The organism is Gayadomonas joobiniege G7 (assembly GCF_000300815.1).
In the GTDB taxonomy this organism is placed as follows: domain Bacteria; phylum Pseudomonadota; class Gammaproteobacteria; order Enterobacterales; family Alteromonadaceae; genus Catenovulum; species Catenovulum joobiniege.
Genome location: NZ_AMRX01000006.1, coordinates 807,399 through 922,741, shown reverse-complemented (window position 1 = coordinate 922,741; position 115,343 = coordinate 807,399). Strand labels below are relative to the sequence as shown.

Genomic DNA, 115,343 nt, shown 5'->3' with positions numbered 1-115,343 from the left:
CAACAAAAAGCGGAAAGTGATGCCCGACACAAATATTAACTGGGCACTATTAAAAAAAATCACAACATATATTAACGAGCCTTTTTACCAACTTACGTCAAAAGTTGCATTTGAACCTGATACTTTTGTTCCAACCACAAGGGGTATTAAAACAATCACTTCAGGTCAAAGAATACCAATTTGCAAAGGTAGTGATGCTGAGTTACAAGGTACTTACATTAATATGTAAGTACAAAAAATACCTAACAAAGCGTTTAAGGGCGGACACAAAAAGCTTGGCTTGTGCTCGTACCTCGCAAATTATAGCCAAGCTTTTTCGCGCCCCATATGGCGGCGTTATAGTTCACTATGAAAAAAGTTTGTCCTGTTGTACTAAGATCTGGAAATGAGGGGTATGAGGTTTTAGCCTTTAAGCATCCTATTGCAGGGTATCAGATCGTAAAAGGTACTATTGAAGAAAATGAGAGAGCTGAGATTGCTGGGATAAGGGAGTTGATGGAAGAGTCAGGAATTCATGGGGAGATTGCTAATTATTTGGGAGCGTGGGATTCCGGGTATCAAAATCAAGTTTGGGAATTCTACGTTATGTCCGTAACTTCACATTTGCCAAATGAATGGGAGTTTTATACAGAAGATGATGGCGGACATAATTTTTCTTTTTTCTGGCAACCACTTAATGAAAAATTAAATGATCAATGGCATCCTTTATTTCAAGGGGCGATTGGTTTTATAAAACGCGCTATAACAAAGTTATCAACCTGACCTTCACTGCGTTGCTTTGTTTGCGCTTAAACGCTACGCTCGCGCAAACAAAGCAACTACGTTCAGGCCGGTTATAACGGCGTTAACTGTCTTCACAAGGAGAAAATGTGCAAGTAACTAACGAAAAAATTAGAAGCTATGATTTTCTAACTGGAATGTATCGAGATGGGTACTTTCCAGACTTTATGGTCGATAAAATTAAGGCAATACTTGTTGATCTGTGTGAAAAAATAGAAGCACAGAAACCTCAAACCACTGAGAGTCTATTGCAGCTAACTCACGCTGCTACTGAAAGCATTAATGAGTTAGAAGAAGAGTTTGAAGAGAATGATAGTGAGCTAGAAACAGGGGCCAGAGAGGTTATGGCTGACAATTTTGATTTCATAGTTAAGTCCTATGGCTTCGAAAACGTCGACATTGAAGATGTTATAGCACCAAGAGAATGGTAGTGGAATTTAAGTACAGGCAGTTAACAAGGCCAGGCACAATCGCCCATGCGGGGCCGGACACTCGTACCTCGCGCCGCTGTGCAAGGCGTTAAACTTGTATTTCCGTATCAAAATTAAGTCGGCTATCTGGCTTTAGCCGACATTACATATTCTAGAGCCAAACTTCCGCTTCTGGCACAAAGCGGCAATTCAGTATCCGATTTGGTTCAACTGTAAAATTCGAGTTTGGCAGCTCAAGTTAAGACTTATTCACTACTTACTGTACCCACTAAATATTTCGGGCTAGCTATTTGCTAGCCTTTCAATTAGGTAATATCGTTATAAATCACTTCGACTTCATGGGTTCCTTTCGATACATCAAATTGATGAAATACATCTGTTATTTCCCATTCCTTAACTGAGCCTTCCTCTTCTTTTAAATAAAACACATCTCCTACAGATGGAGCAGATTCAAGTTTTATAATCCGAGAATTAAAGTTGGCTATAGATGTATCTTTATATTCAGACATAAATTTGCAAACTATCATTTCCTTTCTTTCCCTTTTTGCTGATGCTGAACTTTAAGGCTAGTAAAGATTTGCGATATTAGGTATATATTGGATTTTTATGATTATCTAATACCCATTCATGAAACGAATAGTAAATGTCTCTTTATAGTATTGCGTATATAAGTATAATGCACGAATTAGTTTATAACATTGAATCGTATCATTTAGAGTAAAATCGCTGTTTTCGTTTTGTGTAGATCAGTGTGTAGATTGGTACGGTTTTTACAGATTTAATGAGTTTAAAATTTGAGAAAATTCAATAAGATACGCAATTTTTCCATTATTGCGCACATCGACCACGGCAAATCAACTTTATCCGACCGACTTATTCAGACTTGTGGCGGCTTAACAAACCGAGAAATGGCTGAACAGGTGTTAGACTCTATGGAGCTTGAGCGAGAGCGTGGCATCACTATTAAAGCTCAGAGTGTAACCCTAAATTACACCGCTAAAGACGGTGAAACTTATCAGCTTAACTTTATCGACACCCCAGGCCACGTCGACTTTAGCTACGAAGTATCTCGTTCTTTAGCTGCCTGTGAAGGTGCATTATTGGTGGTTGATGCAGGCCAAGGTGTCGAAGCACAAACCTTGGCAAACTGTTATACCGCAATCGAAATGGATCTTGAAGTGGTTCCAATCTTAAATAAAATTGATTTACCAGCCGCCGAACCAGATAGGGTTGCTGAAGAAATCGAGGATATTGTTGGAATAGATGCACTTGATGCCGTGCGCTGTTCAGCTAAAACAGGGATTGGTGTTGAAGATGTTTTAGAAGTGATCGTTAAACAAATACCACCACCAGAAGGTGATCCGGAAGCACCGTTACAAGCGCTAATCATTGACTCTTGGTTTGATAATTACCAAGGCGTTGTTTCACTGGTGCGTGTTGTCAACGGTGAAATTCGTAGTGGCGAGCGCATGCGAGTCATGTCAACAAAACAAGATCATGTGATTGACCAAGTCGGCATTTTTACGCCGCATCAGACCAAAACTGGCGTGCTAAAAGCTGGTGAAGTAGGCTATGTTATTGCTGGGATTAAAGACATTTTAGGTGCACCTGTTGGTGACACCATTACTATGAGTAGAAACCCAGCTGAACAACGTTTACCCGGTTTTAAAAAAGTAAAACCACAGGTGTATGCCGGTATTTTCCCCGTTTCGAGTGATGATTTTGAAGATCTGCGAGATGCACTTGGTAAATTGAGTTTGAATGATGCGTCATTATTTTACGAGCCAGAGAGTTCAACTGCGTTAGGTTTTGGTTTTCGTTGTGGCTTTTTAGGTATGCTACACATGGAGATCATTCAAGAACGTTTAGAGCGCGAATACGATCTGGATTTGATCACTTCGGCACCAACGGTCGTTTACAAAGTAGAACTCAACGACGGCACCGAGGTTTTGGTGGATAACCCGTCTGAATTGCCGCCAATTAACAATATAGAAACCATGTATGAGCCGATTGCTGAGTGTAACATTTTGGTTCCACAGGAGCATTTGGGCGCCGTTATTACTCTCTGTGTTGAAAAGCGCGGTGTGCAAAAAAATATGACTTATCATGGCAACCAGGTGAGCGTTGTTTACGATATCCCTATGGCTGAAGTGGTTTTAGACTTTTTTGATAAAATTAAATCAGCAACACGTGGTTATGCGTCACTTGATTACAACTTTAAAGAATTTCAGCAGTCAGACATGGTGCGGGTGGACATTTTGATTAATGGTGACCGTGTTGACGCATTGGCGTTAATCACACACAGAGACAATGCCCAGTATCGTGGTCGCGAAATGGCGGAAAAATTAAAAGAGCTTATTCCAAGGCAAATGTTTGACATAGCTATCCAAGCCGTGATTGGTAGTCATGTTATTGCTCGGACGACGGTAAAACAGCTACGTAAAAATGTAATTGCCAAATGTTATGGTGGTGACGTTTCGCGTAAGAAAAAACTATTGCAAAAGCAGAAAGAAGGTAAAAAGCGTATGAAGCAGCTTGGTAACGTAGATGTGCCGCAGGACGCGTTTTTAGCCGTATTAAAGTTAAGCAAATAATCGAGACAGAATTCAAGGAAACTCTATGGCGGGCTACTTTTCACAGTTACTTTTTATTTTAACCTTGGTAACCGGCATTATCTGGTTAATAGATAAGTTTGTTTGGGCACCTAAACGTAAACTTAAAATTGCTCAGGCAGAAGCAGAAAACGGGGTTAAGCTAGACGAAGATGCGCAAAAAAAGTTAGCACCACAAAATAGTGTTGCCGAGTTTTCTGAATCTGTTTTTCCGGTAATAGCGTTTGTTTTTGTTTTGCGTTCGTTTTTTTATGAACCCTTCCAAATTCCTTCTGGTTCTATGATGCCCACGCTTTTGGTGGGAGATTTTATTTTGGTCGAAAAATTTAGTTATGGTATTCGCAACCCGGTGGCGAATAGCATTTTAGTTGAAACCAATAAACCAGAGCGCGGAGACATCGCGGTATTTAAATACCCTAAAGATCCAAACCTTGATTATATTAAGCGTGTCATTGGTTTGCCGGGTGATCGCATTATTTATCGTGACAAACATATTTATATTGTACCTGCCTGTGAAACTGGCCAGCCATGCGATGATAAGTTTAAAAAGATAGATAAAAAGCTAATTGAGCGCGGCGCATTTCAAATGGGGCCATATCCCTTAGACCATTATGTAGAAGATCTGACAGGGGTAGAGCACGATATATTAGTAAATAACCGGGTGCCAGATATGGTGCGTCATTATTATACTCAAAGTGCAACCAGTCGACGAGATGAATGGATAGTACCAGAGGGGCACTATTTTGTAATGGGTGACAATCGGGATAACTCTGAAGACAGTCGTTATTGGGGATTTGTGCCTGAACAAAACTTGGTTGGCGAAGCGGTATTTATATGGATGAGTTTTGAATTTGAACGTGATAATAACGATATTTTGCCACAATGGGTGCCAACCGGCATACGTTTTAATAGGTTAGGCACGATAAAAAATACCCGCGAAGTAAACAATACCAATGAATAGTTTAGATAAACTTGCAAACGCTTTAGGTTATCACTTTAAGCAGCCCGAATTATTAGAACAAGCAGTAACCCACCGCAGCGCTCGTAGTCTCCATAATGAGCGCTTAGAGTTTTTAGGCGACTCTGTGCTTAGCTTTATTATGGCTGAACAGCTTTATAATCAGTTTCCTAAGTGTAAAGAAGGCGATTTATCTCGGATGCGCTCAACCCTAGTGCGCGGTGAGACGTTAGCGCAAATTGCTCAGCAATTTAACTTAAGCGATTATTTAGTGTTAGGTCCGGGAGAATTAAAAAGTGGTGGGCATAGGCGCAACTCTATTTTAGAAGACGGCTTGGAAGCTATTATTGGGGCAATTTATTTAGATTCAGACATAGCAACCGTTAAACCTTTAGTCTTAAGCTGGTACGCTAAACGGCTAAAAAATTTACAGCCAGGGCAAGCCCAAAAAGATGCTAAAACTCAGCTACAAGAATGGTTGCAAGGGCGAAAATTAGAGTTACCAACCTATAAAGTTGAATCTATCAGCGGCCAAGATCACAATCAAACTTTTACAGTAAGTTGCAGTATAAATGAACAAACAGCCACATCGGGAACGGGCTCAAGTCGCCGTAAAGCTGAACAGAGTGCAGCGCGCGAAATGTTAAACCAGTTAACCGAACAGGATAAAAAATGACGCCAGATACTTATTGTGGTTTTGTTGCAATTGTTGGCCGCCCAAATGTGGGTAAATCGACGTTAATTAACCACATTGTTGGCCAAAAGGTCAGTATTACCTCACGCAAACCGCAAACGACACGGCACCGTGTTTTAGGTATTCATACCCAAGGTCAATATCAAACCGTTTATATCGACACCCCAGGATTACACTCGGACGAAAAACGAGCCATTAACCGTTTAATGAACCGTGCAGCACACAGTTCTTTAGGGGATGTTGCATTAGTTTTATTTCTAGTTGAGGGCACTCACTGGGAAAAAGATGACGAAATGGTGCTTAAACGTATAAAACAAGCGGGTGTACCTTGTGTATTGTTGATCAATAAAATCGATAATGTAAAAGACAAACAATCTTTATTGCCTCATTTACAGTTTTTAGCCGCGCAGCACGATTTTAAAGACATTATCCCAATTTCGGCAAGTAAAGGTGAGCAGGTTGATACAGTTGAAAAGCTAGTTAAAAACAGTCTGCAAGCCTGTGAATTTTATTTTCCTGAAGATTATTTCACTGACCGTTCAACCCGCTTTATGATCAGTGAACTGATCCGTGAAAAAGTCATGCGAAATACAGGAGATGAATTGCCGTACGATACCGCGGTCGAAATTGAAAAATATGCCACCCAACCCAATGGCGTATTGAAGATTCACGCAGCAATATTAGTTAGTCGTGAAGCGCAAAAGCGTATTGTAATTGGTAAAGGCGGCGAAAAAATTAAAACCATCGGCCGTGACGCGCGTTTAGATGCCGAAAAAATGCTAGGCTGTCGAATATTTTTAGAGCTGTTTGTTAAAGTTAAATCTGGCTGGGCGGACGATGAACGCGCCTTACGCAGTTTAGGTTATGGTGACGACGCCTTCTGATGTTAGTACAAGCGGTTGTTTTACATAGTCGACCGTATCGGGAAAATAGCCAGCTGGTTGATTTATTAAGCGATCAAGCGGGTTTAATTCGCGCTTTATTTCGCGGTAAACCTGCGTCGCCCGGTCTCACGCCATTTGTATTATATGAATGTAAGTTAGCCGCCGGCTATTCTGACCTTTATTTTGTTCATCGAGCCGAGCCATTAAAGGTCTTTCCGCAGCTTGTCGGCCGTGAGCTGTATTTAGCTCTTTATCTTAATGAACTCACCATTAAATTGATTAAAAACCTAGCCGACGGGCAGTTTTTACAAGGTATTTATCTAAAGGTGCTTACGCGACTCGCGCAAAGTAGTGAGCGCTACCAACAAGAAGCTTTATTGCGTCATTATGAGCTCATATTAATTGAAGAGCTTGGGGTTAAACCAGATTTTAATCAAACCCAAAACGGAGAGACTATTTTAGACAATCAATTTTACTGCTTAGATTTTGACAATGGTTGGTTAAAAAGCCAGCCGACCGAAGCCAATAGTGTACCGGGTAGGATTGTAAAATTGATTGATGCGGCTGACTTTTCAGACCCAGACACGCTAAAATATGCCAAACGTTTAATGCGCAGTTGGCTCGACCATTTGCTTGGTCAACAGCCATTATTCACTCGCGAACTATTTAAGAGAATAAAAACATGAAAGAATTATTTTTAGGGGTCAATATTGACCACATAGCGACGATCCGCCAAGCTAGAGGCACGGCGTTTCCTGATCCAGTGCACGCTGCTGCAGTTGCCGAACATGCAGGCGCGGCCGGGATCACAGTACATTTACGTGAAGATCGTCGCCATATCCAAGATAGAGACGTTGAAATTTTAAGCCAAACGGTTACTACAAGGTTAAACCTTGAAATGGCTGTGACTGATGAAATGATTGGCATTTGTACCCGGTTGAAACCTGCCTTTAGCTGTTTAGTGCCAGAAAAACGTGCTGAGCTGACCACAGAGGGAGGGTTAGATGTGGCAGGTCAGTTAGCTAAAGTGACTGATGCGGTGAGCCGTATTTCTGCCCAAGGAACCCAAGTGTCTTTGTTTATTGATGCTGACCATAAACAAATTGAAGCAGCTAAACAGTCGGGTGCGCCATATATAGAAATTCATACCGGTGGTTATGCTGATGCAAGCAGCGAAGAAGAAGCTGAAAAAGAACTTGCGCGCATTCGTAAGGCGGCTGCTTTTGCCGATTCGATTGGCCTTAAAGTGAACGCTGGCCATGGTTTAAATTATCACAACGTAAAACCTATTGCTGCTATTGAGCAGATGATAGAGTTAAATATCGGCCATGCGATTATCGCGCGGGCAGCGATTGACGGGCTCGAAAAAGCGGTTCGTGATATGCGTCAATTGATGATTGAGGCAAGAGCTTAGTGGCGATCATCGGGTTAGGCACTGACATCGTTGAGATTGAACGGTTTGATAATAAAAATCTGGCCGCTCTGGCTCAGCGCATCCTAACGCCTAACGAACTGGCGATATTTAATCGCCATAAACAGCCTATACGATATTTAGCCAAACGTTGGGCTGCAAAAGAGGCGGCGGCCAAAGCGTTAGGAACTGGAATTGCAAAAGGTGTTACTTTTCACAATTTTGAGGTTAGTTCAGATCAGAACGGTGCCCCTGTGATAACCTTATCTGGCGTTGCAGCGCAGCGGGCTGGTCAGCAGACTAAAGCTTGGATAACGCTGTCTGATGAAAAAAATTACGCGGTAGCCACTGTTATTTTAGAAATGCTTTAATGGTATAAAATCAGGCTGCCGAACTGAATACAATCATAGTAGGTAGTCTAGTGCCGTTTAAAGCGCAGTTGGTTAATTTTTTTAAATCACCACACACCAACCCAAAAAATGTGCGTAAATATGCGCTGATAAAACTCATTTGTCTGTTTGCACCACCTTTCCATATTCTTTATTATTTTGTATTTGATTATTTTGCTCAAACAGGCCTTGCACAATTCAATCTTATTGGCCCTTTTGTTTGGTTGGCTGCTTATCTAGCAAATTACCGTGGTTCTCAAGACAAAGCCATACTGATCATTTGTAGTTTTATTCTTTTGTACGCTTGTGTATCTGTCTCTGAATTAGGATATCAAACGGGGTTTCATTATTATTTATGGCCAGTTTCTTGTTTAATACCCTTATCACCGGCGTTAAACCGCAAACAAGCAATAATGACTTCAGCCTTGTTTGTTGTATTGATTCTCATTGTTAATTACGTCTACTTTGAAGTTGAAACACCTGAATTTTTGTTACCTTATATCAAAACTTTATATGCAGTGAATGCGACAATCGCTTTTTTTCCTCTCATTCTTAGTATTTTAATCGTTCGTGAAGTGTCGGAAAGCCAAGATGCTGAATTAACGCGGTTGGCAACACGAGATGGGCTTACTGGATTATACAATCGTCGTTATGGTCAGGTTCTGATAGAGCAGACCATTAAATACACCCAATATAAACAAAAAGGTACGTTTTGTTTAGCGATTGGTGATATCGATTTGTTTAAACAGATTAACGATAAACTAGGGCACCCAGCTGGTGATAAAGTGCTTAAAGCGGTCGCTAAACAAATACTAGAGCAGAGCAGAGATAGTGATATTGTTTGCCGTTGGGGAGGCGAGGAATTTGTATTGGTGTATATGGCGACTGATAAAGCACTAGCCATTAACTTGTTAACACGATTAAAAACGTCAATCTCGGACAATATAAAATTAACTCAGCCAGATATTAAATCGGTGACATTGAGTTTTGGTTTGGTTGAATATAGTCAGGGAATGACTTTGGAAGATTTATTAAAACAAGCGGACAGTTTATTGTATCTTGCAAAAGATAACGGGCGAGATAGGGTTGAGAGTTAAGCTGCTGTGGTGAGCAGCTTAACGTGTTTTATTTGCTGTAGGCGTCGTCGTGAACACCGCTCACAGCTCGGCCAGAAGGATCGGCCATTTTACTAAAGCTTTCATCCCAAGCTAACGCTTCTGGGGTACTACAGGCAACAGATTTACCGCCAGGCACACATTCAGCACAGCTAGCATGTGGGAAGAATTCTTCAAAGAGGCTACGATAATAATAAGCTTCTTTAGTATCCGGTGTGTTGTGCGGATAACGGTGTGATGCATTGGCCAACTGATCGTCAGACACCTGAGCCGCAGCATGTTCTTTTAAACTGTCAATCCAGCTATACCCGACACCGTCAGAAAATTGCTCTTTTTGACGCCATAATACTTCTTTTGGTAAATAGCCCTCAAAAGCTTCACGTAAGATGTTCTTTTCGATACGGCCATCTTTACACATTTTTGCTTCCGGGTTGATTGACATTGCCACATCTAAAAAGTCTTTGTCTAAAAAAGGTACACGGGATTCAACACCCCAAGCAGACATTGCTTTGTTTGCACGGGCACAGTCAAACATGTGTAACTTAGCTAATTTACGTAAAGTTTCTTCATGAAATTCTTTTGCGTTTGGCGCTTTGTGAAAATACAAATACCCACCAAAAACTTCGTCAGCACCCTCACCAGACAACACCATTTTAATACCCATGGCTTTAATCTTACGTGCCATTAAGTACATTGGGGTTGAAGCACGTATGGTTGTCACATCGTAAGTTTCTAAATGATAGATAACATCACGGACTGCATCGATACCATCTTGTACTGTGTAGTGAATTTCGTGGTGTACAGTGCCTATGGCATCCGCCACCTTTTTAGCTGCAATTAAATCAGGTGCGCCTTCAAGACCAACCGCAAATGAATGCAGTTTTGGCCACCAGGCTTCTGACTCTTCGTTGTCTTCGATGCGTTTTTTGGCAAATTTTTGGGTAATGGCAGAGATCACAGATGAATCTAAACCACCAGACAATAATACACCGTAAGGAACATCTGACATTAAGTGTGTTTTAACTGACTTTTCTAACGCGGCGTTGATGTCTTTTGCATCGGCAGAGTTATTTTTAACGGCGTCATAGCTCATCCAATCGCGCTGATAATATTTTTTCAGCTCACCACCGTCTTTACTATGCATATAGTGTCCTGGAGGGAACTCTTTTATTGAGCGACAAACAGGCACCAATGATTTCATTTCGCTCGCTACATAGGTATTTCCATGCTCATCCCAACCCATATATAGAGGAATAATGCCCATATGGTCGCGGGCAACCAAGTATTCATTTTTGTCTTCATCGTATAAGATAAAAGCAAACATGCCTTTTAGCTCATCGATAAAATCAATGCCCTTTTCTTGGTATTTAGCCAAAATCACTTCGCAGTCTGATTTGGTTTGAAAGTTGTAATCAATGCTTAAATTAGCTTCTAATTCTTTGTGATTATAAATTTCACCGTTAACAGCCAGGATGTGATTTCGATTTTGGTTGAAGAGCGGCTGTGCACCATTGTCTACATCAACAATAGCCAAACGTTCGTGAGCTAAAATAGCATTTTCACCTGCATAAATACCTGACCAATCTGGGCCACGGTGGCGCATAAGTTTTGACAGCTCAAGTGCTTGCTGTCGTAATTCTGCTCGATCTGTTTTTAAATCGAGAATACCAAAAATTGAACACATAGAGTTTATGACTCCCTCTTCAACCTAATTTTACTGTTTTTCGAAATCACACGGGATAAAACCCGAAATAAGGGTAAGCCAGCATATTCATAAATTGAAATAATGCAAGACTTGCGTGTATATGGGGGCAAATTAATTCGTTACAATTCGTATTATTAATTTTTAAACCCAAAAACGGCATTATAGCAAAGCCTTAAGCCCCTTTGAATCTAACTTTTTTTGTTTTATTGGCTGATTACTGTCAATTTGCGTTAGAATAGGGTGTTTTTAACAGAATTCAAAAAGGATGCGCCTTTTATGTCATTTGATTTTGACAAAATCATCGACCGTAAACCTACCCATTCATTTAAGTGGGACAAATATGGTGAGCAAGATATTATTCCAATGTGGGTTGCCGATGCCGAATTTGCACCGCCGCAACCAATCACTGACGCCATTGTTGAGCGCACTCGGCATGGCATTTTAGGGTACACCTTGCCGTATGATTCGTTAAACCAGAGTGTCGTTGATTGGGCGAAAAAACAATATAACTGGCAAATATCCAGTGATTGGATAGTTTGGACACCGGGCGTTGTGCCGGCATTTAATGTTGCTTGTAAAGCTTATTGTGAGCCAGGTGATACAGTGATAGTACAAGTGCCGAATTACCCACCGCTGCTAAAAGCGCCATCGCTTCACCAATGTAATAGAGCCGATGTTGGCAGCCAGCTAGTGGATGGTCGCTGGCAGTTAGACATGCAAGCATTAGAAAAATACGCAGCCGATCCAAAAGCAAAGCTGTTTATTATGTGTAATCCAATGAACCCATGCGGCTCTGTTATGAGCGAAGCTGAATTGCAGCAGGTGGCCGACATTTGTCAGCGTCATAATGTTGTTTTATGCTCTGATGAAATTCATTGTGATTTAATTTTAGAAGATGGGGTCAAACACATTCCAGCGCCATCGCTTGAATCAATTAAAAACCAATCAATGAGTTTAATGGCACCCAGCAAAACATTTAATATTGCAGGCTTGGGCGCTTCTTTTGCTATCATTCCAGACGCGCGTGTGCGTGGCAAATTTAAAAATGCCGCACTTGGCATTGTGCCTTGGGTGCAAGTACTGGGTTTAGTCGCCACTGAAGCTGCTTTTACCCAATGTGACGATTGGCATCAGGCTGCTTTAATCTATTTAAAAGGCAACAGAGATTATTTGTTAAATGAAATTAATCAGCTTAACGGCATGCAGTTGGCGAAAGCCGATGCGACCTTTTTAGCTTGGATTGATTGTAGTGACTTACCCGTTGAAGACGTACAAAGGTTTTTTGAAGACGCTGGTGTCGGACCATCACCAGGGCGTGATTTTGGTGAACCAAGGTTTGCACGTATTAATTTTGCCTGTTCACGCGCCCAATTAGAAGAGGCGGTTGCACGCATTAAAGCGGCCCACGCAAAACTGCAATTTTAAGTCAAGTTGAGCCAGTGTTTGCACCCCTCATATTAGGTTTGCAAACACTGATAGTTAGGTGACAGGGGGTTGTATGGTTACCGAATCACAAGCTTATATTGAGCTAATTACTTATTTAACTGAAAATATCGCATTATTTGAAAATACCGATAAGCAAATTGCCGCAACTGAAGAAACTAGCTTGCGAGATGTGATTGAAGAGCAAATTACCGTCAATATGGTTAATTTTTTTAATCAGCACCAGCAGATTAGCCAAGATATGCGGCTTGAAATTGTGCGAGAAACTGACGCCATAGTAACAGACTTAGAAGAAATTTTAGCGAGTAAATTAAAACAAAAGGCTAATCAAGCGCAAAGTGAGTTTTTGGCGGAGTTTGCGAGTTTAGTTAAAAACTTGTTTGACTCTGAGATCAATGCTTAATTTTATCTTTTTAGGGCGTCGTTGTTTTTTGGCGGTTTATAATTTAAATAACGGAGCACGCAAATTTGGCACCTTCAGCCATGCCGATTAAACTACAAGGTTTTAATAATTTAACCAAGAGTTTAAGTATTTCTGTTTATAAAGTCTGCTGGACAGCATCGCCCAAAGATTCCGACCGCTACATTCAAAAAGTAGATAGCCAATACAGTGCCGAGCAGTTGACGCAACTGTTGTTAGGCGTGGTGGATATGATTGGTGCCAACATCTTAAATATTGCACAGCAAAATTATCAGCCTCAGGGAGCCAGTGTCACCTTGATGATGAGTGAAGCCTCCGGCGTTCAGGTTAAACCAAACATAAATAAAGTGATCCAGCCGACTGACTTGGTCGCCCATTTAGATAAAAGCCATATCTGTGTGCACACTTATCCAGAAAGAGATCTCGAAAAAGGTTTGAACACTTTTAGAATAGATCTTGATGTATCCACATGCGGTGTCATATCGCCACTAACAGCGCTTAATTATTTGTTGCAGTCGTTTGCAGCTGACATAGCTACGATCGATTATCGGGTTCGTGGTTTCACTCGAGATATACGCGGCAAAAAACTATTTATCGATCATGAAATCAACTCTATTCAAAATTACATTTCAGCCGATTTGCAAAGCGGTTATAAAATGATCGACGTGAATCTGGCACAAGAAAATATATTTCACACCAAAATGATGCGGGCGCCTTTTAACCTCGAACGGTACTTGTTTAGAGATAGCCATACCGAGCTAACTTCAGCCCAGCACAAAAATGCTGCCGATATTTTGCAACTTGAGATGCAAGAAATATTTTATGCGAGCAATTTAGTTTAAGCCATATATCAAGACCCATTTGGGTAAGCAAATTATGGTTATTAAAAAATATTTGCGGTTGTCAGCTCCACTTCTGTCTTATACATAATTCTAAATCGTTTATTTATTCGACCCTGTTGCTATTGGTCGATGATTCGCCTATTGAAAATAAAGGTCGATATGAAAACCTTGATTGTATTTTGCATCGCTGTTTTTTCGCTTGCACAGACCCAAGCAAAAGTGTCAGATCTTCATAAGCCAAATATCATAGTTATTATGGCAGACGATTTGGGCTATGGTGATCTGGGCATATATAAAGGTGTTCAGTCAACGCCTAACTTAGATAAAATGGCGCGGGAGGGAATGAGATTCTTTGATTTCCACTCGAGTGGCACTGTGTGTAGTCCTACTCGGGCTGGCCTTCTTACAGGACGTTATCAACAAAAAGCGGGTGTAGACGGGGTAATAAATGCAAACGCGAGTCATCCAGCTCACAGTTTGGGCGTCGACCCGCAAACTCAAATCACCTTTCCTAAGTTAGTTAAAACTCAAGGTTACGCAACTGCCTTGTTTGGTAAATGGCATCTGGGTTATCGGCAGCGTTTCCATCCCATGCACTTCGGCTTTGACCGGTTTGTCGGCTTTCTATCCGGTAATATCGACTACATTTCTCACTATGACAGAATGGAAAAATTTGATTGGTGGCACAATACTGAAAAAGTAGTTGAAGAAGGTTATACAACTCAATTAATCACTAAACATGCGGTAGAATTTATTGAAAAAAACAAAAATAAACCTTTTGTATTGTATGTTAGCCATGCAGCTGTACACAGTCCAATGCAAGGCCCTAACTCCCAGATACTAAGAGGCCCGAACAAAAAAAAGATAAAAAAAGTTGATGAACAAAAAGTCTATAGCGAGGTCATTGCTGAGCTGGACAAAAGTGTTGGGCAAATTATTACGGCTGTTGAACAAGCTGGACTGAGCGAAAGCACGTTAATTTTATTTACTTCCGATAATGGCCCAATGAAATATTCTTCTGCTGGCCCGCTACGTGGTCAAAAAGGCAGTTTATATGAAGGAGGGCACAGGGTTCCAATGATCGCTTGGTGGCCAGGTGTTGTGGCTTCAAACTCAGTGACTGAACAATTGGCTTCCACCCTTGATATTATGCCAACCATTGTTTCATTAACTGGTGCAAAATTACCTGATAATCATAGGCTAGATGGGGTTGATTTAATGCCGACTCTATTAGGGTTAGCGCCGGTCGATAGGGTTTTATTTTGGCGGAAGGGCGGATTACATTTTCATTCAAAAAAATTAATCGCTCAAGATTCAGAAAAAGCTATGCGTAAAGGGAAATGGAAATTAGTCATTAGTCCTTATTACGAGCAGATAAGTTTATACGATTTATCAGCTGATATTTCAGAACAAGACGATGTTGCACAAAAACATCCCCAAATTGTTGCTCAATTAACCGCACGGATGAAAGCTTGGGAAGAAAAAATCCTGCCGTATTTGCCTTATAAAATTCAACCCCAAAATACTAACATGGAGCAATAGTTAGATGAGCTTATGTATCCGCCGAACACTGTTCACAAGTTTGCTACTTGTGCCACTGATAGCGCAAGCCTCTTTTTTAACTGACGCCCAAAAAACGCCTAATTTTGTATACATATTGTTTGACGATATGGGGTTAGGTGATATATCTGCATATAACCCTGAACATATCTCGGTAAGCACACCAAACATAGATGCGCTAGCCAACGGGGGAATGATGTTTACCAATGCACATACATCCTCCGCTGTGTGTAGTCCTACACGCTATGGTTTAATGATGGGAGAGCACCCTGCACGAGTAGGTTTGGCAGATCGAGTGCAAAAATCTCACGGCGACGTGTGGATTCAACGAACACAAAAAACCATAGCTAATGTGTTACAGGACGCTGGTTACATCACAGGATATGCCGGTAAGTGGCACCTGGGTTATAACGTATATGATGTGTCAGGTCAGCCAATTACCACCTCTGCACACTTACGGCAGAATGAACCAGACTGGAGCAAAGGGATCGTCGATGGGCCGTTTCACCGAGGGTTCGATTGGGCGTTTGGCCACACGGCTTCGGCAGATATCGCACCCTACAAGTATTTTTTAAATGATCGTTGGCTAAATTTAAACTCAGTATATAAGACTAAAAAAGACGGGCCAGGCAGGCCCGGATATATGGACCCCGATTGGGATTTTTTTCAGATCCAAAGGAAAATACAGCAGGGTGCCGTCGAGTTTATTACTGACGTTGTGCCAAAAAACAAGCCATTTTTTCTGTATGTGCCTTTGTCTGCCCCCCATAATCCAGTCGTCCCTCACCCAGACTTTCAAGGGAAAACTCTAACCCCTTATACTGACTATATTAAAGAAAGCGACGCTATCGTGGGGGCAATAGTGGCGGCGTTAAAAGAGCAAGGCTATTTTGACAATACTCTGATAATAATAACGAGCGACAACGGTGGTTTAACTAAAAATAACAAAGGTAGCAAACACATTTCTACTGGGGTTTTGAAACAAGCCACAATAAAAGGGCAAAAAACCACATCGTTCGAAGGAGGACATAGGGTTCCTTTTATTGCACACTGGGGTAATGGTAAAAAGTCGGGATCTGTTATTCAACCCGGAACCCTCACAAACGATTTGGTTAATTTACAAGATTTTTATCGCACGGCAGCGGCTATTGTGGGGCAACCCCTTGCCAATGAACAAGGGGTGGACAGTTGGAATATATTACCCATTCTGTTGGGAGATGGCACACCAAAGAGACTGCGAGAAGCAAATGTTAGCACTAGTTATACTGGACAATATATCATCGCCAAACAGTATTCAAACGGTGACGAATACAAGCTGATTTTTGGCACTGGTACAGGTGGCTGGGGCAATGCTGGCGTTGCGGTGGATCCGGATCAGGAATTTGAAAAGTTGCAACTTAACAAACTACAGCTGTTTAAGCTAGATACCGACCTGAGTGAACAATATAACTTGGCTGCGGATGGACTAACGCCGCGAGAAGAAAAAATAGTTAGGGACCTGCATCAACTTTTACGTGAGTATATCCGTTCAGGTAGAAGTAACATGCGCGACCCTGATTATGTAAGCCTTTTATAAATATTTAAATAATTTTTCACAGCGAGCAATGATTATGCGTTTTTGGATATTGTTTTTTTCTTTTGTTTTATCTTCCTGTGCACAGCATGGTTTGACAGGCAAAAGTGCCTCATCCGGTGATGAGGCAATTGTTCTTACCGCACACCCAGATGACAACAGCTTAAACAAAACCCTAAACCAAGCCAAAACCTTGTTGGCAAACAATAAAGCTGTCGAAATTCATTTAGCAGCAGGGACTTATTATTTAAGCGAACCTTTGTTGTTAGGTCCTGAATTTTCAGGGACCGAGCGTGCACCTTTTGTTATTAAAGCAGCAAAAGAGCAACAAGTTGTATTCAGTGGTGCCAAGGTGATCAACGCAAACTGGCAAAAACATAGTGCTCAATTGATGAAAACTAAACTCGATCTTGAGGATTTTGATCAATTGTACATTAATCATCAGCGCCAGCACCGTGCTAGATATCCAAACTTTAACCCTAATATTTCAATTTTTAACGGGTATGCGACCGACGCTATTGATCCGGCTCGGGTCGCGAAGTGGAAAAATCCGGTGGGTGGGATTTTACATGCTTTGCATCGTGCGCGGTGGGGAGGCATGCATTATGAAATTTCTGGTGTGGATAATTCAGGGAATGTTATTTTGACTGGCGGTTTTCAAAATAATCGCAGTTCTGGGCCTCATCGAATGTACCGCTATGTTGAGAACATATTTGAAGAGTTAGATGCGCCAAACGAGTGGTTTTATGATAAATCAACATCCACTCTATATTATTATCCACCCAAAGATTTGGATTTATCGACCGCACATTTAACTGTATCTCAGGCCGAGCACTTAATTGAAATAAAAGGCAGTGTTGAAGCGCCCGTTAAATATATAGAAATATCCGGCATTAGGTTTACTCAAACCAAACAAACCTTTATGAAAACTAAAGAGCCTCTATTGCGAAGTGACTGGACAATTTATCGCGGTGGTGCTGTGTTTATTGAAGGTTCAGAGCATGTAAAGATCACCAATAATGAGTTTACTCAGTTGGGGGGCAACGCAGTATTTGTAAATAATTACAACCGACATGTCTCTATCGCTAGCAATGAAATTTATGAAATAGGTGCGAACGCAATCAGTTTTATTGGAGATCCTTCTGCGGTGAGATCGGCTAGCTTTCGTTACGAAGAATATGTTGATATTGATAAAATGGATATGGCCGCTGGTCCTAAAAATAATAACTATCCAGCCGATTCTAACGCTCACGATAATCTGATTCACAATATAGGTTTAATTGAAAAACAAGTGGCTGGTATTCAAGTGCAAATGGCCGCCAATATAACCGCAAGCCACAATTCGATTTATGATGTGCCTCGCGCCGGCATTAATGTCGGAGAAGGCACTTGGGGTGGGCACATTTTTGAGTACAATGATGTGTTCAACACGGTATTAGAAACTAACGATCATGGTGCGTTTAACTCTTGGGGACGCGATCGATTTTGGCATCCAGATCGAGCTAAAGCTGAGCAAATTGCGAAAAATAATCCAGGTATGTACAAATTGGATGTATTAGAGCCGATAGTCATTCGCAATAATAGGTTTCAGTGTGCTCATGGTTGGGATATTGATTTAGATGACGGTTCATCAAACTACCGCATTTATAATAATGTTGGACTTAGCGGCGGACTTAAACTACGAGAAGGTTTTGACCGGGTCGTTACAAATAACATTATGATTAATAATGGTCTACACCCACATGTCTGGTTTGAAAATAGTCTGGATACGGTACGTAACAATATATTTTTTACAGCTCATAAACCCGCAAGAATGAAAATTAAACGGTGGGGAACTGAAATTGACTACAATTTATTTACCGACGCAGCCGCTTTAATACGCACACAGGAAAAATTCAAAACAGATAAAAATTCTGTAGCGGGCCGGCCCATGTTTATTGATCCTAGTCGCGGGGACTATCGTGTTGAATCATCTTCGCCCGCTTTAAGCATAGGATTTAAAAACTTCCCAATGGATCAATTTGGTGTGGTTAGCCCTAATTTAAAAGCTAAAGCAAAACAGCCAAGTTTTCCAAAATTATTTGTTAAATCAACTGAACGTGCGAATCGTTCAGCAAAAATATTTGAGGCTCATTTTAAATCAGTATCTAGCTTAGGTGAGCAATCTGCCCTAGGCTTGCCTGAAATAGCCGGTGCTTATGTTTATGCAACCACTCGTAAAGGCGTGCAACAAAATCCTAACTTGCTGATTGGCGACGTGGTCATATTTGCAAGTGTCAATGGGCGAAAGGTTAAAATAGATAATATCGAAGACCTGCAGTTGGCCTATAACAATACTAAAACAAACAAAGGTATAAAATTATATATTGTTCGTAACCAAGCCGAGCAAACTTTATATATTCATTATAAATAGGAAGTTGAAAAGGGTATTTGTTTGAAACCTAATATACGCCTACTTTTGCCCGAACTTTACATGATTTTGTAAAGCTCGGGCAAAATAGAGAATCTATTCATGCTTGATAAATGCCAAGCGATTGAGCTGCCGGTCAGCTGGAAACTATCTTAAACCACCTTTATCGCGATCTTGTCTTCGCTTTGCGGCGATTCGTCATCTGCGTATAAGTTGTTATCTAACGCGGGTGCTATCACAGTCACTGGATCAAATGCGGTATCGCCTTCGCCGTTATAGGTTTGCTGAGTTAGGCTTTTAAAGTCATATAAGCTGGTATCGGCGAGGTGCGAGCGAGAAACGTTCTGCACTGCATTAAACATGGTTTCTAAACGGCCAGGGTGCTGCTTATCCCAAGTTTGCAGCATTTCTTTAATCACTTTTCGCTGCAAGTTTTCTTGTGAGCCACATAAATTGCACGGGATGATCGGAAACTCTAAAATTTCAGAGTATTTTACAATGTCTTTTTCACGGCAATAGGCAAGCGGGCGGATCACTATATGTTCTTTATTGTCGCTGATCAGTTTAGGTGGCATGCCTTTTAGTTTGCCACCATAAAACATGTTTAAAAACAAGGTTTCTAAAATATCATCTCTGTGGTGACCCAAGGCAATTTTGGTAATGCCCAGTTCACTAGCGCTACGGTATAAAATGCCACGGCGTAAACGAGAACAAAGCGAACAAGTGGTTTTGCCTTCAGGAATTTTTTCTTTAACTATGCTATAGGTGTCTTCTTCAATAATCTTGTATTCAACACCGATTGACTCTAAATATTCAGGCAACACATGGGCTGGAAACCCAGGTTGTTTTTGATCTAAATTAACGGCAATTATGTCAAATTTAATCGGTGCCCGTTTTTGTAAAAAACGTAATATATCTAACATGGTATAACTGTCTTTACCACCGGATAAACACACCATAACTCTGTCGCCATCTTCAATCATATTAAAGTCTTCAATGGCTTTACCGACACATCGGCGTAAACGTTTTTGAAGTTTGTTGAAGTTGTATTTGCTTTTAGCCGTTAGGGTTTGCATAATGCGCCTCGTCAGATTTAGAGGCGCGGATTATAGCAAATTGAGTTTATTCGGCAATCATTCGTGATATTTGTCTGGCAGTTTAACCGGCGATACAAAGCCATAAGGTTTTAAAGCCAGTACGTCACAATTAATACCTTCTAATAAATGTTCTGCTGTATTGCCTAATAGCGCTGCAGAAATGCCAGAGCGGCCAACCGTGCCCATTATGACCAGTTCAGCATCTGTTTCTTTAGCAATATCTAAAATTGAATCTTCAGGTAGGCCTTCGGTTAAAATACAGTTTTCATGTGCAATATTGTGTTTATCAGCCTGTTTATGAATCGCATTCAGATGGTGCGATTTAATGGCATCACGGTAGCTGGTTGGATCAAACTCGGGAATTTCCACGGCTAAATTAACCGGCGTGCCAGGAAAACAATTTAAAAGCTTAAGGTTTGCATCCACTAAGCTTTGCATAAATTGACCCGTTTTAATAATTTGCTCGTTTAAATCCTGATGGTGTGTTTCTTCGTTAGCGGCATTGATGGCAGCTAAAATGGTGCCTTGTGGTGGCCAATCATGTTCTTTAACTAAAAGCAGAGGGCAGGGACATTTTCGAATCAAATGCCAATCCGTTGGTGTAAAAATGACAGAGCGTAACGTTGAGTGCTCATGCGTGGCTTTGACCACCAAATCATAATTAGTCTCTAAAACTTGTTGGATAATGCACTCAAACGGCCGGCTATGCCAAATCACTTTAGTATGTAGCTGTGAGACTTGCTCCAGATAAGGTTCTATTTGTGCTTCTAACCATTGCGTGCGTTCTTCAATCATACAGCGTCGCATTAATTCACGTTCATCTGGCGACAGCATAGTGGTCATTTCGTAAGAAAAATCATAAACCACTAAAAATGCTGTCATTGAAGCATTTGACAATCGAGCTAACTCTACTGCACGTTTTAACGACTTTTGCTGTTCGTCGGCGGGATCTATGACGGCCAGAATTCGATTAAGGCGGTTCATGGTTACCTCACTTCTGCTAATTCTTCGAGTTTGTCAAAGTTTAGTATAGTAATAAATTTGCCATTTACCTCAATATATTGGTTTTTATGAAAGCGGCTTAATAAACGACTGACGGTCTCCACTGTAAGGCCTAAATAATTACCGATTTCTGACCGTGTCATGCTTAATCTAAACTGGCTGGCTGATAGGCCTCGCTCTTTGTAACAGTTAGATAAGCGCATGACAAAAGTTGCAATACGTTCTTCGGCCGTTTTTTTATTGAGTAAGTAGATCATTTCTTGTTCTAGATTTATCTCACCACTCATTAACCGCATGACTTGTTGGCGCAGTTTAGGCAAGGTAACAGATAACTTATCCATGGTCTGGTAAGGGATTTTACAGATCATCGAAGTTTCTAACGCGATTGAAGAGGTACGGTGTTTTTGATCGCCAATGCCATCAAAACCTATGATATCACCGGGCAAATGAAATGAAGTGATTTGCTCGTCACCCTGTTTTGAAAGCGTAAATGACTTTAGCGAGCCGGAGCGTACGGCATACAGTGCAGTAAATTCGTCACCCGTACTAATTAATTTTTCGCCTTTATGTAGCGGAGTTTCACGTTCAATTATTCCATCCAGTTGGTTCAATTCTGCGTTATTAAGCGAAAATGGCAAACACATTTGGCTCAGGCTGCAATTTTGGCAGGTGACTGCATGGCTAAAGCTTGCAACATGTTTCATGAGCATTCGAATCCTTTTAAAAACGTTAGCTGATACCCTACCTATTTGTGTAGGTAAGTGCAAGTTAAGTGGCTAGAGTCATCATAACCGCTTGATAAAAGTTGAAAATACCATAGCTTAACAATAACAATGCCAAAATAAATCGGCTGCTGCTTTTATTTAAAAATAAATTCATCTGGTGGCCAAGTGAAGCCGATAAAAAAAGCGCAGGCCAAGTACCTAAACCAAAAAATAACATGATCAGCGCACCTTTAAGTGCATCGCCAGACGCTGTAGCAAAGGTTAATACGCTATAAACTAGGCCACATGGCAACCATCCCCACAAGATGCCTGCAAAAAATCTTGCATACCAGGCTTTATTTAACAACGCCTGGTTTGCGTAAGGACTCATTTTTTTCCAAATGGGGGCAAATAAGTGTTCGAGTTTAACAAGACTCATATTCCAGCGACCTAGGTAACAGGCCAATAAAACCAGGAGTACGGCGGCTAAAAATTTTAAAATTATAAGTAGCGGAGAAAACGCCTGACTAAAGGTTTGGCTAAGCAGGGCAAAAATAAACCCAGCACAGGCATAACTGAATATGCGGCCGCTATGATAACTGAGCAGATAAAACCAGTGTTTTTGGAGTCCAGTGGCAATAGATAAACCACCACACATGGCAATACAATGTCCTGCACCCGTTAAACCCAATATAAATGCGGTTATATAATCACTCATTATTTGGGTCGGATTTTTTTTGTTTAGATTCGTCCTCGTCAAACAAAATGCTATGACCTTGACGGTCTAAGTCTTCAAATTGATTTTTTTTAACAGCCCAAAAAAATACGCCAATCGCAACCAGTACTAAAATAATAGCGATTGGAATTAATACATAAATGATGCTCATGACCTTAATAGCCTCATAGAGTTTGAAACAACAATTAACGAGCTCACCGACATACCCAACGCTGCCATCCAAGGGGTTAAAATTCCGGCCACTGCCAACGGCACTGCGGTTAAATTATACAATAGCGCCCAAGTATAATTTTGATTAACGATTTGATTAAAGTGCCGTGATTTTTTGATGAGATTAGTCAGTGCTGAGATATTTGAATTTAAAAATACCACATCTGCTTTGTAACGAGTGAGGTCTGCACCTTCGTGCATTACAATACTTACATCTGCAGCCGCTAATACTGGTGCATCATTGACCCCATCACCTAACATGGTAACAATTTTTTGGTTATTTTGTAATGCTTGCAAAAACCGCACTTTTTCATTGGCACTTAATCCTTGATAATAACCGGTTTGCAGCGTTTTGGCAGTTTGTTGAACGCGTAAGCTACTATCACCACTTAAAATATAACTTGGTTTGTCGAGTGATTTTAACGTGGCAGGGGCATCATCTTTTAATTCGTCTGTTAATACAAGTGCCGCACATGGCTTACCGTTTATAATGACAAAAATCTGAGCGTCAGGATATTGTCTGTGTATTGACTCTGGCAACAAACTTCGAGCGCCGACGATGACTTGATAGCCGTCAACTTTGGCTGTTAAGCCAACTGAAGGTAAGACGGTAAAGTTTTCAACCTGATGGGTGTGAGCAATATCACTAAATGCACTGGCTAGCGGGTGACTGCTTTGCTGCTCTATTGCCGCAGTTAAACTTAGGATTTGCGATGTGTTCATTGTTTTATCTAGCCAATACAACTGATGAATTTTAAAGCGGCCGTTGGTGAGGGTGCCCGTTTTATCAAAAGCAAAAAAATCACTTTTATCAATCAGTTCGAGCGCTCGACTGTGTTGTAATAAAATAGCCGATTTTTTTAGCGCAGCTGCGCTTGCCGAGACCGCCGTCGGTAACGCTAACGAAAGGGCACAAGGGCAGGTAGCAACTAACACAGCAACTGCATACCATAAGCCATTTTCGCCTGCCAATGTCCAGCCGACATAAGTGAGAACGGACAAAAGCAATACCATAAGGGTTGCTTGACGAGCAATCTTATCGGCACTTTGATAAATCGGGTTTTGACTTTGCTGTAAAGTTTCTTGGTGATGCGCTAATTGACTTAAACTAGTGGCAGCACCGCTTGCCGTTACACTAATTTTAACTGAATGTTCTGCTGGTATGCTGCCTGCAAACACTGTATCGCCAGCGATTTTGTTGACAGGGATACTTTCGCCGCTGATGACTGACTCTTCAAATAAAGCCGCGTCGTTCAATAAAATACCATCGGCTGGTACTGTCTGCCCTGGTTGTACTTGAATGATTTCACCGACTTTTAATTGATTTGCATGGCAGACTTCAAGCTGATTTTGCTGGTTAAATCTGAACGCGACCAAAGGTAAAATTTTTAATAAATTTGCTGATAAACTGACTGCTTTCATTTTTACCAAATGTTCTAAATAGCGACTGCTGAGCAGCAAAAAAACAAACATACTGGCCGATTCAAAATAAACTTCGCCAGAGCGGCTAAAGGTTGCATAAGCACTGGCGATGTATGTAGTCATAACCGCAAATACGACTGGTACATCCATATTCAATTGGCGATTTTTTAATGCTTTAAATGCGGATATATGAAGAGGTTTAGCACTATAAAAAACCACAGGGGTCGCTAACAATAAACTCAACCATCTAAAGTATTCGTTAAATTCACTTTCGACCACACCAAAATATAAAGCAAACGCAAGCATCATGACTTGCATCGTAAATAAACCAGCCACAGCAAGCTGTTTTAGGTAGCCTTTGGCTTGCTGTTTGAATTTTATTTCTTGTTCGCTAATTTTAAATGGTGCGGCTTGGTAGCCGATTTGACGTATTGCCGCAAAGATTTGACTGAGTTTACACTGTTCGGTATGCCAACTGATTTGAGCGCGTTGATTGACAAGATTAACTGTGACCGCCTCAATACCTGTTAGGCTATTTTTTAAATGGGCTTCGATCAGCCAAGCACAGGCAGCACAATGCATCCCTTGCAGACTGATGTCTGCGGTGTAAGTTTGCCCACTTTGGCTAACAAACGCTTGCTGGATTGCTGGGTTGTCATAGGCTAATTCTAGTTCGCTAAGTTGAGTAAGGTCGTCCGGTTGAGTTGCAGTGTTTTCTCTAAATTTGTAATACTGACTTAAACCACCTTGGATGATCACTTCAGCGACGGCCTGACAACCGAGACAACAGACAGGTTTTTTTTGCCCTTGAAAGTTGATGGTTAAGTCAACATCTACCGGAATTGGCAGATCACAATGAAAGCACTTTGTTTGCATTAAGGTTTAATTAAAATTTTATCCGAATAGGGTAAATAAACATTTTTTTGCAGTTTCCAGCTTTTGTCATGTGACTCGAATGTTAATTGCCATTTTCCATCAATGGCGTGATCAAAACTGGCAGAATATTTACCATCAGCACGCTGGGTTGCTATCACTTTAAAGTCTTTTTCAGACTGCGTTGAGTGATAAAAAGAAATAAATAAACTAGGAACTTCTTTCAATTTCCGGTTATGGTTTAGCTCTAATACAATATTATCACTGTTTATTTGGGCAAAAATAACTATGTTGTATTCGGCTGCTAAATCTTCCCGATCAAATTCCTGATTGATGGCTTTACCTTTTTTGTAATAATCATCAACCACCATGTCTACTTTATACTCGTTATAAATATTCAGGCGGACAACTGCAACCAGCATAGGCACTACAATGATGGTAATTAACACCCATGGCCAAGGTTCTTTGTACCAAGGGCGAAAAGCAGAATCTGTCATAGTGGGGGGTAAACTCTTTTAAAAAACACGGCCTCATAATAACAAAAAACCAGCACATAAGCGCTGGTTTTTTAATGAAATAATGGCGTTGTTTATTTGTTTGATAAACTATAAACGTAGGCACTAATTAAGTGAACCTTATCTTCACCTAAGATGTCTTTCCAAGCTGGCATTACACCGTTACGACCATGTTGTAACGTTTCTGTGATTGCACGCTCTGAGCCACCATATAACCAAATATCATCGGTTAGATTAGGAGCTCCAAAAGGCAAGTTGTGCGCTAGGCTGCCTTTACCATCAGCACCGTGACATGCAGCACAGGCACCAAATTTAGCTTTACCGGCCTGCACTAAAGCTGGATCTGCATCACGACCACTTAAGCTTATCACATAAGCAACAACCTCTTTAATGCCTTGTTCGCCTAAAGAAGCTTGCCAGGCTGGCATCGCTGCTTTACGACCTAACAATAAGGTTTCTTTTATTTTTGCTGGGCTGCCGCCGTATAACCAATCATCATCGGTTAAGTTTGGAAAACCAACACCACCGCGTGCATCAGAGCCATGACACTGAGAGCAGTTTTGCAAAAATAGACGTTGTCCAATTTCCAATGCTTCTTCGTTATTAGCGAGCGCGTGAATATCTTGTTGTGCATATTGTTGGAAGATAGGACCAAACTTTTCGTCCGCACGACGCAACTCAGCATCATATTCTACGTGGTAACCCTCGGCTTCGGCTTGCTCGCGGGCTTCTTTCGATTCTGCTAAGGTCGTGATCCCTTGATTAGAACTTTTCCAGCCTAAAAAGCCTTCGTAGTTACCTAAACCAGGGTAAGCCAATAAATAATAAGCCGCCCATACAGCAGTGATCCAAAACATTTTGGTCCACCAAGCCGGTAGTGGGTTGTTTAACTCTTCAATACCGTCGAATTCGTGGCCCATTGATTTGCCTTCTTCAACGCCGGTATAGTTTTTCATGTTCCAGTAAAGCAGGGAAAATACCAGAACCAATGTTAATATGGATAGTATAGCTACCCATAAGCTCCAAAAGGTACTCATGCTGAATCCTCTAATCTTTGTGAGCTTGCTGCTCGTTGTCTTGAGCGCTACGCTCTTTTTTTCGGCTTTCTTTTAACTCATCTTCTTCAAAGATTGAGTTGGCCGCTTTATCAAAACGCTTTTTACTGTGCTTACTGTAGGCCCACCAAATGATGCCTGCAAAAACAAGCAACATTATTATGGTGTATATGCCTCTGTAGGTACCGTAATCCATATTATTTCAATGCCGTGCCAAGAGTTTGCAGGTACGCAATTAAGGCGTCCATCTCGGTTTTGCCACGAACACTGGCTTGTGCCTGGTCAATGTCTTCTTGCGTATAAGGCACACCGTAATAGTCTCGGAATACCGCAAGTTTTTTGGCGGTTAATTCACCGTCTAAAACATTTTCTTCCAACCAAGGGAAACCAGGCATATTAGATTCAGGTACAACGTTTCTTGGATTGATTAGATGAACTCTATGCCATTCGTCAGAATAACGTCCACCGACACGTGCTAGATCAGGACCAGTTCGTTTTGAACCCCATAAAAATGGGTGTTCCCAAACCGACTCACCAGCCACCGAGTAGTGACCATAGCGCTCTGTTTCGGCACGAAAAGGGCGGATCATCTGACTGTGACAGCCAACACAGCCTTCACGGATGTATATATCACGGCCTTCCATTTCAAGCGCTGTGTAAGGTTTTAACCCTTTCACTGGTTCTGTTGTATCTTTCATAAACATCAGCGGCGTGATCTCAACTAGCGTACCAAAGCTAATTGCGATGATGGCAAGAATAGCCATCAAACCGATATTTTTTTCTACAATTTCGTGTTTATTCGCCATTTTATCTAATTCTCCTAGGCTGTCGCCTGTGCGCTTTGAGCTGGTACTTCAGCTTTTGCGGCATCTTTTGAACGAATGGTTTTAATTGTATTGTACAACATGATGATCATACCGGTAACGACACATAGACCACCGATCCAACGAATAGTATGGTAGGGGTAGGTTGCCGCAACAACTTCAACAAAACTGTAAGTCAAAGTACCGTCAGCGTTAACGGAACGCCACATCATGCCTTGCATAACACCAGAAATCCACATAGCAACAATGTATAAAACAACACCAATAGTTGCTAACCAGAAGTGCACGTTAATCAGTTTAACGCTGTACATTTTTTCTTTACCAAATGCACGTGGTATTAAGTGATACAAAGAACCGATAGAAATCATAGCCACCCAACCTAATGCACCTGAGTGAACGTGACCAACAGTCCAGTCAGTGTAGTGAGATAAAGCGTTTACCGATTTAATTGCCATCATTGGACCTTCGAACGTTGACATCCCGTAGAATGACAGCGAGACAATCATAAAGCGTAAAATCGGATCAGTACGTAGTTTATGCCAAGCCCCTGAAAGGGTCATAATACCGTTGATCATCCCGCCCCATGAAGGTACGAATAATACGATTGACATCACCATACCTAACGACTGAGTCCAATCAGGCAGAGCAGTGTAGTGTAAGTGGTGCGGACCCGCCCAAATATACAATGAGATGAGTGCCCAGAAGTGAACAACAGATAAGCGGTAAGAATAAACCGGACGGCCTGCTTGTTTTGGTACAAAATAATACATCATACCAAGGAAACCAGCCGTTAAGAAAAAGCCTACTGCGTTGTGTCCGTACCACCATTGCATCATAGCGTCGACAGCACCGGCATAAATAGAATAAGACTTGGTTAAGCTGACTGGGATCGCCATACTGTTACCAATGTGCAAACAGGCTACGGTTAAGATAAAACCACCATAAAACCAGTTGGCAACATAAATGTGTGAGGTTGCTCGTTTAACAATAGTGCCAAAAAAGACGATGGCATAAGCGATCCAAACTAATGCAATTAACACATCAATCGGCCACTCAAGTTCAGCATACTCTTTTGATGAAGTCATACCTAGTGGCAAAGTAATAATCGCACTGACGATCACAGCTTGCCAACCCCAAAACGTAAAGTTAGCAATTTTGTCACTAAATAATCTAACTTGACAGGTACGCTGCACAACCCAGTATGAAGTTGCAAATAACGCACACCCACCAAATGCGAAAATTACCGCATTAGTATGCAAAGGACGGAGTCTGGAATAAGTAAACCAGGGCGTATCAAAGTTGAGTTCCGGCCAGACTAACTGGGCTGCAATAACAACACCAGCAGACATTCCGACCAGACCCCAAACAACAGCCATAAAGGCAAATTTTTTGACTATGTCAAAGTTATAGTTAGGAGTTGCAGAACTTGTTGCGCTCATTTTGTATCTTCCAAAGTTCTATAGCGTAAAACGAATATTTAAGGTAGCTCAGACCAAATCATTTTTATTAAATTTTAAAAACAATCATTTAGTTTGAGTCTTTAGGTCAGCATCAAAAATCCCAATGTGACCAAAATCGTGCAAATTGTATGGCTTTTGAAGTCAAAAATACAGTCGACTTTTAAAAAAACATGATTTAAGTCAAGATCAAGGCCCAAACCTCCGTATTTGAACTGCTCTGAAAGACCAGGTTGAATATTAATTGTACACAGCTGCAAATTCATTCCGTTTTAAGCAAGCTTATAAAGTTTGTTAACAGACAATTGCTTAGCAATTAAATCCATGAATGGTTAAATTTAATGCAGGGTAAACGTTTTACTTTTATCTTTTTTTAGATTATTCTTAGCCCCATATTCGCATGCTATTAACATTAAAATTACTTAGGTTCACTGACAAAAGGGTAAATTATGACCACTGAATTTGATCCAACTGAACATCCTCATCGCCGCTATAACCCCATGATTGGAGAGTGGGTACTGGTTTCGCCACATCGAGCTAAACGCCCTTGGCAAGGTCAGCAAGAAACGTTAGACGAAGAGCAAAAGCCAAGTTATGATGAGTCTTGTTATTTGTGTCCAACCAATAAACGTATTACTGGTGAACAAAACCCTGACTATAAAGGCACCTTTGTTTTCCAAAACGATTTTGCGGCACTAAAACCTGATACCGTGGTTCACCAAACAGAAGACCCTTTGTTCCGCAGTGAATCGGCCCAAGGCTGTAGCCGAGTGATTTGTTTTTCACCGGATCACAGTAAAACCCTGCCTGAATTAAGTCAGTCTGAAATTCAGCAAGTAATAGATACTTGGCAAGATCAGTGTTCTGATTTATCTAAAGATTATGAGTGGATTCAAGTATTTGAAAATAAAGGTGCAATGATGGGCTGTTCTAACCCACATCCACATGGTCAAATTTGGGCGCACCATCATTTACCGACTTTAGCGGCAAAAAAACAAACCCATTTTTCTGCTTACACTGATAAAAATCATAGCAACATGCTGTTAGATTACGCAAAGCGTGAATCGGCAAATGGTGAGCGGACGGTTGTTGAAAATGATGATTGGATTGTCGTTGTGCCTTACTGGGCGGGTTGGCCGTTTGAAACCCTATTATTACCTAAGTTTGCGGTGACTAGAATGGTTGATTTGAACGACGGTCAAAAATCAACTTTGGCTGACATTTTGCAGCAGATAACTATCCGGTACGATAACCTGTTTAACACGTCTTTTCCATATTCAATGGGTTGGCATGGGGCGCCTTATGACGGTCAAAGCCATTTTGAATGGAACTTGCACGCGCACTTTTTCCCGCCTTTGTTACGTTCTGCAACGGTCAGAAAATTTATGGTGGGTTATGAAATGATGGCTGAAGCACAACGTGATCTAACGCCAGAGCAAGCGGCCACACGTTTACGTGAAGTCCCTGCAGTACATTATAAGTCAGCCAAATAATTAGAGGAACAAGCAATGAGCAGAATGCAAAAATTAGCACAACAATTTAATCAGTTTTTTGGTTATCAAGGGACTCATGAGTGTCACGCACCCGGTCGTGTTAATTTAATTGGTGAGCATACAGACTATAACGGTGGTTTTGTACTACCTGCCGCAATTAATTTTGGCACTGATATTGTTGCGGCTAAACGTGACGATAACAAAGTGAAAGTATTAGCAGTTGATATCAATGAAGAAGTCAGCGAATTTGCACTGAACGACATTCAGTTTGATGAACAGTATAGTTGGAGTAATTATGTTCGCGGTGTTTTAATTGCTTTACAAAAAGTTTTTCCAAAAGTCGGAGGCGCTGATTTAGCAGTGTCTGGCAATGTACCTCAGGGGGCTGGTTTAAGTTCTTCAGCCAGTTTTGAGATCGCGGTACTTAAATGTTTTGCTAGCCTTTACGAGTTGCCGTTAGATGGTGTAAAAGCCGCACTTTTGGGTCAGCAAGCTGAAAATGAATTTGTTGGTTGTTCATGTGGCATTATGGATCAGTTAATTTCGGCAATGGGTCATAAAGGACATGCCATGTTATTAGACTGTGAGTCATTAGACATTGCCCATTCATCAATTCCAGCAGCGTTAGACTTGGTTATTATTAACTCAAATGTAAAACGTGGTTTAGTTGACAGTGAATACAATACCCGTCGTGAGCAATGTGAAACTGCTGCACGCGCAATGGGATTTAAAACATTGCGTCCTGCGACGATGCAAGATTTGCAAGCGTCTAAAGATAAAATGTCTGACGCAGAATATCGTAGAGCGCATCATGTTATTACTGAAAATCAGCGTACTAAAGATATGTTTGACGCGTTAAATGCAGCTGATATGGCAACCATGAGCCGCTTGATGGGAGAATCTCATGTATCAATGCGCGATGACTTTGAAATTACGACCAGCCAAATTGATTATTTAGTTGAAATCATTGGTGATGTGATTAAAGAACAAGGCGGCGTACGTATGACAGGTGGCGGTTTTGGTGGTTGTGTTGTTTCTTTAGTGCCTAAAAACTTAACTGAGGCGGTTAAACAGGTCGTTAATGAAAAGTACGAAGCAAAAACGGGTTTAAAAGCCAGTATTTTTGTCTGCTCAGCCGAGCAGGGGGCGTTTGCTGGTTAAACTGTACACGAGCAATAACCCCAGCTTCGGCTCGGGTTATTGTGTTAGGTTTTTAATCGACTGACGGCTAACAATGCTTGGGGTAAATTTATAACCACTCGGGTCCGGTGTAAACTCTAGATTAGTCGATTTTTCAATCGCTAACTCTGCGGCTTTTACGGCCATTTCTTCAATTGGGTAGTGCAAGGTTGATAGTTTTGGTCGGCAAAATCTTGCCAACATCACATCATCAAAACCCATCACAGAGATCTGCTCTGGTAACTGATAGCCTGCTTCTTGTAAAACTGAAATTGCACCGGCAGCCATTGCATCGTTATAAGCGATAACAGCGGTAAAATCAGGTTTATTGTTTAACAGCTTTTGCATCGCCTGTGCCCCTCCTTCTAGGTCGGGTTTGTCACAGGCTATTTGTTGTTCGCTTAATTGAATATTGGCTTTGGCTAATTCGTCTTTGATACCGTCAAGCCGTTCATAGGGGTCATTAATTTGATACTCGGAGCTTAACACAACAAATTTCTGATGGCCGTTATTTAACAGGTGACGAGCCATGAGTCCTCCACCCACATAGTTGTCTAACCAAACACAACAGTCGGCAATTTCTGGAATGTAGCGGTTAATTAGGACAAATCCTGGTACTTGTTTGGCAAAATCTATGAGGGTGTGATTATCTAAAGCTTTGCTATGTACTATCATAGCTTCGCAGCGGTGCTCAAATAAAGTTTCTATGGCTTTACGTTCAGTTTTAGCATGGATAGAGCCTGAGCTTAACAATATTTGCAAATTTTGCTCCCGGGCAACACTTTCAATTCCGTGCGCAAGGGTTGCAAAAAATGGGTCGGATAGCTCAGCTAAAACAACGCCGATAGACGGGTTTTTTTGTTTAACCAGTGCACGTGCGTTAGCATTGGGTCGATAACCCAAATCTTTCATGATGGCTTTAATTCGTTCACGAGTTTTATCGCTAACTTTAGGACCGTTGTTAATAACCCTAGACACTGTGGCGAGGGATACACCGGCTTCTTTTGCTATATCTTTGATGGTGGCCATGAAAAAAACTTCTGCTAACACAATAGTAATAATATTACTAAAATATTGATTTATTTGGTAGTTATTTAAACAGTGTGAGCAGAAAAAGACGTTGGGCCTGGTATTTGTTGCGCTAAATACAAACAGGCCCTAAATGAGGGTAAGAATGACGCATATGGGCCATTCTTATTGTCACCTTAATCGATTGTGCGTAAAAGCTCGTTGATTCCAACTTTACCTAAAGTTTTTGCGTCAACTTTTTTCACAATAACAGCGGCGTATAAGCTGTAAGTGCCACATTTAGAAGGCAATGAACCAGAAACAACAACAGAGCCAGCCGGCACACGGCCATAGTGAATTTCGCCAGTTTCGCGATCAAAAATACGAGTGCTTTGACCAATGTAAACACCCATAGAAATCACTGAACCTTCTTCAACCACCACACCTTCAACAATTTCAGAGCGGGCGCCGATAAAACAGTTGTCTTCGATAATGGTAGGGTTCGCTTGTAATGGCTCTAACACACCACCAATACCTACGCCACCAGATAAGTGTACGTTTTTACCAATTTGTGCACATGAACCTACAGTGGCCCAAGTATCTACCATAGATCCTTCATCTACATAGGCACCGATATTAACGTATGACGGCATTAAAACAGTGTTTTTGGCAATAAATGAACCACGACGAACAGCCGCTGGTGGTACCACACGAACACCGTCAGCTTTAAATTGTTCGGCAGTGTAGTCTGCATATTTCATTGGGACTTTATCATAGTACTGAGTTTCACCACCTTGGATAGGTGCATTGTCATTAATACGGAATGACAATAAAACGGCTTTTTTCAGCCATTGATGAACAACCCATTCACCCTCTATTTTTTCTGCAACGCGAGCTTCGCCTTGGTCGATTTTAGTCATTGCAGTTTCGATGGCGCTACGGACTTCGTCCGATACATTGCTTGGGGTGATCTCGGCGCGGTTTTCAAACGCCTGTTCGATGATGTCTTTGATTTCTGCCATGTTTTACTCTCAGTTTGCAGGTTTAATTGTTAATGTCTGTCTTAATTGTTGAGCCAGACTAGATTTTTCTGAATCGCTTAGCGGTTCACCAGATTGATTGGTTAAAACAAAAAAGTCTTCAGCCCGTTCGCCTATTGTAGCGACTTTAGCAGCATGAATGGTAATTTTGTTCTGATAAAAAATACGCCCAATTTTAACCAGTAATCCCGGTGTATCAAGTGCTTCTAATTGCATCATGCTGCGTTTGTCGTTTTTATGTTCAACCCAGGTCACTTTTGTTGGAATATTGAACTGCTTAATGTTACGCGGAATACGTTCGGGCACTTTAGGTTGACCTTGTTCAGCAATCGCCTCTTTGATGGCATCATAAATGTCTTTAAAGCGTTTTTTCTTAACTTGACTGCCGTCATCTTCCAATACAATAAAAGTATCTAAAGCAGCTTTGCTGTTAGTATTTAAGATGTTGGCATCATGAATATTAAAATTTTTACGATCGAGTGCCGAACATATGCTGGCGAATAAATATTCTCGATCAGGCAGGTAAATAAATACCGCAGTGCCCCCTTTATGTCGGCTGTTATCTACGGCTACACAGGCACCTTCTTTATTATTGATAATGGTTTTAGCATGCCAACAGATTTGCTCAACGCTATAGCGTAAAAAATAATCGTTGGGTAAATCTTGCCATAAAAATTGTACATCGTTTAACGCTAATTTATCGTTTAAAAGTTGATCTAGAGCGATTTCGCGCTTTTCGGCAATTTGTTCACTCACCGTCGCCGGCTCTTCTAAACCACTACGTAGGGCATTTAACGTTGCACTATATAGTTGTTGCAGCAGTGAGGCTTTCCAATCGTTTAATAAAGTCGCATTGGTGGCACGGATGTCCGCTAGTGTTAAAGCGTAGAGCAGGTTTAAGCGGGTTTCATTTTGTACCCGTTGGCAAAAGTCTAAAATAACCTCAGGATCATTTATATCTTTGCGCTGCGCAATAACAGACATTAATAAATGGTTTTCAACCAACCAGGCTATCATGTCGGCGTCTGAATCACTGATTTTGTGTAACCGACAAAAATTTTTGACGGCAATTGCACCTAATTCGCTATGATCACCGCCTTTGCCTTTGCAAATATCATGATAAATTGCAGCAATATATAAAAGCTCAAGTTTTCCGAACTCATTACAAATCGCAGAGCAGCGCGGAAACTCTTTTTTGTGCTCGGATTGAGTGTACCTAAAGATATTTTTTATAAGGCGATTGGTATGTTCATCTACCGTATAGCTATGAAATAAATCAAATTGCATTAAACCGACGATATGTGCCCAATCATGGTTGTAAATTGCCATCACACCATGTTTGTGCATTAAATCCCAACTAATCGCAAAAAAATTGGGGTGACACAATAATTGCATAAAACGTTCACGACATGCTTTTAGCTGTAACAGTTCTAAGCTTTCGTATTTACGCCGTGCATTGCGTAATAGTCTTAACGTAGATGAATGTAAACCCAGAATTTTTTTATGGTCGGCAATGATTAAAAACATATCTAAAATTTGTGCAGGGGTATCAAATATGTCGCTACGGCGGGCTTTAATTAATCCGTTGACGATTTCAAAGTCATTATTTAGACGTTTGCGATTCCACGGCCGAAAGCTAACCACAAATTCGTCCGAAAAATATTGCAATAGGACCTGGTTGAGTTCTACTACGCGGCGTACCATCACAAAAAAGCGTTTCATCATGCTTTCAACAGCCGCTTTGCTGTCTCCATAACCTAATAGTTTAGCAACCGCGGGTTGGTGTTCAAATAACAGTCGGTTTTCGCTGCGTCCTGCAACCATATGCAATGCAAAGCGCATATGCCATAAAAACTCACGACAATCCTGAAGTTCACGCAGCTCTTCGTCTGTCATAAAGTCCTGTTTGACCAGTTGGCTGCCGTCAAACACTTTATAATGTTTTTTAGCGATCCAGCCAATATTCTGAATATCGCGCAAACAGCCGGGATTTTCTTTGATATTAGGTTCTAGGTTGTAGCTGGTATCGTTGAACTTTTTGTGGCGGATTTTTTGCTCTTCTATTTTAGCTTTAAAAAATTTAACACTTGGCCAAAATTGGCGGGAGTTAATTTTTTTGTTGAGTTCGCTAAAGAGTTTTTCATCACCATTTAACAGGCGTGATTCGAGTAGGTTAGTGGCAATTGTAATATCTTCTTGTCCTAAACTAATCGTCTCTTTTAGTGTACGTAAACTTTGCCCAATATCTAACCCTAAATCCCATAAACTGGTTACAAAACGACTCACTTTTTGCTCACAATTTTTGCTAATTCGTTCACGAGATAAAATAAGAAGGTCAATATCCGAATGCAAATTTAAATGACCTCGGCCATAACCACCAACCGCAACGAGTGCCAATTCACACTCATCGTTTAATGTGACTAGTTGCCATAATTTACGGATTAGATTATCAATAAAAAAGGCCCGACCCAGCACCAACTTAGCAATGGGTTGCTGGGTAAATTCGCTCTGCAGCCAATCATGATAGTTGTCAACTAGACTTCGCAGCGACTGAATATTATCGAGGTTATCAATCGTTTTTAATTGTTCTAAAAAGGCTTGTTGGCTGCTCACTGAATGTTTCCTGTTTTTTGGTTATCGGATTCTTGCGATGGTCTCATCTTCTCGTAACGTTAATATTTCACAACCATCATCGGTGACTAACAGCGTATGCTCCCATTGCGCACTGAGACTACGGTCTCGGGTAACAACTGTCCAGTCATCTTTTAAAACTTTAGTCTCTCTTTTACCAGCATTGATCATAGGTTCAATTGTTAAACACATGCCTGCTTGTAATACTTCACCTGTGCCAGGTTTCCCATAGTGTAATACTTGGGGCTCTTCATGGAATTCTTGACCAATGCCGTGACCGCAATATTCGCGAACGACAGAAAAGCCTTCGCCATGCGCATGTTTAGATATTGCATGGCCAATATCGCCTAATCGAACGCCAGGTTTGACCATTTCGATAGCAAGATATAAACATTCTTGGGTGTTTTTGATTAATCGTTCAGCTAATCGAGTTTTTAAACTAGAGGGGCCGACTAAAAACATGGCACTGGTATCACCGTGATACCCGTTCAAATGAAGTGCATCGTTGCTATCTTCATCGTAGCGTACGGTAACGTCGATATTGATAATATCACCGTCTTTTAACATTTTATCATTTGGGATGCCATGGCAAACCACATGATTAACCGACGTACAGATAGATTTTGGAAATCCATGATAGTTTAACGGTGCTGGATATGCTTTTTGCACATTAACAATATAATCATGGCAAATTTGATTTAATTCATCGGTTGTGACGCCTTTTTTAACATACGGCGCTATCATCTGCAAAACTTCTGCCGCCATTTTGCCAGCGGTACGCATTTTTTCAATTTGTTCAGGTGTTTTAATTTTAATACTCAAGAGTTCGCCTCGCGGTGATTTTTAATTGTCGTTTGAGGCTGTCTATGGTATAAAGCGCGCCAGCAATTCGCAAATGAATTGTGATATTACTTAACTTTAAACCACACACACATACCAGAACCTTGTCCGGGGTGCCATTTTATGGTCGGATTTCGGGGGTATGTGGAGGCTTAACCCCAATTAAATGAGGAAAATTATGCCAAACGTATCTATGCGCGACATGCTAAAAGCAGGTGTTCACTTCGGTCACCAAACCCGTTACTGGGAACCAAAAATGAAACCTTACATTTTTGGTGCGCGCAATAAAATTCATATCATCAACCTTGAAAAAACTGTACCTATGTTCAACGAAGCTCTGGCTGAACTGTCAAAAGTTGCCCAGCGCAAAGGTAAAATTTTATTCGTTGGTACTAAACGTGCAGCTGGCGAATCGGTTAAAGCTGCAGCTCAAAGCTGTGACCAATATTATGTTAACCATCGCTGGTTAGGTGGTATGTTGACTAACTGGAAAACAGTTCGTCAATCAATTAAACGTTTGAAAGATTTAGAGACTCAAAGCCAAGACGGTACTTTTGAGAAACTAACTAAAAAAGAAGCCCTGATGCTGACTCGCGAAATGCAAAAATTAGAGTTAAGCCTGGGTGGTATCAAAAACATGGGTGGCTTACCAGATGTTTTATTTGTAATTGATGCTGACCATGAGCACATTGCAATTAAAGAAGCAAACAACCTGGGTATTCCGGTTATCTCTGTTGTAGATACAAACTCTAAGCCTGATAACGTTGATTACGTTATTCCTGGCAACGATGATGCAATCCGTGCAATTCAATTATATTTGAATGCAGCAGCGGCTGCTGTGACTGAAGGTCGTGAAAGCAACCTTGAAGTTCAAGCTGAAAAAGACGGTTTTGTTGAAGCAGAATAATTCTGTTGTAATAACCAGCATCTATTGTTAAACAGGGGCACTATGCCCCTGTTTATTAAATGGCGAATTAAATATACGAGGATGAGTTAAGATGGCAATTACTGCTGCTCTGGTTAAAGAGCTTCGTGAGCGCACAGGCGCGGGTATGATGGATTGTAAAAAAGCTTTGGTAGAAACTGATGGTGATATCGAAGCGGCAATCGAAAATATGCGTAAATCAGGTCAGGCTAAAGCAGCTAAAAAAGCTGGTAATATCGCCGCTGAAGGTACTATTATCATCAAACAAAAAGATGGTGTAGCCGTATTAGTTGAAGTGAACTGTCAAACAGACTTTGTTGCTAAAGATTCTAACTTCTTATCTTTTGCAAACGAAGTTGCTGATAGTGCGATTGCTGAAAAAACTGATATCGATAGCTTAAAAGCTAAATTTGAAGAAACCCGTGTTGCTTTAGTCGCAAAAATTGGTGAAAACATCAATGTTCGTCGTCTTGAGTACGTTGAAGGTCAAGACTTAGCAAGCTACACCCACGGTGATCGCATTGGTGTTGTTGTTGCCGGCCAAGGTGACGTAGAAACATTAAAACATGTTGCCATGCATGTTGCTGCGAGCAAACCAGAATATGTTAATCCAACTGACGTTCCTGCTGATGTTGTTGAAAAAGAAAAAGCCATTCAAATTGATATCGCGATGAATGAAGGTAAGCCGGCAGAAATCGCTGAAAAAATGGTGACTGGTCGAATGAAAAAATTCACTGGTGAAATTTCTTTAACAGGTCAGGCCTTCATCATGGAGCCTAAAAAGTCTGTTGGTGAATACCTTAAAGAAAAAGGTGCTAGCGTAACTTCTTTCACTCGTTTAGAAGTAGGCGAGGGCATCGAAAAGAAAGAAGAAGACTTTGCTGCTGAAGTTCAAGCGCAGATGGCCGCTGCAAAAGGCCAGTAAGTTATTTCTCTGAGCCGCGTCTACCGCGGCTTTTTTTTGACACTAGATGGAAACGAATATGAATCCTAAACCTCACTATCGACGCGTCCTATTAAAATTAAGTGGCGAAGCCTTAATGGGCGATGAAGGCTTTGGCATTGACCCTAAAGTATTAGACCGCATGGCTCAAGAAATAAAAGAACTCGTTGAGCAGGGTGTGCAAGTTGGCATTGTAATAGGCGGTGGTAATTTGTTTCGTGGTTCTGGTTTAGCAAAAGCAGGTATGAACCGTGTAGTCGGTGATCACATGGGTATGCTGGCAACAACAATGAACGGTTTAGCAATGCGCGATGCGCTACACCGTGCCTATGTGAACGCGCGTCTGATGTCTGCGATAGAACTCAGTGGTGTTTGTGATACATATAACTGGGCAGAAGCGATAAGTTTATTAAAAGCTGGCAAGGTTGTTATTTTTGCCGCTGGCACAGGCAACCCGTTTTTTACCACAGATTCGGCGGCTTGTTTACGAGGTATCGAGATCGAAGCCGATGCGGTTTTAAAAGCAACCAAGGTGGATGGTGTATACTCAGATGATCCAGTTAGCAATCCAGATGCAGTGTTGCTTAGTGAGCTGAGTTACCAAGAAGTGTTAGAAAAAGAGCTCAAAGTGATGGATCTAGCCGCTTTTACATTAGCCCGCGATCACAGTTTACCGATCCGTGTTTTTAATATGAATAAGCCAGGCGCGTTGAAAAATGTTATCATGGGTGAAAAAGAAGGTACTGTGATCGATCACGCCGATAATTTAGAACTAAATACTTAGCAAAAACAGGAATATGCTGTGATTAAAGAAATTATTGAAGATGCACAAAGCCGTATGGCAAAAAGTGTTGAAGCGTTAAAAGGCCAATTAGCAAAAGTACGCACTGGCCGTGCTCACCCAAGCTTGTTAGACACCATTAAGGTGCCTTATTATGGTGTAGATACACCGTTAAATCAGGTTGGTAACGTTTCTGTATCTGATTCCCGTACATTGACAGTGTCAGTATTTGATAAGTCGTTAATTCAGGCGGTTGAAAAAGCGATCTTAACCTCTGACTTAGGATTAAATCCAAGCTCAGCTGGCACGACTATTCGTATTCCATTGCCACCGTTAACGGAAGAACGCCGTAAAGACCTAATTAAAATTGTTCGTGCTGAAGCTGAACAGGGTAGAGTCGCTGTGCGAAACATCCGCCGTGATGCAAATTCTGACATCAAATCGTTATTAAAAGATAAAGACATAAGCGAAGATGAAGCTAAAAAAGCTGAAGACGATGTTCAGAAGGTGACCGACGAGTATATCAAATCTGTTGACTCGGTTTTGGAAGCCAAAGAAAAGGAATTATTGGAAATCTAATTTAAAGCCCCTTATATGGGGCTTGTATTTGGAACGGCATGACTAATCCCACAAATATAACTACAAATACGCAAACCACTATCTGCCCGAAGCATGTCGGTATTATCATGGATGGCAATGGTCGTTGGGCTAAACAGCGTGGAAAAGCGCGCACATTTGGGCATAAAGCTGGCGTCGAATCAGTTCGCTCTGCGGTTAAGTTTGCTCAGCAAAGTGGTGTCCAAGTGCTCACTCTGTTTGCATTTAGCAGTGAAAATTGGAAGCGCCCAGAAGATGAAGTTTCTATTTTGATGGAGCTCTTTATGTATGTTCTGGGGCGTGAAGTAAAACGCTTGCACAAAAATAACGTCCGTTTAAAAGTCATCGGAGATACTCGTCGCTTTAGTGACAAACTGCAAAAAAAAATTGCCGAAGCTGAAGCGCAAACCGAACAGAATACAGGGTTAGTATTAGCGGTTGCGGCCAACTATGGTGGCCGTTGGGATATAGTGCAATCGGTCAATCATCATATTAAAAACAAACCGGGACAGCTAATTAGCGAAGACGATATCCATCAACAGGTCAGCCTAAGTGATTTTGCCGATCTGGATTTGATTATTCGAACCGGTGGCGAACAAAGAATCAGTAATTTTCTGTTATGGCATGCCGCGTATGCTGAACTTTATTTTAGCGATGAACTATGGCCAGATTTTCGTGAAGAAAGTTTTGCTAAAGCAATAAAAAGTTTTGCCAGCAGACAAAGACGATTCGGTCTGACAGGGGATCAGGTTGAAAATTCAAAATGATACGCAGATAAAACAAAGTAGTTTAAAAAAACGTATTTTAACGGCTTTGATTTTATTGCCATTGGCGTTAGTCGCCATTTTTAAATTGCCGCTGGCTTATTTTGCGCTTTTTACTGCCGCTATTTTAGCGATAGGCGCGTGGGAATGGGGGCCTTTTATCGGTTTTAATAACAAACGCCGACGAGCCTGTTTAGTCGGTTTGTTAATCGTTAGCATGCTGGCTCTAGGTTGGCATGGAGGCTTATTTACAAGCGGCCAGTTAGCAATATACACTGCTATTATTGAGCAATTAATATGGTTATCGCTTTTTTGGTGGGGGCTGGCACTTATTTTGGTTGTTTCCTATCCAAAGTCGGCACCTTTGTGGCGAACGAACCGTTGGTTAAAAGGTCTATTTGGTTTAGTGACTTTATTACCTGCTTGGTTGGCGATTAACTTGTTGCGTGGTTATCAATATCCGCAAGAAAGTCTGATGGGCGCTTGGTTGTTATTATATGTGATGTCTCTTGTTTGGGCGGCTGATATTGGTGCTTATTTTGCAGGCAAAGCTTTCGGTAAACGTAAGCTGATGCCCAATGTGAGTCCAGGAAAAACAATCGAAGGTATGTTAGGCGGCATGTTGGCGAGTGCCACTTTGATTTTTTTGGTTTTACAAACGCCTTTGTTTATCGGTCAAAATGGCTTAACCATAGTTTTTATTTCTTTATTGGTGGTGGTGAGTTCTGTACTGGGTGATTTATTAGAAAGCATGTTAAAGCGCCAGGCGGGGGTTAAAGATAGTGGAACAATTTTACCTGGCCATGGTGGCGTACTCGACCGAGTGGACAGCTTAACGGCTGCACTTCCTATTTTTGCCTGTTTATTCTTTTATGCAATCTAAATGAAAAATCTAGCAATTTTTGGTTCAACCGGTTCAATCGGTGAAAGCACCTTGGCGGTTGTTCGACAAAATCAAAAAATATTAAAAGTGTATGCACTTGCGGCCAATCAAAACGATAAGCGGCTACTCGCTCAATGTTTAGAATTTAAACCAGCCATTGCTGCTTTGGTTTGCCCACAAGCTGCCGCTCGTTTAGAAAAATCTTTAAAAGCGGCAAATTCAAATACGCAAGTGGTTTGCGGCACCGATAATTTAACCTTGCTTGCTAAAAGCGACGGTTATTGTACATTAGTGGCTGCCATTGTTGGAGCCGCGGGTTTACCCTCAACTTTTGCGGCGGCGCAAGCGGGTAAAAAGATTTTACTAGCAAACAAAGAAGCACTCGTAATGTCGGGGCGTTTATTCATTGATACCGTTAAACAAAATGGTGCTAAATTATTGCCGGTGGATAGCGAACATAATGCTATTTTTCAAAGTTTACCTGCTGAATATCAAAACGATTATTTAAATTTAGACATTCGTGATTTTGGTATTCATTCAATCATTTTAACGGGTTCAGGTGGGCCTTTTTTAAACCAGCCCTTGTCAAGTTTGGCAAGCAAAACACCGGAGCAAGCGTGCAAACATCCGAATTGGTCGATGGGACAAAAAATTTCGGTCGATTCAGCTAGTATGATGAATAAAGGTTTAGAGTTAATTGAAGCCTGTTGGTTATTCGGAGTAGACACTGACTTTATTGAAGTACTGATTCATCCACAGTCGGTGATTCATTCTATGGTTCGTTATATCGATGGTTCGGTTTTATCGCAAATGGGTGCGCCAGATATGAAGATTCCGATTGCTCATTGTTTAGGTTTTAGCGATCGGATCGCCAGCGCTGCGGACCATTATAATTTTATTGATGGGTGTGACTTTACCTTCAAACGCCCAGACTATCAGCGTTTTCCTAATCTTAAATTGGCAAAACAAGCGTTTAAAGCGGGACAAGAAGCGACCACAGTGTTAAGTGCCGTCAATGAGGTACATGTTGGCGCATTTTTACAAGGGCGCCTTAAATTTACTCAAATTGCAGAGCAAAATGAACGAATATTAAACAGCTATAGTCCCTCTTCTGTTTTTTCTATTGACAGTTTAATTCATATTGATCAGCATGCTCGTTCTATCGCTGAAGGAGCGTTGAGTTAATGAGTATTATCTGGAATTTAATTTCCTTTATTATCGCCATCAGTGTATTGGTTACCATACATGAATATGGTCATTATAAAGTCGCTCGCTGGTGTGGTGTTAAAGTATTAAGGTTTTCGGTTGGTTTTGGGAAACCCTTATGGCGTTGGACCAATAAAGACGGGGTCGAGTTTGTGATTGCTGCACTGCCTTTTGGGGGGTATGTGCGCATGTTAGATGAGCGGGTTGACTCTGTTAAAGCTGAAGAAGCTCATTTAGCCTTTAACCGCCGCCCTGTGTTACAACGTATTGCTGTAGTTGCAGCTGGCCCATTGGCAAATTTATTATTTGCAATTGTTGCACTGTGGGGCATGTATATGATTGGCGTGCCTGAAGTCAAACCTGTTTTAGGCGGTATTACGCAGTCATCTCCGGCCAGTGCCAGTGGCTTGCAGAGCGGTGATCAAATTGTCTCAGTTAATGGCCATAAAACACTGACTTGGCAACAAGTTAATTTAGAATTGATGGATGCAATAGGTGACAAGGATATGCAAATAAGTATCTTGCGACCATCAAATAGTCAGCCTATTAAACATACATTAAATCTTAAAGATTGGCACTTTGACGTTGAAAAAGGTAATTTGATCAGTGCATTAGGGTTAAAACCTTATCGTCCTGAAGTGAGCAATAAAATAGTGCAGGTCGCTGAAGGTAGCCCAGCCGAAAAAGGCGGATTAAAAGTCGGTGACAGAATTTTAGCTTTTGGCGAAGGTAAGCGCTTTGATTGGGAAAAAATATCCAAATGGATAGCCGAACACCCTGAGCAAAATGTTAAGCTATTGATCGAAAGAGACGGCAGTGAACTTGAACTTTCGTTGCAAACAGGCGTCAGAAAACGCAATGCTGAATCAATTGGCTATCTAGGGGTTGCCCCTGAAGTTGGTCAATGGCCGGACGAATACCGTTTTAACCATAGTTTTTCGGTAATAGATTCTTTGCATGAAGCCACCTTGAATACTTGGCGATTGATTACTTTAAGTTTTTCTATGATCGAAAAACTGGTGACCGGCGATGTGTCTTATAAATCATTAAGCGGTCCAATCTCAATTGCGCAGGGTGCCGGTCAGTCGGCAGGTTTAGGTGTGGTTTATTTTTTGAGCTTTTTGGCGTTAATTAGTGTCAATTTAGGCATAATTAATTTATTACCTTTACCTGTACTTGATGGTGGCCATTTAGTTTATTACTTTATAGAGTTTGTGACTGGTAAACCTGTACCGGAAAAAATACAGGAAATTGGGTTTAGAATAGGTGCTGCACTTATTTTTTGCTTGATGTCAGTCGCCATTTTAAATGATTTATCTCGTTGGTGAGAGAATAACTGAGTTTTCGAATGACAATAAAAAAATCAATTATAGCGTCCGCTGTCGCTTTGGTATTTTCAGGAAAAGCTGCTGCTATCGAAGAATTTATCATCGAAGATATTCAGGTTAACGGATTACAAAGAGTTGCGTTAGGCGCCTCTTTAACCTATATCCCGGTGCAAATTGGCGATAAATTGAGTGACTTTCGTTTGTCTCAGACAATCAAGTCATTGTTTGCATCTGGCCACTTTGATGATATTCAAGCATATCGAGAAGGCAATACACTTATTTTAAAAGTGTCTGAACGCCCAACGATTGCCGAAATAGAATTTGATGGCAACAAAGACGTCAAAGAAGAGCAGTTAAAAGAAAATTTAGACGATCAAAATATCCGTGTTGGCGAAACCCTAGATAAAACCACGTTAATTCAGTTAGAAAAAGGTCTTGAAGACTTTTATCAGAGTATTGGTAAATATAATGCCAAAGTGACTGCGAAAATTAGCCACTTGCCGCGTAAACGAGTGAAGTTAACTTTTGAGTTCAGCGAAGGGGATGCGGCTAAAGTTAAACAAATTAACCTAGTCGGCAACCAACTCTATTCGGACGCTGAACTTTTAGACTTGTTTGAGTCTGAATATGACTTACCTTGGTGGCGTTTTTTAGCAAACGACAGATATCAAAAACAAGCAATTTCTGGCGATATAGAAACCTTAGAATCTTTTTATAAAGACAAAGGTTATGTTCGTTTTGCAGTGGATTCGACTCAGGTCTCGTTAACACCAGACCGAGAGCAAGTTTACGTTACGTTAAATGTAACCGAAGGCGAAAAATACAAAATAAAAGACGTTTCTTTTATTGGTGATATGGTTGGCCTCGATCGGGCGATTAAAGCCATGGTGCCCATCCGTGAAGGCGCATTTTATAACGCGGCTGCAATCACCTACGCTGAAGAAACCATTAGTAACTATTTAGGTGCTTTTGGTTATGCATATCCAGAAGTTAAAACCATTCCAGATATTGATGACGAAAACAAAGAGGTATCTCTGACAATTTCTGTGACCCCAGGTAAACGAATTAACGTTCGTCGGATTGATTTTGTGGGTAATGGTGTAACAGATGATGAAGTTCTGCGCCGAGAATTACGACAGTTTGAAGGCAGTTGGCTGTCTAACCGTTTGTTAGAGTCGTCTAAAGCGCGATTAGCACGGTTGCCGTATATCGAAAATGTTAACTATGAAACCACTAAAGTACCGGGTCAAGAGGATTTAGTTGACGTTGTATTTAGTGTGACCGAACGTCCTTCAGGTTCATTTACCGCAGGGGTGGGTTATGGTGACTTAACGGGGTTAAGTTTACAGTTAGGCGTTCAACAACAAAACTTTTTAGGCACAGGTAACAGTGTTGGTATTAATGTAAACACTTATAGTTATTCGCGTCAGGTGAGTTTAAGTTTTACTGACCCATACTTTACCGTAGATGGTGTGAGTTTGGGCGGTTCTTTAAGTTACAGTGAGCTGGATTATGGTAACAGCTTCTCTAACTCAGAAGATTATGAATTAAGCCGAATCAGTGGTCGTTTGACGATAGGTTATCCACTTGATGAAATTAGTCGCCTAAATTATGGTGTGGGTTATTTACACAATGAAATGTCTAACATTTCACAGCCGTCTGAACAAATTAAAAACTTTTATTCTATCTATACTGACCCGGGCAACCGTAATAACCAGCTAGTATTTGATAATTACGAGTTTAATATTAACTGGTTACGCTCAACGTTAAACCGTGGTTTATTTCCAACTGCGGGTTACAGTCAAAATGTTGGTTTTAAGATCGCAGTACCAGGGTCAGACGCTCAGTTTTTTAAATTTACGGCTGAAGACAGACATTATTTTACGCTAAGTCGTGATCACCGCTGGGTGTTAATGACCAAAGCGTCTTTTGGATATGCGAACGGTTATGGTGATGTGAATGGTAATGACCATGTCCTGCCAATATGGGAAATGTTCCGTGCAGGTGGTTCTTCGACCATGCGAGGGTTCGAAAATAATGTTGTTGGTCCTAAACTCTTCTACCGTCAATCATCTACAACGACTGGTATCCCTGATGCGAGTGGTGAGACAGAAAATATTTTGTTAGGTCCTGAATTCGACAGCATTCAGATGTATACCCGCAATGGTAGCAATGCGATCTCTAATGGTGGTAACGCGCAGCTTTTGGGAACCTTAGAGTTGATTTTTCCGATTCCGTTTACCGAAGAAGAGTCTAATTCTTTGCGTCCGAGCTTTTTTATCGATGCGGGTAACGTGTGGGATACAGAATTTGATCTAGACTTGTACAATGACCTACAAGCTTCCGAACGTGCAAAACTGGCAGACTATGCCGATCCAGAACGCTTCCGTGCCTCTGCTGGGTTGTCAGTACAATGGATCTCGCCAATGGGTCCAATTGTATTTAGTTTTGCAAAACCACTGAAGAAGTTCTCTGATGACGATACTAAATTCTTCAGCTTTAATATTGGCCAGACCTTTTAATTTTTTAGGAGTTTTTATGAAAAAATATAATAAAGCTGCCGCTTTGTTAGTAACATTGGCAGCCGGCTTTTTTAGTTTACAAGCCAACGCAGCACAAAAAATTGGTGTAATTGATGTACAAGCTGTTTTTCAACAGTTACCGCAAGCCGCAGCAATTGAAAATACCATTAATGCTGAGTTTAAAGATCGTATTGAAGAGATTCAGCGTCTGCAAAACGACATCAAGTATTATATGGATAAGAAGCAACGTGAAGGGGCAACCTTGAGTGAAGCTCAGAAAAATGAAATTGATGGTAAAATCCGTGAATTGGGTACTCAATATCAAGAAAAAGCCAAACCTTTAGATGCTGAATTACGTCGTCGAAAGGCTGAAGAACAAAATCGCTTAGTCAGCATGATTAAAAAGTCAGTAGATAGCATTGGCGAAAAAGAAAATTATGACATCATTTTACAAAGCTCTGCTGTTGTGTATTTAGATGATGATGCCAACAATCTATCGCAAAAAGTTGTTGATGCTGTGAGTAAAATGAAATAATGGCCAGTTTCACTCTGGCTCAACTCGCTGAATTAACTGGCAGTGAATTAAAAGGGAATGCGGCGCACTCTGTGTGTGCTGTGGCCGACTTATCTGGTGCGGACCACAGCCAAATTACTTTTTACAAAGACAAAAAGTATCAGGCTCAACTTGCTGACAGTCAAGCGGGCGCGGTGATTTTAAAAGCAGAAGACCACGAGTTATTTAATGGGAACTGTTTAATCCATGATAATCCTTATTTAATTTACGCTAAGGTCTGTCAATTGTTTGATACCACCCCAGCGATAGCTTGTGGTATTAGCGCAAATGCGAGTATTGATAAAACTGCCGAAGTGGCGAGTGATTGCCATATTGGTGATTTTGCTGTGATCAGTGCCGGTGCAAAAATTGCGTCGGGCTGCCAAATTGGGGCCGGGGTTTTTGTTGGTGAAGGGGCTAAAATTGGCGCTAACACTAAAGTTTATGCCAATGCCAGCATTTATCATGCGGTCGAAATTGGTGCAGACTGTATCATTCACAGCAACGCTGTGATCGGATCCGATGGCTTTGGTTATGCGAACGAAAAATCTCAGTGGGTTAAAATTCCTCAAGTAGGTCGAGTGATAATCGGCGATAGGGTCGAAATAGGCGCCGGGACCACCATAGACCGGGGGGCGCTTAACGATACCCTAATTGCTAACGGTGTAATAATTGACAATAAGGTTCATATTGCCCACAACGTTAGCATAGGTGAAAATTCTGCCATTGCAGCCAATACAGGCATCGCTGGAAGTACCACCATAGGTAAACGCTGTACCATAGCCGGAAATGTTGGCATTAATGGGCATATCAATATTACTGATGATGTTCATTTTACTGGTATGACAATGGTGACTCAATCAATAGAAAAACCCGGCGTTTATTCTTCGGGTATGCCTGCGACCGACAATTTAAGTTGGCGAAAAAATACCGCTCGGTTACGGAAAGTTGAAACTTTATTTAATAAAGTAAAAGCCCTAGAGGCAGAATTAGCCGCGTTAAAAACACGCGATTAAGTTAAAATATCGCAAATATTGTTGATGACATATATAATGCGACCAATAAAAAAATGATGAACAGGAATTTTCGTTTTGACTAATGAACTTAACTCAATAGATATTCAAGAGATATTTACACTTTTACCGCACCGCTATCCATTTTTATTAATTGATCGTGTTGTAGATTACAAACCACTTGATTATCTACATGGGTATAAAAATATCACCGTTAATGAGCCTATCTTTACGGGTCACTTTCCGGATAAACCTATTTTTCCGGGAGTATTAATTGTTGAAGCCTTAGCTCAAGCGACTGGTGTTTTAGGTTTTAAATCTATGCAAGATGACCCGGACAGAGTCGCCAGTCAAGACGAACTATATTTATTAGCCGGTATTGATAACGTGCGTTTTAAGCAGCCGGTAACACCAGGTGACCAATTGCATTTACATGCTAATTTTGTCAAAGAACGCAAAGGCATCTGGAAATTTGATTGTGAAGCAAAAGTCGATGGCAAAGTGGTTTGTGCTGCCGACATCATGTGTGCTAGACGGGTAATGTAATTGTGATTCATGAAACTGCCATTGTAGAACCAGGTGCTAAACTCGGTGCCAATGTTAGCGTTGGACCTTGGGCTTACATAGGTGATCAAGTTGAGATCGCCGATGGTACTCAAATTGGGTCACACGTGGTCATTAAAGGCCCATGCAAAATTGGGAAAAATAATCGAATTTTTCAATTTGCATCAGTCGGGGAAGAATGTCAGGACAAAAAGTACAAAGGTGAACCGACTCGTTTAGAAATCGGTGATAACAATGTGATCCGCGAATCTGTCACTATTCATCGTGGTACAGTGCAAGATGACAGCTTAACTAAAATTGGCAGTGGAAACCTGCTAATGGCTTATGTGCATGTGGCACATGACTGTATTGTCGGTGACAATAATATATTGGCTAATAATGCAACTTTGGCAGGTCACGTAGAAGTGGGTAACGGAGCTATTTTAGGCGGTTTTACTGGCGTTCACCAATTTTGTAAGATTGGGAGTTTTTCGTTTTGCGGGGTTGGTTCTGTTGTCGTTAAAGACGTTTTGCCCTATTTAATGGCCGCCGGGCAAAACGCTGTGCCGCATGGCATTAATAGCGAAGGCTTGCGCCGCCGTGGATATTCAGCTACAGATATTTCGGCACTTAAAAAGGCCTATAAACTGATTTATCGAAGTGGTCTAACCCTTGAAAATGCGAAAGCTGAATTAAACGAACTGGCGAAGCAGCATGAGCCGGTTAAGTTAATCACCGACTTTTTAGCCGTATCATCTCGCGGTATCATTCGTTAAATGAAAAGTGTTCGTGTAGGTATTGTTGCCGGAGAAGCCTCTGGCGACATTTTGGCGGCCAATTTTATGCAATCATTTCGGCAATTGATGGCCGAAGCAGACATTGATGTTGAATTTGAAGGGGTTGCAGGGCCCTTGATGCAAGCGCAAGGCATTAATAAACTTTTTGATTTAGAAGAGTTATCAGTCATGGGCCTGGTTGAAGTTTTAGGTCGGCTCCCTCGTTTACTTTCTATTCGCCGCCAGTTGGTAAAATATTGGCGACAAAACCCTCCCGATGTATTTATAGGCGTTGATGCGCCTGATTTTAATCTTACTTTAGAAGAAAAACTAAAAACATCAGGGATAAAAACACTTCATTATGTGAGTCCTTCGATATGGGCGTGGCGACAAAAGCGAGTTTTTAAAGTTAAACGTGCGGTTGACAAAGTGCTGGTTTTATTGCCGTTTGAAAAATCCTTTTACGACAAATACCAAGTACCCTGTGAGTTTGTTGGTCATACGCTTGCTGATCAAATCAGTGAAAAAATTGATAAAAAGCAAGTTCGCCAACAATTAAATTTACCGGCTGATGGGCAATTAATTGCCGTGTTACCGGGTAGTCGCAAGGCAGAAGTTGAATTGCTGGCACCGGATTTTATCCAGGCTTGCCAACGGTTAGCTAAACAAGAGCCACAACGGCACTTTGTTTGTGCGGCAGCAAATGAGCGGCGTAAGCAGCAAATTAAAAGTATCCTCGCTGCGCAGTCAGTTGACTTTAAGTTAACTATTATTGATGGCCAAGCGCGCGAGTTAATGGCGGCCGCTGATGCCATTATGATAGCGTCTGGCACAGCCACCCTAGAAGGGGCGTTAAGCAAAACGCCTATGGTTGCATGTTATCGCTTTAAAAAGCTCTCATATCAAATATTTAAACGTCTGGTAAAGGTTAAATACTTTAGCTTGCCAAACTTAATCACAGGGCACCAGACCATCCCTGAATTATTGCAGGACGAAGTAAGCCCGCAGGCCATTGCTGAGCATATTGAGATTGCACTTAGCGGTGAAAATAGTCAGCAAAAAGCCGATTTTGAATATATTCATACCACCTTAAAACAAAATGCTGGCCTAGTGGCCGCACAAGCTGTTAAAAAGTTAATCGATGCAAACTGAATTTGATATTAATCAACTGGATGCCAAATTATTGGTTGCAGGTGTTGATGAAGTAGGTCGTGGACCACTCGTTGGCTCTGTGGTTGCGGCTGCGGTTGTTTTAAATCCTACACATCCGATAGTTGGTTTAAAAGACTCTAAAAAATTATCCTTTAAAAAGCGTAGCGAATTAGAAACACTCATTAAAACGCATGCCTTAGGCTGGGCGGTTGCCAGTGCTTCGCCTGCCGAAATAGATGAGTTAAATATACTCCATGCGAGCATGTTGGCGATGCAAAGGGCGGTAGAGGCGTTAACTATACCATTTGATATCGCGCTCGTAGATGGCAACCGGCTACCAAAACTCGCTTGTCCGGCGCAGCCTGTTGTTAAAGGTGATGACAAAGTTGCGGCTATTAGCGCTGCGTCGATTTTAGCTAAACAAGCTCGTGACCGCGAAATGTTGGCACTGGCTGAAAAATACCCAGCATACGGCTTTGAGCGCCATAAAGGTTACCCAACTAAAGAACATCTAGCTTTATTAGCTGAGTTAACTATTCTACCCGAATACCGAAAAACCTTTAAACCGATTCGTTTATTAATGGCAGAGGCAGATAAATGACGCAGGCAAACTTTATTCATTTACGAGTGCATTCTGATTTTTCGATGGTGGATGGTTTGGCGAAAACCAAACCTATCATTCAAAAAACGTTAGAACAACAGATGCCTGCAATCGCGATCACAGATCAAAACAACTTATGTGGTTTGGTACGTTTTTATACCCAGGCTAACGGTGCCGGTATTAAACCTATCATAGGGGCCGATTTATGGTTTCGCAGCGAAACAACTGGTGATGATCTCTACCGCCTAACCGTGTTAGCCAAAAACAAAGTTGGTTATAAAAACCTGACTCGTTTAATTTCCGATGCCTATTTACGTGGTTCTATCAATGACAGGCCAGTCGTTGAACAAGCTTGGCTTGCAAAATATAAAGAAGGGTTAATCCTTTTATCCGGAGCGCGGGAAGGCGATCTGGGGATGGCCTTGCTGAAAGGCAACTACCGGATGGCCGACAAAATAAATGAATTTTACCAAACTCACTTTGATGATCATTATTATATTGAGTTAATTCGAACAGGTCGCAAAGATGAAGAAAGCTACTTGCATGAAGCCGTTAAATGGGCCGAAAAATATGAGTGGCCAGTTGTAGCCACGAATGAAGTGGTTTTTTTAGAACCAGAAGATTTTGACGCGCATGAAATTCGTGTTGCCATTTATGATGGTTATACGTTAGATGATAAAAAACGTCCAAAACGGTATTCTAAACAGCAATATTTCCGCAGCAGCGAAGAGATGATAGAGGTTTTTTCAGACATTCCTGAAGCGATTGAAAACACAGTTGAAATTGCTAAACGATGTAATGTTGAAGTGCAATTGGGAAAATACTTTTTGCCAAATTGCCCAACGGATGGACTTAGCGAAGCCGACTATTTAGTTAAAGTTTCGCGCGAAGGTTTAGAAGAAAGATTAGAGTTTTTATTTAAAGACGAAAAAGAGCGTGCTGAAAAACGGCCGGAATATGATGAGCGCTTACAGATAGAACTTGACTGTATTAACCAGATGGGATTTCCTGGTTATTTTTTGATTGTAATGGAGTTTATTCAGTGGAGTAAAGACAATAACATCCCTGTTGGACCCGGAAGAGGTTCAGGAGCCGGCTCCCTGGTTGCTTATGCGTTAAAAATAACCGATCTCGACCCATTGGAGTTTGATTTACTATTTGAGCGATTTTTGAACCCTGAGCGGGTTTCAATGCCAGATTTTGATATCGATTTTTGCATGGACAGGCGGGACGAGGTGATTGATCATGTTGCCGAACTATATGGCCGTGATGCCGTGTCTCAGATCATTACGTTTGGAACCATGGCGGCCAAAGCGGCGGTGCGGGATGTTGGTCGAGTGCTTGGTCACCCATTTGGTTTTGTTGATCGTATATCAAAATTGATCCCTGCCGATCCGGGCATGACACTGCAAAAAGCCTTTGATAACGAACCTAGATTGGTTGAGTTATACGATGCCGATGAAGAAGTTCGTGCATTAATTGATATGGCGAGAATTTTAGAAGGGACAACGCGAAACGCGGGTAAACATGCTGGGGGCGTAGTTATATCACCAACAACAATTACTGATTTTGCGCCCTTGTATTGCGATTCTGAAGGTAAACAGCCAGTCACACAATTTGATAAAAACGATGTTGAAACTGCAGGCTTAGTTAAATTTGACTTTTTGGGTTTACGTACCCTGACCATAATGCAGTGGGCGATTGATATGGCGAATGAAAAGTTAGCCAAGACCAATCAACCACTCGTTGATATCAACGCGATAGAATTAGACGACAAAGAAAGTTTTATAACACTTAAAAAATATCAAACAACCGCCGTCTTTCAGCTTGAATCACGTGGCATGAAAGACTTGATTAAACGTCTACAGCCAGATTGTTTTGAAGACATGATTGCATTGGTCGCATTATTTAGGCCTGGACCATTACAATCAGGTATGGTTGATAACTTTATAGATCGTAAACGGGGCCGGGAAGAAATTTCTTATCCAGACGCCGAATATCAGCACGAATGTTTAAAACCCATTTTAGAACCGACATACGGTATCATTTTATACCAAGAGCAGGTCATGCAGATTGCTCAGGTGATGGCGGGTTATTCTCTGGGGGGAGCCGATTTATTGCGTCGTGCAATGGGTAAAAAGAAACCCGAAGAAATGGCGAAACAGAGGTCAACGTTTGCTGAAGGGGCTAAAAATAACAATATAGATCCCGATTTGGCAATGAAGATCTTTGACCTGGTAGAAAAATTTGCCGGTTATGGTTTTAACAAATCGCACTCTGCGGCTTACGCACTGGTTTCTTATCAAACCTTATGGTTAAAAACACATCATCCTGCTGAATTTATGGCGGCTGTAATGTCTGCCGATATGGACAATACAGACAAAGTGGTCACCTTGGTCGACGAATGCGAGCGCATGAGGCTCAAAATTTGTCCGCCTGACGTTAATCAAGGGCAATACAAATTCAGCGTGAACGACGAAGGTGAAATTGTATATGGCATTGGTGCCATTAAAGGGGTGGGTGAAGGGCCGATAGAAGCCATTATCGAAGCGCGCCAAAATGGTGGCGCATTTAAAGACTTATTCGATTTTTGTGCCCGTGTGGATCTAAAGCGTATTAACCGTAGAGTTTTAGAGAAGTTGGTGCAAGCAGGGGCGATGGACAACCTTGGTCCGCACCGAGCGTCAATTATGGCATCGTTAAATACTGCCATGAAAGCGGCCGAGCAACATGCTAAAAATCAACTGGCTGGGCAAACGGACTTATTTGGTCTGTTAACAACTGAACCAGACGAAGTGCAAAATGCGTTTGAAAAAGTCACACCTTGGCCAGAGCAAGTTTGGTTAGATGCCGAAAAAGAAACGTTAGGGTTATATTTAACCGGCCATCCAATTAACCGTTACCGTGATGAACTCAAGCATTATGTGCGCAGTCGAATCCATGAACTTGTGCCAACTCGGCGCGACGATAGTGTGTCTACTGCCGGATTAATCATAGACGTTAAAAGCATGGTGAACAAACGCAGTGGTCGGCGCTGGGCAATTATTACCTTGGATGATAAAAGCGGCCGTATTGATGTCAGGTTTTTTGCCGATATGTTTGATGAACATGAAGCGCTCTTAGTTAAAGATCAAATAATTGTTGTGAGTGGTCCAGTTGAACCAGATGACTTTAGCGGTGGTTTGAGCATGACAGCTAAAAGTGCGCATTCTTTGGTTTCATTACGTGAAAAACATGCTAAAAGTGTACAAATATCGGTTGACGAAAAAACTTTAGATGAAATCCAAGTGGAGCAGCTTAAAGATAAAATAACACCTTACAATCAAGGGGTTACTCCAATTATTTTTGATTATAAAGGGGCTCGCGCCAGCACTAAAATTAAAGCTGGGGTAAATTGGAATGTGACACCGGATGATAATTTGCTGTATGATTTGCGCAATATGTTAGGTGAAAATAATGTTACACTTAATTTTTAACAAAATATTTAACTGAACAGGGCAGATATAGATAAATGAGTTTAAGTTTCCTGGAATTTGAACAGCCAATTGCAGAATTGGAATCCAAAATTGAAGAATTAAAAAATGTTGCCAAAACTAGTGGTGATCTTAATTTGGATATCGAAGAAGAGATCAATCGCCTAGAGCAAAAAAGTAAAGAAATGTCTGAGAAGATTTTTGCTAATTTAGGTGCTTGGCAGATAGCGCAAATGGCGCGTCACCCACAACGCCCTTATACTTTGGATTATATCCGCAGAATTTTTACCGAATTTGACGAAATGGCTGGTGACCGTGCTTATGCAAACGACCCTGCTATTGTTTGTGGGACTGCGCGCTTTAATGGTCAGCCTGTTGTCGTGATTGGCCACCAGAAAGGCCGTGACACCGCTGAAAAAATTAGACGTAATTTTGGGATGCCCCGCCCAGAAGGCTATCGTAAAGCACTTCGTTTAATGGAATTTGCAGAACGTTTTAACATGCCTGTGATCACTTTTATTGATACCCCAGGGGCTTATCCAGGGGTAGGTGCAGAAGAGCGTGGTCAAAGTGAAGCCATTGCCAAAAATCTTAAAGTGATGTCTCGTTTAAATGTGCCTGTCATTTGCACCGTAATTGGTGAAGGTGGTTCAGGTGGTGCTTTGGCGATTGGGGTTGGCGATAAAGTGAATATGTTGCAATACAGCACTTATTCGGTTATCTCTCCAGAAGGCTGTGCTTCTATTTTATGGAAATCTGCCGAAAAAGCAGAACAAGCTGCTGAAGCTATGGGCATTACCGCACCACGATTAAAAGAGCTTAAGCTCATTGATGATATCGTAGATGAGCCTTTAGGTGGCGCGCACAGAGATTTAGAATTAATGGCTGAAAATTTAAAAGCAGTCATTCAAAATCAATTAGATGCTCTGAATGCGCAAGATAAAGATACCTTATTAGAACAAAGATACCAAAAGCTGTTGGCTTTTGGTTATTGTTAAGCTTTTGAATAAAGCCGGTGTCTGACCGGCTTTATTATGCCTTCCGAAATATAAACCACATGGCGCTGATCTCTGTTGCTGAACTAGAATCTTTTTTAAACCGTTTTGCTCAACCGCCTGTTGTATACGTTGGTTTGAGTGGGGGTATTGATTCTGTTGTTTTATTACATTGTTTATCTGTGCTAAATGCAAACAAACCAGAGCTCAAGATCCGTGCCATCCATGTGAATCACGGTTTAAGTGATAATGCGCAGCAATGGCAAACTTTCTGCCAGCAGTTTTGTAAATCATTAGCTATTCCATTACATTGCCAGCAAGTACAGATAAAAAAAACCAGCCGTCAATCACTTGAACAACTGGCAAGAGATGCAAGGTATCAAGCGTTTAAACAAATTGTATCGCCGGCTGATGTGTTAACGACAGGTCAGCATCTGGATGATCAAGCCGAAACATTTTTGTTGCGATTAAAGCGGGGCAGTGGGCCTGCAGGATTAGCCGGGATGCAAGCCATTTCGTGCAATCAGTACGGACAGACGATTTGGCGGCCTCTGCTTAAAATAAAAAGACGACGCATCATTGCTTATGCGAAAGCTCATCGATTGCATTGGATTGAGGATGAAAGCAACCAAGATCTTCAGTTTGATCGCAATTTTTTGCGTCAGCAAATCTTACCCACGATCGAATCGCGGTGGCCGGGTTTTAGCGAGTGCGTTGCGCGCAGTGCCGATCTCTGCCGGATGCAAAATGAACTCGCTCAAGACATGGCCCAAATGGATGCTGAACGCTGTATAAAAGGTCGGCAGTTGGATCTGAACCAGCTGGTTCAACTGGCTGAACATCGGCAATTTAATTTGTTGCGTTATTGGCTGTTACAGTTTCAGCCATTAATGCCGTCTTTCCAACAAATGCAGCAGCTTCTGGCTATGCAGACAGCTAAACCGGACGCCCAGCCTGAGTTAGTCGTGTCGGGTGGCCAAGTTCGCCGCTATCAGGATTCGTTATATTTTTTGTCACAACGGCAATTGGAATTTTTTGCTCGTACAAAGCAGCAGCATGCGGCGTCCGAGCCCTTTTGTTTGAGTGACGGACAAACCGCCCAACTAGATTTTTCTGAAAACAGCGGCCATATTAAGTTGATGGTTCCGCTAGCTGATATGATCATTAAATACCAGTTGCCATCTTCCTTGAGTTGTCGGCCACAAGGGCGCAAACATTCACGTACGCTAAAAAAGCTGTGGCAAGAGTATCAAATTCCTGTCTGGCAGCGTTCGTCAATACCTTACCTATTTTATCAAGGCCAACTGGTTGCTGCGCTTGGGCATTGGATCTGTGCTGATTATTATCAATCGGTTCAAGGCCCTGGTTATTGTTTGGTAAATTCTTGATCCTAATCGCTATTCTTCACTTAATAACTTTACCAAATAGAATATCTTTTGCTAATCTGATGTTAATAAAAAATATCTAACGATCTTAGCGGAAGATATTTGAGTTAACCCTAATTTGAAAAGGACCCATTATATGACAGGCGTTAATAAGCAACTTTCTGTGATCCTGGATAATATCCAAGCGCTCGTCGCAAATAAAATGACTGCCGAAAAAGCCATTTTAGTGCAGAAGTTTATTAAATTGTTATTCAAAGATACTGCAAGTGATGATTTAATGCACCGCAGTGACAGTGACTTGTATGGCGCTGCGATAAGTCTTTGGAAAAATTTTGTCCGATCTGAACGCGAAAAATTGCCTAAGGTTGCCGTATTTAATCCAGATTTAGCTGAACATGGTTGGCAGAGTACTCATACCATAGTAGAAATTGTCTGTCATAACCATCCGTTTATCGTTGGCTCCGTGCGAATGGCTTTAGAGCGTTTGTCGGTTAATTCCCATTGGATGTTATACCAGTCGTTTGACTATCAAACAGATGATGGCGGCGGTTTAGCCGATTTTGATGTGGCTGGTCAATTAAATGACGCAAACTCTTGTACCCTATTATTATTAGAAATTGATCATCAATCCGAGCTAGAGATCCGCGACAAAATTAAAAAAGAGCTCACTACTGTGCTGCGCCAAATTGAGATTATTGTAGATGACTGGCAGGCCCTAAAAGATCAGTGTCTGCAAGTAGCTGATTCAGTAAAAAGTATTAATAATAAAAAACAGCAACGTGAGGCCAAAGATTTATATGCTTTTTTGAAGTGGATGGCCGACAACAAATTTACCTTTTTGGGTTATCGTAAATATGATATCAAAGCGGTAGAAGGCGATCATATAATTGAACGCTGCAAAGAAACAGGTTTGGGTTTGCTGCGAAAAGCAAATGGTCAGAACAAACGCAAGCTGTCACAATTGCCTGTCAGTGCACAAAAAGAAGCGCTTTCTGACAATATTTTAGTTGCGAGCAAAACGAATCAAAAATCTCATATTCATCGGCCTGCTTATATGGAATATCTTGGTGTTAAGATATTTTCTGATGACGGTGACGTCATTGGCGAGCATAGGTTTATGGGGCTGTTTGCATCAGATTTTTATAACGATAGCATTTTTGATATCCCATTGTTATGTGAAAAAGCTTTGCGAATTTTAGCCTCGACTGATTATGTTGAAGGTTCACATCCGTATAAAGCGCTGCAAAATATTCTCGAAAGTTATCCACGAGAAGAATTATTATATGCAACAGAGGCTCAAATCCGGCGCATTGCGTTTGGCATCTTGCAAATGCAAGAACGTGGGTCTACTCGTTTATTCACTCGCAGAGACCTTTTTGGCAAATATTTTTCTTGTATCGCTTATGTCCCTAGGGAGCGATATAACACTCAGCTTCGTAAAGAGACTCAGCGTTTGTTGCAAAGCTATTTTGGTAGCGACAGATATGTTGAATTTAATACTTATTTGTCAGAATCACCATTGGCGCGAACCCACTATACCGTGCGGGTAGACAACAACAACGTAGAGATTGATGAGCACGAACTGCAAAATAACATGATTGAGTTAGTGCGCTCGTGGGAAGATAAACTCATCCGTAGTTTAACTCATCATTTTGGTGAAGAAAAAGGTAAACGCTTAGCTGCATTATACGAAAGTGCGTTTCCGCGCAGTTATCAAGAGCATGAACTCCCCAATACTGCCTTAGTTGACATTGAAAAGCTCGATACGCTATCGGCCGAAAAGCCGTTTGAGATGATGTTATACCGTGGTCAAGAAGACGAAAATCAGAGCACGGAAGTTCGTTTAAAAGTCTATCACCGGGAAAAACCGATTTATTTATCGGACATTTTACCAATTCTGGAAAACTTTGGTTTACGAGTCATAGATGAACGACCGTATCGCATTCAAACGACCGACGGCACCACCAATTGGGTGCTAGATTTTTCGATGGCGACCATTGGTGGTTTTACGCTGGATTTAAAAGAAAGTCGCGCTTTATTTCAGCGTGCACTAGCTGACGTATGGTACAACAAGTTAGAAAATGATGGGTTTAACCGCTTAGTATTAGAGGGCGGCGTAATTGGCCGACAAGTAGCAGTTTTAAGGGCATATGCACGTTATATGCGGCAAACTGGCTTGAGTTTTAACCAAAGTTATATCGAAAATACCTTTGCGACTTATCCGCAGATAGCAGAGCAATTAGTTAACTTATTTGAAGCCCGTTTTTCTCCTACCGATAAACTGGATACAAATAAACAAAACAAGCTGGTAGAACAAATAGAAGCGGCACTTGATTCGGTGGCAAATCTAGATGATGATCGTATTATTCGACGTTTTGTGGCTATGATCCAAGCTACTTTGCGCACTAACTTTTATCAACGTGGGCGCGACGGTCAGTACAAATCATATATCTCGCTCAAATTGTCTCCTCAAGACATTCCTGATATGCCTAAACCTGTGCCCAAGTTTGAAATTTATGTGTATTCACCAGAAGTTGAAGGTGTTCATCTCAGGGGCGGCAAAGTTGCCCGTGGCGGGTTACGTTGGTCAGATCGTAAAGAAGATTTTCGCACTGAAGTATTAGGTTTAGTAAAAGCCCAACAAGTAAAAAACACAGTGATTTTACCCGTTGGTGCAAAAGGCGGTTTTGTTTGTAAGCAGCCGCTTAAAACCGACGACAGAGCCGCATTTATCGAACAGGGAAAAGCCTGTTATCGAACCTTTATTCGTGCCTTATTAGATATCACAGATAATATTAAACAAGGTGAAGTGGTCTATCCGCAAGATGTCGTAAGATACGATGATGATGATCCGTATTTAGTCGTGGCGGCGGATAAAGGGACGGCCAGTTTTTCGGATATCGCAAATGGGATATCCGAAGAATATGATTTTTGGCTGAAAGATGCATTTGCTTCTGGAGGCAGCGTTGGTTATGACCACAAAAAAATGGGGATAACAGCACGTGGCGCTTGGGAGTCGGTAAAACGCCACTTTAGAGAATTAGGCATTGATTGCCAAACAACAGACTTTACCTGTGTCGCAGTTGGTGACATGTCTGGTGATGTTTTTGGTAACGGCATGTTATTGTCTAAACACACACGCCTGCTGGCTGCGTTTAACCATTTGCATATATTTATTGACCCAGAGCCTGATATTGAAAAATCCTACGCAGAGCGCGCGCGTTTATTTGCAGCTGGTTCAGGTTGGGGCGATTATGATAAAAATGTATTAAGTCAAGATGGTGCCATCTTTTCCCGTGCGGCTAAATCGATAAAATTAAATGAGCGCATGCAAAAAATGCTGCGTACCGACAAAAATAATTTGCCGCCGAATGAGTTGATCCGACTTATTTTGAAGATGCCAGCGGATTTGTTTTGGAATGGTGGTATCGGCACCTATATTAAATCTTCTAAAGAGACTCATGAATCTGTTGGTGATAGAGCCAATGACAGTGTTCGTATAGACGGTAAAGAAGTTAATTTTAAAATTATAGGTGAGGGCGGAAACTTAGGCTGCACCCAACTAGGTCGTATTGAAGCTGCCACTAATGGGGTGCGTGTGAATACTGACTTCATTGATAACGTAGGTGGCGTTGATTGCTCAGATAAAGAAGTGAATATAAAGATTTTGCTGAACTCTATCGTCAGTGATGAGCAAATGACCAATAAACAGCGCAATAAACTGCTTAGCGAGATGACCCAAGAAGTGGCGGGCATTGTACTAGACGATTGTTATCGCCAAACGCTTTCTTTGTCAGTAACAGAGCATAAAATCGAAAGTCAAATGAAAGAAAAACTACGATTTATGAACGCGCTGGAAAAACAAGGTTTGCTTGACCGAGAGCTTGAGTTTTTACCTAACGAAGAGGCGTTATCTGAACGTCTATCCGCAGGCAAAGGGCTGACACGTCCTGAGTTATGTGTGTTACTGGCCTATGCAAAAATGGATTTAAAAGAGCGTTTTAATACCAGCAAGGTTACTTCAAACGCCTTTATTCGCCGAGCTCTGGTGCGTTATTTTCCTAAACCGTTACAAGAGGGTTACGACACAGCGATAAAAACACATCCATTAAAATGTGAACTGATAGCGACCGAAGTGGCAAATCAGGTGGTCAACCTGATGGGCATGAACTTTGTGTTTAGAATGCAAGACGAAACGGGGGCCGAGCCGCACGAAATTGCAATTGCATTCACCATCGCCAGTCATGTTTTTGAGTTAGAAAATTTATGGCATGAAATAGAAAAATGGGACAATAAGGTCGCTGCTGAGGCGCAGCTGGAAACTTTATTCCAATTGCGACGTACGGTGCGTCGAGCCACACGCTGGTTTTTACGTAATCGTGCTAACTTACCTTCAGTGAGCAAAGCGATTAATAAATATCGCCCTGTATTTAACGAGCTAAGTGAAAACTTGACTAAATATCTACCAAAAGATGAACTGGGTAAACTTAAAGATCGTGCGCAAACACTTGTTGATGCCGGGGTCGATAAAGACTTTGCTAGCCGCCTATCTAATATTAGCACTTTATTTTCAGTCATGGATATTGCCGAGGTAGCGGACCAAAATAAACGCCCACTAGACTTGGTTGCTGGTATTTATTATCAACTGGGCGGTTATATGCAGCTGGACTGGTTTTTAGAGCAAATTAATAATCAGAATGTAACTAACCATTGGCAAGCGTTAGCTCGAGCTGCCTATAGAGAAGAGTTAGATAGTCAGCGTAAAGTGCTGACTCAAGTGGTATTAAAGTCGTGTGATAAAGACTGTTCTGCAATTGAGTTAATCGAAGAATGGGGCGATAAAAATCAACATGCGATTGAGCGTTGGCAGCATTTATTGTCAGACTTTAAAGCCGGACAAAATCATGAGTTTGCTAAATTTTCGGTGGTTTTACGCGAATTGATGTTGTTAGCGCGACATTGCGATACAATGTTGCCATCTTAAATCAACGGACTTGTACATGTATTCATTATTACGCTCTTTTTTGTTTACTCAAGACGCTGAGTGGTCGCACGAAGCTACGTTAAATGTATTAAAAAAGACTCAAGGCACTTTTGCTGAGTCTTTTTATCGGCAAAAGCTAATGGCCAAACCTCGTAAGGTAATGGGTATTGATTTTGTGAACCCTGTTGGCTTAGCGGCCGGGTTAGATAAAAATGCCGAATGTATCGAGGCGTTTGCTGCGATGGGATTTGGTTTTATTGAAGTGGGCACAGTAACACCCCGTCCTCAATTGGGAAACGAAAAACCTCGTCTGTTCAGGTTGCCCGAAGCGCAAGGTATTATCAATCGTATGGGGTTTAATAACAAAGGTGTCGATTATTTAGTAGAACGTGTGAAAACTGCCCGTTACGCTGGCGTGCTTGGAATCAATATTGGCAAAAACAAAGATACTCCAAATGAACAAGGCAAAGATGATTATTTAATTTGCATGGATAAGGTATACCAATATGCAAGTTATATTACTGTAAATATTTCATCGCCGAACACACCTGGGCTCAGAAATCTGCAATACGGTGAGGCTCTCAATGATTTGTTGTCAGCAATTAAAAACAAACAAACCGAGTTGGCAGACAAGCACCAAAAATATGTCCCTGTTGCGGTTAAAATAGCACCTGATATGGACTCAAGTGAAGTAAAACAAGTGGCTAACACCCTAATCGAAAATAAAATTGATGGTGTAATAGCGACAAATACGACATTAGAGCGTGCAGCAGTTAAACATTTGCCCCATGGTGAGGAAGCCGGTGGTTTAAGCGGTGTGCCTGTGCGCAGACAAAGTACGCAAGTGATCAGTCAATTAAAAGAGGCGCTCGCTGGGCAATTACCTATAATTGGTGTTGGCGGCATTAATTCGTTAGATTCGGCCAATGAAAAACTTGCAGCCGGCGCGGATTTGCTGCAAGTTTATAGCGGATTTATTTACCGTGGGCCTGATTTAATAAAAGAAATAGTGCAGGGACTTGATTAATTGAGATTTTTTTGACATTGTAATAGATCAATCTAAGTCTTTTTTAAGTGGTACAAGGAAAGCATACAAGTATGTCTCAGCCAAATGCAAATTGGTACTGGTTTTATGATGCCGACACTCAGACGTTACGCGTAAACATGCAAACGTATGAGTTTGTTTGTGCTTGTAAACCAAAAATGCTGTTGCCGTTTGCTAAACAAATACAACAACAATATTTTGCGGTAGATGACACTTATGCGTTTAATCAATTTTATGTGGCGTTAGAAACCAGCTTAAGACTGTCTGAAGCCAAGCTTGTACAAATTTGTTTAAACGCGACGGCTGTTACCCAGTTTTGCACGGATGAGTCCCCTAAAAGCTGGTTTTTTACGCCGCAGCCAATTCCTGCAACAGAAGATGCACCCATTGTTGTACTTGAATCTGGTGAAAACCCTGGGTTATTTTTGCGCTTAAAAAATGTCAATGGTTGCGCCTATTTAATGTTGTTAAGCTCACAGATGGATTTAGTCACTGGGAAAACGATGCGCCAGTTTGATTGTATCAAGGTGATGCAAGACCGCTTAGCGAGTTATGCAGGCCAAGCTTATTCAGTAGAACATCAACAACGAGCTTAATTTATGCAGCTTGACACGTTAGAAGAATATTTAAATCGACTTTTACAAAGCTCACAAATAAAAGATTTTTGTCCAAACGGTATTCAGGTTAGCTCAGATCGCGAGATTAAAAAAATTGTTACTGGGGTAACGGCCAGCCAAGCCTTGCTTGACTCTGCGATTGAACGTCAAGCCGATGCGGTATTGGTTCATCACGGTTACTTTTGGAAAAATGAAGACCCGCGCATTGTAGGGCTTAAAAAAAATCGCCTTGCGACTTTACTTAAACATGATATGGCGTTGCTCGCTTACCATTTACCGTTAGACGTGCATAACGAGCTTGGCAATAATAAGCAACTTGCAATGCGTTTGGGGTTACGCGAGATTAGCGCACATTCGGAGCTGACTCCGTTTGGCATTGTTATGCAAGGTGAGTTAAGTCAAGCCTTGGGTGCTCAAGCGTTTAGTGATCAGGTTAGTGCGCAGCTAGGGCGTGCAGTGACTTTAGTTAAAGGTGGTGACTTTTTAGTTAAAAAGGTTGCTTTGTGCACCGGTGGTGGTCAAGGTTATATTGAAGCGGCTAAACAAGCGGGTGCTGATTTGTTTTTAAGTGGTGAAATTAGTGAACAGACCACTCATTTTGCTCGTGAAGCTGGTATTCATTATATTGCAGCGGGTCATCATGCCACCGAGCGCTATGGTGTTAAGTCGTTAGGCGAGCATTTAGCAGCCCATTTTTCTGTAGCGGTTGAGTTTGTTGATATCGATAATCCAGCCTGATTTTTAAGTGAATGAATGAAACGTCGAAGTTATAAAAAGCCTTTACCTGGTTTGAGTTTAGTTGTTGCTAGAAAACAACTTTGGCTTGAGTGGTGCCAACAACAATCTTTTAAACCGTTAGATAGATTTTTAAAAAGTCGTTTAAAAGAGATACGTGATCTTAAGCGCGAAGATAAATTAAAACTATCCGCGCAAATTCAAAATGCCGCACGCTATTTACAGTCGGCTGAATATTTAGAAAGTTGTTATCAGCAAGATAAATGTATAGATGCGTTAGCATGGGATAAAGAATATCAAACGCTTCAGCTTAAAATTAATAACATACAATGTTTTTGGTTTTGGGTGTTTTTATTGGCCGGTGATTATACTCACGCATCAACGGCTAACGAGGCCGCACGAGTTGCTTGGTTTAAAAAACAGCTTTCTAAATTAGAAGCCGATTTAAGCTGTTTTGCGATTTTACACGGCTTTAGACCTAAGTGGTTAACCTCATTGAATCAACGTGCACTAATGCAAGGTTGGCAGGAAGACGAAGTGAGAAGTTTTATTAAAAAGCAAAATATTGCACTTCCTCTATATCTTAGAAACCAAAGTGAATTAACGGATAAACAGTTAACTGAGCAATTACAGGCAAATGGTGTGCGTGCCTACAATGACCATGCAGTGATTCAGGTTAGTGGCGGGCATGATGTGACCCGCACTGATCTTTATAAAAATGGTCAATTTGAAATTCAAGATTTAGCAAGCCAAAAAATTGCCGAAGCAGTGGATTGTAGACCCGGATTAAAAGTTTGGGATGCCTGTGCGGGCGCTGGTGGTAAATCGTTAGCCTTAGCGTGGATAATGAAGGGTAAAGGCGCACTGACTGCGACTGATTTACATGCTTATAAATTAGATGAATTATCTAAACGAAGTAAACGAGCACAAATTCATAATATTCGCTGTTTTACCTGGACTGGTGAAAGCGAGCTTAAGTTGCCAAATGATGTTCGCCGTCAACAAGGCTTTGATAGGGTATTAATAGACGCACCATGCACATCGAGTGGTACTTGGCGTCGCAACCCAGATGCCAGGTGGCGATTTAGTGAATCTGATACACTGGCACAAAATCAAATTCAGCGAAAATTGCTAAATAATGCAAGCCGCTCCGTACGTATCGGTGGTTTATGTGTCTACGCAACGTGCAGCTGGCAAGTGAGCGAAAACGAGGCCATAGTGGCAGAGTTTTTAAATAACAACGCAAACTTTAAATTACGTGAGCAATGCTTTTTGGGCGGAATTAAAGAAAACTCAGATAGTATGTTTTATGCGGTTTTAGAGCGCCTGAGCTAATTCAGGCGCTAGTCGCTGATTGTTGTTGTGTATAACTCAACAATCAGGTTTCCAAATTACGAGACTTTAGACTCATCGTTAAACACTTTGTCATCAATCGCCTTTTCACTGCGGGCAATCACACAACTTACGGTTGCGTCGCCAGTGACGTTGACCGCAGTTCGTGTCATATCTAACAAGCGATCAACCCCTAAAATCAGCGCAATCCCTTCTACCGGTAAACCCACTTGCTGAAACACCATAGCCAGCATAATTAACCCAACACCAGGCACGCCTGCAGTGCCGATGGAAGCAAGTGTTGCTGTTAATAACACAGCTAAATAATCAGTGAGAGATAGATCTATTGCATAAATTTGTGCAATAAATACAGTGGCTACCCCTTGCATAATTGCCGTTCCGTCCATGTTTATCGTAGCACCTAAAGGAACGGTAAATGATGCGACTGAGTTATCAACACCTAACTTTTTTGTTACTGTGTTCAAAGTGACTGGTATGGTGGCATTACTGCTGGAGGTGGTAAATGCAAACACTAGGTTGTTTTTCATTTTTTTAAAAAATAGAACTGGGTTTAGTCGACCTAATATTTTTAAAATAAGCGGGTAGGTTAAGAGTGCATGTACAAAAAGTACAAGTAATAAAGTGAAAAAATATTTTGCAAGTTTCGAAATTTCACTGACTTCGATATAAGTAAATAGCTTAGCCATTAAAAAGAAAACCCCATATGGCGCTAAATTCATTAAAATACCAACCATTCTTAAAACAACTTCGTTCAGGTCATTAAAAATAGCAGTCATACGTTTACCCGGTTCGCCACATAACGCCATAGCAACACCAAATAAAATAGAGAAAACGATCACTTGTAGCATATTACCTTGAGCCATAGCATCTATTGGGTTGCTTGGGAACATGCCGATAATGACCTCAGCAAAACTTGGCGCAGGTTGTGACTCGAACGTGGCATCTGTCGTTAGCTCAGCCCCTTCACCAGGGCTAATTAATAGAGCAATACTAATCGCTAATGAAATAGCAATGGCAGTGGTGAGTAAGTAAAGTAATACGGATTTAAGCCCTAAACGGCCAATTTTGGCTGAGTCATTTAATGCGCACGTGCCGCAGACTAAGGAAACAAACACCAAAGGTACCACTAACATTTTTAAACTGGTAATGAATATTTGTCCACCTATATGAAAAAGACCTTCAACAAAAAATGCTTTAAGGGATAAGTCAAAAATAACTAAGTTAATGAGAGTATCTGTTTTTTGACCGACAAAAAAACTCATGATCACCCCACAGAGCAACCCAAGTAGCATGCCAACAACAATTCTTAAGGTCAGATTGTCCTTTAATTGCGATTTTATATTTAGTTTTTCCACAATTTCACCATATTTATTTGTTTTAACAATTGTTCCATCGTAATTTTTTGAGCTAATATAAGCGAGGTTACCTTAATTTTTATTCTAAGACCATGGAGTGCAGAAGAATGCTCAAGCAGTATGGCCATTGGTTTATCGCTTTTTTCACCTGTTTTTTAATCTCTTGCGGTGAGGGGGGCGGTAGCCTGGAACGAGGCGACAGTTTAGCGGATGACGATGTATATACGTTGTCACTGTCAGCCGTCGATCAACAAGGACAAGTTTCCAATCAAACTTCACAAAACAATCCGTTAACGGTCCGGGCGACTGTCACCGAAAATGGCTTAGCCGCAAGCGGCGTGATTGTAAACTTTTCAACCGATGTTGGTTCTATCGAACCAGCTAGTGGTAGTGTCTTAGCTCAAAATGGGGTGGCAACGGTTCTTTTATATCCAGGCAATGTTGAAAGTGCCGGTACTTTAACCGCTTCAATATCAGGTACAGATTCGGATGTTTCCGACACTTTAGATTTCAGCTCGTTAGGGGATGGAAGCAATCCTGATACCGGTGTAACCGTGAATGCTGACTTATATTTTTGCTCTGAAACCTTAGCGGATGATGTCAGTAATTTATCTCAGTGTACACAAACACGTAAGATTTATGGGGAGCAATCGGTATATTTAATTTCATCAGTCACTTCGGATGGCACCCCGGTTCGCGACACTTTGGTTTCTTTAAATGTGAACGAGTCGCAAATAACGACAGTTCCAGTTTCAGGCGAGTTGTTAACCAATGACTCTGGTTATGCAATTTTTGAACTGACTGGTGAGTCAGATGCAGGCAATATCACAATTGGTTTATCCGCTGAAGGCGTTGAGACAAACGTTGAAAACATAGATTCGAGCCAATTTGCTTATAATCTATCAAGTAAAATATTACAGTGTGACCTCCAGTTTGACGCAAGTTCTGATGATTTTGGTGATTGTCAGCCTATTACTAGCTTTTATTCGAGCAGCGCTAAATATTATTTGTATGCTAAGGTCACCGAAAAACGAAGCGGTGAAGCAGTCAGCGGTGTGCAATTATCAGCACGCTCAGTTGCCGGCAATTTGTTATTTGAGTCAGGAACAACCAACGAACACGGTTTAGTTACTTTTGAAACGGGTGTACCGGAAGATTCGGGTAGTCTGAACGTGAGCGTAGTAGGAAACGAAGGTTTGCAAAGTTTAATTGCCTACACAGTCCCAGATAAAGTTTATGGATTAACTCTAAATTTAGTCAATGCGCAAGGTAATGTTAGTCAAGCTTTGTCACAATCAAACCCTTTAACCGCGGTGGCGACGTTGACAGTAAACGGTCAGCCTGCGGCAAACGAAGTTTTGAATTTTGAAGCAAGGTTAGCTGCTCTAAATGTTAGCGCATCCCTTACCGATCAAAACGGGCAAGCACAATTAACATTATTGGCGACCGATGTTGAAGGTGCCGGTGGTTTAACCGTTAGTTATGAACAGCCTACCACAACGTTAGCAGACACGGTTAGTTTTTACAGCCAAGGGGATGGCAAAGCAACCGCTCAAGCGGTTACCTTGACGGGCACATTTTATCGTTGTGCGGAAAACGCATCACCGACGGTCGAAGGCATAGAAACTAGCTGCCAGAGCCAGCAGCAAGATGCAACTGCGAATGATATATTCAATACTCAACCAATATATCTTTTAGTTGAAGCCACACAACAACCTGAATCTATTCCTTATCAAAATCAAGTGATCAGTGCTGAAACTGAATTAGCAACTCTGAGCCAATCTTCAGCGCTGACGACTGATTCCGGTAAAGTTATTTTTCGTTTAACTGGTGCAGGGCAACGAGGCGCAAACTCAGTTGTCGTTTCCTCCGGTGAAAGTAGCGCTATATTTAACTATCAGGTCAGTACTGAAGACCAACCGTCAAATAACACTTCGGTTTATTCAGTCTCTTTGGGGCTATTTGACGAAGATGGTGCCGAGTTTGGTAAAACCGACGGTGTATACGTAATTAGTGCTGATAATCCTGCAATTGCTAAAGCAACAATATACAAAAATGGCAAGTTGATCCCTCTAAACGAGCAGTACATAGTTCAATTTGATTCAAGTGGGGTTGGGGTTTTATCACCTTCAAGCGGGGTTGATGTTAGTAATGATCAAGGTGAAGCTGAAATCGTATTACGTGCTGGTAACGTAATCACCGGTGGAGAAATTACGGCCACAGCCTTGGTTCCATCAGGTGAAGTGGTGTCAAACGGGATTTTGTTTGAAACACTCGGTGATGATGTGAGTATCGTGCCAGACCAATACAAGCTTTCAATCAGGGCGATTAATGTTAAAAGTGGTGATACGACCTTCAGTGTAAGCAAGGATGAGCCTGTCGAATTAATCGCAACTTTAACAGACAACAATGATCAAGCCGTTGAAAATGCATTATTAAGTTTTTCAACGTCTTTAGGGTCTATCTATCCTGAAATCGCAACCGCTCGAACCGATGCAGAAGGCAAAGGCAGAGTCACTTTAACCGCTGGTGATGTGAAAGGTGCTGGTCAAGCACAGGTAAGCTATCAAGATGCTGTTGCTTTTGTGACGTTCGACTCAGCCGGTGATGAAATAAAACAAGACAAAGCCTTTACATTATCGGCTGATGTTTATGACTGTACCGCAGAAGATGCGAACAAAGAAACCGCAGAAAACTGTATTTTAAATAATCAAGTTCGGCTTAATTCTCCAAGAACCGTTATCGTGCGCGTGACCGACAATGGTGTTGGCATCGGCAACCTACTGGTAAACATAGAAACTGATAATGGCACTATAAATCCCGCAAGTGGTCGTGTGCTAACGAATGCTAATGGTTATGCCTATGCTGATATTTCAATGAGTGAGATTTCGGGTGCTGGACTAGTAACTGTCACTTTACCAACCTCAACTGCATCTGGAAGTGCCACCACTACTGTAGATATAGGGGCGGTCGACATTGTGATGGGCAATGAAGATGATAACGGTGAATTTAAAAATGAAATCATAGCGAGGGATATTGATGGTAGCAAAATAGACATTTTGCAACCCGGACGAACTGCTATTTTGGAAGTAAATATCATCGACGCTGAATCTGGGCAACCCTATCTTCAACCGGTCGAGGTAAACTTTAGCTCGGCTTGTGCTTCGACTGAGCCAGCGACCGCTAGATTAGATAGCACAGTGACCGCTTATAATGGTGTGGCAAGAGCTATTTATGTAGCTGATGGCTGTATTAATCAAGATCAGATACTTGCAACCGCTGATGCTGGTACTCGCTCGTTGACTGCCACTGGCACTATTGAACTTGGGGATGTGCCCGCAGATTCTATTGTATTTGAGTCGGTCGAAATAGACGGTGAGGTTGTGACTGATAATCCAACCATAGGATTAAAGGGAAATGGCGCTCAAGAAAAAGCGCGACTTAATTTTAAAGTGTTTGATCAGTTTGGCAACGCTAAACCGGGCCAAACGATCCGTTTTTCACTTGCCAATAGTATAGGGGATACAACAGGGCTAGGCGGCGTAACCCTGTCTCCGAGTGAAGCGGTAAGCTTTACCGATGGAAGTGTTTTTGTAACGGTAGAGTCAGGACGAGTTGCAAACCCAATTGTGGTTATTGCTGAATTAATCGATGAGTCTGGTGATGTTCAGGCTTCAGGCGTTTCTCGAAGTTTAGCTGCAATCACTGGCATAGGTGATCAAAATAGTACGGCCTTTGTGGCAGAGAGTTTAAATATAGAAGCTTGGGGCATAGCAGGAGTAGAGAATAAATTAACGCTGTTTTTGGCAGATCATAATAATCACCCTGTACTTGATGGCACTTCAGCTGTCTTTAGAACGGATACAGGTATGATTGACGGAAGCTGCACCACGCTCGATGGTGTTTGTGTCGTAAATTGGAAAAGTTCTAACCCGGTATTAAATGGCAATGATCTAATCAACGGCTTTTGCGATGTTGGAAACGACAATGACCCAAGCAATGATATCCCAGTTGATGGTAAACCTTGTTTTGGTCCAGTAGCTGACACCGATAATGATGGTGATTTTGATTCGAACGATGTGCAGGGGCCATTGCAGATTGCTCACCCTCGCCAAGGCCGAGTGAGCGTACTGGCGTATTCAAAAGGTGAAGAGAGCTTTGTTGATGCAAATGCAAACGGTATCTATGATGCAGGAGAGACTTTCTATAATTTAGGTGAAGCCTTTTTAGATGATAATGCAGACGGCTTGTTCTGTGGCCAGCAGAACGAAAGTTCACCAATGCCGGCGCCTGCAGGTCCGGCGACAGCGTTTGATATTGATAATATAGTATTTGCGCCTGGCGTAGAGCAAACCCTTTGTATAAAAACTGCCTCTTACGGTGTCAATGCAGGTGAAAATTATATTTATTTAGGTGCAGCCGATGAAGAGTTTATTGATTTAAATAACGATGGACAATTCAACCCAGAGTTAGATGAGAATCAACATTTATTCAATGGTTTAAGTTGTACAGTGGAGAATGAAAATAACGGAATTTGTAGTAGAAATTTAGTCCATATTAGAGATGGGGCTGAATTTGTGACATCTGGTCAAACCGCTTATGTAAGGGTGTTAGATTCTAACAACCAAGAAGTAAATACAGTTTACCTCAATGCAGATACTTTCACAGATTGTAACGGCAATGGGGTTTGGGATGCTTCGGTTAATGAAACAGTGATAGGGGCTGACTGTAATAACGACGGTGATCAATTTGATACGGATGTTGCTGAGCCGCTGATTAGAGACAATAACGGGAACGGGCGTTGGGATGCCAGTCATACTGAGATATTAAGCGTTTATATTACCGACGTTAATAACAACCCGATGCCAGCAGGCACTAGTGTGACCTTTAATACTGACAATGGAGTGCTCATAGGTTCACCTAATTCTGAGTTTTTGGAGACAGCAAGCTTGTTACCTAGTGTGTTCAGTGTCGGTCTAAAACCTGAATCAGATGGGAATGAAGTATTCACTGGCAACTTAACTTTAACGGTATCGACTGGCAATGACGTAACAACTAATTTTAACCTAGTCACTGTTATCGACAGTCAATAGCTTGTTAAGAACGGTTAAAAACACCTCCGGCATCACAACCGGGGGTGTTTTTGTTTATTTATCCGCTAGTGGATAAAAATAGTTTTTTATTTTTAAAGTCGCTTGAAAAAGCATCAAATAGGACAAAAATGATAGCAGAATAAAAAAAATCACTTGCGACTAGGTTAAATTGTAGATATACCTAAAAAGATAACGCGCAGTCTGACTGCATTTTTCAGTTCAATGAGCAACAGATTATAGGTCTAATGGGAAAATCACTCGTAATTGTAGAATCTCCGGCCAAGGCCAAAACCATCAATAAATATCTCGGTAGAGACTTTGTTGTAAAATCCAGTATTGGTCATATTAGAGATCTACCGACATCATCTAAAGGTAAAACTACCACCAAAGCCGCCAATACAAAGGCGATGTCCGAAGAAGAAAAAGCTGCTTACAAAAAACAAAAAGAAAAAGCGGCGCTAGTTGCACGTATGGGTGTAGACCCTGAACACAACTGGAAAGCGGATTACGAAGTTTTACCGGGTAAAGAAAAAGTCGTTGCCGAGTTACAAAAGCTGGCAGAAAATGCAGACACTGTTTATCTCGCAACCGATTTGGACCGCGAAGGGGAAGCCATTGCTTGGCACTTACGTGAGGTTATCGGCGGTGATGATGACAAATACAAACGGGTCGTTTTTAACGAAATTACTAAAAAAGCCATTAAAGATGCTTTTTCGACGCCAGATGATTTAAATATTGCCAGAGTGAATGCCCAGCAGGCACGGCGATTTTTAGACCGTGTTGTTGGTTTTATGGTATCGCCATTGTTATGGAAAAAGATTGCTCGCGGTTTATCGGCAGGTCGTGTGCAATCAGTCGCAGTGCGGCTTGTGGTGCAACGTGAACATGAAATTAAAGCTTTTGTTCCAGAAGAATATTGGGAAGTCACTGCTGATACGCTGACGCATAAAAAGCAAAATTTATTGCTTAACGTTGTTAAATATCAAAGCAAAAATTTTAGACCCAATAGTAAAGCACAAACCGATCAAGCCTTAGCCGAGTTAGAACAGGCCAGTTATCAGGTTGTAGATACCGAAACTCGGCCAACATCTAGTAGACCCAGTGCACCTTTTATTACGTCAACGTTGCAACAAGCGGCCAGTACCCGGTTAGGTTTTGGCGTTAAAAAAACTATGATGTTGGCTCAGCGCTTATACGAAGCCGGCCATATTACTTATATGAGAACCGACTCCACCAATTTAAGTGGCGAAGCGGTCGCGGCTTGTCGTGATTATATCCAGCAAAATCTCGGTGCTGATTATTTACCTGAAAAAGCAAATATCTATGGCAGCAAAGAAAATGCCCAAGAAGCGCACGAGGCCATACGTCCATCGTCAGTTGATTTAATTGCCGAAGCAATTGAAGGGGTCGATCCAGACGCAAAACGCCTGTACGACCTTATCTGGCGTCAATTTGTTGCTTGTCAGATGCCGCCAGCTAAATATAAAGCCAGCACATTAACAGTTAAAGCCAATGATTATGAGTTAAAAGCCAAAGGCCGTGTTTTAGTTTTTGATGGTTGGACTAAAATTCAGCCACCAACAGGTAAAAAAGGGCAAGAAGATCAACTGCTCCCTGATTTATCTGTTGGCGATACCTTGGCGTTAGAAAAATTAAATCCAAAACAAAATTTTACTAAGCCACCAGCACGCTATAGTGAAGCATCCTTGGTTAAAGAATTAGAAAAACGTGGCATTGGTCGGCCATCTACTTATGCGTCTATTATCAGCACCATTCAAGATCGTGGTTATGTTCGTTTAGAAAGTCGCCGCTTCTACGCTGAAAAAATGGGTGAGATAGTCACCGAGCGTTTGTTAGATAATTTTAGCGATTTAATGAGTTACGACTTTACCGCCAACATGGAAAAATATTTAGACGAAATCGCGGCCGGTGATTTAGATTGGAAAAAAGTATTAGATCGTTTTTATCAAGACTTTAGCAACAACCTAGAAAAAGCAGGACTTGAAGTTGATGAGGGCGGGATGAAACCAAATCAGCCGATTCCAGTCGATATAGACTGTCCTGAATGTGGTCGTCATATGACGATACGAACCGCATCAACTGGGGTGTTTTTAGGTTGCTCAGGGTATGCACTTAAACCCAAAGAGCGCTGTACTAAAACCATTAATCTCACTTCAGGTGAAGAAGCAGTTGATGCAAACGATGAAGAAGCCGAAACGAATGCGCTGCGTGCTAAACGTCGTTGCCCTAAATGTGGCACAGCGATGGACAGCTATTTAATGGATGAAAGCCATAAATTACATGTTTGTGGTAACAACCCAAGCTGTGATGGCTATGAGATAGAAACTGGTAAATTTAAAATTAAAGGGTACGACGGCCCAGTTATCGAATGTGATAAATGTGGCAGCGACATGCAGCTAAAAAATGGTCGTTTTGGCAAATATTTTGGTTGTACTAACGAAGAATGTAAAAACACCCGGAAATTACTGCGTAACGGTCAGCCTGCGCCGCCCAAAGAAGATCCGGTTGATTTACCTGAGTTACCGTGCGAAAAATCTGATGCGCACTTTATGTTGCGTGATGGTGCTTCGGGGATCTTTTTAGCAGCACATAATTTCCCTAAATCAAGAGAAACTCGAGCACCTAAAGTGGCTGAACTAAAGCGCTTTAGAGATCGTATTTCACCTAAATTTTATTATTTAGCGGACGCGCCAGAAAAAGATCCAGATGGCAACTTAGCCATAATTAAGTTTAGCCGCAAAAATAAAGAGCAATATGTTGCTTCCGAAAAAGACGGCAAAGCAACCGGCTGGACAGCCCATTTCCAAGATGGCAAATGGGTGCAAAGCGAAAAAAAGAGTAAAACAAAAAAGAAATAAATAAAAAAGGCTAAGTGGTTCACTTAGCCTTTTTTATATCTGCAATTTATTGGGGGAATAATTTTGCCAGAAAATGCAATTGACTCTATTGTTATTTTAGGCGGTGGTACAGCCGGTTGGATGACAGCCGCGGCATTGAGTAACGCCCTGCATAAAAACTGTCAAATTATCTTAGTTGAATCCGAACAAATTGGTACTGTCGGCGTTGGCGAAGCCACTATCCCGCCAATTAGAGTTTTTAATCAAGCGCTTGGTATTAAAGAAAATGAATTTATTAAAGCCACACAAGGCACCTTTAAGTTAGGGATAGAATTTGTAAACTGGGGCAAACAGGGACATAGTTATTTTCATCCTTTTGGAAGTTATGGCAAACAGTTTGATGTGGTTTCTTTTCACCACCATTGGATTAAAGCCCACCATGAAGGGAAAGCACAACCCCTTGATGAATACTCTATGGCTTGGCATGCGGCAAAAGAGAATAAGTTTGCACCTATGCATAAAGACCCGCGCAATGTATTGTCTACCTATGAATATGCCTACCATTTTGATGCCGGTTTATATGCTAAATTTTTACGCCAATATAGCGAGCAAAAAAATGTAAAACGGATTGAAGGTAAAGTCGCTAAAGTCGAACTCGCCCACGACACTGGTTTTGTGCGATCGTTAGTACTTGAAAACGGTCAAAGTGTAAAAGCCGATTTATTTATCGATTGCTCGGGATTTAAAGGCGTACTGATCGAAGGAGCGTTAAAAACTGGGTACCAAGACTGGTCGCATTGGCTACCTTGTGATTCTGCGTTAGCAGTAGCCACCCAAAGGAGTGATTTTAAACCTTATACCCGCTCAATTGCGCATCAAGCTGGTTGGCAGTGGCAAATTCCGCTGCAGCACCGTACCGGTAATGGTCACGTTTATTGTAGTGCGTTTAGCGATAGACAGCATGCCGAAGACATCTTAATGCAAAACTTGCCTGGCGACGCGAAAGCAGATCCAAGAGCATTGACCTTTAAAACAGGACGGCGAAATTTATTTTGGCATAAGAACGTGGTTGCAATAGGGCTTGCCAGTGGCTTTTTAGAACCATTAGAATCAACCAGTATTCATTTAATTCAAGCCGGCATTGCTAAACTATTAGCTTTATTCCCAGGCAAATCTATGCAAGCGCGTTTGCGTGATGAATACAACCGTATTGCAATTAGTGAGATGGAGGCCGTGCGCGATTTTATAATCTTGCACTATCGGCTAACCCAAAGAAACGACAGTGAACTTTGGCGGCACTGCCGACACATGGCTATCCCGGATGCCTTGCAAGATAAAATCGACTACTTTAAATATAACGGTTATTTAAAACGTAACGGCATGGATTTATTTAGCAACGCTAGTTGGCTTGCGGTGCAAATTGGTCAATTAAATATTCCTCAACAGGCTGATTTTTTACTAGCTCACAGAACCACGGATGGGCTCGATTGGTTGAATAAACTTAATCAGGCAATGAAAGCTGGGGCACAACAACTGCCAAGCCACAAAGACTATATTAATCAATTTTGTAAGGCCAAATAATGCTTAATAACCGCCTATATATGAAGAGCACTTTGGCTATCCTGCATTTGATCTAGGCTAGCGACCACACCAACCCAGACGTTTTGATTTACCATCGTATCGGCGTGCTAACTGTTTGTTAATCAATAGCTCGCCTAAACTAGCGCCATCTACATAAGTATCGGCAACAATTCTAAAATACTTGCCGCGCTGGATGTTTTTAAGCTCAACACGTTTGGCGTTTCTTAATTTTTCAACGGTAAACATTTTTGCTTCGCGCGCGAGTTTTTTTTCAGCTTCGCACTTACCTCGGATTTCAGGTGTATCAACACCATTTAACCGAATGGGCACACGTTTGCCTATTACGTCTGGCCATCCGTCTATATCAACTCGGAAAGTATCGCCATCGTAAATACTCACCACTTGTTTAACGGTCACATGACCAAAATTTTCAGCTTGCACCGAAAAACTTAAAACACTGGCTAATGCTAACCCGATCAACTGTTTAAACTGCATAAATTATAAATAGTGTGTTGTTAGTGAGTAGTATTTTATCTTAGGGGAAATGTTAAATAAAGCAGACTTTAACTGAAAACATAACCTTGATCTGCTGTGCTGAGCATGGGATCACAAAAGCAAAAGTGAGCAAAGTTTTGTTCAATTAAGTTTGCGATATTGTTTTGGCGTCATGCCCACGTATTTATCAAAAGTGCGGTTAAACGCACGTTCTGATTCGTAACCAACCAAAAGCGCAATATCTTCAATACTTTGTGTGCTGGTTGTAATTAAACGTTTGGCTTTTTCAACTCGCAGCTTAGTTAAATAAACAAATACGGTTTGATTTATTTGGCCGGTAAAGCGCTTAGCAAACAAGGCTCGAGAAAGGCCCACTCTTTTAGCCAAATCGGCAATCGTCCACGGAAAATGAGGCGATTGATGCATTAACTCAAGTGCTTTTTTTATTGGCTTGTCGTTTAACGCGTTGATAAAACCCTGATGCTGTTGCTGTGCAAAATTAATCCGGATGAGTTCAATCATAATTACTTCGGTGAGCTTATTAACAATAATCTGAGCACCCGGATCTTGCGCCATATATTCAGAGCTAATTTGATCAAAGGTGCTTTTTAACCAATTATGCCGAACCAATTCATCTTTACGCACTATTGTCACTTGGTTTAACAAGCTGGCAAGCGGGGATAGGTTATTCGTATCAAACTCACAATCACCGCATAACAATAAATCGGCGTTATCGTTTTTGTCTACATCAATTAATTCTGTGTTTTTGCTAATTAATTCGTGCTCAACGCCAGGCCCAACAAAGACCAAGTCTCCAGCTTGTAAATACGCCTCAGTATCGGTCGTTTTAAAAACACAACGTCCTTGACGTAACAGGTGAAAGCTTGCTTTATCTTTATTGGCAAAAACCTTGTGCCAAGGTGGTTCAACCTGGCTGCAAAAATACACACTGCCAGAAACCTGTAGAGATTTTAGCAAGTCGCTCAAAATATCCATAAATATATTCTCAAGCACTGGTAGACGATCGGTGTATTAATCATAGACTATCCTGCATTGTTTGTCTTTTTAAATGCGCCATAATAAACCCATCAAACAACGCGAGGAGAGACAAATGAAACTTAATATCGAAATTTATAGCAAAGGTTATTGCCCATTTTGCAAACGAACCAAAGCCACTTTAAAAACGCTTGGTTTGCCATTTAAGGAATTTGATATCACCTCTGATGCCGAAAAAGCAAAAGAGATGAGAAGCCGAAGTGGTCGCCGTACTGTACCTCAGGTATTTATTAACGGTAAGCACATTGGTGGCAGCGATGAGTTTCACCACGCATTAGATAACGGCTTATTAAAAGAGTTAAGCCCAGCTTTATAGATTAAACCACAAACACGAACAAATTGATTAAGGAGTCGGTCATGACTACAGCAACAGTAAACAATACTCAAACTTTAAACACCAGCAAGCCTCAAATCAATACCTTGGATCTAGGTAATACGATAACTAGAGTAGGTGAATACGGCATCCGTTTTTCTATCGCTTTAGTTTTATTTTGGATAGGTGCGATGAAGTTTACCGCTTACGAGGCTGGTGCCATTGAAGGCTTAGTTGCATCAAGCCCACTAACAAGTTGGTTATATAGTGTGTTTAGCCTGCAGGGGGCTGCAAACTTTATCGGCACAGTAGAAATAATCACTGCGCTGGCAATACTCTTGGCACCCTTGCATCGAACCATTGCAATTGTGGGCAGCGTAGCGGCCATTGCGACCTTTTTGGTGACCTCTAGTTACTTATTAACTGCGCCAGTATGGGAAGCAAGCCTAGGTGGATTCCCTGCGTTAAATGTTGTGCCCGGCCAGTTTTTATTAAAAGATTTAGTGTTATTAGCCGCTGCCGTGTTTTTATTAGGCAAAGCACTGGCTCAGTACAAATAAGACCTTATAGAATATACCACCCAACGTTCGGTCGAGCGTTGGGTGGTTTTTGATCAAATCAGACCAGTCTGCTTAAATTTGCGCAAAAATCCATCACAAGGTATATTTTTGATGTTTAAAAAATGAGTCAAAATTAATCTTGAACGATAACTTACTGCGAGGAATAAGGAAATGGCAGATAATTCTATCGAGGTGTTAGGGCAAAAATTTTGTTATCCGACCACATGGCAAGGGACGCTTTCAGTTTTTATTGTTTGTGTATGCATTGGGTTTTTAGGTTACGTGTTGGATGCCGATAAAATAAACTCTTATTCTTCTCTTTTTAACGGTAAAACTGAAGAAGCATACAACGAATCGATAGAAACGATAGCAAAACTTAATCAGCAGATTGAAGAGATGCAAGGCACTATCAATAACCTGACCAAAAAATCGAATTTAGCAACAGAAGAAAAAGTTGAAATTTATACCAATTTAGAAAATAAACGTAAAACGAGAGAAGATGCGTTACTTAACCTAAAACAGGTGCAAGCAGATCGCATTCAAGAACTAAACAAAATTGAAAGTGCAATACCGCCCCAACAGCAAAGCATGTTTTACTTGCAACAACAAAAAATTGATAAACAACTCGGCAATATCCAACAGCAGCAACAACAGCAAATACAGCAGCGCTAACGGCTTTTTGGTTTACGTTTTTGCGTAATCGGAACTTTATTAAATGTGGGCTACCAACGCACAACCATTATTTGTCCATAAAATGTGTACATAAATCAGACTGAGAATGGCTAAGACATTTTTAACTTTATGATAAGAAAGCAGAAGATTGGTCGGATTGAGAGAATTTGAACCTCCGACCCTGACACCCCATAAAACCCCATCGAAACCACTGTATATTAAGTTAAATCATGTACTTAAACACTCTAAATATCACCAAACCACACGCTCATAGCACCAAAATTTAAAATGCATTTAATTCAAAATAGATCAATAGCTTACCTAGATGAGAACTACTGTATTTTGGAACACTTATTTATCTTTATTTTAATTGTGATGAAAATGAATATACGAGGTAATCCAATTTAAATTCGAGTGCACATATAGTCAAGAAATCGACCCAATGGGGCCTTTTTAGTCAGTTCATTAAGAGAATATCAATTTGCTATTCATTTGACATAGAAAGATAAAGGATTATTTGTTATTAATGTAGGTAATATTAATACGACCCAATGTTCGGTAGAAATAAAACCCATTGGGTTGGTATAAAGTTGTTATGCAGGTCTAGTAAGGAGGCTTAGTGGATCTTAACGAAAAAAAATTAGAGTTATTATTAGACAATCAGTTTGAGGTTGATTGCATCCAAATTGATCTGAAACAGCAGAAAGATGATGATCCAATTATTTATTCCGGGTCTGGATCTATAACCCAGAAGTCTGACGGAAACCTACATTTAAAGCTATACCATGCCTTTAAGGACGTTACTAAAGAATTGATGCCGAAGCTTGGCAATACAAAGCCAGGCAAGATTATTGGAAAAGAAGAGTTTTTCAGTATGGAGGCTGTCGATATGTCCGGTAATGTATGGACTGCAAAGGACATCTCTGTACCCACTGGTTTCTCTCTCCCTGCCTCTGGAAAGGTTGTCGAAAGTACAATTCGAAACTTAATTTGCGAGAAAGATAGGGAAGGCGTTGTAAATAAATGCTCAAGTTTTTTATTTTTAGTTATTCCCGGAAAGCATCAAATACCATGTAATGAGTGGGAAGAAGGTAAGGGAGGAGGTAAATCTCTAAATACCTGCAAGATAAAGATTTCGGGTATCGAAATCGTAATCAAAGATAGAAAAAACTGCTTAACAGTTAGAGCAGAAGATCCCTCTGGAGGCATAAACGCAAGCTTCAAAGAGCGGTTTATTGAGGCTATAAGTATAGTATTTGGCAAATTGTGTCCTGTTTTATATTCTTCATATTCAGAGAATGATACGCGAACAACAATAATTAAAAGTATCCCTAGCGCCACGCCAAATCAAAGAATTGCTACGCCAATAAAGCACAATGCTCCTTGGGAGGTGTCAAACTTTCAGCATTTCATTGAAAAATACCTCAACAGCTTCAAAGTTGAGCACGATGTTTTCTTCGGCTATTGGCATAAGATAAATCGATCATGGCAGGGTGGAATTGAGAGTGCGGCACTTACCATAAGTACGGCCATCGAAGGAATAACAAAGAATTACTATTCGGAGTATGGCTTACCGGACGATGAGATAGTGCAGCAAGCAGAAGAGGCCAAACCGCTAGTTAAGAATCTGACGATTGGTGAAAGAATAAAAAAAAGAATTCAGTCAAGTATTGGTCAAGTTAAATCATCTAGCCCAAAAAATGCATTATATAGGCTTGCCGGAGAAGGGGCGGTTGATAAAGGTCTGGTGGATGCCTGGGTTTCTCTCAGAAATAAATCTGCGCATGCAGACAATCTAGATGAAGATGTCGAAGAGCTGCAAAGTTATATTGATGATGTCTATAAATGTCAAAACCTCTTTAACGTCTTACTGCTTTTGAAAATTGGCTTCGATGGACAGTATCAAGACTTGTCTAAAGATGGCTGGACGGATAATAGTCTCGCACTAGATGCCGAGAAAGAAGAGTAAGAAAATGCATAACAAAGCGTTGCACCGGACAAGCAAGTGAACGCGGCGTTAGGCATCAAAAACAATAGAAATGAAGAATTTCAAAGAGTTAGCCAACTACGACCTCCTTGCGAAGGTGGTGATGATAAAGACTGAGTATATGGGGCGTCAGGGTGCGGTTTATGATGATTATCGAGGTCAGTTTTTCTGGCACATCAATGATGTAAATTGTACAGATTGGGATGCGAGGTACTTTTTTGAAAATGGCGAGCTAGCACCAGGTGAAGAATCTATGTGCAAAATACTGCTATCTAATAATCTCAAAAATGCTTCAAAGGGGAAGTTTCCAGCCGATAGTCAGTTCTGTATTAGAGAAGGCTCACGAGTCGTTGCAGTCGGTAGAGTTATCGAAAGCAAAGTGAAAAATGCCTAAAAAATTGTTAGCTGCCTTGTGAGGAATTATGCAGACTGTAAACTATAAGAATTGGCTGGCAGCCCAGAATTATCAGGGCGGCACCATCACGGCCCAGATGCATAGAGCTGGCAGGGTCGAGGATTACTATGGCGATCTAGATGCGCTTTATGCTGAGGAACGATTGGAATCGTTAATCCAAGAACTGACCTATACCACCCAAGACCGACGAAATAATAGACCCAATGAATCGAAAATTCCGTTTGAAGGAAATGCCTATAACAATTTAGCGTCCTACCGAGATGCCATCCGGCGTTATCGCCGTTTTCTGGAAGATGATATAGAACGCATCGAGCCCGAAGATGTGCCGGTGATAGAAATGCCCGAACCGGATGTTCAGTCCCAAACTATCGGTCTAGAAAAGGACATGCAGGCTGCTATCCGTCAAAACATCGGCCAGATCGAAACGGGGCTCCGCGTAACCGACAACGGTCGGGAACGTTCCGTTGAAACTGGGTTCATCGACATTACCGCTGAAGATTTAAATTCGGTCCCTGTAGTTATAGAGTTAAAGACAGGGGTGGCTGGGCAGCGGGCTATAGCTCAAATACTGAGCTACATCGGGAGTGTGATGGAAGAGGAAGGAAACGATCAGGTTCGCGGCATCTTGATTGCGCCGGAGTTTGATCGAAAGGCTCGTGCAGCCGCAAAAGTCGTTCCTAATTTGACGTTGATGCGCTATCAGTTCTCTTTTCAATTTGTTCCAGAATAATGGGTGTCAGCTTGGTGTAGGCGGAAGCTAACAAAGCATATCAATTCGTGCCTTGCGTTGCCGGACATTCACTTCGTTCGCGCTGTTGTTTGCGACGCTATGTTAATTCAATGAGTCCAGAGGCGTATTTAAATTGAAGATAAATCATAAAGTAGTCTATACATCGATTTTGTTGTTGATATCAGGATGCGCTTCAAAGCCAACAGTGGAGGATTCAGAGAGATTTTCACGAGAAATGATCGAGTGTGCACATAGAAATTTGATGTTTGGTGTGAGCTTTGGTGTTAATCAAATAACCAAACATGCAGTTAACAACTCGAATTCGTTCTTAAAAATGGCTACAAGAGTAACAAGTGAATCATTTGTATCAAAAGAAAGTCCTATTATAAAACAGAGTGTTGAAGAAGATTTTCTTGAGTGGGTGCAAATTACGTATGGTAGCGAAATATCCCTTGAAACTGCTTGGAATAGGTATGAAAGTAGCTGCTTATCTAAAGTTAAACCGTGGATGGATGTACTTATCCCAAAAAAGAAAAATTAACATAACAAGCCTTGCAGTGTGGGACTTTTTACAGTTGGCTTATCTCACTCCGTTCGTTATCTTAGCCAACTATAAAAAGCCCTGAATGGGGCGTTATTTGATTTAGGAAGGTTCATGTTTATTGACTATGGCGAAAAATTACTGGACTGATCGAGAAAGATACTTTGGATGGTCTTACGTCTGCATTGAAGGAAGAATTTCTTCAAACAGTTCGTATCAAATCCTCGGCTGATGTGTAGTAGGATTAGGTGTAGTAGCTGATATCTGACCTTACAGTTTCGATAAATAGGTTGGATTCCATGTTACAGACAGCTAAGAGCGAGAAGCGGTCTTTGATAAAACTTCTCACCTGCCCCATGTTGCTTATTAGGGCTCGCTTTATATAGGCAAAACAATTTAAAATTTGAACGATTTAGATTCATATAAAGCAAGGATTAGCTTTTTTCTTCTCTTTTGAAAGCTCCTTGTCCAAAAATAAACAGGAGATGTATGGCAATTAAACACGTAATTATTCATGTTGTAAAACGTGACAATGATGGTGAAGGACTTTCAAAGCAACTCAGGAATAATGAGAATAGCACGGAAGGAATGACTGCGCAGCTAACGGATGGATTGTTGGAACTTTTCTCAAATGCTCATCTCAATATCGGCGAATTTGGTGTAGATGGTGATAACGAAGTTGAACCTGCTTTTGAGCAGAAACTAAATAAATACTACGACGATGAATGTAAATGTTCTGACTTTGTTGCTTTGACAAAAGAACTGGCGAACAAATATGAAAGTGTAATCGTAGGTGATCAACTGCATACTGTTAAAGGCGGTTATCTGGTGTTCTATCATTACGAAAGAAACGATGATGATTGGTTAGCCGTAGCTATTTTGAATAAGACCGAGGGTATCGATGTAGCAGCTGATTTGGAAGTGGTAGCCAGTGAAATTTTAGATTTGAAAAAGCTTCATTTAGGAGCTGCTATCAACCTTACTCAATGGAAAAGTGAATTAAGCACAAGATATGTTCGTTTTCGAACAGGCTTAGCAGCCGAGGTAAGAGATTATTTTGAAAAATTTATCGGGTGCCAAAGAGACAAGCTGGCAGCAACGGTTGAAACTAAGAAATTAAAAAGTGCTATACAAGATTACGCAAAAAACGCTTGTGGCATGGACGACGATGTTGTTTCACAAAAAGTCGCACAAGCACATGATTACATTAAAGAGCAACAAAAACTTGGGAATCAAGTGCAATTGAGCCACGTATCAAATCATGTTTTCCCAGATCGTGCAGATGAGTTCACTAGACAGGCGAGAGAAATACATGATTTGCCTGAAGAGCTTGCTATTGACGGAAAGGTACTAAAAAGCTACAAAAAACTTTCTGGTAGAGGAAAGGGTATTGCGATTAGCTTTGATAGAGACATGCTGAACACCACTGTAAAATATGATGATGGAGAGCTTACCTTTTCAGAAATACCTGACTCTTTGCGTGCAGCGATTGAAGAAGAGCTAAAAGACGACCTTGGTAAAGATAACTAATGAGCACCGAAATTCTCGACGCATACGCCTTGGTTCTCGCTGCACTTGAAAAAAAAGAACTTCAAGATGGCGAATTTAAGGGATGGCTTCGTCTTACACCACAGCTAAAAGATAAGTTGGAGTTACTTGCTGGTGAGGAATTAACTACAGGTTCGTACGACCTTATTAGAGATGGGAAACCCCTTTCTAGCGCAAACCTCAGTCAGCTTAAGCAAGCACACTTTCAAAATAACATACGATTTCACGTCGAGCTGACCGCACAAAAAATTAAGTCAGATTATGCAATTTGTTCTGAATGGAATGAGCTTTTGGCTAATGAGCTTCGCGTGAAGTCACCGGTCAAATATATCTTTTTTACTAATACAATGACGTTATTGACACCAGATTGTAAAGACGAAAAGTATGTTAACTATCTGAATGTTCACAAGGCTTATGAGTTTGTAAAAGAGTTAGCTGAATCTACGGAGGGTGGAGACAGTACCATTTTCTATGAGCGTCCTTTAAGGTTCGAGTTTATTTTGAATGAGTCCGATTTAGATTGCTCGATTGACTTAGATGCTCTTCAGAAGTTGCTAAGTAAAGATTTACACAAAGAAGCAATCACTTGCTTAATGTGCAGGGAATTAGTCTCGTTTCTCAAAGATAATGCGTCGAAGCAACGGTTTAGCTATTTGATACAACATATGGACTCTCTAGTGTCGAATGTGTTGTTGAGCTACCAAAGCTATGTTGAAAATTACACCTTTGATAAAGTGCGTAAGGAATATTTGGAAAAGCGGACTGAGTATGTAAGCAAAATTCATGGAGTCTTCGACAATATAGCGACTAAGCTTTTGTCCCTACCGGCGGGTATTTGGTTTGCAACTACTCAAATAAAGGAAGTTGAGATAGGTGGCTTAGAAACGATGGCATTCGTAAAAAATGTGTCGGTCGTTTCTACAGTGGTAGTATTAGCGGTTTTACTGATTGTTAATTTGATCGGTCAATTCTCAACGATAAGCATTATGAGTAAAGAATATCGCGGTGTATTCGATTCATTAGCTAAAACATACGAAGATGAGGCTTCGGAGATAGGAAAAGCCGAAGACGATATTAAAAGTGCTCAGGCAAAAGTTGAATTTAAACTTTACGTGGCAATAGGAGCAACACTTTTTCTTGTTGGTTTAACAATTTGGATGTTCTGTGAAGCTTATAATTGGTAACAAGTCCCCCTTCTTAACTAACATTTTCTCAATGTACTGGTACTTTCATAGTGTCTAGTGATGTGTGTTTTTTAATCAATGGAGTCAGAGTTTTTGATTTTTACAATACTATTTACCGGCTGTTTCTGACACATTCTCGACTGTAAGATTTGATCAAACCCCACCCAGTTTTCGAATTTGATCGATCAGGTTAAGACTTATTCAGATTAGGCTTCATTTCAAACCATCAACCCACTTCCCCAGCTGGAACCTCAACCCAATCAACATGGCCACGCTGATAGATCCGTGTTGATTTGCTATCCGTGTGAGCTGCTCGAGCTTGTGGATCATAACCGGCTTCCGAATACAAGTGGATAGATAACGCTCTAATTTCGTGAAAAGTAGGGCGGGCCGCAGGTGGCAAACTCGATTTTACGAGAATATCAATTTGCTATTCATTTGTTATAGAAAGATAAAGGATTATTTGTTATTAATGTAGGTAAGATTGATGCGACCCAATGTTCGGTAGAAATAAGACCCATTGGGTTGGTATAAAGTTGTTACATTTTACAAGGAGTATGCAGTGTCTTTTTACAAAAATAGAAAACTTAAGAAAGTAGCAAAAGAAAATGGCATTAACTTTGATGGCCCAATGGGTCTATCAATAAATAATAAGCTTGTGAGTGAGTTCGGCTATTTACTTAGGTATTACACAGATGGTGAGCTTGAATCTTTTACAGATCGCGGCCAAATACACAGAGTAAAAGATCAAGTTCTTGCCGCTGTTGACCAAGACTTGTCCAACTCTAAAACACGAGAGGAAGAGGCTCTAGGCATATCTAGGGCTACTGCTGAGGCTAACCTTCGGAATCTAAAGGCAATAGTTACAGCTCTATCAAATTACCATGAGGCTGAAGTAGCTTAAAAATGTAACAAGTCAAAGCACGCGGACTTGGTAAAGCTGTCACCTTTTTTGTTCCAAAAAAGCCGCCAACTTCACCAAGCCGGTGTTTGAGGCGTTATAAATCAAGGAATGAAATTGCGGAAATTTAAGATCACGCTGATCGTATTTACTTTTTTGTACGTGCTGGTACTTGCGACATATTTTACGATTATGTATTTAGAAGGAAAAGTTGGTGTCAGTGTAAATAGCCAGGACTGGGGCGGTTTAGGGTCGTATATTGGTGGTATTTTCACCCCTATAGCAGCACTTTTGTCGGGGTACTTTGTCTATGTCAGTTTTGCAGCGAATGCTCATCAACAAAAATTACAACTCATAAGGGAAACCCTAGCGCGGTTGGATAGCCAGCTTGAAAAGCAGTTTGAAGCACCTTTCAAGAATGGAAGGCTAGGTGAACAATACCATGGCGTTCCATTCAGAGATGTGCTTTATGCAATTTCTAACAATGAAATTAAGGCGGATAATGATACAAAAGTTGGTATTTTGGCATTGTTGCACAATGTAGCGATTTTAACTAACTCCATCAGGTATTACACAGGGCTCTTGGCTGACCTTCCATCAGATAGAAGAGACACTGAGTGGCTAGGAGATTTAGAGCGAGGATACTGGATTCAAAAATACTCACCAATCAGCACTAGGATGGTAAAAATTGTTGGTGAGGAAGCCTTTAAGTCCAAGACCACCAAAGAAGAACTTAAAAGTTTTAATTTTGTATTTGGTTGTGAATATGATTTATAACAAACGCATCAAAGGCGACGCTTGTAGTGGTACAGCTCGTATCTCGCGCGCTTTATGCGGACGTTGAGATTGTAGAATTACTCATATTTGGCTTTTGTGGTAAATAATTAACGTTTTATACCGCGAAAATGTTGTGTCTACGGGAAATCTAGTTAACTTTTCATCTCAAGGTTAGCTACATTTTACGTAGGGGCGCATAGTTTAATTTTATTTTTACAGACTGGATTAATTCTACAGTCTCGTTATGTTTCAGGAGAGCTAAGTGCCTAAGTCGGCAGGTCATGATGGTTTTTTGTTGGCGTTTGCCCCTGAGCAGTGGGATGCCGTAAAAAAATTTGGCACATTTAAATATGAAGCTCTTGAAGGAAACAGATATTTTAATAGGGGAATACAGGCTACATCTGATCATCTTGATAAATTCAGGGTTTTGGCTGAGCTGGGAAATGACTTGATACCAGGCTTCGATGATGATGCAGTTGAACTTGATAAGAATGGTTATAGTCCTGCAAAGTATTCTCGGAAATTTGCAGCAATAGCGGAGTGTAGTGTTAATGAGCTATATGCTGCTTTAGACGGAATTCGTGATGTTATCTACTCGGTGTATTCAAAGATCCAAGGCGTTCAGAAAAAGTCCACGAGTAAATTATTCTCCAAGGCGAAAAACAATGAATATGGCGCCGGATTTCCAGATGCTATCATCGACCTATTATCGCTCGCTCATGATGATTGGTTTTTAGAGCTGAGAAAGTACAGAACAGAATTCACACATGGCAGCTTAGGGTCATGCAGTAAAGACCGTTATACCGGAAAAATATCATATATGCACACAGGGTTAGGAGATCAAACTAAAGCTTTGATAATTGATGATTTCATTGAGTATATAAACAAAGTTTATAAAGAAGTCCTGTTACTTCAAGAGAGTATTTTTGAATTTCTGTATAGCGAATTACCTTTGAAGCCCACAAAGGTTTTATGTGGTTTCTATACAGGTTTGGCGTATATGCGGAGAATTGAGCCAGAAAAAATATTAACAATAAATAGCGGAATATGTGATTCTTCGCACTATGAAACAAAGTGCCCATTAAGTGAAAAGTGTGGCGCATATTCCAGAGTAAAAAACATAACAAAGCCATCAGTTTGACCGCCTTACGCTGCGCTTCAGGCGGCAAATTATGGCGGCGTTCCGAACGTCTGCTTTCATAAAATGCGAAGTGCTGGTTTAGTAATTTGAACGGCCCTTGTTGGCACATTCGCGACTGTATGATTTGATCAAACCCCAATTTTCTAATTTGACAGATCAGGTTAAGACTTATTGTGACCTTACTTATTGTGACCTTACTTATTCAGATTAGGCTTCAGTTCACACATGACCAAATAGTAGCTGAGTGTTTACGCGAAATTGAGAACAAAGAGTGACTTTAAGAATTGTTTATCCAGTGGTTGTTTAAGACTAAAAACAATGAAAGTAAACCACTGTATAATGGAACGGATATGGAACGGGCTTTTAAGTGACAATGCGCCTGTTACTAAAAATCCCTTTAATAACAGCAAATTAATTGGTCGGATTGAGAGGATTTGAACCTCCGACCCCTGACACCCCATGACAGTGCGCTACCAGGCTGCGCTACAATCCGACCGTGGAGCGCAATATTAATGAAAAACGCTCCAATTTCAACCGTTAATTTAATAAAAGTTAATTATTCTCGACTGTTTGCTTGTTTGTTAACCAACTGTCGCTTTAAATAGTTGAGCGCACGCACTAAAATTGCATTTGGCGGTGTTTCGGCGGTTTCTTCGCTTTGCATTTTTACACTACTTACCTGCGCATTGCTGGCAATTTGAGTCAGTGTCTGCTGGTACAACACATAAATATTATGTTCGTTTGCTGTCACCAACCAAGCGGGATCTTTTGGTACCGAAAATAAGTTTTGACCAAACTTAATATAATCCTGCTGAAACGAGCAAGATAACCAGCCTTCAATTAACGTCGGCATGATATCTAAATTTGACGCCGTCGGTGGCAGTTGAACCAATTCACCACGCACAAATATTTGGCCGTACTGGCTGGCTGATTGCGGTAGCAGCACAATAATTTGTTTGCCGGTACTCCGCAGACTAGGAGCTATTTGAGCTGTGTTATTAACTTCAAGCAACGACACTTGCAAACGTGCGCCGCTAATTTTATCTACCGATCTAAACTCAGGTAAACTATTTAAAAGCTCAATCGGTAACGAGTCTAAATTTGCGCTGGTATTTGTACTTAACAAAGCTGCATCTAATAAGTTATCACCGCCTCGGTTTAGGTCTTTGCGATATATTGCCGGTAAACCCGTTAATATCTCAAATAAATTATCTTGTAAGTTGTTCGGTGCAAAATACTGAGTACTGGCAAGTGCCGGATCGCTAATTTTAATAAATTGGCTCATTCTATCGACCGATAGTTCGCGGCTGTTGATTACGAGCAATTCAACTGAGCTGTCTGGTGCAAAGCAACTAAATCTTTGTTGGTTTTGACTTAATGCAAACGAATTGACATCAAAACTAAACTGTTTTTTCTGTTGGTATTCGTCTATGTCTAACAGGCCAGATTTACTCAAAATGGTTTTTGCGGTTAGTGGCTGCGATAGCGGTAACATATTATCTTGCTGAGTGATCGGCTGGTAAAAATTTAAATCTGCCCAAATGTGAACCAAATGTGCAGATAAAAAACACACAAGCGCAACCGGTAGGGCTCTAATATTAATATAAAAGCGCCTAAACTTATCTAAATTTCGCCAGACTGCGTTGGCTAATACCAATTGCACCGCTAACATAGCCACATAAAACAAAATGAGTGCAACAATAAACCCAGCGGGCAAAGAGTCTGTTAATAACTGGATGTCGCTGGCAATATAATCAAACGAAGACAAGTTTATGTGATAGGCATAAACCGAATACACTAACGCATCAATTAATAACAGAGTTAAACCAGTAGCCGCCACAAACGCTCCCCAAAAACGGGCGATGCTGGGTTTATTTAATAAAGTAACTGGAAAAAGCAATAACAGATTAACAACAAAAAAGATAAAACCAGCATGACCTATAGTATAGGCCAACATATACACTAAACCCGGGAGCGAGTCAGGTAATGGCTGGGCCCACCAGTAAATGCTCATTAATAATAAACCGGGTAGGGTATTGCTGGCGGTAAACCAGTGACCCCACGAGTTTAATTTAGATTTTTGTTGGCTGGCCGGGTTTAATAACATGTACTTTAAGACCCTTTAATCGATTGTTTAAGTGCCTGACTGAAATTTTCGGCAATCTTGCCCTGTACATCTTTTGCGTAATTATATTTAATGACATCTTCAACCGCCAAACCGAGTGCTGTTAAAGTTTGATTTTTTGGTAATTGTTGGGCTTGCAGCGCAATTTTAATGGCTGCAACTGCGTTTTCTAACGCAGCCTGGTCTGTGGTTTTTTTATCATTCATGTAAAAGTTATTCTCTTGCGCTCGAATAATTGGGCTAATGCAGGGTAGAATACCTTGCGCTTTGATCGCAGCAAATTGTACCATTTGCCAGCAAAGGGTGATTTTATCATTTCAGTTAAGAATATCGACAGGAAATTATGACAGTTTCAAGTGCAACGCTTTATTTTAACCGCTTTTGTCTGGCCGAAGACAAAGTAACACTAGAATTAGAAAGTGCCAGCCAGGTGGTTGACGACAATGCCATTTTTTTAGCAGAGCAATTACATAATGCGTTTGTAAAAAAAGGCCAAAAAGAATATTGCCAGTTTACCGGTAGCTCGCCTATTTCGGCCGCGATTAATGAATCTCAACCAATCGACAAACTTACCGAAACTATACAGAGCCGATTGTTAGCTGAGCTCGACGCACTAAACCTGCCGCCCGAAACTATTTTGGTGGTTTGCAAATACCATCATTTAGCCAACGAATATTTATTAACCGCGCTACTTGGGGTAAAAGAAAGCGTGCAATTAGCCGATTCTGTGCAACCCATGCGCTCGCAATATTTAGACATTGCCAACCTGTCTCTGGCGATTCAGTTGGATTTAACCGAATTAGCAGTTAACCCTGACGCAAAACATGCGATAGCGTATATAAAGTCAAGAATTGGTCGAAAAGTCAGCGACTTTATGGTGGAAGCTTTTGCGGTTGAGAGCAAAATTAACAGCAAAGAAGCCACGATTAAATTGGTAGAGTCGGTTGAAAGTTTTATCGACAGTAGCAGCGAAGATAACCAAAAACAGCAAGCTGTGCGCGAGGTTTCTGTATCTGCGCTTAAAGAAGCGGCTCAGTCGGGTGAGTTTATGAATGTAAAATCACTGGCCGGTGAAATCGAGGAAAAAACGGGCCTTTCAGGATTTTACGAGCATGCGAGCAAACAAGAAGACTTTGTTGAAGAGTGCCCTGTGTACGCCACCGCTACGCGAAAAATGGAAAAATTTATTGGACAAGGGGGCGGGGTTAGCATTTCTTTTAATAAAGAATTGCTCGGTGATAGCATCGAATTTGACGCTCAAAATAAAAGTTTAACCCTTCATAAATTACCCCCCAATTTGTTAGATGCGCTGCAAAAAGCGTTAAAGTCTAAGCAAGAGTAAGGAAGACAGTGGAGTATATTCAAAACAACGCCAGTTTAGCCCGTTGCTGCGCGCAAATAAAAAATGAAACCCTTATTGCGCTAGATACCGAGTTTGTTCGTGAACGCACCTATTACCCAGCGCTAGGATTAATTCAGTTACAGGCGGGTGGACAAACGTTTTTAATCGATCCATTGTCCATTACCGACTGGCAACCGTTTAAAGAAATTTTATTAAATCCGGCACAGGTTAAAGTTTTACATGCGTGCGGCGAAGACATCGAAGTGCTGAGTTACTTTTTTAAATTAACGCCCGTTAACTTGTACGATACTCAAGTTGCTGAAGCCTTTTTAGGTGGGCGCGCCAGCATGGGGCTGGCAGCTATTTTAGAACAATATAAAAACATCAGCCTTAAAAAAGAGCACGCGCGAACCAACTGGTTAAAACGACCTCTGAGTCAAGCACAGTTAGAATATGCGGCAAATGATGTAATTTATCTGCTGGATATTTATCAGCAGCAACAAGATAAGCTCGCCGAACTTAATTTAGTTGATTGGTGCGAGCAAGATATTCAGGCATTAATTAAAAAGCGTAGCTTTCAAATAGAGCCGTCGCTCGCGTGGCGTGAAATTAAAAGTGCATGGCAGTTAAGCCCGCGTGCGTTGGCAGTATTAAAGGAACTGACCACTTGGCGATTAAGATACGCTAGAAATAAAAACTTGGCGGTTAACTTTGTTATTCACGAGCGCGAAATAGTGCTTTTAGCTGAGCGGCGTCCGACCAGTATTAAAAGCATGCGCAATATTCCAGGTATGCATCCGGCGGTGATTAAACGCCACGGCGATACCCTGGTTCGCTTAATTGAAGCCGGTAAACAAGTACCTGCAGAGGGTTGCCCAAGCAAAATCACTCGAGTTGCCGAGTTGCGGGGTTATAAAGATGTGTTTACTAAAATCAAATCAACAATAGAAAGCATCGCTGAAGAAAACAAGCTAAATACGGATCTGGTTGCCAGTAAACGAATGATCAATGAATTTATCGGCTATCAATTTACCGTAAATGAATGGAGCCGGGAAACGCAACCAGAGCTATTAAACGGTTGGCGAGGAAGATTATTGGCTGAGCCGCTTTTACAATGCGTGCAAGCCCATAACAATTGAGTTTAAGCGGATACCCACAACGGGTATCCGTGCTTTTATTAAAAGTTAGAAGTGTCTTGGAACAGACCAACTTTTAAGTCTTTAGCTTCGTAAATAACTTTACCGTCTACAGCGACAGTGCCATCACCAATGCCCATATATAATTTACGTTTGATTACGCGCTTCATATCAATTCGGTAAGTCACTTTTTTAGCTGTCGGCAAGATTTGGCCAGTAAACTTAACTTCACCAACGCCTAATGCACGACCGCGGCCTGGACCGCCACACCAACCAAGGAAAAAGCCAACTAACTGCCACATGGCATCTAAACCCAAACATCCAGGCATCACAGGATCACCCGGGAAATGGCAGTCAAAAAACCATAAATCTGGCGTGATGTCTAATTCGGCCTGAATATAACCTTTATTATGCGCACCTCCATCTTCAAAAATGTCGGTGATGCGATCCATCATTAACATGTTAGGCGCGGGCAACTGACTATTACCTGGACCAAATAATTCGCCTCGGCTACAAGCCAGCAGTTCTTCTTTAGTAAAGCTATTCTGATTCATTAAATTGAGTTCTGGTTAGTTGATCAAATAAAACGGCGCACACTTTAGCGAACACTTGTTAGCTAAACAAGTCTTTGCTGCAAATTTACCCGTTTTTGTAAAAAAAACCTTTAAATTTTTGCCAAAAATGACGTCTGTGTCTATCGTTTCCAGCATATTTATCTAATTCATCTTGCACTATATCATACAAACCTTGCTGATCGGCTTGTGTCGGTTTTAAGCCGGTTAATAACTCACATGCTTGGTCAACATGGTCCACCGTATGTATGATTAACGAACCTTGTTCTACTGCAGTGACAATTTCGGAGCATAAATTTAAATTTTTACGATTGGCTGCCGGAATAATCACAGCATGTGTTTCAAATGGTTCTTTAAGTTTAGCTAAGGTATAAAAACCTTCAATTTTTAAATCAACACCACCAACCGCTAATACATTCCCCAACTGGTCAATCGCGCCCGTAACCGCAATATTTTGTTTAATAGGGACTTTGGTAATGGCTGACAGTAGCGCAAACAATTCAGCTAAGGATGCGCTATCACCATCCACTTCGTGATACGATTGCTCAAATACCAGATTGCACGAAATGGCTAATGGGTCATGTTTGGCAAATACTCGGCTTACAAACGACGCCAAAATCATCATGGCTTTTGCATGAATATTACCGCCTAAATCTGCTTTTCGTTCTACATCGCTAATATCTCCTTCGCCGGCAAAGATATTTGCTGTGATACGAGAGGGCTCACCGTATTCTGCGAGCGCTGTTTCTACCACAGTTAAACCATTAATCTGGCCTACTTTTTCACCGCTGAAATCAACCTTAACTGAACCATTGCGAATTTGCTCAAAACTAAATAAACGGCTTGCTGAATGGGTGCCCTGAATCGCAAGCACAGCTAACTCAACATCGGTTTGGCTAAAGTGCTCGGGCAGCCGGCTAAAAAGGCGATTTAACAGCTCAGTATTTAACGCAAACCAATGCTGATCTTCTATGTTACGTGCCAGCGCCCAAATTAAGCTATTTAACTGATCGGCACTAAGTTCTGCGCGATAGTAGGTTTCGGCAAAAGATTTGAAGCTAGTTAAGGTGCTTTGATTTATTTCGGCGACATAGTCTGCTTCATATAACTCCTCGCCGGTCAGTTCGCGCAGCGTTGGCAATAAATTGTTTAGCTCAGCTAACGTTGGGTAATTCCCATAAATAATAATATTCTTTTGTAGCCGAATAGATGCGGATGGAAAATGTTTAAGCTGCTCGTGGCTAACGTCTGTTAATAATCGATGGGCGTGGAACTGACGATCTTGTAATACTTCACCCACCATAGTTAACAGCTCATAGTTTTGCAGCAATAGCTCAGCTGGGATGGCCGCATGTGACTGGCTGCCAGAAAATAATAAGCCAGCGACAAATTTCATTTTGCCAGACGGCAAGCGATGAAAATATCCGAGTACTTCACGCGAAGAAATTTTATCAATAAGAAGTATGTCTGAATTTAACCAGCGCAAAAAATTAACCGGATTATGCTCCGCGCATAATAAAAAGCTCTGGTTTTGAGTTTGCTCAAGACGTTGGTTAAATGCAGACAAAAGTGGCAACAAAGGCACTGAGTGGTCGCCATTAGGCGTTTGCGAAATAGTATTCAGTTTAGCCAGCACATTTAATTGCGAGGCGGGGACTTGCTGCGACATTAAATTAACCTTGCACAAAAAAGCGGCTGGCAAGTATAACTCACTGCTTTGTTAAGGTTAATCTTTAATTTGTTTAAACAAAAATTCATCTTTTGATGTCGACAGCCAGAAGCGAACTCAGTATGATTAGCGCCCTTAAAAAAATTTGTTTAACAACAAGTGGCACTTGGTAGGTGTCACCACTGGAAAAAAGGAAACATAATGCCTGTTATTACCCTGCCTGACGGAAGTCAAAAAGCCTTCGATGAAGCGGTTTCTGTATTGCAAGTAGCCGAGTCGATTGGTGCTGGTTTAGCCAAAGCGACCATTGCTGGCCGTGTCAATGGTGAGCGCAAAGATGCTTGTGATTTAATCAGTCAAGATGCCAATTTAGAAATTATTACCGCAAAAGATGAAGACGGCTTAGAAATTATTCGTCACTCATGTGCGCATTTATTAGGGCATGCGATAAAACAACTATTTCCTGATGTAAAAATGGCAATTGGGCCAACCATAGATAATGGTTTTTATTATGATATCGATTTAGATCACTCGTTGACGCAAGAGGATCTGGACAAGTTAGAAAAACGCATGTTACAGCTGGCTAAAACAAATTACCCAGTTGAAAAAAAGGTCGTCAGCTGGCAAGAGGCAAGAGATACTTTTGAATCTCGCGGTGAGTTTTACAAAATGCAGATTTTGGATGAAAACATCGCTAAAGATGATCAGCCTGCTTTGTATCACCACGAAGAATATATCGACATGTGTCGTGGTCCACACGTACCAAATATGAAGTTCTGTCAGCACTTTAAATTAATGAAAGTGGCAGGTGCGTACTGGCGTGGTAACTCAGACAATAAAATGTTGCAGCGTGTATACGGCACCGCATGGGCAGATAAAAAACAGTTAAAATCTTATATTAACCGATTAGCTGAAGCCGAAAAACGCGATCACCGTAAAATTGGTAAAGCGTTAGACTTATTTCACTGGCAAGAAGAAGCGCCAGGTATGGTCTTTTGGCACAACAACGGTTGGACGATTTTCCGCGCGTTAGAAGACTTTGTTCGTGAAAAATTAAAAGAATACGACTACGAAGAAGTTAAAGGTCCGCTTATGATGGACCGTGTATTATGGGAAAAATCAGGCCATTGGGACAAATACGCTGAAAACATGTTCACCACTGAAAGTGAAAAACGTGAATATGCCATTAAACCAATGAACTGCCCAGGGCATGTGCAAATTTTTAATCAGGGTCTAAAATCATACCGTGATTTACCACTCCGTATGGCTGAGTTTGGTTGTTGTCACCGTAACGAGCCTTCGGGTGCATTACATGGATTAATGCGAGTTCGTGGTTTTACTCAAGATGATGCACACATCTTTTGTACCGAAGAACAGGTACAAGCCGAGGTAAGTGATTGCATTAAAATGGTATTTGATACCTACCAAACATTTGGTTTTAAAAACATTGCCGTTAAATTATCAACACGTCCAGAAAAGCGTATTGGTGATGATGCTATGTGGGATCGCTCAGAAGCCGCACTAGCCGAAGCGTTAAAAGCGAACGACATCGACTACGAACTGCAACCGGGTGAAGGTGCGTTTTACGGTCCTAAAATCGAATTTACCTTGTTTGATTGTTTAGATAGAGCTTGGCAGTGCGGTACAGTGCAGCTAGACTTTGCATTGCCATCGCGTTTAGGCGCAAGTTATGTGTCTGAAAACAACGACCGTCAAGTGCCTGTGATGATTCACCGTGCAATTTTAGGCTCGTTAGAGCGATTTATTGGTATTTTAACCGAAGAGTATGCGGGGCATTTCCCTGTTTGGTTATCACCACAACAAGCTGTTGTAGTTAATATAACCGACAAACAGTCGGAATATTGTGCTAATATTGCAAAAAAATTAAACAAAAATGGATTTAGAGCCTTTGCTGACTTGAGAAATGAAAAAATTGGCTTTAAAATCCGCGAGCATACTTTAAAACGTATCCCATACATGTTGGTTGTGGGTGATAAAGAGTTAGAGAAGGGTCAGGTTGCTGTGCGAACCCGCAAAGGGGAAGATCTTGGCGTTATGGATTACGAAGATTTCGTCAAATTATTGCAAAGCGATACTGATACCAAACGATTATAATTTTTGTGGAGGAATGAACCATTAAAGGTGGTAGAAAAGCGCCTGATACAGGCAAAGCACGTATAAACGAAGAAATCGATGCAAAAGAAGTGCGCCTTATTGGCGTTGACGGTGAACAAGTAGGGGTGGTAAGCCTTAACGAAGCTTTAGACGCGGCCGACGCTGCTAAAGTGGACTTAGTTGAAATCAGTCCAAATGCTAATCCGCCTGTCTGCCGCGTAATGGATTATGGTAAGTTCCTTTACGAAAAAAGCAAAAGTGCCAAAGAGCAAAAGAAAAAGCAGAAACAAATTCAGGTGAAGGAAGTAAAATTCCGTCCCGGAACCGATATTGGCGACTATCAGGTAAAACTACGCAACCTGAAGCGCTTTTTAGAAGATGGCGATAAAACCAAAGTAACTATCCGCTTCCGCGGTCGTGAAATGGCTCACCAGGACATTGGTATTGATTTGATGAATCGAATCAAAGGTGATCTTTCAGATATTGCGGTTTGTGAATCATTCCCAAATCGTGTTGAAGGTCGTCAAATGATCATGGTGTTGGCGCCAAACAAGAAGCAGTAAAGGCACAAAGTAAATCCTTAGTGGTTTCGCCTTGCTGTGTGTTTATTAATTGACAATGCGGAGTAAGCTCAATGTCAAAAATCAAAAGCCATAGAGGTGCTGCAAAGCGCTTCAAAAAAACTGCTTCTGGCGGTTTTAAATGTAAGCAGTCTCACTTACGTCACATCCTGACTAAGAAGAGCTCTAAGCGTAAACGTCACTTACGTGCAAAAACTCAGGTTCATCAAAACGATGTTCAATTGATTGTACGCATGTTGCCATACGCATAAGAGGAGACTGATTCATGCCAAGAGTTAAACGTGGTGTAGTTGCTCGCGCAGCTCACAAAAAAGTATTAAAACAAGCTAAAGGTTATTATGGCGCGCGTAGTCGTGTTTATCGTGTTGCTGCTCAAGCCGTAACCAAAGCTGGTCAATATGCATACCGTGACCGTCGTCAGCGTAAGCGTCAATTCCGTCAATTATGGATTGCTCGTATCAACGCTGCTTCTCGTCAAAACGGTTTATCTTACAGCCGTTTCATCAATGGTCTGAAAAAGGCTTCTGTTGAAATCGATCGTAAGATCCTGGCAGACATTGCAGTATATGATAAAGCAACTTTCACTGCTTTAGTTGAAAAAGCAAAAGAAGCTTTAGCCTAAGTTCGGCATCGAATTTAGTTAAAAAGGGGCTTAGGCCCCTTTTTTGCGTTTATTTAGCTGAAAAATCAGGTAAAATCCCACCTATTAAGGGTCAAAAGACCAAGCATAATTCAAAAATAAGCCACAGATCTGGGGATACATCTTAATGAATTTAGATGGCATAGTTGCACAGGCGCAGGCAGCGATTAACGAAGCGCAAGATTCTGCTACGTTGGATAACATCCGCGTAGAATATTTAGGTAAAAAAGGCCTATTTACCGAGCAAATGAAAACTTTAGGCAAATTATCGCATGAAGAGCGTCCTAAAGCAGGGCAAGCGATTAACGCAGCCAAACAACAAGTCATGGCATTGTTAAACGATAAAAAACAAGCGTTTGCACAAGCCGAAATGGACAAAAAACTCGCCGAAGAAAGCATTGATATCAGTTTGCCGGGTCGTAAAAGTGACATGGGTGGGCTTCATCCAGTCACCCGTACCATTACCCGTATTGAGCAATTTTTTAGCGAGTTAGGCTTTCAGGTTAGAACAGGTCCAGAAGTAGAAGACGACTGGCATAACTTTGATGCATTAAATATCCCTGACAATCATCCAGCTCGAGCAGACCATGATACTTTTTATTTTAACCCTAAATTAGTATTGCGAACGCAAACATCGGGTGTGCAAATCAGAACCATGGAAAGCGAACAGCCGCCGTTACGAATTATCTCACCGGGGCGTGTATACCGTAATGATTACGATCAAACTCATACGCCTATGTTCCATCAGGTAGAAGGTTTGTTAGTTGACGAAAAAGCCGATTTTTCACAGCTAAAAGGTTTGTTGTATGACTTTTTACAAAACTTTTTTGAAGAAGAGTTAGAAGTACGTTTTAGACCTTCGTTTTTTCCATTTACAGAACCATCAGCCGAAGTTGACATAAAAACTAAAGATGGCAAGTGGTTAGAAGTATTAGGTTGTGGCATGGTTCACCCGAACGTTTTAAAAGCTGTGAATATAGATCCAGAAAAATACACAGGGTTTGCGTTTGGTTTAGGGGTAGAGCGACTCACTATGTTGCGCTATGGCGTGAATGACTTACGTGCATTTTTTGAAAACGACTTAAGATTTTTAAAACAGTTCAGATAAGGTTGATGGAAAAGAATTATGAAATTTAGTGAATCTTGGTTAAGAGAATGGGTTAACCCAAACATCAGCCGTGCTGAACTGGTTGAGCAAATTACCATGGCCGGCTTAGAGGTTGATGAAGTAACACCAGCTGCGGCCGAATTTAGCGGCGTATTGGTAGGTCATGTTGTTGAATGTGGGCCGCACCCTGACGCCGAAAAATTACAAGTAACTAAAATCGATGTGGGCGCTGATGAACTGTTAGATATTGTTTGTGGTGCTAAAAACTGTCGTCAAGGCTTAAAAGTAGCGGTTGCCACTGTGGGTGCCGTTTTGCCTGGCAATTTTAAAATTAAAAAAGCTAAATTACGTGGTGTGGCCTCGTTTGGCATGTTGTGCTCCGAAGCGGAACTGGGCATGTTAGATGAAGCACCTGGTATTATGGAATTGCCAGAAGACGCTAAAGTAGGCACAGATGTGCGCGAATTGTTGCAACTTGATGATGCCTGCATCGAAGTAGATTTAACACCTAACCGAGCCGACTGCTTAAGCATTGCTGGTTTAGCGCGTGAAGTTGGGGTATTAAATAATACTGATGTTAAAGCCGTGCAAGTGGCTCCTGTTGCTGCCAGTATCGATGACAGCCCAGAAGTTGAGTTATTAGCCCCAGACGCTTGCGCAAAATACGCCGGTCGTATTATAAAAGGTATAAACATCAAGGCTAAAAGCCCGCTTTGGTTAGTTGAAAAGTTACGCCGTAGCGGCATCCGTTCGATTGATCCTGTGGTTGATGTCACTAACTTTGTGATGTTAGAGCTGGGCCAACCCATGCATGCGTTTGATTTAGCTAAAGTTGAGCAAAAAATTTGTGTTCGCTACGCTAATGAAAATGAAAAACTGACTTTGTTAGACGGCCAAGAAGTGAACTTAAGCACAGATACCTTAGTGATTGCCGATGCTAACAAAGCACTCGCACTTGCTGGGGTATTTGGAGGTAAAGATTCGGGTGTTGGTTCACAAACTCAGGATATTTTATTAGAAAGTGCGTTTTTCTCGCCAGACTATATGATGGGGAAAGCACGTCAGTATGGTTTACACACCGACTCTTCTCATCGTTTTGAACGCGGCGTAGATGCCAGCATTCAAATACAAGCAATCGAACGCGCGAGCCAATTAATTATCGAAATTTGTGGTGGTGAAGCAGGCCCCGTCACGCTTAAAGAGCAAGCCGAAAAACTACCAGCTGAGCGCCAATTAACGTTGCGAAAAGAAAAGCTTGATGCTCGAATCGGAGTTAACTTTGCAATTGATCAAGTGACCGAAATGCTCGCGCGTTTAGGTTTAAAGCCGCAACAAAACGAGCAAGGCTGGACAGTCATAGTGCCAGATTATCGCTTCGACATTGCGATAGAAGTCGACTTAATCGAAGAAGTTGCCCGAATTTATGGTTATAACAACATTCCTAATGTAGCCCCAGTTGGCGCATTAAAAATGGCCGCTCACTCCGAACAAAAAATCAGCTTAAATAGTGTCAAACACCAACTTGCGGCTTTAGGTTATCAAGAAGCTATTACTTACTCGTTTGTTGACCCTAAAGCGCAAAAAGCCCTGCACCCAGATATTGATGCGTTAATTTTACCGCATCCTATTTCGGCGGATATGTCGGCGATGCGCGTTTCGCACTTAACGGGGTTGTTAAATAGTGTGATTTATAACGTCAACCGTCAGCAAAATAGAGTGCGTTTATTTGAATCAGGTTTAAAATTTATTCCTGATAACACCGCTGAAAACGGAATCCGCCAGACAAATGTATTAAGCGGAGTGATCACTGGACTAAAACATGGTGAGCACTGGTCGTTAGATAAAACACCAGTCGATTTTTATGATTTAAAGGGTGATGTAGAGCAAGTTTTAGCTAAAATTGACCTTAGTGCGAGTTATGAGTTTAAAATTCAATCGCATACGGCCTTGCATCCTGGCCAATCTGCTGCTATTTATAAAAACAATGAATATTTAGGCTTTATTGGCGCTGTTCATCCACAAGCAGCAAAAGATATTGGCTTAAAAACAAAAGCTTTCGTTTTTGAGTTAAATATCGATGTGCTGTTAAATAAGCAGATGATTCAAGCTAAACCAGTGTCTAAATTTCCATCAAATAGAAGAGATTTAGCCTTTATAGTTGATAAGCAGACGGAACTGGGTACAATTTTAAAAGAAATTGAAAACCTAGGTGCAAATCAATTAGTTGAGTTGAATTTATTTGATGTGTATCAGGGAGAAGGCATTCAAGATGATAAAAAGAGCTTTGCAGTTTCTTTAATTATTCAGGATGTTGATAAAACTTTAGAAGAAAAAGAGATCTCAGCAATAACTGATAAAATTATTGCTCAATTAGAAAGTAAATTTGCAGCGACTTTGAGAGACTAAGCATGGCACTGACTAAAGCCGAAATAGCAGAACACTTATTCGAACAACTGGGTGTAAACAAAAAAGATTCAAAAGAAATTGTTGAGTTATTTTTTGAAGAAATACGAGCAGCCCTTGAAAATGGCGAACAAGTTAAATTATCTGGATTTGGTAACTTTGACATTCGTGATAAAAGCGAGCGTCCGGGGCGTAACCCAAAAACAGGTGAAGATATTCCTATTACGGCTCGTCGGGTTGTGACTTTTAAACCCGGGCAAAAATTAAAAGCTCGGGTCGAAGAAGCCGATTTACCCAAACCAGAGTAGTCGATTTTTCCAAATCTTAAAATTATTTGGTAGGTTAGCACCGCCGCAGGCGTTGCTAACAAATCGCAGAAAAAGCCTGTGTTTGATTGACGTAGGTTAGCACCGCCGCAGGCGTTGCTAACAAACCGCAGAAAAAGCCCGTGTTTAATTGACGTGGGTTAGCACCGCCGCAGGCGACGCTAACAATACGCAGACAAAACTGGCCTAGCAAACACACACTCCCCCAATTTATGCCTTTACGCGTTTTTCGATTGCATCAAATAAACGGGCACAAATATTAATGCCATACGCGGCTTCAATCTCGCGAATACAGGTTGGGCTGGTTACGTTAATTTCGGTTAATTTATCCCCAATTACATCTAACCCAACAAAAATTAACCCTTTTTCTTTCACAACAGGGCCGATTTTACGGGCAATTTCAAAATCTGATTCTGACAATGGACGGGCTTCACCTCGGCCACCAGCGGCTAAATTACCACGGGTTTCTCCATCGCTTGGAATACGAGCCAAACAATATTCAACCGGTTCACCATCCACTAATAATATACGTTTATCACCTTGCTTAATCTCTGGGATATACACTTGAGCCATTGCATAGCGACTTTCGTGCTCAGTAAGGGTTTCGATCACCACACCAACATTGGCGTCATCTTCTTTTAATCTAAAAATCGACGCACCGCCCATGCCATCCAGCGGTTTTAAAATGACGTCTTTGTGCTTTTTATGAAACGCTTTTAATTTTTCTTTGCTTCGAGTCACTAAGGTTTCTGGGGTAAACTCGCTAAACCAAGCGGTATATAATTTTTCGTTTGCATCGCGTAGACTTTGAGGTTTATTTACAATTAAGCAGCCTTCATCTTCGGCGCGCTGAAGTAAATAAGTCGCATAAATATACTCAGTATCAAAGGGGGGATCTTTGCGCATTAACACAGCGTCTAAGTCTGAAAGAGGCACTTCTTGAATATCTTCTGACAGCTCAAACCAGTTTTTGGGATCTTCTACTACAGATAATTTTCGGATATTGGCAAAGGTGCGCCCTTGTTGCAAAAACAGGTCTTGCATTTCTAAGTAGTAGATTTCGTAGCCGCGTCGCTGCGCCTCTAATAACATTGCAAACGTTGAATCTTTATGAATTTTGATATTTGCAATGGGGTCCATGACCACACCAAGTTTTAAGCTCATAGGATATTCTCTAAGTTCAATAGTTAAGTTTCGGTTATATGGTTGGCTTTTATTAAATCAACCGCTAACATGTTAAAAAATGACCAAATGAGCCATTTTATGCAGCAGACATCATTACCTTTAGATCCGCCTTCGAACAGAGCGCCAGATAGTGACGCTAAACAAACCTTGGCTGAGCAAAACAAGGCCAATTTAAACAGCAAGATTCAAGCAGATGCTCACGCAGACTTGCACCTAGACACTAAAACAAAACCTGAGCAACCTCGGGTTGTGCCCAAAAATAGTGTCGGCAAAAGCACTGTAGCGAAACAAAAGCGTCTATTCAGGGTTTATTTAAACCTGGTTTGGCAGCGTTTTGCTTGGGTTGACGCCATATTGCTGCTAATGCTCAGTATTATAGTGTATTTACTCATTAGCGGTGATCAAAAGGCCAGTGAGAATGCAAACTATATGTTGGCCAGTGAAAGCTTTAAAAGTTTATTATTAACCAGCCAAATCGACATTCAAGATCCCAACACACCACTTGCTCATATTCAGCCCAAATTACATCAAATTAAACAACAACTTGAGCCTATGTTATCTCATCCGTTAGCACAAGCTAATTTAACCGAGCCGGTTTTAAGGTTTTCGAATCTGCTTGCAAATGGACAAAACTGGTTAGCCGACGAAAATCGTTTATTAGACCTCCGAGCGCAACATCAATCCCTGGTGCAAACCATTATTTTTGTTAAAAACCAGCTAAAATCATCGTTAGAAGAGCCCATTAGGCGTTTTCAAACGTATCAAAACGAAACAAATATGGCCTCGCTAACAGCGAACGCTAATCGAACGGATTTGTTTAATGCACTCAATTTTGGGCAAGGGTTAGCTAAGTTTGAAGCCTTGCAAACCACGGCTGATATAAACTTAGCGCAAAGTGAGTTAATTTTAAATGCGGCTAGCCAAGAGCAATTGACTGAAATTTCATCAAAACCTGAGTTAATGAGCAAATTTTTGGCGCAGTTAAACGATTTTAACGATATACCTACGAAAAAAGCGTTAAAGGTTTGGTTAGATAGTGACGCGACTCAAGCGGTTTTAAATCAAGCTGAGTTAACTCGGTTAATGTCTGCCATGTTAGCGGCACAAGCTGATTATCAAAAAACACGATCGCGCATTCGTCAGTTATTGAATGAAATGCAGAAGTCTGAGCAGTTTTTAAGCCGACATATCATGCAAAAAATCAGTGCAAATCAAGCGCCATACACAGCGTATTATTTGCTTCTAATCGCCGTTCTGTTGTTAATCATCAATCGCTACTGGCGTAAATTAGACTTGCAAAAACTTTAAAGTGTTCGATTATTTAATATTAACGCTAAATAAATTAAGGACTACGTATGCCGGATATGCCTGCTAACTTAACCGCCGCTTATTTATCGGCCGAGGATATGAATATCGCCAGCTCACTCTTGTATTTAGCGTATCAAGACGATCCTTTTTTTAAACATTGTTTTAATGAAAAAGAAGACGGTTATGATGCTCGCTTGCGGGCGGCGATCCGAGAAGAACTGTTAGTTTATTTTGATAAAAAACAACCAATTGTTGGCATTTATGACGGAGAACATCACCCCATAGCTATTGCTTGTGTCACGCTACCCAACGCTGGATTTGGTGAAAACAGACCTTGGCATTGGCGTTTAAAAATGATGTTAACCACAGGTTTTGTCTCTACTCGAAATATGATGAATAAAGATGCATTAGTTCGCCAATCTGTGCCCGCAAGCCATTATCATTTGATCTCTTTTGTTGCGGTTCATCCAAATTATCAAAAACAAGGATTAGGTCAGTTTTTATTATCAGCAATAGACTCAGTGGTCAACGAAACAGAAAACAGCGAAGGGGTGGCCGTATTAGCCACGGTTGAAAAATATAAAACCTTTTTTGAACAAGCAAATTATCGTTTTATAAAACAAATTAGAGTTGATCAAGTGGTTGGCGATCTTATGTTTAAAACCGCCAATAAGATGGATGAAAACAAACAAGATTTAAATGGCTGAGCCCTTTATGCGATCGGTTCAGCCCACAAATCATATTCGTCTGATGCAATAATTTTAGCCTTTACTAAATCGCCCGGTTTTAAGTCGATGCAATCGTTTAAATACACCATGCCGTCAATTTCGGGTGCATCGGCAAAACAACGTCCAATTGCACCTTCTTCGTCGACTTCGTCAATTAAAATTTGATAAGTTTTACCAACACGCTGGGCAAGGCGCTTTTCGCTAATAGCCTGCTGTACTTGCATAAACCTGTGATAACGTTCTTCTTTAACCGCTTCGCTCACCGGATCTGGCAGTTCGTTAGCTACCGCACCTTCGACGTCCGAATATTTAAAACAGCCGACCCGATCTAACTGAGCCGCTTCTAAAAATGCTAATAATTCTTCAAACTCGGCGTCTGTTTCACCCGGAAAGCCAACAATAAAGGTTGAACGTATCACTAACTCAGGACAAATCTCACGCCATTTATGAATTCGCTCAAGGGTTTTGTCCACATTGCCGGGTCGCTTCATTAATTTAAGAATGCGTTTATTGGCATGTTGAAATGGAATATCCAAGTAGGGCAATAAGGCACCTTGCGCCATAAGTGGCACAATTTTATCAACGTGTGGGTAGGGGTATACATAATGCAAACGCGCCCAAATGCCTAATTGGCTTAACTGCTTACACAGAGATTCAAAACCCGCTTTAATGGGCATACCATCAACAAATTCGGTGCGATTTTTTAAATCGACACCATAAGCGGAAGTATCTTGCGAAATAACCAACAACTCTTTTACACCGGCTGCTTTTAAGCGATTAGCTTCGCTTAATACGTCGGCAATTGGTCGTGAGACTAAATCACCACGCATCGATGGAATAATGCAAAAGGTACATCTGTGGTTACAGCCTTCAGATATTTTTAAATAAGCATAATGCTTGGGAGTTAGTTTGACCCCTGTATCTGGTACCAACTGAGTATAGGGATCATGTTCAGGTTTTGGTAAAACCTGATGAACTTGCTGCATGACGTTTTCGTACGCGTGCGGGCCTGTGATACCCAGTACATTTGGGTGAACTTCTCGGATCTCGTCTTCTTTTGCACCTAAACAACCTGTCACCAAAACTTTGCCGTTTTCGGCCAAAGCTTCGCCGATAGTGTCTAACGACTCTTGCACTGCTGAGTCAATAAAACCACAGGTGTTTACAATCACCAGTCCAGCGTCTTCATAACTTGGCACAACTTGATAGCCTTCGCTGCGCAGCTGAGTCAAAATGCGTTCAGAGTCGACCAGATTTTTTGGACAGCCCAAACTAACAAAACCAACTTTGTTACTTTTTGGCGCTTGTTTTGCGCCAAGATCGCTGCGCAAAACTTTTTCTGCGGTTTCTAAACTGGTTGTTTGAGAAGGGTCAAATTGCGAGACTGTCATGCTACACCTGATTAAAAAATTCACCTTGGATTAAGGCGCGCAAGTATAGCGTACTTTACGCCAGCTAAAAATAGTTAAGCGTTGATAAGTGCAACATGGGCATTATGGGTTTTAATTAACTATGTTTAGATTGTGTTGACCGTATTTTATTGCCAAACAGAAAGTTAATAGAGCCGGCACTCACTGGCTGAAATTTTTAAAGCAATAAAGGCTTTAACAAAAAAGCCCAAAGGGTTGGGTTAGACATTGCTGTGCATATTAAAAATAAAGTTGCAAAAAACGACTCATTTGGCTTAAATTAAAACTTATTAAGCGAACAAACGCGCTAAAAATGGATTGATGAAATGCAAACAACAAGGAAATCGCCTACCATGCCAGCTCAGCTTAAAAAAGCAAATTCCTATAGCATAAATCAAACCAGCCGCATCCAATTATACCGGTTGTGCCGTTTGCCCGTTTAACAAGGTGTTCATCCACAGTCAGTGTGTATGAATACTAAAGTGTCATAACTTTTGCGGAGGTTCTACATAATATGAAAGTGGTTCAAGGATGAGTAATCCAAGAAAGAAATATTCTGATGCGCAAAATGTGGCCTTGCTTTCACAGGTTAGTCGAGTGTGCCCCTTATGTGCTGAGCCTCTTTTCTATAAAAAGAGTGGCAAAAGCTTCAAAAACTATGAGCTGGCACATATATACCCATTAAACCCCACTAAAAAAGAAAAGCAACTATTGCAGGACGAAGAACTTCTAAGTGATGACGTAAACGACGAAAACAACATCATACCTTTGTGCGAGATCTGTCATGGGAAGTTTGATAAGCCTAGAACTGTCGAGGAGTATCGAACATTACTTGGACATAAGAAGAAGCTCATTGATCGTAGTGGCCAAGAAGCGATTTGGAAAAGATATACGATTGAAGATGAAATAAGTCAGATCATAGAAGCCATATACGATGATCCGGAACTAGAAAATGATGCTGAAATTGATTTCAAACCCAGAGAAGTCGATGAGAAGCTAGACTCTACTATGTCAAGGCCAACCAAAGTAAAAATCAAAGGTAACGTTAGAGAGTACTTCATATTTATCAGAAGAAAATTCTCAGAGCTAGACAACGTCAATTCTGATTTTTCTGAAATTATATCACTGCAGATCAAGACATACTATTTAAAACAAAAAAATATGGGGGTTGATCAGCAAACCATATTTGAAAATATAGTTTCGTGGATTTATGCAAAAACAAAACCAAAAACTAATGATGCAGCAGAAATTATGGCCTCGTTCTTCATCCAAAATTGCGAGGTTTTTTAATGTCCTTTCCTAGTAAGTTTACAAGTTTTGACAACTCGATTTTAGCTAAGATTAGCTTTTTGATTCTGGAAGAAGTTGAGGTGATTTCTTTGTCAGACCTGATCCATGATCGATTAGATAAATTTGAAGATATTAGTGAGTTTATGTTGGCGCTTGATGTGCTATTTGTATTAGGGAAGATCGAATTGGAAGAGGATGAAGGAGTTATTAGATATGTTAATTGAAATTCGTTGTGATAAGTTCAGGGAGAGGACTATCAAGTTTCACTCAGGCCTGAATGTTGTGTTAGGCGACAGTGTCGCCACGAATTCGATTGGCAAGTCAACGCTGCTTATGGTCCTCGACTTCGTGTATGGTGGGGAGTCATTTCTAGACCATAATAAAGATGTTGTCGATGAGCTCGGCCATCATGATTATTTTTTTGCTTTCCAGTGTGGAAAGGAGTGGGTTCACTTTAGAAGGGGAACGCATACCCCAGACTTAGTATATAAGTGCGATGATAAGTATGCTGAAGTGAAACCCATTAGTATCGAGGAATACACAGCCTTTCTAAAGGCGTCTTATTCGCTGGGAGATATCGAGCTTTCTTTCCGATCAATTGTATCTCTTTTCTCCAGAGTATGGGGGAAAGAAAATCTTGATGTAAAGCACCCTCTCCATAGTTTTAAAGGTCAGAAACCCTCCGATTGTGTAACGAATACAATTAAGCTCTTTAAAAAATACGAGCCGATAAAAATTCTGTCGGAAACTGTAAAAGACAGAAATGACCAAAAGACTACGATTAGTAAAGCAGCTAAAACTGGATTAATTTCTAAAACAACTAAGAAGAAGTACAAGGAAAACGTTAATAGAATTAATGCTATAGATTCTGAGATTAAGGAAATTAAAAATAATCTAAAGAAATATGCCGTCAATATTTCAGAAATAGCGAACAGAGAGGTTATGGAGTTAAAAATTGAGAAAGATCGGCTTCTAGAAGAGAAACTTAGATTAGATAGTAGACTGCTTCGAGTGAGAAATGATATAAACCAAAATAAAGCGATAAAAAGTAAGCACTTAGAACCCCTGGTAAAATACTTCCCCGATGTAAATACTACCAAGCTCGAAGAAGTTGAGTCATTTCACTCAAGTATTACCAAAATACTAAGAAAGGAGTTGAGGAGTAGCGAGGCTGAATTAGATTTACTATTATCTTCAATAAGTGAAGAAATCGATTTAATCGACAAGAAAATTGCTGCCTCATTGGCAGAGTTGGATAATCCAAATGTCGTTATTGATAGAGTTTATGAGTTGTCGCAAGACCATTCCGTGGCCAGTAAAGAAATAGAGTATTTCGAGATGGACACCCAGGTTAAAGCGGATTTAAAGGAATCAAAAGAACTTCTTGCTGCCGAGAAGATTAGAATCTTGGAGTTGATCGAAGATATACTCAATGACAAAAATAGAAGAAATGTCACGGAGATATATAGCGAGGAAAGGAGGAGTCCTAAACTTAATCTTGGTCAAAATAGCTACACTTTCGAACTGGTAGAAGATACTGGAACAGGCAAGGCTTATTCAAATTTAATACTGCTTGACTTGGCTTTTTTGGAGGTTACTGCGTTACCTTTCTTGGTTCATGATTCAGTATTGTTTAAGAATATCCAGAATGATGCTGTCGCTAAGCTAATTGCTTTGTATGAGTCCACAGGAAAGCAAACGTTTATCGCGATTGATGAAGTCGAAAAATATGGTGATGTGGCAGAAAAGAAATTGAAAGAGAAAAAGGTCATTCAACTTGATAATAATAATGTCTTGTATATCAAGGATTGGAGGAAGTGATCGGCAGTTATAACAAGTTGTTGCACGCGGATAGGTTTAGCTGTTCAAGAAAACTTAGAGTTCAATGAAAAATTTTATTTGTATAATTTTTGTGTGCCTTATTATTGGGTGTGCTGCAAATGTTAAGCAATCGGTCAAAACGTCAAACATTCAGCAAGGCACTATGCCTAATAGTATAACGTTAGATATAGCCATCTCTGGAACAATCACCAAAAGCAAGGATTTATCGAAAAGTATAGATGAACTTAATAAATTAATTGCGGTTGAATACAAAGGTAACTTAATACCTAACGGTGCACCTGATCAGGCTGATATTTTAGTGGAAATAATTGTGGAACATTTTCGTTATGTTTCAGGTTTTGGTCGTTTTATGGCAGGTGTAATGGTTGGAGATGCAGAATTAAAGTTAAGCATAAAACTTATAGACCTTGCCACTAACCAAATAGTAAGTGAGTCCCAATTAGATACTCGCTCACAATTTAAAGAAGGTATCTTTGGCGCAACGACCTCAAGACAGTTAGAAGCAATGTCTAAAGAAATAGTTAGCATGGTCAATACAAGCACAAAGAAGGTAAGCGTCCGGCAAACTACACATTTTAATCAGTTTACAATCCAACTAATCTAATCGCTCAATTTATTTTGGAGATTAGATATGCCACGACGTACTCGTGAACAATGGTTTGAACTGATTCAGGCACAACAAAATAGTGACTTATCCGTTGCTGAATTTGCCCGTCAGCACCGGATTAATGTTCAAAACTTTTATGCCAGACGCAGTGATTTTAAGCGGGATGGTTTATTAAATCATCAGCATGAATCTGCTTTTGTTCAAGTCACCACGCTGGCAACAGAGGTTCAGCGACCTTCCGGAGATATGCTGATTCTAACCATGGGTGAAGCTCAATTGCACCTGCCTGAAAATATTAACGCACAATGGCTCGGTCAGTTGATGCAGGCTGTTAACACATGAAGATGTTTGTTGAACCCGGTGCAATTTACCTGCACCGTCCAGTCGTTGATTTTCGAAAATCCATTAATGGCCTTGCCAATATAGTCGTTGCTGAAATGGCACTGAATGTTATGAGTGGTGCTTTATTTATCTTCTGCAACAAAGGTAAAGATAAACTTAAAATCCTTTACTGGGATAACACCGGCTTTGCACTTTGGTACAAAAAATTAGAAAAAGACAAGTTCAAATGGCCCAATGCTGAGCATGAAAATCAACTCGTTTTATCTGAGCAGCAACTAAACTGGCTGCTCGATGGCTTTGATATTGTCGGTCATAAAACTCTGAATTTAGCAAGCTTGAGCTTATAACTTTAGATCATACCTGATCAGCTTTTAATCTGAATATTATGCAGATAAACAGACAGTTACTAGGTAAAATAACCTTATGACTGAGCTAGAAATTCAACAACAAAAACGTATCCAAGCGCTTGAAAGCAAGTTACTTGAGCAGCAAGAAGCGCTTGAAAAAGCAAAAGCTCGAAATACGTATTTAGAAGAACAATTCAAATTAGCGCAACAAAAACAATTCGGCCAATCGGCTGAAGGCCACCCTGCGCAAGGCGACTTATTTAACGAAGCAGAAGAGGTTGCAGAGTTAGAAAACGCTTTAGAATCAGAAACTCAAACCGTCACTTATACCCGTAAAAAAGCCAAACGAACTCAACTACCTGCTGATTTACCACGCGAAGTGATTGTTCACGACATTGAAGATAAAAGCTGTGACTGTTGCGGTGGCAAACTACATAAAATGGGCGAAGATAAATCGGAAAAGCTCGAGTTTATTCCAGCGCAAATCAAAGTCATTGAACATGTTCGGCCAAAATACAGCTGCCGAGCTTGTGAAAATCACGCTGCGCAAGTCAAAATTAAACAAGCCCCGATGCCAGCGAGCCCAATTCCTAAGGGCATTGCCACACCGAGTCTATTAAGCCAAGTCATTACCAGTAAATATCAATATGCACTACCACTTTACCGGCAAGAAACCATGTTTAAACAACATGGTATAGAAATCAGTCGGCAAACCATGTCTGATTGGATAATAAAATGTGCCAGTTTATTTAAACCGCTGTATGACAAATTGCATCAAATCTTACTTGAGCAAAGCGTGATTCAGGCCGACGAAACCACAGTTAATGTGGTGAGTGATGACAAACTAAAATCCTATATGTGGCTTTATTGCACAGGCACAGATACGCCTATTGTAAATAACCCATTGAGAAATATTGTTTTATATGAATATCAAGCCAGTCGCGGTGGCAGTTGTCCGGTTAATTTCTTGCAAGATTATACTGGTTACTTACAAGTGGATGGCTATCAAGGTTACGAACAAACGAAAGCGACATTAGCGGGTTGCTGGGCGCATGCCAGACGTAAGTTCATTGAAGCAGAAAAAGCTCAGCCCAAAGGCAAAACCGGTAAAGCGAATTGGGCACTGAACCATATCCAAAAGCTGTATCGGGTTGAAACCAAAATCAAAGATAAAACAGCAGACGAAAAACAGGCTATCAGGCAAAAAGAGTCGGTGCCACTACTCGAGCAATATAAAGCTTGGCTGGAAAAGTCATTACTCAATACTTTACCAAAATCCAAATTAGGTGAAGCACTAAACTACAGTTTAAATCAATGGGAGAAATTAATTCGGTATATTGATGATGGGCATTTATCCATTGATAATAATCGAGCTGAACGGGCAATTAAACCCTTTGTGGTTGGTCGCAAAAATTGGCTGTTTAGCCAAACAAAAAGTGGTGCCAACGCTAGCGCCATTCTCTACAGTATGATTGAAACAGCAAAGGCCAACGGATTAATACCTTACGATTATATTAGCTACTGTTTAACCCAAATCTGCAAACCGGATTGCCAAATCCATGATTTACTACCTTGGAATATCAAAAGCTAGGTGTGGTTTAGCCGACGGTTACCAAAGAAGAGCTAACAAACGCATAAGCTCTCTGCGCTCGCTAGGGACAAAAACACCTAGGCTTTCTTCGCTTCGCTCGGTATTGTAGCCTACGTATTTTTGCCCCTTGAGCGGGCGTTGAACTAAGCCGCTGCGCGGAGTCGTAAATCTCACCATTTGAGCCACACTTACCTATGGATTATCAAGATACTATCGGGAGCGCGGAAAGTTTACCTATAGACGATATTCAGATGGATTGTATGTGTCGGTTATTTCATGCTTAGCTCTAACGTGTCTACGGAGCATAAATGGTCAGAGAAGCAGGTTGGGGCACTTTGTCGCGGTTTGGTCATGGGGGATTTTGGACGACCTTTCGAATTCATTAAGCACTATCTGCAAACCACAACAAAACCCGCCATTAAAACGGCGAGCTTTGTTGTATAGAACCATTTACTTGCTTTCAAGTTGCTGTTTAACAAACTCAATTGCTTCATCAATGGCTAAGCTGATTTTTTCTCCGGTTTGGCGGTTTTTAAACTCAACTAACCCTTCGTCCAGATTACGCTCACCAATCACAATCACGTTTGGTACTCCAATTAATTCCATGTCGTTAAACATAACACCAGGGCGCTCTTTACGATCATCAAACAATACATCTATGCCGGCCGCTTTGGCACTTTCATATAATTTGTTGGCAACGTCAGGAATGCGATGCGATTTGTGCATGTTCATAGGCAAAATAACCAGCTCAAATGGCGCGATAGCCGCTGGCCATTTAATGCCGAATTTATCGTGGTTTTGTTCGATTGCTGCGGCAACAATGCGTGATACACCAACGCCATAACATCCCATGGTTAGCGTTTCGTGTTTGCCTGATTCAGTCAATACACCGGCTTTCATGGCTTCGCTGTATTTGGTGCCTAATTGGAAAATATGGCCCACTTCTATACCGCGTTTTATGATCAGCTTTCCGTTGCCACAT

Annotated in this window: 103 protein-coding genes, 1 tRNA gene and 1 pseudogene (2 of these 105 cut by a window edge); 75 read left to right on the top strand and 30 right to left on the bottom strand. The window is 41.1% G+C overall.

The window, feature by feature from the left end:
• Positions 1–229 carry the 3' portion of a hypothetical protein gene (locus C727_RS0111325; RefSeq protein WP_026052687.1) on the top strand. The gene continues 182 nt to the left of window position 1, outside the view, so 229 of the gene's 411 nt are visible here — the last part of the coding sequence; its start codon lies off the left edge, out of view; its stop codon occupies positions 227–229.
• On the opposite strand, the pseudogene cas5 reads toward C727_RS0111325, so the two are convergent.
• Positions 214–291, bottom strand: a pseudogene (gene cas5 / locus C727_RS20000) (CRISPR-associated protein Cas5); the annotation flags it as partial. The gene C727_RS0111325 and the pseudogene cas5 sit on opposite strands and share 16 nt — an antisense overlap.
• 57 nt (positions 292–348) lie before the next feature.
• Here cas5 and C727_RS0111320 point away from each other — a divergent pair.
• The gene (locus C727_RS0111320; protein WP_017445762.1) at positions 349–762 is read left to right on the top strand and encodes an NUDIX hydrolase; all 414 of its coding nucleotides are present in this window, start codon (positions 349–351) and stop codon (positions 760–762) included.
• A gap of 107 nt (positions 763–869) precedes the next feature.
• The gene (locus C727_RS0111315; protein ID WP_017445761.1) at positions 870–1,211 is read left to right on the top strand and encodes a DUF5713 family protein; all 342 of its coding nucleotides are present in this window, start codon (positions 870–872) and stop codon (positions 1,209–1,211) included.
• Positions 1,212–1,516: 305 nt separating this feature from the next.
• Here C727_RS0111315 and C727_RS0111310 read toward each other — a convergent pair whose 3' ends face one another.
• Entirely contained in the window at positions 1,517–1,720 is a 204-nt protein-coding gene (locus C727_RS0111310) for a hypothetical protein (RefSeq protein ID WP_155949222.1), read from the bottom strand.
• A 285-nt stretch (positions 1,721–2,005) separates the two neighbouring features.
• On the opposite strand from C727_RS0111310, the gene lepA reads away from it, so the two are divergent.
• From lepA to C727_RS0111270, 8 genes are read left to right on the top strand one after another with little or no spacing between them, the layout of a single operon-like run.
• Positions 2,006–3,805 (top strand): translation elongation factor 4, encoded by a 1,800-nt coding sequence (lepA, locus tag C727_RS0111305; protein WP_026052686.1) that lies wholly within the window; start codon positions 2,006–2,008, stop codon positions 3,803–3,805.
• 25 nt (positions 3,806–3,830) lie between these two features.
• The gene (gene lepB, locus C727_RS0111300) at positions 3,831–4,784 is read left to right on the top strand and encodes a signal peptidase I (RefSeq protein WP_017445758.1); all 954 of its coding nucleotides are present in this window, start codon (positions 3,831–3,833) and stop codon (positions 4,782–4,784) included.
• A complete protein-coding gene (gene rnc, locus C727_RS0111295; protein WP_017445757.1) occupies positions 4,777–5,457 on the top strand; it encodes a ribonuclease III in 681 nt (226 codons plus the stop codon). The genes lepB and rnc overlap by 8 nt, the downstream gene beginning before the upstream one ends.
• Positions 5,454–6,359: a GTPase Era gene (era, locus tag C727_RS0111290; RefSeq protein WP_017445756.1), complete on the top strand. Its 906-nt coding sequence runs from the start codon at positions 5,454–5,456 to the stop codon at positions 6,357–6,359. The genes rnc and era overlap by 4 nt, the downstream gene beginning before the upstream one ends.
• Positions 6,359–7,045: a DNA repair protein RecO gene (recO, locus tag C727_RS0111285; RefSeq protein ID WP_017445755.1), complete on the top strand. Its 687-nt coding sequence runs from the start codon at positions 6,359–6,361 to the stop codon at positions 7,043–7,045. The genes era and recO overlap by 1 nt, the downstream gene beginning before the upstream one ends.
• On the top strand, positions 7,042–7,773 hold the full coding sequence (gene pdxJ, locus C727_RS0111280) for a pyridoxine 5'-phosphate synthase (RefSeq protein WP_017445754.1): 732 nt from the start codon (positions 7,042–7,044) through the stop codon (positions 7,771–7,773). Before recO ends, pdxJ begins: the two co-directional genes overlap by 4 nt.
• Positions 7,773–8,141 (top strand): holo-ACP synthase, encoded by a 369-nt coding sequence (gene acpS / locus C727_RS0111275; RefSeq protein ID WP_017445753.1) that lies wholly within the window; start codon positions 7,773–7,775, stop codon positions 8,139–8,141. The genes pdxJ and acpS overlap by 1 nt, the downstream gene beginning before the upstream one ends.
• Before the next feature lie 50 nt (positions 8,142–8,191).
• Positions 8,192–9,256, top strand: a complete 1,065-nt coding sequence (locus C727_RS0111270; protein WP_017445752.1) for a GGDEF domain-containing protein — start codon at positions 8,192–8,194, stop codon at positions 9,254–9,256.
• A gap of 28 nt (positions 9,257–9,284) precedes the next feature.
• Here C727_RS0111270 and asnB read toward each other — a convergent pair whose 3' ends face one another.
• The gene (asnB, locus tag C727_RS0111265) at positions 9,285–10,958 is read right to left on the bottom strand and encodes an asparagine synthase B (RefSeq protein WP_017445751.1); all 1,674 of its coding nucleotides are present in this window, start codon (positions 10,956–10,958) and stop codon (positions 9,285–9,287) included.
• Between the two features lie 297 nt (positions 10,959–11,255).
• Between asnB and C727_RS0111260 the strand changes: the two genes are divergently transcribed.
• From C727_RS0111260 to C727_RS0111235, 6 genes are all read left to right on the top strand, one after another.
• Positions 11,256–12,404 carry a MalY/PatB family protein gene (locus C727_RS0111260; RefSeq protein ID WP_017445750.1) on the top strand — a complete coding sequence of 383 codons (1,149 nt, stop codon included), beginning with the start codon at positions 11,256–11,258 and terminating at the stop codon, positions 12,402–12,404.
• Between the two features lie 73 nt (positions 12,405–12,477).
• Positions 12,478–12,825, top strand: a complete 348-nt coding sequence (locus C727_RS0111255; protein WP_017445749.1) for a DUF3802 family protein — start codon at positions 12,478–12,480, stop codon at positions 12,823–12,825.
• A gap of 80 nt (positions 12,826–12,905) precedes the next feature.
• A complete protein-coding gene (gene speD, locus C727_RS0111250; protein WP_017445747.1) occupies positions 12,906–13,685 on the top strand; it encodes an adenosylmethionine decarboxylase in 780 nt (259 codons plus the stop codon).
• Positions 13,686–13,844: 159 nt separating this feature from the next.
• On the top strand, positions 13,845–15,227 hold the full coding sequence (locus C727_RS0111245) for a sulfatase-like hydrolase/transferase (protein WP_017445746.1): 1,383 nt from the start codon (positions 13,845–13,847) through the stop codon (positions 15,225–15,227).
• A 4-nt stretch (positions 15,228–15,231) separates the two neighbouring features.
• Positions 15,232–16,821, top strand: a complete 1,590-nt coding sequence (locus C727_RS0111240) for a sulfatase family protein (protein ID WP_017445745.1) — start codon at positions 15,232–15,234, stop codon at positions 16,819–16,821.
• Between the two features lie 34 nt (positions 16,822–16,855).
• Positions 16,856–19,231, top strand: coding sequence for a right-handed parallel beta-helix repeat-containing protein (locus tag C727_RS0111235; RefSeq protein ID WP_017445744.1), 2,376 nt, complete (start codon positions 16,856–16,858; stop codon positions 19,229–19,231).
• Between the two features lie 149 nt (positions 19,232–19,380).
• On the opposite strand, the gene ttcA is transcribed toward C727_RS0111235, so the two are convergent.
• The 11 genes from ttcA to ccoN all read right to left on the bottom strand — a co-directional run bounded on the left by ttcA (position 19,381) and on the right by ccoN (position 29,105).
• Positions 19,381–20,304, bottom strand: coding sequence for a tRNA 2-thiocytidine(32) synthetase TtcA (ttcA, locus tag C727_RS18425; RefSeq protein WP_017445743.1), 924 nt, complete (start codon positions 20,302–20,304; stop codon positions 19,381–19,383).
• A gap of 57 nt (positions 20,305–20,361) precedes the next feature.
• Positions 20,362–21,309, bottom strand: a complete 948-nt coding sequence (uspE, locus tag C727_RS0111225) for a universal stress protein UspE (protein ID WP_017445742.1) — start codon at positions 21,307–21,309, stop codon at positions 20,362–20,364.
• 2 nt (positions 21,310–21,311) lie between these two features.
• Positions 21,312–22,031: a fumarate/nitrate reduction transcriptional regulator Fnr gene (gene fnr / locus C727_RS0111220; protein ID WP_017445741.1), complete on the bottom strand. Its 720-nt coding sequence runs from the start codon at positions 22,029–22,031 to the stop codon at positions 21,312–21,314.
• Between the two features lie 64 nt (positions 22,032–22,095).
• A complete protein-coding gene (locus tag C727_RS0111215; protein ID WP_017445740.1) occupies positions 22,096–22,749 on the bottom strand; it encodes a sulfite exporter TauE/SafE family protein in 654 nt (217 codons plus the stop codon).
• Positions 22,742–22,918 (bottom strand): cbb3-type cytochrome oxidase assembly protein CcoS, encoded by a 177-nt coding sequence (ccoS, locus tag C727_RS0111210; RefSeq protein WP_017445739.1) that lies wholly within the window; start codon positions 22,916–22,918, stop codon positions 22,742–22,744. The genes C727_RS0111215 and ccoS overlap by 8 nt, the downstream gene beginning before the upstream one ends.
• Entirely contained in the window at positions 22,915–25,275 is a 2,361-nt protein-coding gene (locus C727_RS0111205; RefSeq protein ID WP_017445738.1) for a heavy metal translocating P-type ATPase, read from the bottom strand. Before C727_RS0111205 ends, ccoS begins: the two co-directional genes overlap by 4 nt.
• On the bottom strand, positions 25,275–25,769 hold the full coding sequence (locus tag C727_RS0111200; protein ID WP_017445737.1) for a FixH family protein: 495 nt from the start codon (positions 25,767–25,769) through the stop codon (positions 25,275–25,277). The genes C727_RS0111205 and C727_RS0111200 overlap by 1 nt, the downstream gene beginning before the upstream one ends.
• A gap of 92 nt (positions 25,770–25,861) precedes the next feature.
• Entirely contained in the window at positions 25,862–26,824 is a 963-nt protein-coding gene (gene ccoP, locus C727_RS0111195; protein ID WP_026052684.1) for a cytochrome-c oxidase, cbb3-type subunit III, read from the bottom strand.
• 10 nt (positions 26,825–26,834) lie between these two features.
• Complete coding sequence (locus C727_RS0111190) at positions 26,835–27,038, bottom strand: CcoQ/FixQ family Cbb3-type cytochrome c oxidase assembly chaperone (protein WP_026052683.1); 204 nt, start codon at positions 27,036–27,038, stop codon at positions 26,835–26,837.
• A 1-nt stretch (position 27,039) separates the two neighbouring features.
• The gene (ccoO, locus tag C727_RS0111185) at positions 27,040–27,648 is read right to left on the bottom strand and encodes a cytochrome-c oxidase, cbb3-type subunit II (protein ID WP_017445734.1); all 609 of its coding nucleotides are present in this window, start codon (positions 27,646–27,648) and stop codon (positions 27,040–27,042) included.
• A gap of 14 nt (positions 27,649–27,662) precedes the next feature.
• Positions 27,663–29,105 carry a cytochrome-c oxidase, cbb3-type subunit I gene (ccoN, locus tag C727_RS0111180; RefSeq protein ID WP_017445733.1) on the bottom strand — a complete coding sequence of 481 codons (1,443 nt, stop codon included), beginning with the start codon at positions 29,103–29,105 and terminating at the stop codon, positions 27,663–27,665.
• A 467-nt stretch (positions 29,106–29,572) separates the two neighbouring features.
• Between ccoN and C727_RS0111175 the strand changes: the two genes are divergently transcribed.
• Together C727_RS0111175 and galK are read left to right on the top strand one after the other, a co-directional pair.
• The gene (locus tag C727_RS0111175; protein WP_017445732.1) at positions 29,573–30,616 is read left to right on the top strand and encodes a UDP-glucose--hexose-1-phosphate uridylyltransferase; all 1,044 of its coding nucleotides are present in this window, start codon (positions 29,573–29,575) and stop codon (positions 30,614–30,616) included.
• Positions 30,617–30,631: 15 nt separating this feature from the next.
• Positions 30,632–31,777: a galactokinase gene (gene galK, locus C727_RS0111170; protein WP_017445731.1), complete on the top strand. Its 1,146-nt coding sequence runs from the start codon at positions 30,632–30,634 to the stop codon at positions 31,775–31,777.
• A 36-nt stretch (positions 31,778–31,813) separates the two neighbouring features.
• On the opposite strand, the gene C727_RS0111165 is transcribed toward galK, so the two are convergent.
• The 4 genes from C727_RS0111165 to map form a co-directional block, all read right to left on the bottom strand.
• Complete coding sequence (locus tag C727_RS0111165; RefSeq protein ID WP_017445730.1) at positions 31,814–32,824, bottom strand: LacI family DNA-binding transcriptional regulator; 1,011 nt, start codon at positions 32,822–32,824, stop codon at positions 31,814–31,816.
• Positions 32,825–33,000: 176 nt separating this feature from the next.
• Positions 33,001–33,825 carry a 2,3,4,5-tetrahydropyridine-2,6-dicarboxylate N-succinyltransferase gene (gene dapD / locus C727_RS0111160; protein ID WP_017445729.1) on the bottom strand — a complete coding sequence of 275 codons (825 nt, stop codon included), beginning with the start codon at positions 33,823–33,825 and terminating at the stop codon, positions 33,001–33,003.
• A 9-nt stretch (positions 33,826–33,834) separates the two neighbouring features.
• The gene (gene glnD, locus C727_RS0111155) at positions 33,835–36,456 is read right to left on the bottom strand and encodes a [protein-PII] uridylyltransferase (protein ID WP_017445728.1); all 2,622 of its coding nucleotides are present in this window, start codon (positions 36,454–36,456) and stop codon (positions 33,835–33,837) included.
• A gap of 21 nt (positions 36,457–36,477) precedes the next feature.
• The gene (map, locus tag C727_RS0111150; RefSeq protein ID WP_017445727.1) at positions 36,478–37,296 is read right to left on the bottom strand and encodes a type I methionyl aminopeptidase; all 819 of its coding nucleotides are present in this window, start codon (positions 37,294–37,296) and stop codon (positions 36,478–36,480) included.
• Positions 37,297–37,492: 196 nt separating this feature from the next.
• Between map and rpsB the strand changes: the two genes are divergently transcribed.
• The 23 genes from rpsB to C727_RS0111035 all read left to right on the top strand — a co-directional run bounded on the left by rpsB (position 37,493) and on the right by C727_RS0111035 (position 66,470).
• Complete coding sequence (rpsB, locus tag C727_RS0111145; RefSeq protein ID WP_017445726.1) at positions 37,493–38,221, top strand: 30S ribosomal protein S2; 729 nt, start codon at positions 37,493–37,495, stop codon at positions 38,219–38,221.
• A gap of 91 nt (positions 38,222–38,312) precedes the next feature.
• Entirely contained in the window at positions 38,313–39,164 is an 852-nt protein-coding gene (gene tsf / locus C727_RS0111140; RefSeq protein ID WP_017445725.1) for a translation elongation factor Ts, read from the top strand.
• A 58-nt stretch (positions 39,165–39,222) separates the two neighbouring features.
• Positions 39,223–39,966, top strand: coding sequence for a UMP kinase (pyrH, locus tag C727_RS0111135; RefSeq protein ID WP_017445724.1), 744 nt, complete (start codon positions 39,223–39,225; stop codon positions 39,964–39,966).
• An 18-nt stretch (positions 39,967–39,984) separates the two neighbouring features.
• Positions 39,985–40,542, top strand: coding sequence for a ribosome recycling factor (gene frr / locus C727_RS0111130; protein WP_017445723.1), 558 nt, complete (start codon positions 39,985–39,987; stop codon positions 40,540–40,542).
• Positions 40,543–40,580: 38 nt separating this feature from the next.
• Positions 40,581–41,327, top strand: a complete 747-nt coding sequence (uppS, locus tag C727_RS0111125) for a polyprenyl diphosphate synthase (RefSeq protein WP_040459238.1) — start codon at positions 40,581–40,583, stop codon at positions 41,325–41,327.
• The gene (locus C727_RS0111120) at positions 41,311–42,207 is read left to right on the top strand and encodes a phosphatidate cytidylyltransferase (RefSeq protein ID WP_017445721.1); all 897 of its coding nucleotides are present in this window, start codon (positions 41,311–41,313) and stop codon (positions 42,205–42,207) included. Before uppS ends, C727_RS0111120 begins: the two co-directional genes overlap by 17 nt.
• Positions 42,208–43,392, top strand: coding sequence for a 1-deoxy-D-xylulose-5-phosphate reductoisomerase (gene ispC / locus C727_RS0111115; RefSeq protein WP_017445720.1), 1,185 nt, complete (start codon positions 42,208–42,210; stop codon positions 43,390–43,392).
• Positions 43,392–44,741, top strand: a complete 1,350-nt coding sequence (rseP, locus tag C727_RS0111110; protein ID WP_017445719.1) for a sigma E protease regulator RseP — start codon at positions 43,392–43,394, stop codon at positions 44,739–44,741. The genes ispC and rseP overlap by 1 nt, the downstream gene beginning before the upstream one ends.
• A gap of 20 nt (positions 44,742–44,761) precedes the next feature.
• Positions 44,762–47,263, top strand: coding sequence for an outer membrane protein assembly factor BamA (gene bamA / locus C727_RS0111105; protein WP_017445718.1), 2,502 nt, complete (start codon positions 44,762–44,764; stop codon positions 47,261–47,263).
• Positions 47,264–47,279: 16 nt separating this feature from the next.
• Positions 47,280–47,798 (top strand): OmpH/Skp family outer membrane protein, encoded by a 519-nt coding sequence (locus tag C727_RS0111100; RefSeq protein ID WP_017445717.1) that lies wholly within the window; start codon positions 47,280–47,282, stop codon positions 47,796–47,798.
• Positions 47,798–48,832 (top strand): UDP-3-O-(3-hydroxymyristoyl)glucosamine N-acyltransferase, encoded by a 1,035-nt coding sequence (lpxD, locus tag C727_RS0111095; RefSeq protein WP_017445716.1) that lies wholly within the window; start codon positions 47,798–47,800, stop codon positions 48,830–48,832. The genes C727_RS0111100 and lpxD overlap by 1 nt, the downstream gene beginning before the upstream one ends.
• A 75-nt stretch (positions 48,833–48,907) precedes the next feature.
• A complete protein-coding gene (gene fabZ, locus C727_RS0111090; RefSeq protein WP_017445715.1) occupies positions 48,908–49,375 on the top strand; it encodes a 3-hydroxyacyl-ACP dehydratase FabZ in 468 nt (155 codons plus the stop codon).
• Between the two features lie 2 nt (positions 49,376–49,377).
• Positions 49,378–50,148 (top strand): acyl-ACP--UDP-N-acetylglucosamine O-acyltransferase, encoded by a 771-nt coding sequence (gene lpxA / locus C727_RS0111085; protein WP_017445714.1) that lies wholly within the window; start codon positions 49,378–49,380, stop codon positions 50,146–50,148.
• A complete protein-coding gene (gene lpxB, locus C727_RS0111080) occupies positions 50,149–51,300 on the top strand; it encodes a lipid-A-disaccharide synthase (RefSeq protein WP_017445713.1) in 1,152 nt (383 codons plus the stop codon).
• Positions 51,290–51,901, top strand: coding sequence for a ribonuclease HII (rnhB, locus tag C727_RS0111075; protein ID WP_017445712.1), 612 nt, complete (start codon positions 51,290–51,292; stop codon positions 51,899–51,901). The genes lpxB and rnhB overlap by 11 nt, the downstream gene beginning before the upstream one ends.
• Complete coding sequence (gene dnaE, locus C727_RS0111070; protein WP_017445711.1) at positions 51,898–55,377, top strand: DNA polymerase III subunit alpha; 3,480 nt, start codon at positions 51,898–51,900, stop codon at positions 55,375–55,377. Before rnhB ends, dnaE begins: the two co-directional genes overlap by 4 nt.
• A gap of 35 nt (positions 55,378–55,412) precedes the next feature.
• The gene (accA, locus tag C727_RS0111065; protein WP_017445710.1) at positions 55,413–56,372 is read left to right on the top strand and encodes an acetyl-CoA carboxylase carboxyl transferase subunit alpha; all 960 of its coding nucleotides are present in this window, start codon (positions 55,413–55,415) and stop codon (positions 56,370–56,372) included.
• Between the two features lie 59 nt (positions 56,373–56,431).
• Positions 56,432–57,757: a tRNA lysidine(34) synthetase TilS gene (tilS, locus tag C727_RS18420; RefSeq protein ID WP_017445709.1), complete on the top strand. Its 1,326-nt coding sequence runs from the start codon at positions 56,432–56,434 to the stop codon at positions 57,755–57,757.
• Positions 57,758–57,890: 133 nt separating this feature from the next.
• Positions 57,891–62,738: an NAD-glutamate dehydrogenase gene (locus tag C727_RS0111055; RefSeq protein WP_017445708.1), complete on the top strand. Its 4,848-nt coding sequence runs from the start codon at positions 57,891–57,893 to the stop codon at positions 62,736–62,738.
• A gap of 16 nt (positions 62,739–62,754) precedes the next feature.
• Positions 62,755–63,765, top strand: coding sequence for a quinone-dependent dihydroorotate dehydrogenase (gene pyrD, locus C727_RS0111050; protein ID WP_017445707.1), 1,011 nt, complete (start codon positions 62,755–62,757; stop codon positions 63,763–63,765).
• A gap of 71 nt (positions 63,766–63,836) precedes the next feature.
• Positions 63,837–64,379, top strand: coding sequence for a cell division protein ZapC domain-containing protein (locus C727_RS0111045; protein WP_017445706.1), 543 nt, complete (start codon positions 63,837–63,839; stop codon positions 64,377–64,379).
• Positions 64,380–64,382: 3 nt separating this feature from the next.
• A complete protein-coding gene (locus tag C727_RS0111040) occupies positions 64,383–65,138 on the top strand; it encodes a Nif3-like dinuclear metal center hexameric protein (RefSeq protein ID WP_017445705.1) in 756 nt (251 codons plus the stop codon).
• Positions 65,139–65,153: 15 nt separating this feature from the next.
• Entirely contained in the window at positions 65,154–66,470 is a 1,317-nt protein-coding gene (locus C727_RS0111035) for an RsmB/NOP family class I SAM-dependent RNA methyltransferase (RefSeq protein WP_017445704.1), read from the top strand.
• Between the two features lie 56 nt (positions 66,471–66,526).
• Here the strand turns inward: C727_RS0111035 and C727_RS0111030 are convergent, their stop codons facing one another.
• Positions 66,527–67,843 (bottom strand): dicarboxylate/amino acid:cation symporter, encoded by a 1,317-nt coding sequence (locus C727_RS0111030; RefSeq protein ID WP_017445703.1) that lies wholly within the window; start codon positions 67,841–67,843, stop codon positions 66,527–66,529.
• A 107-nt stretch (positions 67,844–67,950) separates the two neighbouring features.
• Here C727_RS0111030 and C727_RS0111020 point away from each other — a divergent pair, with 107 nt between their 5' ends.
• The 3 genes from C727_RS0111020 to C727_RS0111010 all read left to right on the top strand — a co-directional run bounded on the left by C727_RS0111020 (position 67,951) and on the right by C727_RS0111010 (position 77,375).
• A complete protein-coding gene (locus tag C727_RS0111020; RefSeq protein WP_017445701.1) occupies positions 67,951–72,936 on the top strand; it encodes an Ig-like domain-containing protein in 4,986 nt (1,661 codons plus the stop codon).
• Positions 72,937–73,181: 245 nt separating this feature from the next.
• Positions 73,182–75,815 carry a type I DNA topoisomerase gene (topA, locus tag C727_RS0111015; RefSeq protein ID WP_017445700.1) on the top strand — a complete coding sequence of 878 codons (2,634 nt, stop codon included), beginning with the start codon at positions 73,182–73,184 and terminating at the stop codon, positions 75,813–75,815.
• A 63-nt stretch (positions 75,816–75,878) separates the two neighbouring features.
• Positions 75,879–77,375: a tryptophan halogenase family protein gene (locus C727_RS0111010; RefSeq protein WP_017445699.1), complete on the top strand. Its 1,497-nt coding sequence runs from the start codon at positions 75,879–75,881 to the stop codon at positions 77,373–77,375.
• Between the two features lie 57 nt (positions 77,376–77,432).
• Here C727_RS0111010 and C727_RS0111005 read toward each other — a convergent pair whose 3' ends face one another.
• Together C727_RS0111005 and C727_RS0111000 are read right to left on the bottom strand one after the other, a co-directional pair.
• Positions 77,433–77,870: a thermonuclease family protein gene (locus tag C727_RS0111005; RefSeq protein WP_017445698.1), complete on the bottom strand. Its 438-nt coding sequence runs from the start codon at positions 77,868–77,870 to the stop codon at positions 77,433–77,435.
• A 141-nt stretch (positions 77,871–78,011) separates the two neighbouring features.
• Complete coding sequence (locus tag C727_RS0111000; protein ID WP_017445697.1) at positions 78,012–78,866, bottom strand: AraC family transcriptional regulator; 855 nt, start codon at positions 78,864–78,866, stop codon at positions 78,012–78,014.
• A gap of 115 nt (positions 78,867–78,981) precedes the next feature.
• Here C727_RS0111000 and C727_RS0110995 point away from each other — a divergent pair, with 115 nt between their 5' ends.
• The 9 genes from C727_RS0110995 (at position 78,982) to C727_RS0110955 (ending at position 86,876) form a co-directional block, all read left to right on the top strand.
• A complete protein-coding gene (locus tag C727_RS0110995) occupies positions 78,982–79,242 on the top strand; it encodes a glutaredoxin (RefSeq protein WP_017445696.1) in 261 nt (86 codons plus the stop codon).
• A 41-nt stretch (positions 79,243–79,283) separates the two neighbouring features.
• Positions 79,284–79,799 carry a YkgB family protein gene (locus C727_RS0110990; RefSeq protein ID WP_017445695.1) on the top strand — a complete coding sequence of 172 codons (516 nt, stop codon included), beginning with the start codon at positions 79,284–79,286 and terminating at the stop codon, positions 79,797–79,799.
• A 171-nt stretch (positions 79,800–79,970) separates the two neighbouring features.
• Positions 79,971–80,471, top strand: a complete 501-nt coding sequence (locus C727_RS0110985; RefSeq protein WP_017445694.1) for a hypothetical protein — start codon at positions 79,971–79,973, stop codon at positions 80,469–80,471.
• A 619-nt stretch (positions 80,472–81,090) separates the two neighbouring features.
• Positions 81,091–82,440: a hypothetical protein gene (locus C727_RS0110980; RefSeq protein WP_017445693.1), complete on the top strand. Its 1,350-nt coding sequence runs from the start codon at positions 81,091–81,093 to the stop codon at positions 82,438–82,440.
• A gap of 70 nt (positions 82,441–82,510) precedes the next feature.
• Positions 82,511–82,852 carry an EF-Tu C-terminal domain-related protein gene (locus C727_RS0110975; protein ID WP_017445692.1) on the top strand — a complete coding sequence of 114 codons (342 nt, stop codon included), beginning with the start codon at positions 82,511–82,513 and terminating at the stop codon, positions 82,850–82,852.
• Between the two features lie 28 nt (positions 82,853–82,880).
• Entirely contained in the window at positions 82,881–83,603 is a 723-nt protein-coding gene (locus C727_RS0110970) for an endonuclease NucS domain-containing protein (RefSeq protein WP_017445691.1), read from the top strand.
• A 133-nt stretch (positions 83,604–83,736) separates the two neighbouring features.
• Positions 83,737–84,144 carry a hypothetical protein gene (locus C727_RS0110965; protein ID WP_155949220.1) on the top strand — a complete coding sequence of 136 codons (408 nt, stop codon included), beginning with the start codon at positions 83,737–83,739 and terminating at the stop codon, positions 84,142–84,144.
• Positions 84,145–84,633: 489 nt separating this feature from the next.
• The gene (locus C727_RS0110960; RefSeq protein ID WP_017445689.1) at positions 84,634–85,674 is read left to right on the top strand and encodes a nucleoid-associated protein; all 1,041 of its coding nucleotides are present in this window, start codon (positions 84,634–84,636) and stop codon (positions 85,672–85,674) included.
• A complete protein-coding gene (locus C727_RS0110955) occupies positions 85,674–86,876 on the top strand; it encodes a hypothetical protein (protein ID WP_017445688.1) in 1,203 nt (400 codons plus the stop codon). Before C727_RS0110960 ends, C727_RS0110955 begins: the two co-directional genes overlap by 1 nt.
• A 226-nt stretch (positions 86,877–87,102) precedes the next feature.
• On the opposite strand, the gene C727_RS19365 is transcribed toward C727_RS0110955, so the two are convergent.
• On the bottom strand, positions 87,103–87,279 hold the full coding sequence (locus C727_RS19365) for a site-specific integrase (RefSeq protein WP_017445687.1): 177 nt from the start codon (positions 87,277–87,279) through the stop codon (positions 87,103–87,105).
• Positions 87,280–87,438: 159 nt separating this feature from the next.
• Here C727_RS19365 and C727_RS0110945 point away from each other — a divergent pair, with 159 nt between their 5' ends.
• From C727_RS0110945 to C727_RS0110935, 3 genes are all read left to right on the top strand, one after another.
• Positions 87,439–87,780: a hypothetical protein gene (locus tag C727_RS0110945; protein WP_017445686.1), complete on the top strand. Its 342-nt coding sequence runs from the start codon at positions 87,439–87,441 to the stop codon at positions 87,778–87,780.
• Positions 87,781–87,888: 108 nt separating this feature from the next.
• Positions 87,889–88,554, top strand: coding sequence for a hypothetical protein (locus C727_RS0110940; protein ID WP_017445685.1), 666 nt, complete (start codon positions 87,889–87,891; stop codon positions 88,552–88,554).
• A gap of 262 nt (positions 88,555–88,816) precedes the next feature.
• Complete coding sequence (locus tag C727_RS0110935; protein WP_017445684.1) at positions 88,817–89,695, top strand: hypothetical protein; 879 nt, start codon at positions 88,817–88,819, stop codon at positions 89,693–89,695.
• A gap of 416 nt (positions 89,696–90,111) precedes the next feature.
• Here C727_RS0110935 and C727_RS0110930 read toward each other — a convergent pair.
• The 3 genes from C727_RS0110930 to C727_RS0110920 all read right to left on the bottom strand — a co-directional run bounded on the left by C727_RS0110930 (position 90,112) and on the right by C727_RS0110920 (position 92,110).
• Positions 90,112–90,188: transfer RNA gene (locus C727_RS0110930), tRNA-Pro, on the bottom strand.
• Between the two features lie 63 nt (positions 90,189–90,251).
• On the bottom strand, positions 90,252–91,802 hold the full coding sequence (locus tag C727_RS0110925; RefSeq protein ID WP_017445683.1) for a DUF3413 domain-containing protein: 1,551 nt from the start codon (positions 91,800–91,802) through the stop codon (positions 90,252–90,254).
• 5 nt (positions 91,803–91,807) lie between these two features.
• Entirely contained in the window at positions 91,808–92,110 is a 303-nt protein-coding gene (locus C727_RS0110920; protein ID WP_017445682.1) for a hypothetical protein, read from the bottom strand.
• Between the two features lie 53 nt (positions 92,111–92,163).
• Here C727_RS0110920 and C727_RS0110915 point away from each other — a divergent pair, with 53 nt between their 5' ends.
• A complete protein-coding gene (locus C727_RS0110915) occupies positions 92,164–93,162 on the top strand; it encodes a nucleoid-associated protein (RefSeq protein ID WP_017445681.1) in 999 nt (332 codons plus the stop codon).
• An 8-nt stretch (positions 93,163–93,170) separates the two neighbouring features.
• The gene (rnd, locus tag C727_RS0110910; protein WP_017445680.1) at positions 93,171–94,301 is read left to right on the top strand and encodes a ribonuclease D; all 1,131 of its coding nucleotides are present in this window, start codon (positions 93,171–93,173) and stop codon (positions 94,299–94,301) included.
• Between the two features lie 38 nt (positions 94,302–94,339).
• On the opposite strand, the gene fabA is transcribed toward rnd, so the two are convergent.
• Positions 94,340–94,852: a 3-hydroxyacyl-[acyl-carrier-protein] dehydratase FabA gene (gene fabA, locus C727_RS0110905; protein WP_017445679.1), complete on the bottom strand. Its 513-nt coding sequence runs from the start codon at positions 94,850–94,852 to the stop codon at positions 94,340–94,342.
• Positions 94,853–94,937: 85 nt separating this feature from the next.
• Positions 94,938–96,539: a S16 family serine protease gene (locus C727_RS19080; RefSeq protein ID WP_017445678.1), complete on the bottom strand. Its 1,602-nt coding sequence runs from the start codon at positions 96,537–96,539 to the stop codon at positions 94,938–94,940.
• A 201-nt stretch (positions 96,540–96,740) separates the two neighbouring features.
• Between C727_RS19080 and thrS the strand changes: the two genes are divergently transcribed.
• From thrS to ihfA, 7 genes are all read left to right on the top strand, one after another.
• Positions 96,741–98,654, top strand: a complete 1,914-nt coding sequence (thrS, locus tag C727_RS0110895; protein WP_017445677.1) for a threonine--tRNA ligase — start codon at positions 96,741–96,743, stop codon at positions 98,652–98,654.
• A 20-nt stretch (positions 98,655–98,674) separates the two neighbouring features.
• Positions 98,675–99,217 (top strand): translation initiation factor IF-3, encoded by a 543-nt coding sequence (gene infC / locus C727_RS0110890; protein ID WP_081579212.1) that lies wholly within the window; start codon positions 98,675–98,677, stop codon positions 99,215–99,217.
• Between the two features lie 71 nt (positions 99,218–99,288).
• A complete protein-coding gene (gene rpmI / locus C727_RS19360) occupies positions 99,289–99,486 on the top strand; it encodes a 50S ribosomal protein L35 (RefSeq protein WP_081579211.1) in 198 nt (65 codons plus the stop codon).
• 14 nt (positions 99,487–99,500) lie between these two features.
• On the top strand, positions 99,501–99,857 hold the full coding sequence (rplT, locus tag C727_RS0110885) for a 50S ribosomal protein L20 (RefSeq protein WP_017445675.1): 357 nt from the start codon (positions 99,501–99,503) through the stop codon (positions 99,855–99,857).
• Between the two features lie 145 nt (positions 99,858–100,002).
• On the top strand, positions 100,003–100,983 hold the full coding sequence (gene pheS, locus C727_RS0110880; RefSeq protein ID WP_017445674.1) for a phenylalanine--tRNA ligase subunit alpha: 981 nt from the start codon (positions 100,003–100,005) through the stop codon (positions 100,981–100,983).
• A gap of 18 nt (positions 100,984–101,001) precedes the next feature.
• Positions 101,002–103,389: a phenylalanine--tRNA ligase subunit beta gene (pheT, locus tag C727_RS0110875; protein WP_017445673.1), complete on the top strand. Its 2,388-nt coding sequence runs from the start codon at positions 101,002–101,004 to the stop codon at positions 103,387–103,389.
• 2 nt (positions 103,390–103,391) lie between these two features.
• Positions 103,392–103,694 (top strand): integration host factor subunit alpha, encoded by a 303-nt coding sequence (gene ihfA, locus C727_RS0110870; protein WP_017445672.1) that lies wholly within the window; start codon positions 103,392–103,394, stop codon positions 103,692–103,694.
• A gap of 228 nt (positions 103,695–103,922) precedes the next feature.
• Here ihfA and gshB read toward each other — a convergent pair whose 3' ends face one another.
• Complete coding sequence (gene gshB, locus C727_RS0110860; protein WP_017445670.1) at positions 103,923–104,876, bottom strand: glutathione synthase; 954 nt, start codon at positions 104,874–104,876, stop codon at positions 103,923–103,925.
• Between the two features lie 99 nt (positions 104,877–104,975).
• Here gshB and C727_RS0110855 point away from each other — a divergent pair, with 99 nt between their 5' ends.
• Both C727_RS0110855 and C727_RS0110850 read left to right on the top strand, forming a co-directional pair.
• Entirely contained in the window at positions 104,976–106,205 is a 1,230-nt protein-coding gene (locus tag C727_RS0110855) for a hypothetical protein (protein ID WP_155949218.1), read from the top strand.
• 47 nt (positions 106,206–106,252) lie between these two features.
• On the top strand, positions 106,253–106,912 hold the full coding sequence (locus C727_RS0110850) for a GNAT family N-acetyltransferase (RefSeq protein ID WP_017445668.1): 660 nt from the start codon (positions 106,253–106,255) through the stop codon (positions 106,910–106,912).
• Positions 106,913–106,917: 5 nt separating this feature from the next.
• On the opposite strand, the gene rimO is transcribed toward C727_RS0110850, so the two are convergent.
• Entirely contained in the window at positions 106,918–108,324 is a 1,407-nt protein-coding gene (gene rimO, locus C727_RS0110845; RefSeq protein WP_017445667.1) for a 30S ribosomal protein S12 methylthiotransferase RimO, read from the bottom strand.
• Positions 108,325–108,873: 549 nt separating this feature from the next.
• On the opposite strand from rimO, the gene C727_RS0110840 reads away from it, so the two are divergent.
• The 7 genes from C727_RS0110840 (at position 108,874) to tnpC (ending at position 114,361) form a co-directional block, all read left to right on the top strand.
• The gene (locus tag C727_RS0110840) at positions 108,874–109,632 is read left to right on the top strand and encodes an ABC-three component system protein (RefSeq protein WP_017445666.1); all 759 of its coding nucleotides are present in this window, start codon (positions 108,874–108,876) and stop codon (positions 109,630–109,632) included.
• Complete coding sequence (locus C727_RS19930) at positions 109,632–109,856, top strand: ABC-three component system middle component 7 (protein WP_017445665.1); 225 nt, start codon at positions 109,632–109,634, stop codon at positions 109,854–109,856. The genes C727_RS0110840 and C727_RS19930 overlap by 1 nt, the downstream gene beginning before the upstream one ends.
• Positions 109,846–111,453 carry a DUF2326 domain-containing protein gene (locus C727_RS0110830; protein ID WP_017445664.1) on the top strand — a complete coding sequence of 536 codons (1,608 nt, stop codon included), beginning with the start codon at positions 109,846–109,848 and terminating at the stop codon, positions 111,451–111,453. The genes C727_RS19930 and C727_RS0110830 overlap by 11 nt, the downstream gene beginning before the upstream one ends.
• Before the next feature lie 64 nt (positions 111,454–111,517).
• Positions 111,518–112,078 (top strand): DUF4410 domain-containing protein, encoded by a 561-nt coding sequence (locus C727_RS0110825; RefSeq protein WP_017445663.1) that lies wholly within the window; start codon positions 111,518–111,520, stop codon positions 112,076–112,078.
• 27 nt (positions 112,079–112,105) lie between these two features.
• Positions 112,106–112,423: an IS66 family insertion sequence element accessory protein TnpA gene (gene tnpA, locus C727_RS18410; RefSeq protein ID WP_017445662.1), complete on the top strand. Its 318-nt coding sequence runs from the start codon at positions 112,106–112,108 to the stop codon at positions 112,421–112,423.
• Complete coding sequence (gene tnpB / locus C727_RS0110815; protein ID WP_017445661.1) at positions 112,420–112,770, top strand: IS66 family insertion sequence element accessory protein TnpB; 351 nt, start codon at positions 112,420–112,422, stop codon at positions 112,768–112,770. Before tnpA ends, tnpB begins: the two co-directional genes overlap by 4 nt.
• 76 nt (positions 112,771–112,846) lie before the next feature.
• On the top strand, positions 112,847–114,361 hold the full coding sequence (gene tnpC, locus C727_RS0110810; protein ID WP_017445660.1) for an IS66 family transposase: 1,515 nt from the start codon (positions 112,847–112,849) through the stop codon (positions 114,359–114,361).
• A 450-nt stretch (positions 114,362–114,811) separates the two neighbouring features.
• Here tnpC and C727_RS0110805 read toward each other — a convergent pair whose 3' ends face one another.
• Positions 114,812–115,343, bottom strand: the final stretch of a protein-coding gene (locus C727_RS0110805) for a proline--tRNA ligase (protein ID WP_017445659.1). The gene runs 1,196 nt beyond the window's last position; 532 of the gene's 1,728 nt are visible here — the last part of the coding sequence; its start codon lies off the right edge, out of view; the stop codon is at positions 114,812–114,814.

Excerpts from the sequence above, each read along its gene's own strand:
- C727_RS0111320 (WP_017445762.1), top strand. The coding sequence starts at position 349 with ATGAAAAAAGTTTGTCCTGTTGTACTAAGATCTGGAAATGAGGGGTAT.
- C727_RS0111310 (WP_155949222.1), bottom strand. The coding sequence starts at position 1,720 with ATGTCTGAATATAAAGATACATCTATAGCCAACTTTAATTCTCGGATT.
- lepB (WP_017445758.1), top strand. The coding sequence starts at position 3,831 with ATGGCGGGCTACTTTTCACAGTTACTTTTTATTTTAACCTTGGTAACC.
- rnc (WP_017445757.1), top strand. The coding sequence starts at position 4,777 with ATGAATAGTTTAGATAAACTTGCAAACGCTTTAGGTTATCACTTTAAG.
- era (WP_017445756.1), top strand. The coding sequence starts at position 5,454 with ATGACGCCAGATACTTATTGTGGTTTTGTTGCAATTGTTGGCCGCCCA.
- recO (WP_017445755.1), top strand. The coding sequence starts at position 6,359 with ATGTTAGTACAAGCGGTTGTTTTACATAGTCGACCGTATCGGGAAAAT.
- pdxJ (WP_017445754.1), top strand. The coding sequence starts at position 7,042 with ATGAAAGAATTATTTTTAGGGGTCAATATTGACCACATAGCGACGATC.
- asnB (WP_017445751.1), bottom strand. The coding sequence starts at position 10,958 with ATGTGTTCAATTTTTGGTATTCTCGATTTAAAAACAGATCGAGCAGAA.
- C727_RS0111260 (WP_017445750.1), top strand. The coding sequence starts at position 11,256 with ATGTCATTTGATTTTGACAAAATCATCGACCGTAAACCTACCCATTCA.
- C727_RS0111255 (WP_017445749.1), top strand. The coding sequence starts at position 12,478 with ATGGTTACCGAATCACAAGCTTATATTGAGCTAATTACTTATTTAACT.
- speD (WP_017445747.1), top strand. The coding sequence starts at position 12,906 with ATGCCGATTAAACTACAAGGTTTTAATAATTTAACCAAGAGTTTAAGT.
- C727_RS0111245 (WP_017445746.1), top strand. The coding sequence starts at position 13,845 with ATGAAAACCTTGATTGTATTTTGCATCGCTGTTTTTTCGCTTGCACAG.
- C727_RS0111240 (WP_017445745.1), top strand. The coding sequence starts at position 15,232 with ATGAGCTTATGTATCCGCCGAACACTGTTCACAAGTTTGCTACTTGTG.
- C727_RS0111235 (WP_017445744.1), top strand. The coding sequence starts at position 16,856 with ATGCGTTTTTGGATATTGTTTTTTTCTTTTGTTTTATCTTCCTGTGCA.
- ttcA (WP_017445743.1), bottom strand. The coding sequence starts at position 20,304 with ATGCAAACCCTAACGGCTAAAAGCAAATACAACTTCAACAAACTTCAA.
- uspE (WP_017445742.1), bottom strand. The coding sequence starts at position 21,309 with ATGAACCGCCTTAATCGAATTCTGGCCGTCATAGATCCCGCCGACGAA.
- fnr (WP_017445741.1), bottom strand. The coding sequence starts at position 22,031 with ATGAAACATGTTGCAAGCTTTAGCCATGCAGTCACCTGCCAAAATTGC.
- C727_RS0111215 (WP_017445740.1), bottom strand. The coding sequence starts at position 22,749 with ATGAGTGATTATATAACCGCATTTATATTGGGTTTAACGGGTGCAGGA.
- ccoS (WP_017445739.1), bottom strand. The coding sequence starts at position 22,918 with ATGAGCATCATTTATGTATTAATTCCAATCGCTATTATTTTAGTACTG.
- C727_RS0111205 (WP_017445738.1), bottom strand. The coding sequence starts at position 25,275 with ATGCAAACAAAGTGCTTTCATTGTGATCTGCCAATTCCGGTAGATGTT.
- C727_RS0111200 (WP_017445737.1), bottom strand. The coding sequence starts at position 25,769 with ATGACAGATTCTGCTTTTCGCCCTTGGTACAAAGAACCTTGGCCATGG.
- ccoP (WP_026052684.1), bottom strand. The coding sequence starts at position 26,824 with ATGAGTACCTTTTGGAGCTTATGGGTAGCTATACTATCCATATTAACA.
- C727_RS0111190 (WP_026052683.1), bottom strand. The coding sequence starts at position 27,038 with ATGGATTACGGTACCTACAGAGGCATATACACCATAATAATGTTGCTT.
- ccoO (WP_017445734.1), bottom strand. The coding sequence starts at position 27,648 with ATGGCGAATAAACACGAAATTGTAGAAAAAAATATCGGTTTGATGGCT.
- ccoN (WP_017445733.1), bottom strand. The coding sequence starts at position 29,105 with ATGAGCGCAACAAGTTCTGCAACTCCTAACTATAACTTTGACATAGTC.
- C727_RS0111175 (WP_017445732.1), top strand. The coding sequence starts at position 29,573 with ATGACCACTGAATTTGATCCAACTGAACATCCTCATCGCCGCTATAAC.
- galK (WP_017445731.1), top strand. The coding sequence starts at position 30,632 with ATGAGCAGAATGCAAAAATTAGCACAACAATTTAATCAGTTTTTTGGT.
- C727_RS0111165 (WP_017445730.1), bottom strand. The coding sequence starts at position 32,824 with ATGGCCACCATCAAAGATATAGCAAAAGAAGCCGGTGTATCCCTCGCC.
- dapD (WP_017445729.1), bottom strand. The coding sequence starts at position 33,825 with ATGGCAGAAATCAAAGACATCATCGAACAGGCGTTTGAAAACCGCGCC.
- rpsB (WP_017445726.1), top strand. The coding sequence starts at position 37,493 with ATGCCAAACGTATCTATGCGCGACATGCTAAAAGCAGGTGTTCACTTC.
- tsf (WP_017445725.1), top strand. The coding sequence starts at position 38,313 with ATGGCAATTACTGCTGCTCTGGTTAAAGAGCTTCGTGAGCGCACAGGC.
- pyrH (WP_017445724.1), top strand. The coding sequence starts at position 39,223 with ATGAATCCTAAACCTCACTATCGACGCGTCCTATTAAAATTAAGTGGC.
- uppS (WP_040459238.1), top strand. The coding sequence starts at position 40,581 with ATGACTAATCCCACAAATATAACTACAAATACGCAAACCACTATCTGC.
- ispC (WP_017445720.1), top strand. The coding sequence starts at position 42,208 with ATGAAAAATCTAGCAATTTTTGGTTCAACCGGTTCAATCGGTGAAAGC.
- rseP (WP_017445719.1), top strand. The coding sequence starts at position 43,392 with ATGAGTATTATCTGGAATTTAATTTCCTTTATTATCGCCATCAGTGTA.
- bamA (WP_017445718.1), top strand. The coding sequence starts at position 44,762 with ATGACAATAAAAAAATCAATTATAGCGTCCGCTGTCGCTTTGGTATTT.
- C727_RS0111100 (WP_017445717.1), top strand. The coding sequence starts at position 47,280 with ATGAAAAAATATAATAAAGCTGCCGCTTTGTTAGTAACATTGGCAGCC.
- lpxD (WP_017445716.1), top strand. The coding sequence starts at position 47,798 with ATGGCCAGTTTCACTCTGGCTCAACTCGCTGAATTAACTGGCAGTGAA.
- lpxB (WP_017445713.1), top strand. The coding sequence starts at position 50,149 with ATGAAAAGTGTTCGTGTAGGTATTGTTGCCGGAGAAGCCTCTGGCGAC.
- rnhB (WP_017445712.1), top strand. The coding sequence starts at position 51,290 with ATGCAAACTGAATTTGATATTAATCAACTGGATGCCAAATTATTGGTT.
- dnaE (WP_017445711.1), top strand. The coding sequence starts at position 51,898 with ATGACGCAGGCAAACTTTATTCATTTACGAGTGCATTCTGATTTTTCG.
- accA (WP_017445710.1), top strand. The coding sequence starts at position 55,413 with ATGAGTTTAAGTTTCCTGGAATTTGAACAGCCAATTGCAGAATTGGAA.
- tilS (WP_017445709.1), top strand. The coding sequence starts at position 56,432 with ATGGCGCTGATCTCTGTTGCTGAACTAGAATCTTTTTTAAACCGTTTT.
- C727_RS0111055 (WP_017445708.1), top strand. The coding sequence starts at position 57,891 with ATGACAGGCGTTAATAAGCAACTTTCTGTGATCCTGGATAATATCCAA.
- pyrD (WP_017445707.1), top strand. The coding sequence starts at position 62,755 with ATGTATTCATTATTACGCTCTTTTTTGTTTACTCAAGACGCTGAGTGG.
- C727_RS0111045 (WP_017445706.1), top strand. The coding sequence starts at position 63,837 with ATGTCTCAGCCAAATGCAAATTGGTACTGGTTTTATGATGCCGACACT.
- C727_RS0111040 (WP_017445705.1), top strand. The coding sequence starts at position 64,383 with ATGCAGCTTGACACGTTAGAAGAATATTTAAATCGACTTTTACAAAGC.
- C727_RS0111035 (WP_017445704.1), top strand. The coding sequence starts at position 65,154 with ATGAAACGTCGAAGTTATAAAAAGCCTTTACCTGGTTTGAGTTTAGTT.
- C727_RS0111020 (WP_017445701.1), top strand. The coding sequence starts at position 67,951 with ATGCTCAAGCAGTATGGCCATTGGTTTATCGCTTTTTTCACCTGTTTT.
- topA (WP_017445700.1), top strand. The coding sequence starts at position 73,182 with ATGGGAAAATCACTCGTAATTGTAGAATCTCCGGCCAAGGCCAAAACC.
- C727_RS0111005 (WP_017445698.1), bottom strand. The coding sequence starts at position 77,870 with ATGCAGTTTAAACAGTTGATCGGGTTAGCATTAGCCAGTGTTTTAAGT.
- C727_RS0111000 (WP_017445697.1), bottom strand. The coding sequence starts at position 78,866 with ATGGATATTTTGAGCGACTTGCTAAAATCTCTACAGGTTTCTGGCAGT.
- C727_RS0110995 (WP_017445696.1), top strand. The coding sequence starts at position 78,982 with ATGAAACTTAATATCGAAATTTATAGCAAAGGTTATTGCCCATTTTGC.
- C727_RS0110990 (WP_017445695.1), top strand. The coding sequence starts at position 79,284 with ATGACTACAGCAACAGTAAACAATACTCAAACTTTAAACACCAGCAAG.
- C727_RS0110985 (WP_017445694.1), top strand. The coding sequence starts at position 79,971 with ATGGCAGATAATTCTATCGAGGTGTTAGGGCAAAAATTTTGTTATCCG.
- C727_RS0110975 (WP_017445692.1), top strand. The coding sequence starts at position 82,511 with ATGAAGAATTTCAAAGAGTTAGCCAACTACGACCTCCTTGCGAAGGTG.
- C727_RS0110970 (WP_017445691.1), top strand. The coding sequence starts at position 82,881 with ATGCAGACTGTAAACTATAAGAATTGGCTGGCAGCCCAGAATTATCAG.
- C727_RS0110960 (WP_017445689.1), top strand. The coding sequence starts at position 84,634 with ATGGCAATTAAACACGTAATTATTCATGTTGTAAAACGTGACAATGAT.
- C727_RS0110955 (WP_017445688.1), top strand. The coding sequence starts at position 85,674 with ATGAGCACCGAAATTCTCGACGCATACGCCTTGGTTCTCGCTGCACTT.
- C727_RS0110940 (WP_017445685.1), top strand. The coding sequence starts at position 87,889 with ATGAAATTGCGGAAATTTAAGATCACGCTGATCGTATTTACTTTTTTG.
- C727_RS0110925 (WP_017445683.1), bottom strand. The coding sequence starts at position 91,802 with ATGTTATTAAACCCGGCCAGCCAACAAAAATCTAAATTAAACTCGTGG.
- C727_RS0110920 (WP_017445682.1), bottom strand. The coding sequence starts at position 92,110 with ATGGTACAATTTGCTGCGATCAAAGCGCAAGGTATTCTACCCTGCATT.
- C727_RS0110915 (WP_017445681.1), top strand. The coding sequence starts at position 92,164 with ATGACAGTTTCAAGTGCAACGCTTTATTTTAACCGCTTTTGTCTGGCC.
- fabA (WP_017445679.1), bottom strand. The coding sequence starts at position 94,852 with ATGAATCAGAATAGCTTTACTAAAGAAGAACTGCTGGCTTGTAGCCGA.
- C727_RS19080 (WP_017445678.1), bottom strand. The coding sequence starts at position 96,539 with ATGTCGCAGCAAGTCCCCGCCTCGCAATTAAATGTGCTGGCTAAACTG.
- thrS (WP_017445677.1), top strand. The coding sequence starts at position 96,741 with ATGCCTGTTATTACCCTGCCTGACGGAAGTCAAAAAGCCTTCGATGAA.
- rpmI (WP_081579211.1), top strand. The coding sequence starts at position 99,289 with ATGTCAAAAATCAAAAGCCATAGAGGTGCTGCAAAGCGCTTCAAAAAA.
- rplT (WP_017445675.1), top strand. The coding sequence starts at position 99,501 with ATGCCAAGAGTTAAACGTGGTGTAGTTGCTCGCGCAGCTCACAAAAAA.
- pheS (WP_017445674.1), top strand. The coding sequence starts at position 100,003 with ATGAATTTAGATGGCATAGTTGCACAGGCGCAGGCAGCGATTAACGAA.
- pheT (WP_017445673.1), top strand. The coding sequence starts at position 101,002 with ATGAAATTTAGTGAATCTTGGTTAAGAGAATGGGTTAACCCAAACATC.
- ihfA (WP_017445672.1), top strand. The coding sequence starts at position 103,392 with ATGGCACTGACTAAAGCCGAAATAGCAGAACACTTATTCGAACAACTG.
- gshB (WP_017445670.1), bottom strand. The coding sequence starts at position 104,876 with ATGAGCTTAAAACTTGGTGTGGTCATGGACCCCATTGCAAATATCAAA.
- C727_RS0110855 (WP_155949218.1), top strand. The coding sequence starts at position 104,976 with ATGCAGCAGACATCATTACCTTTAGATCCGCCTTCGAACAGAGCGCCA.
- C727_RS0110850 (WP_017445668.1), top strand. The coding sequence starts at position 106,253 with ATGCCGGATATGCCTGCTAACTTAACCGCCGCTTATTTATCGGCCGAG.
- rimO (WP_017445667.1), bottom strand. The coding sequence starts at position 108,324 with ATGACAGTCTCGCAATTTGACCCTTCTCAAACAACCAGTTTAGAAACC.
- C727_RS0110840 (WP_017445666.1), top strand. The coding sequence starts at position 108,874 with ATGAGTAATCCAAGAAAGAAATATTCTGATGCGCAAAATGTGGCCTTG.
- C727_RS19930 (WP_017445665.1), top strand. The coding sequence starts at position 109,632 with ATGTCCTTTCCTAGTAAGTTTACAAGTTTTGACAACTCGATTTTAGCT.
- C727_RS0110830 (WP_017445664.1), top strand. The coding sequence starts at position 109,846 with ATGTTAATTGAAATTCGTTGTGATAAGTTCAGGGAGAGGACTATCAAG.
- C727_RS0110825 (WP_017445663.1), top strand. The coding sequence starts at position 111,518 with ATGAAAAATTTTATTTGTATAATTTTTGTGTGCCTTATTATTGGGTGT.
- tnpA (WP_017445662.1), top strand. The coding sequence starts at position 112,106 with ATGCCACGACGTACTCGTGAACAATGGTTTGAACTGATTCAGGCACAA.
- tnpB (WP_017445661.1), top strand. The coding sequence starts at position 112,420 with ATGAAGATGTTTGTTGAACCCGGTGCAATTTACCTGCACCGTCCAGTC.
- tnpC (WP_017445660.1), top strand. The coding sequence starts at position 112,847 with ATGACTGAGCTAGAAATTCAACAACAAAAACGTATCCAAGCGCTTGAA.